This window comes from Shewanella sp. AC34-MNA-CIBAN-0136 (genome assembly GCF_040309945.1).
Taxonomy (GTDB): Bacteria; Pseudomonadota; Gammaproteobacteria; order Enterobacterales; family Shewanellaceae; genus Shewanella.
The window spans coordinates 1-115,343 of record NZ_JBEOPJ010000014.1 but is presented as its reverse complement, the minus strand read 5'-3'; the positions used below and the strand labels follow the sequence as shown (position 1 = coordinate 115,343).

Sequence of the window (115,343 nt, the reverse complement as noted above, 5' to 3'; positions counted from 1 at the left end):
CTAAGAAACGTAATACAGGGTCTGTACGAAGCTTATGCCACGCACCAGACAAGGTCATAATACCGTTAATCATACCGCCCCAAGAAGGTGCGAATAGAATTAATGACATTACCATGCCTAATGACTGAGTCCAGTCAGGAAGGGCAGTGTAATGTAAGTGGTGAGGACCGGCCCAAATGTATAACGCAATCAACGCCCAAAAATGGACAATGGATAAACGGTACGAATACACTGGGCGACCAGCTTGCTTAGGCACGAAGTAATACATCATCCCCAAGAAACCAGCAGTAAGTAAGAAGCCTACCGCATTATGACCGTACCACCACTGAACCATCGCATCGACTGCACCGGAGTACAGAGAGTAAGACTTAAATAAGCTTACTGGTACCGCCATTGAGTTAACAATGTGAAGTACTGCAACAGTAATAATAAAGGCACCAAAGAACCAGTTGGCCACATAAATGTGGGACGTCGTTCGTTTAGCGATTGTGCCAAAGAATACAATTGCATAGCTAATCCAAATAATCGCAATCGCGATATCGATAGGCCATTCTAATTCTGCATATTCTTTGCCTTGGGTAAAACCCATTGGTAAAGTGATAGCAGCTGCAATAATAACGGCTTGCCAACCCCAGAACGTAAATGCGGCCAATTTGGGCGCAAAAAGACGGATTTGACAAGTGCGTTGCACAACATAGTAGGATGTAGCGAAAAGAGCTGATGTTCCGAACGCGAAAATCACCGCATTGGTGTGTAATGGTCGTAAACGACTATACGTTAACCAAGGAGTGTCGAAGTTCAGTTGTGGCCAGATTAACTGAGCCGCAATCAATACACCCACTGACATGCCAAAGATTCCCCACAAAACTGTGGTTAGTGCAAATTGGCGGACAATAGTGTAGTTGTAATCAGCGCCTGTAGACTGGGAATGGTTCATCATAATGCTTCCACGGCTTATTACTTATACTTTTAATATTTAGTAAAGCGAACTTTACCAGTTAGATTAACATGTGGTCATAAAATCAGCTGTTTAATGCTGTTTTTAATGCCATATGTCAAGGTGTTACCTCATGTTAATTCTCTCTAGCATGAGACGGTGTAATGATACTTGAGCTAAGTCAAAAAAGATACTTACCAAAAGGCATCAAAGTTGATCTAGATCAATCTGTGAAAGATAATGTTACTAACTCAACTATAAAGGTTAAAAATTGTGCACAAACTTGTCCGAATTATCATTTTAAATATTTTGTTAATGTTTTTAGTAGCCTGTGACAAACCACAAACACAAGAACACGCTAATTTAGTCATCGATAAAACGTTATGTCAGTTTTCTGTTGGGGAATGTTACAAAAAGGTAGCCGACTTGCAAGTCGGTTTACTGATTGACCCCATCAATACCCCAAGCGAAAAACCGTTAATAGTTACGCTTTCCAGTAATCAAAAGATCACTAATATTTCAATGAGAATAGAAGGTCGTGACATGTTCATGGGTATTATCCCAGTTTCATTGTCCGAAATAAAAGATAATGTCTATCAAGGTCCAGTTATTTTTGGCTCATGCAGCAGTAATTATATGGTGTGGCGAGTATTTGTTTCATTTGATTACCAACAACAGCCACGTACACTAATGTACGATTTCTTAGCCGATAACAACTAACGTTATCGCTAACTTATATATGCAGATGACTATACCTTTGTGGGCTAGGGCAGAGGTAATTTAATGGCTTTAGGCATTTCATTTCACTATAGCAAAGGTCTTAAATAGGTCTATTTAATAGTCATTATGGTTAGTTTCAGTGTCATCCCGTCAAAAACTTCACTCCTACTGTCTATATTTCATTTCACTTCAAATCTTATGACTAGTACTGGCATCATATTGCATTAATGCTCAACAGCACTTGTCGATTAAACATTTCAAGTGAGCCTTTATATGCGCTTATATATGATCAACAGCACAGAAGTGGTTAGAACAGCTATAATGCAATTGATAACTATTCTCATTAATGTATTATTAAGCTACAGCATTCATCTTTCCAGGGTGAGTAGGGAATAGAGCAATAACGTTATGAAAAAGAGTAGCGTGAAATAAGGAGCACACATGAACAGAATAAATGTGTCTATCGATGCAGATAAAGTGGCCCAATTAATCAAAGCAGGTCATTTATGTGCTGCAGACTTACAGTGCCTAGACAGGGCAAGTAAACAAACGGTTTGGCAATTGTGTTTATGGAGCTGCCAAAAAAGATCTACATGTCACAACAAGCAATGCCAGCAGGCTTGCAAGCCAATTACAGCAGTAGATTATTGTATGCAGCAGTTAATAACAGACCAAGATATTGCAGTATCAACATATCCAAGACTCATCATTAAAAATCGCTACGATTGATGCCGATAAATAACATTATCGGCATCAAGCAAAAAATAGTATAATAAGGCAATATAATCAATAACCTAGACTTAATCATATGACCGACAATATCATTGATGAACTGCCACCAGTATTACCACTATTTGATGCTGCAGAGCATGTTTTACAAGGTAATGCATCCGTTAATCAGTACATTACCCGAATTTCAATAGATAAAGTGGCCGATGCAGGGCTCATCATAGAGCACTGTGCCGATTGGTTATTTGAGCAAAAGCAGTCTGAAAACAACTATAAAGCCTACCGCAGCGAGTTAACCACATTTCTTCATTGGTGTTTTGACGTCGTCGCATTATCGCCAATCGCGGTAACGCGTAAAGACATCGCCAAATACATCGATTACTGCCAATCGCCGCCACGAACATTGATAGGCTATTTCAATGTAGCGCAATTCAAACTCGATAAAGCCACCGCAGAGCGATCGCCAAACCCACAATGGCGGCCATTTATCGGTAAAAAACACCTCGGAAAATGCCTACCATATCAACTGAGTGATAATGCATTGAAGACTAAAATAGCAATATTATCCTCATTTTATGGCTATCTAATTAGCGAAGAATACACCGAGCGAAACCCAGCTCAGTTATGGCTTAAACACAGCCGATTCTCCATTAAACGTAAATTTACCATCGACGAAGACAACAACCATCATGCGTTTACAGAGCTACAATGGTCGTATGTTATTAGCACCGTAAGCCAATTAGCAGACACTCAACCAGAGCAGCATCAACGCAGTTTATTCCTCATCACACTATTATATAGCTGCTACTTACGCATATCGGAAATAAGTGCACGCGCAGGTTATGCGCCCATCATGAGCCAGTTCAGACAAGATCCACATTCTGGTATCTGGTATTTTCACGTACCATTTTCTAAAAGCGGCAAAGCTCGTAATATTGCTATATCAAAAGCGTTGCTGGCTGGACTAGTTGATTATCGACGTTATCTGCGCCTCAGTGATTTACCCAACATCAACGATCAACATCCTATATTTGTCCGACATAAAGCAGCAGCCCATGGACGTGAATCTGGTGTCATCAATGCCAATCTTGGTATTCGCCACATACGTGACGAAATAGACAAACTGATTAACTTAGCTGCAGACAATGCCGCTAAAGATGGTTTTGATCACGACAGCCAACTTATGCGAAAACTCAGTGCGCATAATATTCGTCATACTGGGATCACGCATGACATCAATATCAACCGACGCCCATTATCACATGTCCAGGCCGATGCCGGTCATGAGAGCATCGACACCACATCACAGTATTTACACACCACACAAACTGAACGACATCAAAGTGCATTCAACAAACCGTTAAATCATCTTGCTGAGATTAAATAATTGGCAGGCACAAGCCGTAAAAAGTTAAAGCATGCAATCTCAGCACGATGCTAAACAACACATTAAGCAACATTAGGCTGTTAATGAACAATCAATGCCTACAAAGACTTAGTATTGAACATAAGTTCTAATGTGCGCATAAGTATGCGCACAATGTATATTATGTTAAATAGGGTATTTGTGTCATCATAACTAACGGTTTTTTTGTGTGGTTTCTCATACCAAATGAGTTTTGTCTCACTTCGTGGATCTGGCCTTTTAGTATTTAGAATCAGATGGTTAAATTGATACGAACGATTTTCTTGCACTGTTACGGTGCAAGAATCTAATCAGAGCGCTTTTAGGTGCTGTTTTTACCACCTGACTTTTTCAAATCCTGTGGTATGTTTTAAATGAGTTTTTCTCAGTTGGTGATATTGATAACTGACGTGTGGTATTCCTTTAATAAAGCCTACAAATGCAAACAGACTTTGTAATACCCAAAGCCAGAGCCATTTCGTAATTTTTTAAACCCTTAGTTCAGACTCAGGGTCAAATCTTTGCTTATAGGTTTTCTTTACTCTCTCAAACCACGTATAGACTATCTCACGAGTTTCATTTGTTGCGATTGCATTACGTATCCCGGAGATTTGATCCAATTCAAGCATGCCTATTCGCTTATTTACTTTCACCCCAATGGTCACTCTTTGGCGATGGTCCATTGTGAATGCGCAATCATTAATAAGGTCATCATAATTTCCTATGGCTAATCAACAGGTCTTGGTCTAGATACTACTCGCCTAGTATCATTACGGAGATCTATCCATTGTTGATGTAACCTTTCAAGTTCATCCCGTGACGAAAGCTGGCCAATTCGTTTTGCAGGCTCATTTATACCTAGAGCTAATCCAAGTGCTATCGTATCGGCTAGACATGCAAGTAAAGACCCTCTTTTGAGATTTTTATCATTTGCTATCGAATGGCCTAATTTTATACAGGTTAAAAATGGGTATCGGTTATCCAGGCTTATGGTCACATAGTTTATTGTCTGGTGATGTTTAAAAATTTTGTAGCGACACATTGTTTTATCTAGCAGCTTTTTCAAAAACTTTAACTCTACATTTCGCTCAAATTTAAGTGTTAACTTGTCGATAAATTTAAGTATCGCTTTTGCGTTTTCGTAGCGGAGTTCATTGAGAATGTCGCGTTGCCCGAGATGACTTAACGCTAACGCGTTATTATTATCAATTGGGTAATATTCACAAATAAGTACCAACAACGCACTGTACTTCAGCAATTTAGACACGAACTCAGCTGGATCAACTTTAAGCTGCTTCTCTAGCTGCTCGCGCCTATTATTCATTATTTCAAAAATAGTGGTTTAGGTCCGTATCTTTAGGTACTGCAACGCTAAGAATCACAAGTTATATAACAAATACTGGCTAAAGCGCTTAATGTCTCGAGCTTTGCCAGTTTAGACAATAGAAATGAATAAGTACCCATTATTAACGTTATGGAATAGCGTCAATAACGGGCTAGAAACATCATATAATTTAAAAAATAATTATATAGATTAGAATTATTAAAATACAACCTACTCCAAATTTTACTTTTTGTTGATTTGGTTTTAACGTCGGTATTTTGTCACAAATCAGATTGGAACATTTATCTAATAATGTATTAATAACCGGTGCTACAATGCTATAAATGTGTTTAACGAAACTAATAAGCTTTGCCATTAGTCTATTTGTGAGCATCTTTTCTGTCGTTAAAGAATCAATATTGCCAGTTTCAGTTTCTTTCCAAGTATGAGATACAGATGAATTTATATTTTCTTCAACAATCTTTTCTTGTAATTCTTTGTTTTCTTTATATCGAGGAGAAAATATGCAGCCTGTAATTCCAACAAATGAAAGGGTTAAAATTACAGCACCTATCGATAATGTGTATTGAAATTTACTGCCTAAATCTTGTTTTGTAACAAATGAATAAGGGGCTAATGCTTCACTGATTGAACGCACCAAATAGCTAACCCTAAACTCATTCGCTCTCAGTATTTTAGCTGCCTCATAGATGTCGTAAGCATTTGACAATATAGTTAATATTACAACGGCAATAAAAACAGATGAAATGACTCTAGCAAATAAACGGCTTATACCGGACAGGTAAACTATGATGCCGATTAATGCTATGAACATTAATAAAAGAGGTTGGTCATACTCATATAAACTTATTTTTTCTTGTGACCAGCCTCCTGCCGCGACCAAAGGTAAAAAAGCACCTATTAAAAATAGAATAAAAAAGCTACCCCCAAGCTTATTCACTATTCTAAAGCCGCTAAATTTCTTTGTGTTGCCTTGTTGATCGTTAATCATTTCTCTACCTCGAATTAGGTTTTTATTGACACTAGTACAACGTATTATCTTTGCGTAATACATTGATGTTTGATATTTATTTTAATAGTTGTGTATGTAGACCAGAACAGTATTTTTAAAATAAAAGAATAAATAACATATCACTCAAGAGTCTAAAACTCGCTAATGCGACACTTAATCCAAGTTCTGTTTACTGCCACATATTTATTAGACTCTTACAAAATAATGTTTCTCATTATTCATTAGGATTGTGACACAGGGCATCGTAGGCGAATGAGTATGCGTTTTTTGGTCGCTACGAAAATTTCAATACTGAATCACTTACAACCATTGATGAAGTGATAGCGTAATGAACAAACTTAGCTCTAAAAATAGACTAAATCTGTATGGTAAATGCTCTCGCCCTTGTCTAGAGCTGATTATGGCTTGAGTACAACGCCCCTACTCAAGCCATATAGCGATAAGAAATATGATCAATCAATTCTATTTAGAGCGGTTAAAACCTGCTAAACATTCAGATTCTAATCGTTTACCTCTATAATCGATTTTTTCATTTTGCTCACTGCCCGATTTAGATTGAAACTTTTCCCCAGTTACCTTGGCAACTAAATTGTCGACTTTTCTGATGCTACTTTGCTTTATCTTGTAAAAATACTGGGCTGGCGAATGCTTAAACTCTTCAGGATCTTTTATATCATTATTCATTAACTCAAGAATATCTTCAGCAGAAGCGCCTTCAACGGCAGCACGATACATACTTCGTTCGTATTCTCCAATAAAGTGACATTGCTCTTTAACAGAGGCTTCCTGAGGAAATGTTTCACCAATATTCCCTGTATTTACCGAGCCAGAAAATGACAGTAAAATCCCAAATACTAATACGACACCACCGATGACCATAGTTTTGTTTTTTGTATCTAGCCCTTTAAATGTCTCAAGTAAGCTCTGTTTAAGTCCGATTTTTTTTTCAACATTATGATCTGAATTCATTGATTTCTCTCTATAATTTTATTATTCAACATCGTTATAAACACAAACGTGCTTACAGCGTTTGTGATTAACTTGTGGCTATAATATGAAATAGCAGTAGATTACTGCAGTGACAGAAGTTAAAAAAAAATACGCAATTTATTGAATAATTTTATTAAGTAATTTTAGTGAGTAAAAATCCAGACCGTGGTTGCAAATGAGTACACAAACAACATGCATGCAAGAGATGTGAAGGGTTTGCGTTTCAGCAATTTTTGGAATAAATAATAAGTGCTTTGTGAGTATTCAACTACAGGTAATCCAGCTTTAAACCTGTGAATGCTCTGTTCAAATGCTAAAGCATCAGGAAACCTAAATTCAGGATTATTAGATAATGCTTTGTTAATGATGGCATTTAATTCTGAGTATTTACCCCCTAACTGATGCCCTGGTAAAACAGTGGTACCGGTTAATACATAATGCAATAACACACCAAGTGAATATACATCAGATTGTGCGGAAGAAACTTCTCCTGCGATTTGCTCTGGTGCACTCCAAAAGCGAGTGAATGCTTTAATTGTATAAGCAGAAACGAATGGGTCATTCATATTTCGTTTGTACTTTCTAGCGAGACCAAGATCGATTAATACTAAATGACCTTGATCATTGATGATGATATTTTGCGGTTTTAAATCACCATGGTAAAGATGTTTTCGATGTAAATAGCTTACTGCGCCTAATAGTTGCTCAAATATATTCAGTTTCTGCTTTAAATTCTTTTTACTACTCGCCAACCAAATATCTAATCCTTGTCCATCAATAAAGTCCATCACAATACAAGCGGAACCAAGTACCTCAGATACTCCATATATGCTGCATACATTGGGATGGTCTAGTGACATTAAGGTTGTGGCTTCATTAAAAAAAATGGCTCGTTGTTGCGTTGAACTAAACTTATTGGCTCGCAGAATTTTAATAGCCGCTTTATGTGCCTCTCCTTTATGACTATCAGTACAGATTAAGCGCTGTTCACCTTCAAATACCAACCCCATACCGCCAGCTTCAGATACAAGCTTAGTGACAGTAAAACCCATGACAATTTGTCCAATTAAGGATTCATAGGATAAATCAACAACATTGGACATTTGTGATTCTATTAGTTCACTACTTGATACGGGAGTATGATTAATGGCGAGCATTTTCTCAAGTTCATTAACTTGCTCAGGAAATTGTATCTTAAATGGCTGTAAACGTTGCTGTTGTTCTAGGGTATTTAAACTCGATAACTCAGCGAACAGAGAAACAATATCTATCATTCTGTAAGCTTTGTTCTAAGCCAAGCCGTGGCAAATTGTAAATCGTTATCAACTGTTCTGGTCGATAAATCTAACATATCAGCGATTTGCTGATGTGTTACCATGGCAAAATTTTTCAACTCAAATACTTCAGCTTGTCTCGGATATGACTTCTGTAAAAGCTCCAACACAGAAGATAACGTAAGATTCTCTGTCCAATTAGGTAAAGACACCTCTGCATCCGTCAACTGTAATTGAAGGTATTCATGCTTAGCTTTTTGTTGATTTAGTAAGGATTGATGTGGTTTACCAAAGAGTAAATGCCAAACTGAGACGCGTACGTAATCAAAAAAATCTTGCCTCCCTTCAAAGGGCTGCTCATCGTTACGCCAACGATGTAACTTTACAACAGACTCATTGGCCAGCTCTGTAATAGATGCATCATGTAAAATTGTTTCATTTGGACGATGATGTGAAAGATACTTTTCGACTATAGATCGAATATCTTGATACGCATAAATGAGGAATTCTTCGCTTTTATGCTTATCTCTATTTTGCCAACCTAACAGTAATTCAGTGGCATTATTTAACTCTCTAATGGACACTATATTCCCTATATTGTTCAATATAATAATGATGTAAATTATCAACTAGTTCAGCCTATATTACTAGCAATTACAACCTATTGACTAATGCAATGGGTAAATCAGTTAAATTAACGATCGTCAATTCTTGTGTTGAGGTAAAAGTGTCTATCCAAAAACGATTCTCGTATTGAACTATTTCCCTTACTGGACTGTGCCCGTGGACGACATAATCAATGTCTGCAATTGCAGTGCACATATTTAGGTCATGTAATGGCCTACTCCAAAGCACATTCCATATATCCTCATCGGACAATTCATCGTGTTGAAGTTTGCCCCAAGAAGTTAAAGCTGAAGCATGGCTAATTCCAATAAATGTACAGCCTACTTGAATTGTCCTTGTTAGTGGCATGGTGATATCAATGATAGTTTTCCATCGAAGTAATACATCATAATGACTAATATTTTCTGCTAACCAACCTCCTCCGTTTTTGATTAAAAACCCCCAATAACTTGAACACTGAAATCCTAATAAAAAAAGTTGTTCGTGGTTTCCCAAAACAGAAAAAAACCATTTTTTAGTGAGCAAGTTAAGGCAATCAATACTGCCTATCCCCTTACTAATAATATCACCAGTACAAAAAAGCCTATCTCTTTTAAAATCAAAGCCTAATATTGCTAATTTTTTATATAAATGCTTAATTTGACCATGAATATCACCGACTATGTAGTCTCTACCGACTGAATTAACAGGAGTATAAATATGTTGCTTTCTAGGCATAAAATGCATAAACACATCCATAAAAAAAGGCCAGTTTACAACTGACCTTGAGAGTAATAACCTATTTGCTAACCAGTTTATCCCACAGTGCATGATTAGTTTTATAGCCTGGCTTTATCGTTGCAATCACAGTCAGTACGAAGCTTGATATAAACATATAGAAGCCAACATCCGCATACCTTAACCCTTCAACAATTCCTCTTATAACTTCTTTGCGATTAACGCTACCAAACATTTGTGTTGCTTGAAATACGTCGGATATCTCTTGATAAACGGTAAAGGAAGTAGACAGTAATAGAATAAATAAAGTACCGCGTGAAATTAACTGCTTAAATCCAAAAAGATGACTACACAGTGCAAAAATGGTCACTATGTATAACCATATTGGTGCTATGTCATTTAATGGCATTCTACTGCCAAATACGTTCATCACAGGACAAAATGTACTTAACAGCATTAAAGCTAGACTGAATACCGCAAAAAAGTTCATTAATTTAATATTCGGTATATCTGCAGTTAACGCACTATTTGTTGTATTGGTGATAGCAGACTTAGCTTGTTGAAAAGAAGGTGACTGATTCAACTCGTGCGTGACTTGCCCTACTGTTTTTTTTGCATCACAAATCAGTTCTAAGCTTTTATTTGTTAATGACATTTTCAATCCTTGTATTAGATTTGCAACGTTAAAGCTGAATAATATTATTAGCTAACAACTCTCTATCCAGGCTAATGCCATCTTTTTCCGCTAAATCCGTTATATAATCTAACTCACATTCATTGACGGCTTCATTTTGCGAATCACTCATTTCTTGAGTCATACTTCTAATACCCACTTTTTTAAAGCACACACCTAACATTTTAAGATTAGCTTGATAATTCCCCGAACTATTCCACTCATTTAGCCAAGTCATTTGTTCTTCGTCAGAAGACCCGCCGCATCCTACGAGTACTAATGCACTCAAACCCAAAACGACGCCAAATTTAATGTTACTTTTAATCATTGCTTTCATGTTTTAATCCTTTCTTTTTGTTATGCATACTAAAGTCATATGCGATTGGGATTAGCTTAAAGAAATGATGAAAAACATGGAGTGACGTAAAATATATTTTTTTACGCAAAAAAATTGAATATATAAGAGGAAATATCAGAACATATCAATGTTAGAGTAGAGTGTAAAAGCACGTCATGAACAATCAAACATTAAAATCCTAAAGCTTTGATATTATTTATAAAAAAAGACTGCCCAGTGTTAAAGTTCAATCAAGGTTTAAGACGTACATGAATACTATTGCAAACGTACCAGACCAATTAGAGTATTTATCTAACGTAACAAGGTTGATTGGTATCTTTTATATATGCAATAATATCAGTAAGTTAATTAAATAAAATAACCTTCTTACATTTATGTATTTTGGCTATACACTAGGCCGAAACAAGGACGAAATGAAGTATTTTTCAACAAGATTCATCGATGTACCTAAAATGCAGCGGTATGACAATATCGTCTACGTTATACTACTGACTTTAGTGCTGATCTATTTTCCTAAGGGAATACTGCCAAAACAAGTATTAACAGAGTACCCAGACTTACAAAATTATAGAACATCAGAAAAGTTTAATACTTATGGAATAACAAGTAGCCAGTTTACCATCCCATTTGTCGGCTGCTTTACCCGATACACTGGTACTATTATTGGTCACACGGATCCTTATACTCGGCATTTGTGGGATTATGAATGTGGTTCTCTGAACTTTGACTACAAAATAATTCGTGAAGGTAAGCGGTTCAAACTTTATTACTTTAGACCGCTTGGTGAAAAAATAAATATGAATGAAAACATGAAGGCTGAAATTGAATCAAATTTCAATTTTGTCATCAGAAATGCGTTCCAAAACTAAGGTGACTCAGTGGTAAACATAATCTTTTTTATCGGTCTATATTTGATTCGTTTTATCATGGCGCTTGTCGCGGGGTATATCGGATACATATGGGGTTTAGGTATCGATAATGCTATTTATATTACATTAGGCTATTTTTTATTGTTAATGTTCATCAATGTAGAAGGATATGGCATTTATATTTCTACTTTATCCGCCTTGGTTTTTTCCTATGTATTCTTATCGTTCTTTTTCGGTTTGTATGACGCAGCAGGAGCGATACCAAGTAATCGTTAATGCAGAGTATTTGTAATGATTACTCGTCGAATCGTTCGACTAATCCATTATGTATAAACAAAAATATTAACGCTATATAGATAAGAAATAGCGAAGTACATCCAGTACCTGCCACCCATAAAAAAACAGCATAAAGCCAATGCATTTCTTTGCCTGCAGCAAATCCAAACAAGTAGATAAACCAGCCTACACCGACAAAATAAGGAATGAGTGGCCTTGTTATGCAAACAAACCTTGAACATTTGAAGATACACCACAAAACAAGCTGGATTGGCAGCATCATCAAATAGTAATATAGCTTTACTGGTGCGAGTATCACTTTAGAAATAATATTCAATTCCCTTCCTTATCGGTGCTTTTTGAAGACTTATTTTTGAGAAAGCAGACATTTAACGGGTGAAATGGCTATATTCCACTCTATTATCTAGCTAAATAAAGCTCTAGCATGACTTTGGTTTACGGTCTTAGTAAGCCAAAGTCATATTGAATGGGCTACTACAGAAACCTGAGCCACCCATTAGCCATAAGTGTAAACAATGCTAAGTGAAAAATAATTGTTCAATCTCATCACCGAGCAAAGACTCTTTTTCCAGTAGTATTGTAGTAATGTTAGTCAGTAACTGATAATTGTCACTGAGCAATTTTTCTACCTGTACTTCAGCCAATTCTAACCAGTTTTTCACCGCTAATTGAGCAACAGATAACAATTCACTTTCTTCGAATCTAGTTAATAAGGCAATATTGATCGGGCCAACGGTTGCTTCAATCCCTCCTTCGTAAATGGCATGCATGGCTAATTGAGTTGCTTTTTCGATGTCACTCGAAGCGCCTGTACTCACTTCATCACTATCACCGGAGCACAATTTTTCTGCTACTCTTCCCGCTAGTAATACTTGCAATTTGCTCATAACTCTTCGCTTTGACAGGCTTTCATATTCTTCTGCTTCCCGAGTAGCAACAAATCCTAACGTAAAATTTCTCGGTTCAATAGTAATAAAATCAACTGGTTGTTTAGGGAACAATAATTTATAAGCCAACAAATGTGCCGCTTCATGGTAAGCCGTGCTTAGCTTTGCTTCGTCACTCAATAATATATGTTCTGAGGGAGAACCATAGGCCACTCTAATCATGGTTTTTATTATGTGTTCAGTAGATAGTTGCTCATTGTCACCAACAGCTTGGTAAACAGACTCTCGTAAAACTTGTTCTATTTGTGCTGAAGACATGCCTTGGGCTGAAGACACTAATTGCTGTAATTCAGTTTGTTGCCAATTCAAATTATGCTTATCTGCAAAACGTTTAAAAAATGCTAAACGGGCAGATTTATTTGGTAAGTCACAATAAATTGTCTCATCAAATCGACCTGGTCGTGTAATGGCTTTATCAAGTAATTGTGGGAAATTAGTCGCCGCCATGACAAATATTGGCGCATCACCACTTGAAAAGCCGTCCATTTCTGTTAAAAGCGCATTAACCGTTAAATTTCGGTCTCTTGAGCTGCCATCGGTACTATTGGTTCGTTGGCCGGCAATAGCATCAATTTCATCAATAAAGACAATAGACGGTGAATACTTTCTCGCGGTAGCAAACAACTTTTTAATGTTTTCAGTTGTGCCACCATTATTAGGAGATGACAGTTCGGATGCGGTCACACTAAAAAAGGGTAACTCACACTCCCCCGCAACCGCTTTGGCTAATAGTGTTTTCCCCGTCCCAGGAGGACCTGCAAACAAAAAGCCAGTGGGCACTTTTACGCCGAAATTTAATAATTTATCAGGTGTCTTTAGCCAGCTAATCACCTCTTTTAAACGTTTTTTAGCCCTATCGAGTCCAATAACATCATCAAGTGAGTCGCTCGGCAGGCTGTGATTAAAGAAACTGGTTTCTTGTAAATCTTTTGAATGAATGACCTGACAATAAGATAGATTATTAAATGATACGTCCAATGCATTATTTTTTAACTCAACACGACATTGATACTCAACTCTTTCATTTCGAGACATCATGCGTCGTATGGTTTTTTCGGTTGTTAGAAAATAGTTGATACGCATTAGCATGTCTGAAAATGTTGTTTTTATCGTTTCAATTTCTAATTCAAAATGCTGCCTAATATGGTGGTTCAAGGATTGATTTTTATGTTCAACCACGTCTTTGTTGACCAATCGAAAGCTAAAAATCGGAATTTTTGGGTTGATACCATGCACTTTTTCGGTGATTTCATCGATAGATAATTGAGCATTAGAAACAGAGTCCATATCAATTAAAAATGCATCAGGTCGATATTGCTGCATCATCTGTTTAATATTTTCGGCGTCATCAACCAATTTAGTAGATAAACTAGGATCTAAAAACTCAATTTTAGATTGGAATTGCTTATCATTATCAAATATTAATACCTGTTTTACATCAATGCCGACAGTGTTTTCATTAACGGATACGTTGCAAGAAATGGATGATAAGTCATCAGTAATAAGATCACTCGACTTAACCAAAATTTCTGCTTTTAATTTCGATAACGAGGCGGTTAACTGCCTTGCAGTTATGTCAGGTGCTAATGACTGTAATAAAAATGATGCGAAATTAGCAGGCCAAGTAAAATCAAGCATGTCTTGATGTTCACTGACTTTATTAAGCTCTTTTTCTGCTAAGTAAGTAAAATGATTTATCTGCAAAGGTGTAAATAATGCAGAATACCCTTTAGATAAGCGGTTAACAAACTCAATAGACAACTTGGACCCGTTCGCAGGACTTTGTGAATACCTTAAAACATCAAAAATATTTAACTGATTCTGTTGATTGTTATTGGCTAATACATCCTGGCCTAAGTTAGTGGTAAAAATGATGATGCACTGGTCAAAATTAACAAATTCTTGACTCGTTTGGTCTTGTGCTTGACCACTATCTAAAATACTCAAAAGAGATTGAGTCACATTGCTGTGTGCTTTTTCTATTTCATCAAATAGAATAACCTGCCTTGGCTGCGCCCTAACTGCACTTGTAATTAAACCAAGGTTAGCATCGTTGTATTGCACCCCACTACCAAACAACTTCATCGCATCATTTTTATGTGAATACTGTTCCATATTAAAAAGAGTAAACGTGTATGCAGAACATTCATATTGATTCAATAAATCACAAAAAATTGAGGACAGGTAAGTTTTACCGACACCGGAAGGTCCGGCAAACGTGAAAATCAATCTTGGTCCTACACTCTGGCTAATATTTGACGTTAAATACCCTTTTGTAAGGCTTTGAATGGCTTTTTGTTGCCCTATAACTTGATTGTTTAATGCTATCGACAGTTGTTTTTCAATTTTTAGTGCTTTGCCAATATGGTTAGTTGATTTATTTAACCGCTTTAACTGTTTGATGCTTGTGTGTGACATGTTTAAAAGTGCTGCAATAAACAACGATTCATTAAACTCGCCTTCGTTAAAGTTGCCTTCACTAAACCCTTCATCACAGCAATATTTTACATCAGCATCATATTCAAGCTGAGAAGCATAACTTTTTGCAATTGCATACCAGCTTTTACTGGTGTCGTTCTCAACATTAATACTGCGAGTAACCGCTTTATTTTTAAGCTTTTGTCTTAACATATAAATATGTTCAGGCATAATGACTTGGCTTGGCTGACACTTAAAATACTTCGCTAATACTTGTAAGCTTTTTGGAGAGCCCAATAATGTCGCCAGCACTATATCGATACTCACTTCAGGTAACGCTTCTGCATTTATTTTTTGTACTTCAATCAACGGCTTTTCAGACAGATAACTGGCAACAGTGACAACGGCCATTTCTTCGAATAATTGTGGTGGCGCAGTACGTAAAATTGAATATTGCTCAAACTCTAAAGGGTCACGTACTTTAGGTTTTCCTGACTTGTTGTCATTAAGTGTTGTTAGGGCTTTATCAATAAAGTCTTGGCTTAATGTTAATGTAAAGTGTTCAGAAAATATTTCATCTAAAAGTTCTGACTCATCTACATTTTCATTTTCTGCTGCTGACTTGAATGTGTCTCTGAATAGCATTACCAATGGTTTTAAATCGAGTTTGCGAGTTAAGTTATATTCACACATTTTAATTGCTTTAAAGCCACCTAATTCATCACTAATCATGACAGCGACTTCATCATCAAAGCTATATAACGTGTCTACAGCAATAAAACACAATGATTCCTCTTGCTTAAAAGCCTTAAAATTGAATACTTTCCCCTCAAGAGCCGTATTTTTAATGGCATATCGAATACACAATAATACAACAGGTAACAGTATATCTGAATTGACTAAGGCATCATCCGCAATGGCTACGTCATCACAGTACACAGTACGAAATGTAAAAAAGGATTCGTTCAATTTCTCAAAAAGCATTGTTATCACCTTAAATAAATTTAAAGGGTTAATTATTTAGTTCGATGAGTAATGGGGTGTTTTGAGAGTTAACAATATCGTTTTTGTAGTTATTTGCTAAAGATAACGGGTTCATCCATGAGCCTAATAGAAGTCTGATTATGTTAATAATTTTAACATGAAGTTAACGATACCCAAAGCGATACGGTTAACATAACGCCAAATTTCAGATGAAAAAGTTAATTCATTCATGTGTTAACAGACTGCTTTTCAAGCTTGTTACACTGAAGAAAAAATTGAAAGGTATGAAAAGAAAGGCTCATAATAAATCCCATCTTTGGTGAGCCTCAACATGCGCCGAATCTCTATTATAGTAGTTGAATTTACAATAAACCTTTCCAAAAGTTTAAGTTACTAGGCGTTCATGGCTAGGCTAGAAGTCCCAATCCAGAGAGAAACGATTACCAGCAGGTAAAATCGGCTCTACTGTCTTTTTATACTTCGCTTTCACGCGTCCTTTACTATGACTAATTGATCTTAATTGATTAAATCCTGGCGTCGCATCAGCAATGTAGTTTTCCTGATAATAATGCCGGGAAATGGCCCCTAGACTATAAGCTGCAGCCGATGCCATGTCGGTATACAACAAGTGAGTAAAACTAGCGACAAAAGCATCCGCTTGGCTTTTAGACAAACGCTTGAAAGTCTTCAGTTGTAGCTTAGCCATCAGGAGTAAATACTGGGCTTCATTTTTAACATCTGTTTGAAAATGATGATGCTGCAGAATAGTTAACGCTGCTTCCGGATTAGCCGTTTTTAAGGCATCTGTCGCTTGCTTTAAATATTGCGCATCAAGTGACTCTTTGGGCTTTGAGTGATTCGATGACAGTATTTCCTTAATCGCTGCAGTGTAATCATTCATTGCAACTGCTGCGCAAATATCAACCCATTGCATTACTATCTGATGATATTGGTAAGCGTTATCATATGCTGTTTTCGGCGTATCATCCGCTTTTAACGGCACAACCTGACAACCAAACTGCAGTGCCAATTCAATTTCTTTAATCACTTGCTTAGAACCAGCATAGTTAACTCGTGCATCACCCATAGAGTTTTTAGTACACAGCACCAAAAACAATTCTGCATCACTCACAGCTTTAGGTATCACTGCGGCATAATGTTCACCGCCGGTGATACCTTCCTGATCAAACCAAACCTGATGACCTAAATGCTCTAAACTTGCCTTGAGCGATAAGGCAAGTGCACGATCTTTTGAGCTATAACTAAGAAACAGTTTCTTCATTACGTTCCTGCTTATGCAACTTAAGTTGATGGCGGATATTCTTAATGGCTTCTTCAGCTTTATTGTTAGATATCTCGTTATCTAAAGGCGCATTTTCTTCATTCATGGATTTTATTTGTGTTTCAACATCATCAAGCTCTTCTTCACGTTCGTCTTCATCCATCTCAGTGTCTTCAAGAATACTTTTCTTTCTTGCTTCCAGCGACTTTAAGATAGAATGATTACTCACTCGCTCTTTTTCTTCATTATCTTTTGCTGCTTCCACAATACTCTTTAAACTTTCTTGAGTAAGAATAGTTAACCGGATTTTATCGCCACTACTTACTACTAAATTAACGTCAATAGCTGAAATTGTTTCTTTTCCAATACCAGTTTGGCGGTCCACATCGTCCTTAGTCACAGTGGTCACATCTTTGTAGAAAAAGCTTTTGGACGATTTACCACTCATTTCTTGATTAATAAAATCATAAAAACCAGTAAACAAATCAATCTTGTCAGCAGTTAAAAATATAAATTGAATATATTGCACCGCAAAAACTAACGAACCTTTATTATCCCCCCAAAAACTCAGTTCATTTTCTCCGTGCAGTTTAGTTAATGCAGGAGCACGTCTTTCGTCAGACTGAATCAAGGCCCAATCACTCAGTACAATAGCTTCGTGATTCGAATAAATAACATCTGCTTTTTCTAAACCACAACTATGCAGCGCTTGTTTTTCGATTTGATTTTCAATGATGTCTTTCATCGTCGCGTTAACAGACTCGCCACTATAAAGGTTACGGTTCTTTCTGAGTGGAACACTCTTCCATAATTGAGCGCGATGAGCCTTTACCTTGTCGATGAGTTTGCAATACTCAGGTAATAGAGCATTAAGTAGGGTTAAGTTGCCCGTTTCCAATAGCTGCAACGTTTTTTGGCTTCTATTTTTCATGAAAAATATTAAGCAAAATAGCAATGGTACGCTAATAACCCCAGCACAAATCCTCATCACAGCATCAAGCTTAATCGGCCTAAACCCTGAAATATACTCGCCAGCTAGCTGATTGAATAAATCAGGTGCATTAGCCCCAGTACAAAGTACAGAGCCCACTCCAGCAGTTACCAAGGTTAAAAACAACATAACTAAGCTAACAATCTTATTAACGCCGCGTTTTTTCTGGTGAGTTTCCAATGCTGTTTGTGCAGTTTTAATTTTTTGATTGAGTACTTTTTCAGCCGAGCGTGCCGCTTTTACCTCTCTTTTCATCGCGGTTGTCAGCTCTCTCGGAATAGGACGATTGAAATAGTCCCACAACTCTTTTTGTTTAGCATCCTCGTCAAAATTCAACTTTTGCAATTCCAACACCCTCGCTGGCACCAGAACACTTTTGCTTTCTTTATTACCTATAAAGTTTCTTAAATGGGGGTAATGGTTAATTGTTGGCTTTTCTTCAATATGCAGATTAACCTGCTCTAATGCTTTTGATAACGCAGTGAATAAGTCAGAGACTTCTGTTGTGTTAACGTGTGAATCACTCAAGGTGCCACCGTTTTGCCATAACGAGGCCTCTTTTGTATTAACGTGTGAATCAATCAAGGTGCCATTGTTTTGCCATAACGATACTTGCTCATTGACATTTTTAATCAGCAATTGCTGTTCTGCAGTTTTCTCAATGAAGCCATTTTCAAATAAAAAGTTAAAATTAAAGCGCTTTAAACTCTCTCCAGAGTCAGACCAAAGGGTAGGATTTTCACCTTCACTCCAAGTTAACCAATTACCACTGCTTAACTGATAAAGTGACTTTAACGGCTTTATCTGACCCTTTAGCTTAATAATTTGCTCACCAGAGAAACGACAAATACTGATCCCATCAGGCTCATTGACGGCTAGCTGCTTTTGATGCGCAAAGAACTGTACAGAGTCAATACTGTCAATTTTAGCCTCAATTGTTGAATAGCAAACGCCTGTTCTAGGATTCCAAAAACGCAAAGTTTCATCTTTACTTGCCGTGACGATTTGACCATCTGCTAGCTCAAACACACCAATAATGACATCGCCATGTTCATCAAGGCTGGCAACATGCTCACCATAGAATTTAAAAACCTGAGCCGTATGATCCAAACCGACCGTAACAAAGTAATCCTTATTGGCCTTATGCTGCAGTGGGACTACTGCGGTCACCTTGTCTTCATGTATATTTATGGTTTGATGAATATCTTCATCTTCACATATCAAATCAAATTCATGGCTATTATGCCACTCTACATGGTAGCCGTTACTAAGCTTTATCTCGTTGCTTCGACTTAGCTTTTCTACTTCAGCTAATGTTTTTGTTTGGTAACGCTCTAATACTGGTGAACTCATTATCTCTTCCCTGTTACGTCAGATATTCTATTGTTTTTGTTTTAAGTCATTTTTCGTTTCTGAACTTGTCCAAGAGACATGCTCGAACATGGCTTCACGCGCTAAATCCAATAACATTTGTTTTTTTGAAGGGGTTAATTGCCCCTCGAGTAACACTAAAGCACGACGATATAAATCTTCGAGGCTTTCGTAGCCTTTTGCCGTCATTTCATACCCAGCAAGTTCGCTCCACAGTAAGATTAAACCAGCTATCATTAAGCTGTATTGCAATAAAAGCATCAGCCACTCGTTAAGCTGAGTAAATATGGTAATTTGAAGTGTTAACTGCAACGACATCAGCACTAGTAATACAACACCAATACCAATTGAGCAGTAAAAAAAGCCCTTCGAGTATCGGTTCGCCATGCTTGCTGCATGTCTTGGGCGTTTATAAATAAGTTCTTTAAACGAACACTCACTTTGTTGCAGTCTTAAGCTTAAAAAGCTCAGCTGGTCCCGTAACCAGGTTTGTTCAATATCTTCGCGTTGAAAGGATATTTTATAACGCCACCAATCCAGCTCTGCAATACCAATGGCATGATTAAGCAACGGCAGGTGTAACCTAAAACGACGTGGAATAAGTGTTGTAGATGAAGGTTCAATATCAGCCATGTTCAAAAAGCCACGAATACGCATTGCCTCTGCCACACCACGTGCAAGTTGATAGTTCCATTTCATATCTTTCTTGGCGGTCTGATTAATCACCCACCAACAACTTAGAATGACCACAAAAATGAGGGTGAATATGCTTAGGCCTATATCTGAATTAACCCAGTTTCCGGCTATTTCATATAAGGCATAACCTGGAATGGCTAATAAAAAAAACATGAGTAAAAATTTGCGATATTCCGTTTGAGCAGCTAATGCTAGGGCGTCAGCGGTTTTAAAGATAGACTTGGTGCCTTGTAATCCCATATTTCCATCAGCTTCTTCCACCACACTATGTTGACTCGCTTTGCTATTATGTACCGCCAACTCAGCCACCAACTTAACGAACTCTTTTGATAGAAAGTCCTGCAAGTAACTGTCATTTTGCTCGCTTTTACGCAAACTCGAATACAATTTCCCAACCGGCGCAGGTTTACCTTCGGTATATTCAATAAACTCATACGCTACATCTACATCTACATTTGGGTTTTCATTTTGAGTCATTCGATCAACGCTAATGTGATGAACTAAACCTGAGGTTTGGCCATCAAAGTCAGAGGTGGGTTGTAAAGCAGGGTTTTCAGTTCCTATAGGCCATATGACTTCAGCCCCAAGCTTATAGATCACAATATCAGCAGTGCCTCCCACACCTAGAGAAGGTTTACCGTCCCAAAGTGACAGTAAGACATTGCTGTATTTAGAAATAAAGAGACCTTGATTAAGATATAAGCTGTTGCGTAATGCACCATATGCCGGGTCATTAATTGCGATTTGGTAATTTTCTTCACTCAAGTTATGGCGTACTTCAATGAGTTCATTATTATTTGAATCAAGCGCCGCAACGATTGTATTAAGCTGCTCTGCGGCATCAGGGGCATAATTCAACCCATAAAAGTCTGACAGATAGTGTTCTAATGGCATGGGTAAACAGCCAATTATCTTAAATGCACCTAGCTCACCAGCTTGCTGTATCTCAAGTGCCACTTCTGTTGCTAGTAAATCAGCGCCAGTAGCTAACCCCGTCATTAACCAAATTGGCGTATTTGAACCAACCACTTCACGCCAATATAACAGTGCTTGACGTATGTCATTTTTGTAGGGGGGATCTAAAATTGTCGAATTATATATGTCACGATGCCCAGTAACCCCAATAATAAATGGTAGGCAGTTTTCTAATACAGCATTTGGAGAGAGCATAAATTTAATCCATTAAAAGCGCGACGTTATTATACTAACTAGATAATAAAAAAGTAAAACATCAATTTAACATTTGTGGCAGTTTAAGTAAAAAATGTGATTTAGAAGTAATAGTTTTCAACGGTTAGTGAAGTTGTAAACTAACATCAAATATAATAAACTTTAAAAGTCGGTGTAACATAAATTATGTCAAGTGAAGTTCGGGGAATACGTGGTAGCTGATCAGGCATCTCATCGATAATTCGAATTAACCCGCTTGTAGTATGTTTAAAATTAAGAAGACGATTGCGGTTAGTTAGATCTAATAAGCGGTTTCGAATCGATTGAAGTGAATCGAATGCAAAATTATCATTTAAAGCAGATGCTGGAAAGTCATCCATAGATACCTCACTCTCCATGTGTTCACCCTTGGCTAACATTTCATAAAAGTCAGAGAAATAGGGCAACTAAGATCATAATTCGTATGTTAAAGGCTATGAAATGTATTCGTAGCAACTGAAACGTTTCTTTGTTACTTCGATTATGGATAGATGCTCAGAAATGATCAACACTAGGATGATGGTATTTCCATTTTCATATTAAATATGAGTGATCTAGATTCAAAAATACAACATATTCAATAAATAGTGTGCATGAAAACTGGTAACACTGAATTTAGCTGCATAATATAACCTGTATCCTCTTATAAAGGGCTTATGGTTGAAATATTAATCAGCCTTTGCCCAAACAAGCGAATCCTCGATTACCCTTAGAAACTCTTTGCCATTAAATCCTAATGGATACAAAGAAAAAGGCTCTGAAGAAAAATCAACCTGCTTTCCTGATGCCATTGACGATGTAATTTCTTTCTCTTGATTACACAAAAAATGAGCATTATCTGCCAGTGCAATCAAAAGCTCTTCAATGCTCACTTTCATAAAACCAGCGAAATAGTCATGGTCAAACTCGAGTGACGTATCAGCAATTAACCCTTTAATTTTAGGTGTTTCAATCGTTAATCCTAATATGTGTCTAAGTTCTTTATTTAAATCATGATCATCCTTAACTGCTTCGACTTTTTTTCTTACCTGTATACCCGCTTTACGTAATGTACGATCCCGGTGATGAAATATCTCAGATTGAGTTGTACGGTAGTATGTTGATTTCACTTCAATGATAAAGACAATATTGTCTATAACACAAACTAAATCAATCTCACCTGCTTCAATCCCGTTTGGAGTATTTGCTGTATAATTCCTTATAACATTGAAGCCACGGCATTCGAATGCATCACTTAACTGATTTTCTATTCTCGTTGTTTCGTCTTTTAATGAACTGCGCAGATTGGCAAAACGACGAAGATTATTCACTGCACTCACCGAACTATACTGCGTAGACATTAACCAAGGAAGTTGGACACAATGTGACCTGGTCAACATTAACGTTGAGCAAGTCAGTGAACTTTGAATTTTTTAGGCGACACTAAGTGAAATCGGAACGACTTAACAAGGCCAATGGACTCAGAATGTAAACTGAAGCACTTACATTCAATTTATCTCATTTAACATTAATTATCCGCATTAACTCATGAGATGTTTTCGAGATTTGGTGCATTTGATTTTGTATAGGCAAAGCGTATTTTGATAATTGTTGAATGAGATGAAATTTTCGAACACATCAATAAAATCTCTTACTTTTTTTCAAGCTTCAGTTTTCAATACAGATAATGCGGATGACTCTGACTTTTAACGATCCCTAGCTTAGTTTTATAGACGTAGCTAAACCATATTTTCCTGCTGTTGAGAATTAATTTCAGTCAGAAAAGATGGAAACTCTAAACAGGTACACTGCACTTGATCTGTCTATCGAACCTGCTCGGGGCACAAATAAATGTCTTATACGCCCTAACCCACTTCTAGACCAAATCGTGTCAGTGCCTGAGCTCTAACACTCACAATTAGAACAATCATAAGTATGCTTCAGATTGACTTGTTAGCTGTTTATTTTAAATTTTATAAGTAACTGCATTCAATGCATTTTGTTCTTGTTTTCTTAGGTAATTTACTACTTTCTCTTCAAACGATATATCGGAATAGAATTGCTTGATTAGGTATTTTGAAGGGATATCAGTCCGTTCCATTAATGGGACCGCTCGACCAGTCGCAATGACGTAAACATGAAAATCTTTATAACGTGCCAACATAGGTTCAATAATATTTTTAAGCAACGCATTAGCCAACAACGTAGCATAACCTTTATTACGATGCTCTATGACTGTTACGAAATGAATAATACCCAACTCTTTATAGTTCACGCCTTGATGACAAGTGACTTTGTCTGCACGGGCTTCAAAGTTTTCAAAAAGACTGTACCCTACCAATTCATCATTTACATAAAGTTTAATTATTTCTGCTTGAGTCCCGTTTTGTAATTCCTCGTGCTTATCTAACCACTCAAAAATGTACCACATTTTCATGTCGGCCTGACCCAAGGCGAGTAATTCATTAGTACACGTTTTGGCATTACAGTGTTCGAATCTAAGCATTAATAACCCATTTGAATCTTCGTAAATTAGTTAACATTGACCTGTGAACTTACTTTTATATAAATAGAGAACAAAATCAGCATAATAAAGACTAAGCTTGCCACTCCTTGTTAAATAGCCGCCCCCAGTGTGAGGATAGTTGTAGTGATCAAACGAATGACGCAGCAAGCTAATATCGCACTAAGCGTATTAACACAGTTGGTTGTACTTTTGATGCACGAACAAAACCAACTGCTTTAAACCGTTTAAGTCTCTTGTAAGTTGCGATTAGGAGATCTAAACAGGCTCCAACACTGCTCATCGAAGGTGCAAATCCAACATCTTTCTTTAGACTTTTCAATTAGCCCCCGATAATGTCACTTATCGGGATTAACAAAACACGAATTTATGAGCTGCTATTAATCTTCCATCCAATCCATATTCGGTAGTGCATTCAAATGCTGGCCATATCGTATTTCGTTAAAAGAGGAACCATTTTTCATGACATCGGAAACTTCGATAGCCAACGCGCAAGCCATCATTTGAATAGCTTCGTCACGCGGTGTACCTGTCATGACTAAACGCATCAAGGTTTCTTTTACCTTTTTGGGTTCACCGTCGGCGATTTGATTTTCGACTACTTCGATTAGTGTTTCTTCGGTCATGTAACTGTCTTGCTGCTTATCCATTATAACGACTCTGTTAAATATTTAACGCCATTATGCCGCAAGCATGGTGCAAGCCATAGAGTAAACTCCGAATTATTCGAGTGTTGCAGGCAATAACGTAACGTTAAGGTAGAGTAAGATTTATCTCTGTTGATAATCTGATTGGATGTTGTACGCTGAAACGAATTTTTTTGAGCTGACAATATCATCGACTAACACTTAAATGAGCACAAATGGGTTAAGCCCTTAACCCATTTGTGGACATAAACGTTTTAGTGTTATCAACTAAATGTAGCCTCAAAATATGAGAAAATGTATCCCTAACGACTAACGGTCTAGCCAACATTTCTTAACCATTTCAAGACTGACCTATTTCGGCATATTCACCTTGAGGATGATATATTTCTACTAGCCTGCACAACTCATAAACTGAGGTAATAGCATTTCGGAATCGTTCCCACATATTTTTAAATCAGTCATTTGAATTTAAAAACTCCTTAGCTTTAGCAATCGAATAATTTACTGCTTGAGCCAATTCGAGCTTTGGCGGCATGACGAGTTCATTAGGATCGATATGGACATCGATCAGACAGGCATTTTTGCTAGCAAATGCTTCTCCCAACGCTTTTACTAGCAGCTCAGGGCGATCTACACTCCAACCTTCACCACCGCATAAGCGAGCAAACTCTGAAAAGTCTGGATTTTTTAATGCTGTTTTATAATTAGGGTAACCGCTGCTTTCTTGCTCTAGTTGAATTAACCCTAGTTTGGCGTTGTTAAAAATAATAACCTTTATGGGTAATGTTAGATTGACTGCAGTAATAAACTCTTGCATTAACATGCTAAAACCACCGTCACCAATAAGGACTACCACCTGCCGCTCAGGAAATTTCAATTGCGCGCCTATCGCACCAGCCATGCTAAATGCCATTGTGGCCAAGTTGCCTGAGAGGGTAAATAATTGTTGTTCAGTAACGGGTAGATGTCGTGCGACCCATGCGGTCACTGTACCCGTATCACAAAGAAAAATGGCATCTTTATTCGCAAGCTCGCCGACGGTTCGAGCCAGGCACTGGGGTTTTATTGGCATATCTTGCGAGTTTTCTGCTTCGCTTTGCTCTTCTGACCAACTCCTTTTCTGACGCCGACATTCAGTAATAAAGTTGTCGTTTTCTTTTTGAAGTAAATCAACGATTAATTGGTCTAGTACTTCACTTACATCTCCGACTATCGATACATCCACAGGGCAACGTCGACCAATATGTCGAATTTCTTTATCCACCTGAATAACTTTGGCTTTTCCTGGATAATATTCTTTGTAGGGAAAATCAGTCCCCAGCATCACAAGTAAATCACAATTATTCATCGCATCAACAGATGGCCGCGTACCAAGTAGGCCAAGCCCTCCTAAGGAATATTCATGCTCATCCGGAAGTAGTACTTTGGCTTTTAGTGTTCTGATAAGTGGGGAGTTGCATTTTTTCAACAAAGTAAGTAACTGTTGACGTGCTGGTATAGCCCCAACACCCGCTAGAACAACAATTTTTTCAGCTTGCTCAATTAAGCTAATTGCACTGTTTAATGCTGATGCTAAAGGTTTAGTTGGTCCCGTTTCAGCGCCCGCTATTGGATGACCCGTAATGTCAGCTTCAACTTGCTCAGTGGCAACATCAGCAGGCAAAGCAATATGAGCAACCCCTTTTTCAATCAGCGCACTATTACACGCTTGCTGAATAATCTCGGGAACACGATCAGAGGCAAATAAGGTTTGATTAAACACAGCCACATCAGAAAACAGAGCTGATGAATTAATTTCTTGATGCGAGTGATTACCGATTTCACTGCGTGGTAACTGTCCAGTTATTGCAAGAACGGGGGCATGGTCGAGCTTAGCGTCATACAGACCATTGAGCAAATGTATGGCCCCACCTCCAGCAGTACCAACACAAACGGCAAGTTTACCGGTTAATTTTGCTTGGGCTGATGCGGCGAATGCCCCGCTTTCTTCATGGCGAACTTGTATAAATTCGATTTCTCCATGGCGGCGTATGGCGTCCATCAAATCATTAATAGCATCTCCTGGAATGCCAAAGACATGACGGACACCATATTGATAAATCGTCTCTACGATATGATCGACAACTTTGCGTTTTTTTATTGCAGCCATAAATATCTCTCTCCGTTTAAAATAAGCTTCACGAAATACACTTAATCAAGCAAAATTAATAGGTTACTGAATTTAATAGCATTTTATTAATGGTTAACTATTTATTTAAGATCCAATAACACATCATACTGTGCTACGAACTTTGACTCTGTGCGTCACCGTACCCTCTGGCTTTTGCTTTCTCACGAATGTTGACAAGTTAAATACAATTGACCGTTTTTTAAAGTAACGTTATCTCAAATGATAAACCCTAGCAGAAAATAATTTAGCCTATTCGCCATGTCGCTCGATTTAACCATTCCTGAAAATTATCTCGCGTGCGCTGGCGAACAGACGCCGGGAACAGTTACGATTTATGCTTAGAGACATCTAATCGATTCGCGTAAGGCTGGAACGATATTCGATCTTATCTGTAACTTAGCAGAGTGGCCCAGTGACTCGACAAAGGAGAAATACGATGAAGACGATGAAGACGAATGAAGGTATGCTCGATCGCTCGCTCCGTGTTACCGCCGGGCTAGTTCTTATTGGACTTGCTGCCACCGACACAATTGGCATATGGGGCTATATTGGCGTTGTGCCGCTGCTTACTGGAGCGGTAGGCTTGTGTCCTCTATATTCGCTCCTAGGCATAAACTCCTGTTCGGTGAGTAAGCGCTGAATCTAATCCACAGCGAATGCCCTGCTATCGTGAAACACCATGTCAAAATCCTAACAGGACTCGCGTTCATGGTACGACTCTTCTGTTCGCGAGGTTAAGTTAGTGAACTTCTGTTCGCGCGGTTAAGTTAGCGAACTCGGAATTGTACTGCTTAAACACCCGAGCTCATTGTTACTGCCAACAGATATCTAATCGCAAGTTCTACGACGTTATTTTATTCAGCATTTTTTATAAAAAGGCCTGCTATGAAAGTCATTGCATCACCCCCCCCAATTAATCCTTGTGAAGAGTCATGTGTTAAAATGGCACTTATTGCAGAAGGTGGTGGGCAACGAGGAATATTCACAGCCGGTGTATTAGATGCGTGGTTAGAGAATGATTTTGATCCTTTCGATTTATTTATAGGGGCGTCTGCAGGCTCACAAAATATTACAAGCTTTTTATCTCGTCAGAAAGGTTATGCCAAGAGATTAATTGGTGAATTAACACGTCGTAATAATTTTTACAAACTAGGCCGTGGATTAGCAGGTGGCAATGCTATTGATTTGGATTGGTACTTTGATAAAACCGTTCAAGGTAATTTTGCATTAGACTTTACGACAGCAACTAAATCATTGGGTCAACGAGAATTATTGTTCAGCGCAACGAATTCACGCGATAGACAAGGCTATTTCTTAAGCCCAAACGGTCATACAAGTCACTGGCGCCAATTACTTAAAGCCTCGAGTGCATTTCCTTTTTTGTATAAACAAGGGGTCAAACTCACACCTAGGCAGGCCTTTAGCTCAACAAATAAGGCCAAAGCAAACGTTGATGACCATAAAACAGACATCTACCTTGACGGTGGACTTGCTGAGCCTTTACCTGTACGAGAATCCTATCGCCGTGGTGCTAAAAAAATTGTGGTTATTCGAACGGTGAATGCCGACTGTCATACTCAGGCTGCTTGGGTACGTAAACTTAAGTCATGGATTTACGTGTCTGGGTATTGCCCAAAAATGATTGATTATTTGGTACAGCATGAGCAAGCTTATCAAAAAGAACTCGCCTTTATCACTAACCCTCCTGAAGATGTCGAAATTATTCAAATTTTTGCGGAAGACAATCTTCAAAGTAAATTGTTAGGGAGTACTGATATGGATTTACAACATGATTATCTTGCCGGTATCACTGCGGGTAATGCTTTTTTGGAGACTCAAAAACGTTTTGTGCTGTAAACACTTTACATGATCTAAGCATAATCTAAGCATAATCTAAGCATAATCTAAGCATAATCTAAGCATAATCAAAGCATAATCAAATTAATTTATACCTGTTTTTGTAAACCAGTAGAATGAATATTACTAGGCAATAAAAAACATTTTTTAATGCCATAACCCCGATGCATTAAACTAAAAGTATTAACCCGCTCAAGTACCACATAATACTCTTCTATTAACGTAAACGATGCTGCAATATCGGTGACATTTATGTTAACCGACTTGTGATGTCTCATTGAGTCATTTTTTTCGTTTGTTTGAACCAATGAATCTAAGATATAACGCACCCAAAAATGCAGACATAACCGATGCGACCAAGATGGATGTTTTTGCGTTATGGAGATGTTCAGGTTGCCCGTCAAACCCCAGTGTCGCAATAAATGTGGACATGGTGAAGCCTATCCCGGCTATCAGTGAAGCACCAATAATGTGTTGAATATTAACTCCCTTGGGTAATTTACCTATTTTGTAGTGCAGGCCCAACCAGCACGCGCCGGAAATGCCAATAAATTTACCGACTACAAGGCCAAAAATAATCCCTAATCCAACTGGGTATTGGAGGCTGTCGATAAACGAACTAAAACTAAACACTACGCCAGCATTAGTCAACGCAAACAGCGGTAAGATGAAGAGTGCTACAGGTAGATGCAGTACATCTTCCCAACGACGCAGGGGAGTGCCAGCATGTTCTGCTAAATCGCGCACTTCCAGTACCTGTTTATGGTCCTCCTGACTACCAAGAACGTCCACTTCTTCTATTTCTTGCTGAAGAGAGCTGATTGTTGTTTTAGCCTTATCAAGCGACTTTGCCGACGCCAACTTCGGCCGTGCTGGCACCGTCAATGCGATTGCAACGCCAGCAACAGTGGCATGAACACCAGACATGAGCATCATCCACCAGGTTGCAATACCGATGATAATATAGAAAATTGGCTGTCTTACGCCCGCGTAGTTAGCTACTGCCAAGAAAGTAATAAGTGAACATGCGCTAAACAGATATATTACGGATATTTCCTGGGTATAAAATAGTGCAATAACGAGTATCGCCCCAACATCATCAACGATGGCGAGCCCAACTATGAAAGCCAAAAGACTGGCAGGTATGTATTTTCGCACTATGGTGAGTACACCTAGCGCAAACGCGGTATCGGTTGCCATTGGGATACCCCAACCGATCTGTGAATCAAGTCCCCAATTGAACAAGGTATAGATCGTAGCCGGTAAAATCATTCCGCCTATGGCACAAATAATCAACATGCGCCGATTTTCAGGTTTAGCGAGGTCTCCGGCTAGCACCTCGCGTTTGATTTCAAGTCCAATCAATAAGAAAAATATCACCATTAAACCATCATTAATAATGTGTTTAAGTGAAGATCGTAACTCAACATCACCCAAAAATATTCCAATCGGGGTGTGCACAAGATCTAAGTAGGTAGAAGAATAGGCTGAATTTGCCCACCATAGGGCCAAGATTGTCGATAACAGAAGAAACAGACTGGAGGTAGTCTGCGCTCGAATAAAACCCGAAAATGGTTCGTGCATATATTCCAAACCACGCTGCAATATATTTTTAGATTCGTTTGCCATATTAATCACCTGTCATCATCTCGCCTAAGAAGTATGTTTATCTTCTGAGTAGAAAATATTTTTAGGCTTAAGGAGTTCGAAAATACTATAAATTGCGTTTTTTCGATTGTTTTATAACTACTTTATTGAACAAAAACGCTTTACGAAAAAAAACTGCATGACCCTGAACTCATAGAGCCTGCATACATGAAAATGCGTTATGGAGCCTTAGCTACATTGCTGTAAACGTAGGGGGCTGCGCCTATCAATGTTGTTAAGCAGTATATTGAGCAGCAAAATAGACCACATTAAACTGTGTTGCTGTTTTCGCCATGCTTATTGGCCATGACGGGGCATGTTGTCGCGGAGATCAGCCATTATCATGTTAGTTGCTGAATGCGAAACTCATTACGCAAGTCTCCTGCCATTTTGAACGGCGCGAAAGCTAAAACTTGAACACTGTTTTTGATGTCTATCATTTTCACGTGAATTGTTGGGGGAAAAGTAAAGGCGGGATATAAAACCGTGGTTCCCGCTCAAGTATTAAGATGGCATGAGTACAATGCCACCTTTGTTTAGCACTACAACAAGACTTTAGTGTCCTGTACCTGTTGGCGGAGTTTGAGACCATTCCTGCATAGCTTGGTCTCCTGGACGATCAACTTTCACTTTATCGCCCTCAGTTGAGGTTACCCAGCTTAATGGAATGTAATGGTGTTGACCGCCCTTGTCTTTTTTAAGCTTAAGGGTATCAGTGCCCTCCATATGATCTACAGTAGCAAATTGACCATCTTCGGAGCAGACAACAGGCATGTCAGGTTTAATTTGGTTGGTTTGAATCATAGTTTCCCCTCAGAGCTCAGTACAAGCCCTTCTATTTATAAATGAGCAATCAGTCATCTGACAAGCTTCAGAAAGCGAAATTGTCTTGGACTTTAACTGAAATTATTGGTTACTTAATGTTCCCAATCGCACAGTAAAATCATACCCATAAAACTAAATGCAGTCTGTTCGGCAACGAACAGACTGCATTTCCAAGCCCTCTTTTACAATGTTTTCAATCAATAAGATTAGCCAAATCTTGGGTGACTGCGCCAATCAAAACTGGACGCTACGAAAATATGAGTACGACAATCACATGTTCGTTGTTTTAGTCGGAGTTTGATCAGCGGTATTACCCTGCCCCTCAAGATCTGAAGTATCAATCTTCTTCGCCAGGACGATATAGAAAGCAGGCAACACATACATAGTTAACAAAGTACCGATACCGAGTCCTGTAGCAATGGTTATACCAATCGCAAAGCGCGACTCTGCTCCGGGGCCCGCTGCAATTAACAGCGGGATCATGGCGACGATAAGCGCCAGCGAAGTCATGATAATAGGGCGAAGTCGAATCGCTGCGGCTTCGATTACCGCGTCGCGCTTGTTGCATCCCCTTTCCTGAAGTGTGTTGGCAAATTCCACGATAAGAATACCGTTCTTCGCGACCACGCCAATCAATGTTATCAGACCAACCTGTGTGTAGATGTTCATCGACGCAAAACCAAGCATAATGAAGGCCATTGCCCCTGCAATTGACATCGGCACCGATATTAAAATGATAAGAGGATCACGCCAGCTCTCAAATTGCGCAGCAAGCACCAGATAGATAACGAGTAGCGATAAAAAGATAGTCACGATTAACGCACTGCCAGAATTTTCGAACTGTCTAGACTCGCCCTTAAAATCATAGCTGAAACCCCGAGGTAGGATATCGATCGCCTTGGTTTTCATGAAACTGATAGCATCTCCCATCGACACTGATGGCGCAGGAATGCCTTCGATCGTGATCGAATTCAGCTGATTGAATTGTGTTCTAGATGAGGGTTCTACATCATGCTCGAAGCTAACGACCGAGCCGAGCGGAACTAAATCGCCAGAGTCGGCGCGGATGAAATAATCGTTGAGCGCCGTTGCTGTTTGGCGCGCGTAGCGCTCAACCTGGGGAATAACCTCATACGAGCGCCCCTCCATGTTGAAACGACTAATAAACCCGCCGCCAAGCATACCGCCAAGCGCCTGACCAATTTCCTGCATCGACAAACCGAGATCGGCTACGCGTTCGCGGTCGACCTTTACTCGGGTGACGGGCTTATCGATATCGATCGATTTCTGCACGAATGTGAAGTTGCCACTCTGCATGGCAGCCCCTACGAATTCATCTGCTATTTGATCGAGTTGAGTAAAATCACTGCCCGAAGTTAGCACAAACTGAAAGGGTAGACCGCCACTCGAACCAGGCAAGGATGGAATTGGGAATAAAGCGGTTTTCAAACCAGTAATCCCTGCCACAGAAGCCTGCAGTTGAGGCATGATATCAAACTGCGATATATCTCGTTCGCTCCAAGGCTTCATTTTGAAACCGCCAAACACCGCATTGGGACTCGTCATACCAACCAGCATGAACGTCTCGTCGTAGCCTGGTACCTGCTCGAAGGCTGTCTGCATTTCTGTGCCATACTTCTGCAGGTATTCGAGTGTGGCTGTCTGCGGTCCTTTACCCTGAAACAAAATGATGCCACGGTCCTCAGTCGGTGCAAGCTCTTTCTGGCTTAGCATCATCATAAAAAAGATCGACACTAGTACGACTACCGCAAACATAATTACAGGTGAGACGGCCTTGACCATGATAGCCAGCGAGCGCTGATAAGTATTGGCGAGTCGGTCGAACAAACTTTCAATTGCACTCTCGAAGCGGGTCGACTGTCCATGTGGTTTGAGAACCTTACTGGCCAGCATAGGCGATAACGTCAAGGCAATGATACCTGAAATGACGACGGCACCAGCAAGCGTGAAAGCAAACTCGGTAAAAAGCGAACCAACCAGCCCACCCATGAAACCAATAGGCGCGTAGACTGCAACCAAGGTTATCGTCATGGCGATAACTGGATTAGCCATTTCTCGAGCACCGATCAACGCCGCTTCCTTCTTTGATTTACCATCAACGATATGCCGGTGTATGTTCTCGACTATGATAATAGCATCGTCGACGACCAAGCCTATAGCCAGCACAAGTGAGAGCAGCGTCAGTAAATTGAGCGAGAAACCCAGCACCAGCATGATGAAGGCTCCACCGATGAGCGAGAGCGGTACTGCTATTGAGGGAATGATTGCCGCTCGCAGAGATCCTAGGCATAGAAACACGATGACAAGAACGATACCCACTGCCTCGATAAGCGTCTTGATCACCTCATTAATTGAATCATCAATAAATGCTGATGCATCGTAGGGGAGTTCGACCTGCAGACCCGAGGGCAGCTGAGACTTTATATCCGGCAGGAGTTCTTTAACACGTTCTGCCACAGACAGTGGATTAGAACCCGGAGATAGATTAATGGCTACGTAGGTTGAAGGTTTACCCTTATACAGTGCTATGTTCTCGTAGGTTTGTGATCCGAGCTCTACCCTGGCGATATCCTTGAGACGAACGATACTATCTTCGGTCGATTTAATTATCAGATTCTCGAACTGTTTGGTGTTTGCAACGTCAGTATTCGTAGTGAGATTGATCTTGATGAATTCATCTTTGGTTTGCCCAACTGCAGAAATATAGTTGTTCTGACGCAGGGTTTGAGCAATATCTGTCGAGGTGAGATTAACCGCTGCAAGTCTTTGAGGATCGAGCCAGACTCTCAGCGCAAAGCGACGCCCCAGCAGTTCGGCCTTGGCTACACCGGATAGGGCTTGTAGTTTTGGCTGTACTTCTCGGGCAAGATAATCTGAGATCTGTGGGACTTTCATGGTATCGCTAAAGAAAGCGATGTACATGAGCGCACGACCTTCTCCCGTCGTCGAGTTGATAACAGGGTCCTGAGCCTCGTCAGGTAACTCGTTACGTTGACTGGCAACTTTAGATTGAATCTCCGCAAGTGCGTCATTAGCATCGTAGTTGAGTTCCATCTGTGCTTCGATGGTTGAAAAACCTTGTATGCTCGATGAGCTCAGAAAGTCTATGCCCTTTGCTTCGGCAATAGCCTGCTGCAAAGGTTGGGTAATGAATCCCTGGATCAATTCACTGCTGGCGCCTGGATATGCAGTAGTAACGGTGACTTTAGTGTTTTCCAATACAGGGTATTCGCGGATCTCCATCTCCATAATAGAGCGAATCCCAACCAGTAATATTAGTAGACTAACAACAATGGACAGCACTGGCCGTTGTATAAAAATGTCTGTAAAACGCATGTTTATTTAACTCCTGTACTGTCTGCAATCTTGTCATCTTGCTTTATTTTCACTCGCTGACCAGCCCTCAAGCGCAGCAAACCAGAGGCAATGATACGTTCACCGGGTTCTAACCCTTTGTTAATTTCAGTCATGCCATCCCGTGTAACGCCGGTTTCCAATGTCCGCTGCTCAGTGACCAGCTGGCCTTTTTCATTTTTAGTTAATGCATAGGCGAAATCGCCGTAGGTGTTGAAAGACAGTGCTATGTTTGGAATTGCAATGACCTGCCTTTCACCCTTTGCCATGGTTCTAATGGTAGCGAACATACCCGGTTTGAGGCTTTGTTGGGGGTTTAGAAGTTGGGCGCGCAGCTTAACTGTGCGTGTCTCTGGCGTGATAGAGCTATTAATTGCGGTAATTGTTCCCTTGAATACCTCTGAGCCAGTTGCCGCCACAGTGACTTCAACGAGATCACCAATATCAACGCTGGCCAGTTCCTGTTCAGACAGAGTATATTCGACCAGAATTGGATTAAGCATATTGATTTCAACGACAGGTGTACCCACAGATAAATATTCACCTATATCCGCTAGACGTAGCCCTACTATGCCGTCGAAGGGAGCCGTGAGTATTTTTTTACCAAACTGGGCCTCGGCTTCTTTTACTCGTGCTCTGGCTACATCCAGCGCAGCCTTTGTTTCATCTAAGGCGAACTGTGACACAGCCCGTTTGGAAATCAAGTCTGAGTTATGTTGAAATGCTTTCGAAGCAAGCTGTGCCTCAGCTAGACGTGTTGTAAGAGCGGCTTGCTCTATATCGCTGTTTAGGCGGATCAGGATATCGCCTTTTTTGACGGATTGACCCGATTTGAACAAAACTTTTGTCACTACACCGGGCAATTCATTGGCTATCATGACGCCGTTGATAGCTCTGATGCCACCGATTGATTGGATACTCGGTTGCCAAGATACTCTAGCGACCTCTGTAGTTTCAACGACAGTTGCGGGGCGTGGCTGAGAGAATTTGGCCTGCATTTGGTTAATTTGATAGAACTTGTAGCCGAAGATGCTGCCGATGACGACAAGGAGCAGAACGATAGCAATTGCGAAGCGTGAGAAAGTGCCCATCCAATCTGTATCCTTTTTAGTTAATATATAATAAGTAAATAACGTTAATAATCTGACCATTTAATTTCAAAAACTTGGTAGTTTGAAACGCTCAATCTACTTATTTGAAGCTCTCAACATCCACGATGTTTTTTCATGTATTCGCATTCGATCAGATACAAGAGATACTGTTGATTCGTCGTCTGATTGATGGGCCACTTTTAAAACATCGCGAGCAGTCTGTATAATTTTTTCGTGACCAACGAGTAATACTTCCATCATTTCCGTTGCATTGGGAACACCATCTACCTCATGGATTGAACTTAACTTGGAAAATTCTTTATAAGTGCCTGGCGCAGCAACATCGAGAGTTCGAACACGTTCGGCTATATCGTCTACAGCAATGGCCAATTCCATATACTGCTCTTCAAACATCAAGTGCAGCTCCCTAAACCTCACCCCAGTCACATTCCAGTGAAAGTTATGCGTCTGTAAATAAAGCGTATAAGTATCGGCTAATAACTTCTTTAACCCTTCAGCGATTTCGCTTCTATCTTTTTTATCAATGCCAATATTAATGTTGCTCATATTAAATTTCCTTTTAGTTTATTAATGGATATATTCATACTGATTTTTCTGAACGCTGAACGCTGAACGCTGAATGCTGAATTTAAAAATCCAGCTAGCACTTATTCCTTACATGTATTAATTTTTATATTGTATAGCGTAGGTGATTGATCGTTGTCCCAGTAATAAAGCTCAACGTCGTTCCTTAAACCAAGACGAAATGACATGGTCGAGTATTAATATTCTTTACTGAAATAAAAGCAGAGTAAGAAAAGTATTTTCCCGTAACACCAAGCAACACTTTACTCCATTACGGACTTAAGCTCTGTGCGATATCGAACCAACAATAATGCCTAGTGGATTAACATGAGGAATGGGGATATTGAATAAAGATTTATTAATCGCAATAAGAATAGATTCATCACCGTAACCTACTGCGAATAGACCTTAGCTGGGTGGTCGCTTAATCCTGTTGGCTTGGTCGTTCACTCATTTAATCAGGCTTAATTTTTTGCCAAAATGAAATGTAAAAAACAATATAAACCCCATCAAGTTAGGTTCGCACCGAAAGTATTATCTGTTGTCACTCATTAGCACTTTTATCAGTTATGACAAATAAATCGAAACATTAGGAGAATAAATCATCAACTTTTCAGTTGATGATTTATAAATATTTTGAATTTTTGTTTAAACATAACATTCAAAAATAGTTAGTTCTCTTCATCTAAAGTCATCAGCGACGTGTTACCACCAGATGCGGTAGTATCAATGCTAACGGCTTTTTCTGTTAATAAACGTTGAATGAGATTATCAAAATATTCTGAACTGATCATTGGTAAAATTGCCCCTTGACGTTCGGCTAATCTGTCACTGATATAATTTTTTCGGCCACAATGACTATCAACAACGACTCCTGATAACGCAGGATGCGCCAACAAAGTGGTTAAATGACATAAGCGGGTAATTTGAAAAACATTCTCATCTGCGCCTGTTGTAACGAACTTATCTCTAATGGCTAACGCTTGATCATAAAATAAATCAGAAACGACCGAGATAACGGTATTTCCGGTTGTCAAAGCCGTTACAATTGAGAGTATCCAAAAGTGAAAAGTCACATTTTCATCAGCAAAGCAGATGATATTACCGCGATTTTCCAAATAGAGTATATTAGACTCACCGGTTGGACCTGGAAGCGTTGTTGGCTTTTGCAGATGTTTTTCAACACACACTAATTGTGAATTAGCCGCTGTCAAAGTACTATTTAAGTCATCGGCTAAATCATCAACAATATCGATATCAGCCATTTCGGCTAACATTTGACTCACAAAAGAAATACGCTGATCTAACTGGGTCATGCGCCAGGTTTTTTCTGCTATATCCGCCCTATCCATCATTAATTCTGCTTCTGCTTTCGATCTCGAATCGCTCACTAAAGCATCAACTTGCGATGGTAATAAGTTAAATTTATCGGCATCGGGAGTGGCTTTCTCTTTCACTAGACGTGTTAAATAATATGGCCCACCCGCTTTTGGCCCTGTACCTGAAAGACCACGCCCCCCAAAAGGTTGCACCCCCACAATAGCGCCAATCATATTGCGATTTACATATACATTACCTGCACGCGATAGTGTCGCCAAATGAAAAGCTCGCTGTTCAATCCGCGTATGAATACCCATCGTTAAACCGAAACCGGTGCCATTAATATCATCAATGACTTTTTCTATTTCATCGCCTTTAAAACGAATAATATGGACACAGGGACCAAATACTTCATGCTTGAGCACACTAATATTGTCTATTTCATAAAGTCGCGGCGCAAAAAAGAAATGTTCGTTTTCTGCTATTTCATTTATCTCATTAGATATCGCGCATTGGTACAATAATTGACCATGAGTTTTCATATAGTCACTGTGAGCATTGAGTGAATCTAGCGCTTTTTGATCAATGACGGGACCTACATCAGTGCTGAGTTTTTCTGGATTACCCACATGTAATTCTGCTAATGCGCCTTTAAGCATTGTAATAACAGTATCAGCAATATCTTCTTGCAAAAATAAGACCCTGAGCGCAGAACAACGCTGACCTGCAGACTGAAATCCTGAAGAAATAACATCATCAATCACTTGCTCAGGCAAAGCTGTGGAGTCAACTATCATACAGTTTTGACCGCCTGTTTCAGCAATAAAAGGGACTTTTGCGCCGTCTCTATCAGCCAACGTTTGCGAAATAATAGTCGCTGTTTTAATCGAACCCGTAAAAATAACCGTTTGAATGTGTGCATTAGGAATAATAATACTTCCCACTTCACTGCCCTTGGCAATAACTGCTTGTACAACGCCATGAGGTAATCCAGCAGACGTCATTAGTTCAATAGCGCGCAATGCAATTAAACTTGTTTGCTCGGCTGGTTTGGCCAACACCGTATTACCAGTAGAAATGGCAGCTGTCACTTGCCCTGTAAATATCGCTAACGGGAAGTTCCAAGGGCTGATACATAACACCACACCACGAGCTTCTAAACGATCATCTTCTGCAAGTACTATCGCTTGTTGTGCATAATATCGACAAAAATCAACAGCCTCTCTGACTTCATCAATACCATCTTGAGTCGTTTTTCCCGCTTCTTTGATGCATAAGGCAATGAGCTCGTCCCTATGATGTTCGAGAATATCGGCGATACTGCATAATAAGGCTGCGCGTTCAGATACAGGCTTTTGTGACCATGAGGCAAATGCAGTTTGAGCCGTATCGATCATCGCGAGCATGTCATCTTTGCTATGATGTCGCTGGAAACCAATGATTTCACTTTGCTTTGCTGGGTTTCTAATGGCTACAGCCCCCTCTGGCGTGTCACTTTCAGAAAACTGGTTATTTTCAACCCAATTATCTAGTGATGTTTTTAGCGGGGTTACCATATTTATGTCGGTTAAATCTAAGCCCTTGGAATTATCTCGACCAACACCATTTTCATCATGGTACAAGGCAATAGGTTTGATAATCTGGCCGTTATATTTGTCTGTTAAGCGATGCATTTTTTTAACCGGGTCTTCAAGTAAAGATTCGACCGGTTGAGACTCATCAATAATGGCATTAACAAAAGAAGAATTAGCGCCATTTTCTAACAAACGACGGACTAAATAGGCTAGTAGCTCTTTATGAGGACCAACCGGTGCATAGACCCGACATTGAACATTTTCACTGGCAACAACTTGATCATATAAAGAACCACCCATGCCATATAGACATTGAAATTCAAATCTTGCTTTGTCATTGCCCGCCAGTTCAAGAATAGTCGTCACTGTGTAAGCATTATGTGTCGCAAACTGTGGATAGAGAGTATCTCTATATTCTAATAATTTTTTTGCACAGGCGAGGTAAGAAACATCAGTGGAAGCCTTGCGAGTGAATACGGGGAAATGTTCATAGCCACCTTTTTGAGTGTTTTTAATCTGAGTATCCCAATAAGCACCTTTAACTAAACGCACCATCATTTTTCGGCCAACACGAATGGTTAGCTCATGTAACCAATCAATGATAAAAATAGCCCGTTTTTGATAAGCTTGCAGAGCCATCGAAAAGCCATTCCAACCCGCTAATTCGTCATCACTAAATACCGCCTCAATAACATCAAGGGACAAATCTAATCGCTCAGATTCTTCCGCATCAACCGTTAAACCAATATTGTATTTTTTAGCTTGCAAACAAAGCGTTTTAAGTTTGGGAACAGCTTCAGTCATTACCCGTTGTCTTTGCGCAAATTCGTAACGAGGATGAATAGCAGAAAGCTTAACTGAGATACCAGGAACTCTACGAGGATCGTTCTTACCTGACGCGAGTGAAACCGCGCCAATAGCATCTATGGCAACTTGATAAGCTTTAAAATATTTATCAGCATCACCCATGGTGCGCGCACCCTCACCCAGCATATCGTAAGAATATACGAAGCCTTGCCGATCTTGTTTGGTAGCATGCTCTGTTGCAGCTTGAATCGTTTCGCCCATAACAAACTGCTCACCCATAATTTGCATGGCATAGTTCATTGCTTTACGAATGACAGGCTCACCTAAACGACCAATAATCTTTTTCAATAAATCAAAACTATCTTTTTCGCGTTCGTCAGCATAATCAACCATAGTGCCGGTAACTAATAACCCCCACGATGAGGCATTAACAAACAGTGAATCACTGCTGCCCAAATGACTTCGCCACTCACCTTGAGAAATTTTATCGCTAATGAGGGCATCTTGAGTGTGCTTATCTGGTACACGTAATAAGGCCTCAGCCAAACACATCAACACCACACCTTCTTCACTGGATAATGTGTATTCTGCGAGTAAGGCATCTACAGCACCGTTACCTGATTCGTCTCTACGTATTTTTAATGATATTTTACGTGCCTTTTCCCACGCTCTGCTGGCAGCTTCATCGTTAACGTCTGCTAACGGTAAAATATGCTCTACCGCAACACTTTCATCAATACGATAGAACTCGCGAATTTTCTGACGAATAGGAGAGTCCGTAATGTTCGAATTATTAAAAAGCATGTGCTTCACCTCAGCATGAATAAATTGTATTTTGCAATGACTGGAGACATTTGATATCTAAGAGATACCTAAGATTTGATAACTAACGAGTAAATTATACTGCTCTTTAGTTTTAGACTCTGTGCGTTAGCGTACTTTCTATAAAACACGGTTAACAGTGGTTCCAACTCTTAACATTAACTCATACTTTCAAAAACTTATCAGGCTATATGCCGTTGATAAACTATCGTTTGGTTTTGCCAATATCGCTGAGTTTAAGTGGAGTGATACCTACGTTGAGGTAATACAACCCATAAATTCGGCCTAGATTTGTTGAAAGGTTGCATTATCTGTATATGGCTTGATATGAATTGGCCGTTGTTACCAACTTTAACGTTATTTTGGTAGCTAAAATAACGCCTAAAGTTAGTCATTAAAAAGGCTCTGCTTGCCACAGGAGTGCATTCTGAAAAGTTGCTAGTACTAAATCACTCAGTATGACGCTATGTGATTTTTTGTTTGTGAGTCATTTATGCTACAAATCGTCAATTTGTTTCATGTTACGTGCCAGTAATCGCCCCTCGGCCTCTTGAACCGACAATATATTATCAAGAAATTCCGTCACCGAAGGTGCACAGCTGCATTTTTGCAGATACTCAAATAGTCCGACGATATTTTTGTGATATTCAAGAGTGACAATTGCTATTTCATCCGTATCCATCTTCTCAAACGGATGCTCACCTTCAGTGTGAATAGAAATAGTGAATTTTTCGTAGTAATGCCGGCTATACGTGTTGAGTGCACTGCTATTACCATTGTCTTCAAACTTTTTCATTACCTGCGCCATTTTTTTTTCGTGCTCTGAAATGTACTTAAGCAGCAAACCAACTCTTACACTATCGCTTTTTTGTGCACAATTGGCGGCAAAATAATGCAGTTCTTGGTGCATGTTTTTAGTCCATTGCATAACATCGTGAAGTGTTTCTATTTGCATATTATCCTCAAAATTAAAGCTTTTAGGTCACTCTGGGTGGAAAGTGAATCGCCTGCCTAGCATAAAAATAAAAAAATGGTAAAAAAATATCACCATCTGCGGCTTGAATTTCAATCGCCTTTAACTCATCTAGTCTATGCAACACTATGTATTTACTACATAATTAAAAATTAGCAACCACGATTTAACTCATGATGTTGATGGTCATAATACGTGTATTTTACTTTTTACTCTGTTCGTTGCCGCACTGAACTTGACATAAATATCTGTCTAATCAAGATATTTACAAACCTTACTGAGAAGAAGTATGACCAATATAGGGCAATTAGAATTATCGGCTCATCGTGGCGATATCATCAAAGAGGTCAACAGGCTCATTGAAAAATATCGTGCTATTTTTTAGATGGAACGTATCTGAAATAGATAAACGCTGGGCAGAAAAATGCTTATAGAAAGACGTTGTGTTGCACTCTGATAATGGTGATCCCATGAAAAACCTGACGATGCGAGCGAGGATGTAAAATTTAGTGGGTGTGACCAAATGAAGTCGTCCAAGGATGAATAATGATAATCCGTACTCAGAATCTACTGTTTAGAACGGTAAAGTATCATCCGCGTTGGCCTAGTGAAGTTTTTATATCGTTAGATGAAGCGCGTACATGAGTAAATGAATTTGTTTATGGGTAAGACAACGGAACATCGCCATAGCAGGATTAAGTTTGTGACACCAAATCAGAGACATGATGGTCTTGATGTTAGGATACTGGCGAAGCGAAAAGTGTGGTATCAGACAACAGAAATGAACATCTAGAGCAATGAACAAAAAGAACAGAAAGAACAGAAAGAACAGAAACTGTCAGCCATAGGCTGTGGAGTTAAATTAAAAGCAACAAAAAGAAGCTGTTTAACCATTTAAGCGACAACTGACATGAAAAAACTGATGGTATTAATGTAATTCATATGTGTTTTACCCTCCAATCAACCTATGTCTACTGGAGGGCAAAAGATGACTTATCTACTTATTTCTTGGTTAACTTATATAACTTTGTCCAGCATAGATGATGAAGTGTCGTAATGCTAAAACACCCGTCAAACTGCAGCAGGCAACTGATATCATGATGGCTTTAGTGTGACGAGCATTGGCAGGTAAAAACATCGACAGAATGGGAACGATAAACCCGATACCGACTACGCCTATCCAAAACACGCTAGCCCAAATGTCGGTACTTAATGATGCTAATGCTTCAGCAGCTGCGCCTCCTGTGAAATAAAGAGTACTAAACAGCATCACTAAAAACATCATTTCTGACACGATTACCGGTAAATCCAGGCTGTGCATTTTTGCCACATCGTTATCATGGGGGCTGCTATTAAAACAGGTTAACGCAACGATTACGTTACCCGCTGCTCCCGCTGATAAACCAGATGCTAAAAACAATGCCGGTAATACTGCAGTATTGAGCATTGGGTAGGCATTCATGGCCGAGATTAAAAAGCCAGTATACGCACCAACACCGATAGCAAGTACAAACAGTAGGATTTCGATGACTTTACGCATTGGTAATAGCATGTGCCCTATTGGGGCTAAAAATCCTAACTTCCACTTTGGTAAATCATCTCGCAATACAATCAATGCATAAGCAATACCTAAAGGTGAATAAGCCAATAAGGCCAACACACCAATCGCCATTACAGATGTAAAATTATAATTGACTAAGATGAGCCAGAAATGAAATGGCTTGGTTAAATCAAACACTAAACAGGCCAAGCCTAAGCTTATGGCTACTGGCCCGATAATGGCAGAGGCTTTTAATATCGAAGTTTCAATATTGCCCACTTTACTATACCAACGCATACCAATACCAATGAGTACGCTACCTGCCGATAAACCGGCCATAAATAAATAAACGGCGATAACCCAGTTCCATGTCACTGGATCATATTGCGCCATGTCGCCCCATATATTGTTCATGACTCTATCCCTCCTCGTTTAGTCGGAACACGGTACACTCGTGGTTTGGTACCTAAATGCGTTTTGTCTTGATAGGTTATTTTTGTATTCAGTAATTGAGCAACCTCACTTTTACTGTCGTTAACATCGCCAAAATACAATGCATCTGTTGGGCATGCTGTAACACAAGCGGGTTGTTCACCTCTGGCTAGGCGCGTGTCTTTACAGAAATTACATTTGTCTGCTGCCTTGGTTATGGGATTCATAAAGCGCACTTTGTATGGACATGCCGCGACACAATACATACAGCCAACGCACTTATCGTTATGAATAGACACTAAGCCATTTTCGTCTATGTAAGCGGCACCTGTAGGGCAAACACTGACACAAGGTGCGTCTTCACATTGCTGACAGGACACACGGTGATATTTAAAATGTAAGTTTGGTGCTTCACCAAAAGGACCTTCCACCCTAACTTGCAGGCGTGTTACCCCTTCAGGGACTTCGTTTTCACTACGACAAGCTATATTGCAAGCTTGGCAGCCGATGCATTTGTTTTCATCATGCACCATGACATATCGTTTGCTCATAGGAGACTCCAAATCAATTAGTTACCGGCTAAATTTTTACCAACTTTACACCTGTGGTGTGTAAATTCATGCCACAGATGGGGGCGATGACATTAGGAAGTAGGTTGCCGCAATGGATACCTTTTCCTGTGGCTCGCACCAGTTCTTTATTTTTGGAGCCAAAGCCCATGTATGCAAACACAGTATCTTGACGAATCCCCGGGGTGACTAAGGCGGTTCCTTCCTCACTGCCCACACTGCTGGTTAATCTAATCGCATCACCGCTATGGATATCGAGTCGCCCAGCCGTTATTGGATGGATCCAAATCGCATTTTTCGACATAAGATTGGCTAGCATTGGAATATTATGGGTGGCGCCATTGGTGTGTACCGCGACCTTCCCTTGTATAAAGTACAACTCATCGGCTTGCTTTAGTTGTACATCGCGATGCTTAATCACACCTCGTCCTGGTGCCATGCCTTCTATTTTGGGTGAGGTTAACTCAATCTTGCCGCTGGGTGTTTTAAAGCTCATTGAGCTGGCATAAGTACCGTCTGCATCAACACTTTTGGCATTGGGATAAGCCTTAACGAATTCGGTAACCATTTCTGGTTCACGCAACATCAATGGCTTACCGTAGCTGACGTAACCCATTTTTTTGATGTGTTCCAACAAGCTGTGATCGCGATTCAACTGCATTAATTGCAACGTTTCTATATTGTCCCAAGGGTAAAATTGTTCAAGCCCCAAAGCTTGGCCTAATTCTTTAAATATTTGCCAGCTTGGGCGAGTATTACCAATGGTTTCAACCACACGTTGACGAACATAATAGGCCGGATTTTTACCTGATTTATCTTGTATCTCTTCATCGCGTTCAAGATAAGTCGATTCTGGCAAAATATAATCTGCGTATGCTGCGGTTTCACTGATATACAGGTCACATGACACCACTAAATCTAGCTTTTTAAGCGATTGTTCTACTTTGGCTCGGTCTGTAAGGGTTTGCATTGGGTTAGTACGACTCATTACCCATGCTTTTAATTGATAAGGTTTGGCGTCTAATGTTGCATCTAAAATGGTTTGATAAATGCCACCATTTGACCACATCATTGCATACTGCTTTTCAACCTGGTCAATGCGGATTGCCGTTGGCTTAGGCATGCCTTTAACACCCGGTTTGGCTAGCGCTGGGGCCACATTTTCACCGGCAAGTTTATTATAGCCAGGTGCTTTCTGGCCCATGTAAATGCCCCCTTTTCGTTCGATGTTGCCAATCAATATGTTGGCTGCATATAACGCACGGCGCATATCGAACTCTTCAGGGGTAAATGTAGCGCGATGGCCAAAATCAACAACGGCGTGTGGAGCGTGGCTTGCGTATTCATGTGCAATACGTCGAATGGCACTGGCAGACACGTCTGAAATAGTTTCGGCCCATTCTGGGGTATATTTTTGTACTTCAGCGGCGAACTCATCAAAACCAACAACATATTTTTCAATGAAGTCATGGTCATATAAATTGTCATTAATCAACACATGACATAACGCTAACGCGACCGCGACGTCGGTACCCGGACGTATTGCATGCCACTCATCAGCCTTATCTGCCACAATCGAGAATCTAGGTTCAAATACAACTAACTTGGCTCCTCTATCCATTTGAGCTTGCATCAAGCCTCTTGTTTCAGACATGTTGATGCCCTCATACAAGTTATGACCAAAGTTGATGATGTATTTGGCATTGCTCAAATCACGCTTCATTTTGGTGCCAAATATTGCCTTAGCAGCAACAACATAACTGCCCGGGCACGTTGAGGCATGAGTAAATGTATTGGGCGATCCAAAAGCCTCAGCAAGATGAAATATATGATCTGAAAGTGAACCAGACTTTGATGAGAACGCTATGGTTTCGGCACCATATTGTTGTTTTATTTGGTTCATTTTAGCGGCAATTTCTTTATAAGCATCAGCCCATGAAATCTCTGCCCATTCACCTGCGCCGCGTTCACCCACGCGCTTTAGTGGATTAACGATACGCTGTGGATCGTAAAGTAAGCTATGGCCAGCTCCACCTCGAGCGCAGACTTTGCCACCAAACGATTTAGCTTCTTTATTACCCGTAATAAATACGTTTTTGCCATCTACAATGCGCGCCTTAATAGGACACCGCGTTGAACACATTTCACAAATACTGGCCACTTCAGAAGCAACACCTTTTAATGGTGATTTTTCTAATGCAGCTAGCGAACCAGGAAGCATGCTTGCTAAAGCACATGTGGCGCCACTGGCACCCGCTCCCTTTAAAAAATGACGTCGATTTAACTCAATCATGATTGCCCCCCTTCATCTTCAACGAAGCACGAAGTTTTTCTCTGTTTACTTATTATTAATGGTACTAACCAAACCCAAACTGTAGTCAGCATCATCGCTAACACCATTGTTAATCCATAAGTAAATTAAGGGTATTGTGGTAAACCACATTGAGGGGCGTGATTTGATTGATGTCACGGTTTAACATCTCAATAAAATGAGATAAGCCAAAAAAGACAGGTTGGAATAAAAGTTACCAGGGGTATTTGATTGATTAATCGGGCATAGCATTTAATGGGATAACAATGAGAACCCGACATCCATATCGCCAAGGTGAGCTCGGGTCATCTTTACATTTTGATAAGTTAATCTGGCCACCAAAAAGAGCAATAACATCACTGCAAATGGCCAACCCTAGCCCTAATCCATTGGCTTTGGTAGAAAAGAAACTTGTTTTAAAATCATCGTTGGCACAGGTTAACCCAATACCATTATCATAAATTTTCAGCTGTAAACTTTGATCAACAATGTGTAAATCTATCAGTATTCGTTTGCGGCTATGAAGCGGGAATTCTTTTTCAGACACCGCATCAATGGCGTTTTTCAACACATTAATCAACACCTGACAAAAACCAACTTTATCGCCTTGCAGCTTAATTTCAGTGGTAGTCAATTGAGTTTTGATGTTGATTTTTTCTTTTTCGAATTCATGTTCGAGTAAGTCTAGGCAAACCATTAATTGTTCTTGTGCATCAAACTCAGTACTTGCAGTACCTTTTCGTTGCAACAATTCTCTGATCCTATGAACAATTTCTCCGGCACGCATTGACTGCTGGTGTATTTTTTCAAGTAATTGGTATTGTACTGAGTTTGTACCAATATTTTTTGCCTGCTCAATCATCCCGCCTTCACTATATTGCGTGATGGCCGCAATGGGTTGGTTGAGCTCGTGAGCTAAACCTGCTCCTATTTCACCTAATATTGCTGCGCTTTGCATGCGCTCAAGCTGCAATGCTTTATTTTTCAATTGGCGCTCTGTATTGATTAAGAACTCGCTCTTTTGTCTAAATTTATATTCCAGCCAAAGATGGTAAATGGTCGCGATAACAAATAGACCCAATAAACTAAAGCCCCATTTTTGATTGAGCTTTATCCATTGCCACACTTGAAGATGCACAGGGCTATCATCCGCATTTAAGTTTAGGTCATTAAACAATTTAACCACTTGAAACTGGCTAATGGGGGCAGCCCATCCCCGGTTCTGTCCTATAATTGACGCCGGGTCATCCATACTTATCGACAGTAATGCTCGGGTTATCCCCGTTCTCACCATTAACGGCACCGCATCCGACGATGCAAACGACCAATTAGGGTATAAAGGGGTGCTGACGGCACATTCATAATCGGCAGGAGTGACATCATTTATTACCCGATAATCGCTAGCCTTGATATAACCCTCAGCTACCATTTGTTCTAAAGTACAAAATGGCGTAATGGCTATATCTGCTGTGCCATCGCGGACTTGATAAATAAGCGGTTCAAGCGGAAAACCGAGAAACGTCACTTTGGAAAAGAAGTTACTGGTCGAATAATCCATCGAATGGATAAGCCCTATCGCGGCTTGGTACCCTCCTAATGCATTAGGATCACTGGCCACCACGGAATGGCCAGCAAGATCGTCTACGCTGAGCAAATGACTGTCTTTACGGACGATAATAGTCGCACCTATCGCAAAAGTGCTGCCATTATGTTGATTGCTCTTCATGGTGGCTAACCAGGAAATGGGATAGTCGCCACTCATATTAAAGTAGTGGCCAGGATTGGTGACAACAAACTGTATGTCGCCGCTGATTAGCTTTTTATTCATGTTGTTGAAGTCTAACGGCACAACCTCAAAGCTGGCATTGGCAACATTTTGGCTTAAATAGTCCATTAATGGCTGCCAGCGTTCAATACTTTTAGCCACACCATAATTGGCAAGCACTGCAACTCGGTAATGTACTTCAGCATGAGCTTGAGTCGTAATGGGTTTTTCAATGACCGCATCTGGTGTGACAGGCTGCGCACTTGCTTGAGTTAAATATCCAGCAAGAATTAATGAAAGTGCTCCAATCAGCAAAGTGTCAAATCGCATCCGTAACCTTTTAGCCATCTGACAACATTTAGTTAATCGGTACTTAGTTAATAAACAAAGTAATCCGTTTTTATGCAACAAACTCAGTGTAGTGCAACTTAATTAACAAAACAGATACGCACAGCACAAAAGCAACCGAACAACTTGATCCACAACCAACAATGATTACACTGTATTAACATTTAATAAATCGATACTACATATGATTAGAGATATTTATATGGTGGATGATGACCTAGCAATTCTTGATTCTATGCAATTTATGCTATTGCAATATGAATACAACTTACAGGTTTTCAATAGTGCCATTTCGTTTATTAACACCATTGATACTACCCAACCAGGTTGTCTTATCGTGGACAGCAAAATGCCAGAAATTACTGGCCAAGAACTACAACAAAAATTAATTGCCGCTAACAGTCCACTAGGTATCATCTTTTTAACGGGTCACGGTGATCTGCCGATGGCGGTAAATGCATTTAGACAAGGTGCTTGTGATTTTTTTCAAAAACCCGTTAACGGGAAAGAACTGGTTGTTGCTATAGAAAAAGCTTTTACGTGTAGCCATAAAATGTTTGAATCTATTCTGCTAAAACAACGATATAACACCTTAACAGAACGTGAAATCCAAGTATTGAATCTATTAATTGAAGGTAAAACCAACAAACAAATGGCAGATGATTTATACCTTTCTCTGCGCACGATTGAGGTACATCGTTCTAAAATCATTAAGAAACTAGCCGTACATAATGCTGCTGAATTGGCTAAATTTAGCCCTTTATTAGCCTAGTTTTCAATCACAAAAAATAGTTAGCGACTTTTATTCGTGGTTAAATAACTTACATTTGTTTTATTCACTAAGGCTTGAGCTTGGCTCCAATCTAATGGTTTTGACAAATAAAAACCTTGGACAGTATTGCAGCCTAAATTTTTGACATGATTTAATTCTTGTTCGCTTTGCACCCCTTCTATGACAACATCTAACCCATGGATATTGGCAAGGTCGTAAATAATATCAATCAGCGGTTTATTGCCCATTTGAACATCTCTCATTTGCAGTAGGAATGAGCGATCTATTTTTAATGAGTCCAATCTAAAATGATTTAAATGGCTAAAGGCTGAATAATTTATCCCAAAGTTATCAATGGCAATTTTTATCCCCAATGCTTTTAGCCTAGTGAGATTAACTAATACTTTTTTATCTTTCGTAAGCAGCGGAGCTTCTGCTATTTCGAATATAATTTTATAAGGCGGTGTTTCATATTGATCCATTAAAGACGAAACTTCGGCTACGAAACCATCATTAAACAGCTCTCGAGATGAAATGTTGATAGCAAGTGTACCGTCAAACCCTTGCATACTTCGCAGATTTGCTAACTTACTCAATGCTTCATTGATGACCCATAAATCAATTTTTGTAATCAGATCACTTTGCTCTGCTATCGAAATAAACTTATCAGGGCCAATGCCTTTCTTCTCTAACTCTGGGGCCCTTAGCAACACCTCAAAACCTTTCACTTCAAGTGTTTCAGTATCGTAGTATGGTAAATAAACCAGATACAAGGAATTTTCACGTAACGCTTTTGATACCTCAGAATCAATATATTTCTGCTCTTTTAATTGATTATCTAACGAGTCGTCATAAGTACAATAACTATTTTTCCCTGCTTTTTTTGCAGCATACATGGCACTATCAGCTTGCTGTAAAAATGTATCCGCTTTAAGTTTGTTACCAAACTGGAATGCTATGCCAATACTGGCATGGACATCATAAGTTTTACCGTCAACCTCAAATCCCAAATCAAAAAGCCCTACAATGCGTTGAGCTATCGCTTCTAGCTCTTCCACATTAGGCAGTCCTTCAAGCAATACCACAAACTCGTCACCACCTAAACGCGCGATACATTGATATTGTTGTTGTTTTAATGCACGGCTAGTTTTTCTTAATGAGTTTGTCAACCTGTTAGCAAAGTTGACCAAAACACGATCGCCGGCCTCGTGGCCAAAATTATCATTAACGTATTTAAAATTATCTAAATCGATAAACAACAAACCTAACGTGCTAGTCTCAGCCTCAGACGAGTCGAGTTTATGATCTAGTTCTCGGTTGAAGTATGCTCTATTAGCAAGGCTGGTTAACTCATCATTGTTGGCTAACTGCTGAATACGTTCAATTAATGCAAGATAACTATTATTGAGTTCTGCAACTTCATCGTTAGTATTTAACAGAATAAGTGAATCACTATTACCTTTCTTAACGCCATTAACACCTTCTGCCAATTCAGTGATTGGGCGAATGATTTGTTTATAGATCAACAAATGTAGAATAAAGTAACAAAATAAAGATAATGCCAGGGCGCCTAATCCAATTTTGATTTTTAGATTCATTAATGATGAGTTAAAAAATGCTTTTTTTAGACTGATGTTCACAATGCCATCAAATACTTTTACCGTAAAATGATATGAATCTACGTCTTCAATCTGTTGCACAACAATATCATTATTAAGCGCTTTCTCTGTTAAAGGAAGTGTAAACATTTTAACCGAAAGGTATTCCTGATACTGACTAATCTCTTGATTAAAAATACTTTTAAGATAATTCGGTTTTAACCTAGTTTGAATGACGACTAAATCGTTGGTGTAATTATATAAAGGTTGTGACACTAAAAGATAAGGAGAAAAAATACGAAATAACTGGATCTCATCATGCTCAGTGTCTGTGGCGGTAATTTGGTAGTAGTGAGCATATATCCGTTGACGATTTTTTTTTGCTATAGCGTCATTGATTTTGTTTATCAAAAAATGAGTTGAATCTGTCACTGAAGCATCCACAAAAGGATCTTCAAAATTGATGTAACTGATAGGCTTTTCACGTAAATCAAAAATAGCGATGTCTTGAATAATCTTACTGTCACTCGATTTAATCAACCGGTCTAAAAACTGCGCACTTACTCTAATATCAATTTCATCTGATTTAGCATTGTGAAATAAATCAGCCGCTTCTTTACTTTGCAGTTGAGAATTAATCATGCTCTCAACCGCAATAACCTCTGCAGCACCACGGCTTGCTATGCGCTCAAATTGATATGAGAAAGCACTCAGAGCAGCATCAATAATATTATTTTTAGCTGATTGATAAAAGAAAAAAGAAAACGTAAAAAATACTACCGCGATAGCGGGCAGTAAAATCAAGTTAATCCGTTTTCTTAGCTTCATGAGTTATTTATCTTTTAGCAAGTTATTCATTCTCTGACGCAATAACATTGATTCGTTACTAATAGGCTGATAAAAACTACTCCGCGCTTGGATCTCTGGAGAAATAAACAAATCAGGATCCGATAAGTAGCTTTCACTTCCTAACGCAACAGCAGCATCATTGGTCGTAGAGAATAAAATTTCTTCTACCACCCTAATTGCCACTTGTGGTTCATTAATATAATTCAAAAACGATAAGGTTGCTTGTGTCGCATTTTTTTCAAACGGGATAGCTAAGCAATCAACCCAAAACAGTGTACCTTCATCTGGAACAACATACTTCCAATCATCTTGACCACTATTTTTAGTTATTGTTGCAATATCGCCACCATAAACCATAGCCAAACTGGCTTGGCTTTTTTCTTGATGAATGGCTGTGTGAGTTAATAGATATTGATAACCTAATAAATAAGGCTCTTGTTGCTTTAATGTGTCGAACGCAACTTTTAAATCATCTTTATTTTCAGAAAAAGGAGGTAAATTATTGGCTATCAATGCAATGGCGGCAGTATCAAGATTATCTTTTATCATTAATACCCTATTTTGGTGCTCTATGGGTGGTTTAAAAAATTGGGTCCAAGAAGTAATAGGTGTTTTGCTGACACTTTCCCGATAGGCAATACCAATAGTTCCTTTCGCGTAAGGCACACCAACATCGCCACATGCCTGACGCCATTTAGGATTATGATTCACTATGGTTGGCACAGATTCTTCAGAGAAACGATACATAGGTTGTTTTTTTGAATTAATGCCCAGCATTAAACTATCAATCAACACAATATTAAAATTTTTCGCTTTCTCACTGAGTAGCAATGCATCTCGATCTTGTTCGCTGTCATAATAGGTCAAGGTTACTTTGTGACCCGTTTTTTGTTCAAATTCAGCGAGAACATCATCAGAAAAATAATCTTCCCAAGTATAAATATTAATATTCTCAGCGCATACTGCACTAGAGAAAATCATAAATATTGATGTTATGAGTAGTTTACTAATACTTGATAGACTCATTTATTTCTCTTTAGTCCGTTTATCTAAGTGTTTAAGTTCAGCTGTTTATTGCATAGAGAGGGTATTAAATGCTAACAGCATCATCTTACTTAATACCGATTAAATTAATACTGCACATTTAACAATATAAGACCATGATCATATATTGATGATTACAAAAACATTAACTTTCATATTGTAGCGAAAATGTATCAGAATTGCTCTGTTAATCCCTGAAAAATGTTGATGATACATAGTATTCATAAACATAAAGCTGAGTAAATAATAATCGATTTATGAATCAACGCTACTGAAACAACGATATGTGCCCCTCGATTGATAACCCTCTTAAGTTGATTTTATAAAGCCGTTCACTGTTAATCCTCACAGCAAGCTACCCCTCAATCAGTCTGTTCATAATCTTTCATATATTGTCTACGTTCATTCATCCACGGTCTGAGTGCCATTAACAATTGTTATCTAATATAGCTGTCATCAGCAAAGGTAATTTTTTAAGTGAGCAAGCTATGACAACAAAAAACGTAGTAGACCCCAAAAGTAATGTTAAGTCTAAGGAGCTGAAAGCTCTTGGATTTATCATTTTTTTATTTTTTCCCATTATCACCGTAACCAGCATTAGTGCGTACGGTTTTGTCATTTGGATGATCCAAGCATTTGGTGGCGTTGTTGCGCACTAATCCTCAAACAAATTATGAGTCAATCTTATAAAGGATGCTGTTATGAAATGGTTTATTAATACCTGGCGGACGCTAAATCAGCCTGCCAAATATCTTACTTTAGGCACAATTAGCCTATCAGCTTTTTTAATGGGGATTATATTCTGGGGTGGTTTCAATACCGCACTGGAAATGACCAACACTGAAGAGTTCTGTATTAGCTGTCACAGTATGGAAAGCAAGCCCTACCAAGAGCTACAGCAAACTGTGCATTGGTCTAATCACTCTGGCGTTCGGGCCACTTGCCCTGATTGTCACGTGCCGCATAACTGGAGTCGTAAAATTGGTCGCAAGATTGAAGCATCACATGATATGTGGGGCTGGTTGATGCAAACCGTTAATACTGAGGAAAAATTTGAATCAAAACGTCTAGAGATGGCTAGCCGTGAGTGGAAACGCTTCGACCGTGATAACTCTTTAGCGTGTAAAAACTGCCATAACTATGACTCGATGAAATGGGATGACATGTCAAAGTTGGCGCAAAAACAAATGAAGCGTGCAGCAGAGATAGACCAGAGCTGTGTTGATTGCCATAAAGGTATTGCTCACAAACTTCCTGACATGGGCACTTCCCGTGCACCAGAACTCATTGCACAAGTCGGATCTGGCGAAATCGGTCTTGTGGTTGGTGCTCAGTATTTTACCGCCTTGACTAAACCCCTTTATTTTAATCAAAAAACAGATGTTGAAGCTGGTACGTTAAACATTGCCACTAAAGTGACGGTACTTGAAACCAATGGCAGTCGTGTACAAGTTGGTATTAAAGGTTGGCGTAAAAAAATTGGTGCTGGTCGTGTTATCTATTTCGATTTTGGTCTTAACATTCTGTCGGCTCAGTTATCAAAAGATGCTGCGCTAGAAGAAGGTGTAATGAATGTCTTTGAACAAAAAGAAGACCCAATGACCGGATTAACATGGCAACGTGTTGAAGCCAAAATTTGGACCGATGCAGACTACCTAGTAAGTGATTTACAGCCACTTTGGGATTATGCCCGCACCACTTATACCAGCAGTTGTAGCGTGTGTCATACCCAACCAGCAGAAGCACACTTTGACGCTAACAGTTGGCCTGGAATGTTTAAAGGCATGATTGCATTCGTCAACATGGACCAAGACACTCAAGCGCTTGTACAAAAGTACTTACAAGAGCATTCATCTACTTTCAATAAGTCGGCGCATTAATAGGACATCATCATGAACAGAAGACATTTTCTTAAAGGCTTAGTGGCGACTTCTTATGTTGGACTAAGCAGTACATCAGTGTTGGCGCCATTCAATGCCCTTGCAGCTGCAAGCACTAAAGCAAGTGACGACTGGTTAACTACCGGTTCGCACTTTGGTGCATTCAAAATGAAACGTAAGAATGGCGTGATTGACCAGGTGATTCCATTTGAGTTGGACAAATACCCTACCGATATGATCAATGGCGTTAAAGGCTTAGTCTACAACCCATCACGGGTTCGCTACCCTATGGTACGCCTAGATTTTTTATTGAAAGGTCATAAAAGCGACACCAGTCAACGCGGTGATTTTCGCTTTGTCCGTGTCACTTGGGACAAAGCATTGACCCTGTTTAAAGATTCACTTGATGAGGTTCAAACTCAATATGGCCCATCAGGACTGCACGCGGGTCAAACTGGCTGGCGCGCCACTGGACAACTGCATTCAAGTACCAGTCACATGCAACGTGCTGTTGGTATGCACGGTAATTTTGTCAAAAAAATTGGTGACTACTCAACGGGTGCTGGCCAGACTATTTTGCCTTATATTTTAGGTTCAACTGAAGTTTATGCCCAAGGTACTTCATGGCCGTTAATCCTTGAGCAATCTAAAACCATCATTTTGTGGTCAAATGATCCCTATAAAAACCTGCAAGTGGGTTGGAATGCCGAAACCCATGAATCGTTCGCTTATCTAGCGGAGCTTAAAGAAAAAGTAAAACAAGGTAAGATCCGAGTGATCAGTATCGACCCTGTAGTCACTAAAACCCAAAAATACTTAGGCTGTGAGCAACTTTACGTCAACCCACAAACTGACGTTGCGTTAATGCTGGGTATTGCCCATGAAATGATCACCAGTAAGTTACACGATGAAAAATTTATTGAGGGCTACAGCCTAGGTTTCGACAGATTCGTGCCTTATATTTTAGGCGAGTCAGATAGCGTAGCTAAAACACCAGAGTGGGCCAGTAAAATTACTGGTGTTAGCCCTGAAATTATACGTGATTTAGCTAAAGTGATGACCAAAGGTCGTACTCAAATCATGATGGGTTGGTGTATTCAACGTCAACAACACGGTGAACAACCTTATTGGATGGCAGCTGTACTTGCCACTATGATTGGCCAAATTGGTTTACCTGGTGGTGGTATCAGCTATGGCCATCATTACTCAAGTATTGGCGTTCCTTCATCGGGCGCAGCTGCACCGGGCGCGTTTCCTCGTAATCTTGATGAAGGCCAAAAGCCATTATTCGACAGTAATGATTTTAAAGGCGCGAGTAGCACCATTCCGATTGCACGTTGGATTGATGCCATTTTAGAACCGGGTAAAACCATCGATGCCAACGGGGCTAAGGTCACTTATCCTGATATTAAGATGATGGTATTTTCAGGTAATAATCCATGGAGTCATCACCAAGATAGAAATAAGATGAAGCAAGCATTTCAAAAGCTTGAATGTGTGGTCACTGTCGACATTAACTGGACAGCAACGTGCCGTTTCTCTGACATCGTTTTACCCGCTTGTACTACATTTGAACGTAATGACATTGACGTTTATGGCAGCTACGCTAACCGTGGTGTTTTAGCGATGCAAAAAATGGTTGAACCATTATTTGATAGCTTGTCTGATTTTGATATCTTTACCCGCTTTGCCAAAATAATGGGTAAAGAGACAGAATATACCCGTGGCATGTCTGAATTTGACTGGATTAAGAAACTTTATAACGACTGTAAAGCCGATAATGCCGGTAAGTTCGATATGCCAAATTTCGACACGTTCTGGAAACAAGGTTATGTACATTTTGGTGAAGGCCAACCATGGACTCGCCATGCCGACTTTAGGGATGATCCTGAAATGAATCCATTGGGTACACCATCGGGCTTGATTGAAATTTTCAGCCGTAAAATCGCCCAATTCAATTACGATGACTGTCCTGGCCATCCTACTTGGATAGAAAAGTCAGAGCGCAGCCATGGTGGTCCTGGTTCAGATAAATACCCAATGTGGATGCAATCTTGCCACCCAGATAAACGCTTACATTCACAAATGTGTGAGTCGCAGCAATATCGGGAAACCTATACGGTACAAGATCGTGAACCCGTGTACTTGAATCCTACCGATGCAAAACAGCGCGGCATTAAAGATGGCGATGTTGTTCGTGTGTTTAACGAACGAGGTCAACTGTTAGCGGGTGCAGTGGTATCCGACAGCTTCCCTAGTGGGGTTATCCGAATTCATGAAGGGGCTTGGTATGGCCCAGTCGGTAAAGATGGGTCTAAACAAGGCGGTAGTGAAATTGGGGCGTTGTGCAGCTATGGTGACCCTAATACGTTAACGCAAGATATTGGTACATCAAAGCTTGCCCAGGCTTGCTCCGCATACACTTGCTTGGTCGATTTCGAGAAGTATCAAGGTAAGTTACCTGACGTCAGTTCTTTTAGTGGCCCAATAGAAACGCAGCTATAACGTGTAAGTATTATCACTGTGCGCCAAGCGATTTAATTCTTGGCGCTTAAGTTAACGGCCATAATAGGCTCAGGAGATAACATAGATGAATGACAAGATATTGTATAACACGCCAATGAACCAGGGTCGTTCGATGGTGTATAAGCTGCTCTCATCACTGTTTGCAAAAGAGCTAGATCAACAGCTATTACAAGAGCTCACTGCAAGTCAGGCTCAGGCATTCTTTGCTCAATTGGCCAGTGACCCGTTATTGAGTCAAGACATTGAAACCATAAACTCAGTGCTTAATTCAACCCTTAACAGCGTCAATACTGATCATGCTTTATTAGAGCTTGCTGCCGATTATTGTGGCCTATTTTTAGTAGGTACAAAGCATAGCGCCAGCCCTTATGCCAGTGTATATCTTAACGATAATGCAGTTGCCAAGGACGATGTACTCTTATTTGGTGAACAGCATCAGCAAATGCAAACATATCTAAAACAAAGCCAATTAACGGTTCAAAGTGAATTTCCTGAACCGTCTGACCATATTGCCGTTATTTTGGCTTATGTCGCTCACCAAGCGTGTGCTTGTGACGATAACACTCAGCTCAGCTTTATTAGGCAATATCTCCACGCTTGGTTATCCCGTTTTGTAGATAGACTTACCTCTGTGGATACTGGTCAGTTTTATTCAGCCATTGCTCACCTCACTCTGGCTTGGGTTGAAAGCGATTGTGAAGGACTAAAAGGTGCTCAGTAACAGGATATCTATATCATTAACCCCCCATATAAAAACACCGAGTAAGCTCGGTGTTTTTATATGTAATGTTTGAGCTTAGGATAAATAGAGTGAGGATTATACACACTCAACTATATTTTATATCCCTAATTTACAAAAGCTTAGACAGAAAGCTTCAACTCAAGTGCGTTAATGGATGCTTGCAATACTTGCTTAAGCAACAAATATGAATCATCACTAATGCCATCTTTTTCTAATTGTTTGCACAACTGACTCAACTGAATAAAGCCAATGCTGGCACTACTGCCTTTAAGTGCGTGTAACACTTTTGGCCTATCTGTAGGTAAAGCTGCCAGAGCATTGATGTGTTGTGTACTACTGACTTTAAATAACGCTAACATCTCTTTAACAGCTTCTGTACCAAGATATTGTAAGTCTTCATTAATTTGCTTTTCATCGACTAAAGGCTGATTGTCTTCATTACAAACTGAAAATTTTTGATCTATGGTCGTTTGTGTAAAGCCTTTGTGTTTATCCATCTTGATTAACTTATTCGTGTTGTCGCTGTTGATTGCTGACTTGTCACTCGCATCACCAATCCAATTGGCTAAAAACTTCATATTAAGCGGTTTGGCTAATACGTCATCGAAGCCTGCTGTTTGATACTCGTTTATGTCATCATGTTGAATTTGTGCCGTAAATGCGGCTATGCTGATGTCTTTTTGGGCTGCGTTAGCAATACGCTTCAACTCAAGTAATAACTCAATACCAGAGCCATCGCCTAATTGAATATCAAGCATAATGCCGTCAAACTTCAACGCACTATCGACGTTAAACAACGCTCTTGCTTGCGCACAACTATCAGCCAGTACGGAATGATGTCCAAGATGTGCTAAAAACCCTTGGGCCACCATGGAATTCACTTTGTTGTCTTCGATAACGAGTACACATTTAGAATCAACTTTAGGTAACTCTGCACTGATAACCTCATACGTTTGTTCACAAATGTGTAATGGTAAACTAAAACCAAAGCTGGAACCCTCACCCACTTTACTACTCACCCGAATAGAATCATTGGCAGTGTTAGCCTCATTCATTAACGAGACTAATTCTTTACAAATAGCGAGCCCAAGTCCTGTGCCTCTGGTTCTGCCTTGATTAGGCTGTACACCATAGGCGATAAACAATTGATCCATGGCCTTTTCACTGATACCAACGCCAGTATCTGCCACTTCAAAGGTTAATTGTTTCTCGACCACATTTACCCGTAATGTAACCTCTCCTGCTGGAGTGAATTTAATGGCATTGCCGAGCAAATTAAACAACACTTGGCGCAATTTTGGGCCATCTACCGTTATCCATTTAGGTAAATTACCGCGAACTAAATATAACGAGATACCTGACAATCCCGCACCAGCTAACATGATTGCCATCACTTCATCGAGCAGCTCATTAAGCGCAACAGCCCGTGGTTCGTTAGTTAATTTACCTTGCTCCAAACGGGAAAAGTCCAAAATATCATTAAGTACATTTTGCAGTAAGGTGCCGCTGTATTGCGATAATGCCAACATTTGTTTTTGTGCTGGAGGTAATGGCGAGTGACTCAGTAAAGTCAGGGTGCCTAAAAGACCATTTAGCGGAGTACGGATTTCATGGCTCATGGTCGCTAAAAATAGCGATTTTGCCTTGTTAGCTTGTTCTGCCATCACTCTAGCCGTCGAATGCCCTTTTGCTTCAGCGTCTAGTTGACGGTTGGTTTCAGCCAGTTCGAGTGTACGTGCCTGCACGGTACTTTCAAGTGAGGCTTTATGGGCAAATAATTCTGATGCCGTTTGTTGTAATTCAGATTGCAGAGCTTGATTGTGCGCGGTTTTTTGTTTAAAAGCTTCAATGGCAGAAGCCATCGCGGTGAGTTCATCGTCTCCGTGAGGATCCAGTACCACTTCGGTATTGCCCTGACTTAATTGAGATAATGCAGCAGTTGCTTCACTTAGGCGTAAAGCGATGCCTTTATAAATAACCCGATAAACCACCAACAGCATAATGATTAACATCAAAATACCTGTCGCCCACAGCCCTGACTTAGCCCACAGTAATTGCTGTAAAAAATTACTTCGGGCATGTTCTGCCTGTAGCTGTTGTGCTTTCATTGCACTATCGACTGACTTATTCAGTTGGCCTAATTTATCCGTCAGCGTTAACAGCTGCGCATTTTGTTTTGTTAGCAATTGCGCATATTGCTGCTGCAAACTTAAGCCAACATTCACCTCCCTTAACATTATCAATTGGTGCTCAAGCTCTGTCGCCCTAACCGGATCTCGAATTAAGCCTTTAAGTAATTCTAGAGGCATTAAATCAATTTGCCCACTCGTTCCTGAACCTGTGTAAGGGCTCGGTATTTCGTTGCCGCTTTGTGAGTTATCGCGAGTAGAATTAATGGTATAAGTCGTTGGAGACAGTACTCGAGCCATACTGTTGAGTACGTTATTTAATCCGAGTTGTTGGTCTGGAGACTGTAATAACTGCCCTACTAACTCAATGTGATGGATCAATCCCAAAGCTCGATTTAAACGTTCACGGACATCCAAGTCTTGCTCTATGATGGAGTCCAAAAGTTTGGCACTTTGTTCAGCGCCAACCACTTGAGGGTAAGCTAAACTCAACTTGGCCAAAATGGTTGAATCGACCACGGCTTGTTCTGCTTCAAGTAAAACACCACTGTTACTGGCCGCTTCCGCCAGTGCGGCTCCTTTATTAATCAATTGCGCCGCCAACACTAAACGTTTACCCACTTGGCGGCCGAATACCGATAAGTCATGGATAATTTCGCCAGCTAATAAAGCTAAATGCTGATCTTTATTAACACCATGATTTTGTAGATTTAACGAATTGAGTCGTTCAATAGCAGAAAGCAAATTAGTGCTTTCCAGTGATAACTTACGCCCAAGGAAAGCGCGTTGAGCCTCTTCTTCCACTCGTTCAAGCGCTTGGGCATTGTCGAGCAAGCCATTAGAAGACTGCATCAATTGCCTTGCAGCCTCAGATGCAGGTAACGCCTCTTCATATAGATACTGGTCAGCCAGCTTTACCCAATAAAGCGAAATGCTGCCAAGGCTAACTAACATTAACAATAACAATCCGAGCAGACAGAATGCCAACATAAGGCGACCCACTAAGCTCTTGCCTGATAGTGATAAAGTGCTCACAGTCATTCCTTAAAATGTTATAATTACGAAAATTTTTTAGTGTTCTGTTTAGAAACCTTAATCGAGACAATATAATGCGCCGACTTATTTATTTGCTCATAGCTTGCTTAGGGACAATACCATTACTTGCTGAAGCAACATCCGATTCTAGCTGGACATTACAGCAGCGCACGCCCTTTAATGCCAAAATTCAAACAGTAAAATCAATACAATATAATCAACTGACCTCGGCCAAAAAGGCTTGGCGAATCTGTGCCTTAGTACCTCACCTTAAAGACGCTTATTGGATCGGCATTGATTATGGTTTGGTGTCAAAAGCCAGCCAATTAGGCATTAATTTAGAATTATTTGAAGCTGGTAGCTATTACAGAAAAGAGCAACAACTAAAACAACTTGAATACTGCCTTAATCAACCGTTCGATGCCATCTTACTCGGTGCTGTGGCCCCCAATTTACTTGATCAATATCCGGGGCTAATTAATAAACCCATCATAGCGTTAGTGAATAGACTCGATAACCCCATTATAACAACTCGTGTAGGCGTCAATTGGTATCAAATGGGCTGGAAAGCTGGCCGCTTTATCGCCAAAGCTGTAAAAAATTTACCGCCATCGTCTCCAGTAACACTCGCTCTACTCACCGGCCCAGAAAGTGTTGGCGGCAGCGATTGGGTTGAGCTCGGTATTCAAGATGCTATTGCCGATAGTCCTATTGTGGTTTCGTCAATTCGTCATACCGATAATAATCGTGACCTTTATCGTGACCAACTTCATAATCTACTTAATGATCATGTTCCTAGTTATATTCTAGGCAGTGCCGTTGCTATTGAAGCAGCAATAGGAACATTGCAACATAAACGATTAACTGGCCAAGTAAAACTTGTGAGCAGCTATTTATCGCCAGCGACCTTGCGCGGACTTTATCGCAATAAAGTGGCTTTCAGTAGTGATGATCAAGTGGTGTTACAAGGTAAATTGGCAATAGATATTGCGGTAAAACTACTGGAGGGGACACACTCATTTGGGGATATTGGCCCACAAATACAGGCGTTAGAACAAGGAGCTGTGCAACTCAATATGTTTAACAACAGCTTAGCCCCTGCAGACTTTTACCCCATTTATCGCGTGACGACAAAAACTAATCTTTAACCTTTGTCGCAAACAAATAGCCTTCTCCATGAACCGTTACAAACAGGTCTGCCTGTAGTTTATTTCGCAAACGGCGAATAATGACATCAATGGTTCTATCATTTACATCTTCATTACGGTGGCTTGTTTGCTGCATTAGCCGCTCACGTGATAGTACTTGCTGTGGATGCAATGCAAAGGCGGTAAGTAATTCGAACTCTGCTTTAGTCAGCTTTATCACCTCGTCACCACGACTCAGTTTTCGGCTGTTTAACTCAAGAATATATTTATCGAAGGTAATGATATCGTCACACTGTTCAAATTGTTCTACAACTTCTTGTTGTGCTTTTTTAACTAATGAAATTCGCCACAACAAATTTTTAACTCTTACCAATAGTTCTCTTAATTCAAATGGCTTAGTCACATAATCATCAGCACCCATCTCAAGGCCAACGATTTTATCAATGGTTTCATCACGACCAGTGACTAATATAATGCCAACGTCCGAACGACTTCTTAGTTCACGCGCCAAGCTCAAACCGTCGGTACCGGGTAAGTTAATATCTAACATCACCAAATCGATATGTTGATTTGTAAACTGTTGCCACATCTGTTCGCCGTCTCCAGCTTCAAGTACACGATAACCTTCACGCTCAAAATAACCTTTTAATCGAGCGCGGATCACGGCTTCATCGTCAACGACGAGTACCGTATTTGTTAAACCAGTATGTGCCATCATCCTATCCAGATAGTGTTGCTAATAATGGCCGTTATTATTCATAACTTTTCATATTTTCCTATAAAGATTTGTCAGGAATGAGTGACAGCTAGCAAAATAGTTTATAAAAAAGGACCTGAGTCACACAATGGGAATGCGTAGAATCAGGTCCAATAATAAAAAAGATTATATTATCAATTTAGAAACTTTTGCTGACGCCAACAACCACTCGGTCATCAAAGATTTTTGTTTGAGTGCCATAGACCTTATGATCGCTATCCATGGTACTGCCATGATAACGAACATCAAAATTGATTCCGGCATAGGCTTTACTCACACCCAAATTCCAGTGCCCCCAACCTTCTGCACCATGACCATCTAAATCTTGGTAGCCGATACTTGCTGATACGTATAAACCATTGTCAAACTGATAGCTCGGATGAACGGCATAGTTAACACCTTGCCAGCCCTCTACACCAAACCAATCATCGATTGTTGGAGTCACTTCTAACTGCACATTTGCATGACCAAATTGCTTACCGACTTTAATCCACAGTTCGGTATAATTTGAATATGAGGCACCTGGATACAGGTAAGAAAAAACCATGACGTCGTAACTGATACCACTATTGCCAAACTCGCCTGCTTTACCAATATAGGGTGCGGTGACAATTTCTAAATTGGGGTCTGCAAATTTGATATTGGATGCAAATACACCAGCATACCAACCCAGATCATTGCCCCAACCTAGGGTACCTTGTACCACTGGTACTTCTGCATCCATTGTTTCTGATTCGCCACGGAAAACATAATCTGAAGCAAAGGTTAATTTACCACTTATGGCTCCACCGAAGACATCATCGTCTGCAGCGTTGGCAAAAGAGGTCGCCGATAAAAGTAGACTGCCTAATAAAATTGACTGAGCTAATTGAGTTTTTCTAATGTTCATATTCATCACCCTAAAATATATGTTCTTATTGATAGAGTGACTATATTCAAAACTTGTGAATAGCTATTGAGCTGGATATGAACTGATCGGAAACAAATATGAAAAAATATGAACACTAAGATTTAACATGACCTCAAGCATTGTGTATCGCTCTATTAAACATGAATGATCGATTTTTATAATCAAAAGTGTCTATATGCACAGCTGGATTTCGATGTGCTTCACTAGGTTAAATCGGTAAATACTCAGATTTATGTAACGCTCAACTTTTACAATATTTGAGCTATTGTGCTTATGAGTTTTTAAACAACAGGCTTACAACTGGCTCTGCTGTTGTTTGAAGGGTTGATGATAAAACTGCAGGGTTTTACCTACCGTTAATTTGTCTTTGTCTGTCATTTTGTTCCAAGCGATAATTTGGTCCACACTGACCTTATACACTTTGGCAATACTCCACAGTGTGTCGCCATATTTTACCGTGTGATCGCTTTGAACTGTTGACTGATTAGATGTTGTAATAATCCTTGGCTGTTTGCTTGGTGCAGCTTGCTTTGGTGTAGAGACTTGGGCGTTTTGTGTTGTAGCCAGTTCGACTAAGGGTGTCATGCCCGATGCAGCTTGTGGCATATACAAAAATTGACCCGCAACGATCTTATCGCCATTAATGTCATTCATCGCTTTTATTTCTGACACCGTTGTAAGGTGACGTTTTGCAATGACACTAATATTATCGCCAGCTCTAATCTGATATTTAAACCATTTTACTCTAGCGCTAATATCAGTATCCGCAAGAGCTTGTTTAAACTCACTGACTTTACTCACTGGCACTATCAACTGATGCGGTCCATCGGGTGATGTTGCCCAGCGATTAAACCCTGGATTCAATTTTTGTAACCGAGCAATTGATATATTGGCTAGATCGGCAGCAACTGCGATGTCAATTTGGCTTCCGACATCAATTACTTCAACTAGTGGTTTATTAGGAATGGATTTAAGACTGATGCCGTAGCTTTCAGAATGTTTAATCACATCTGCTATTGCCAGCAATTGTGGTACGTATTGCCGAGTTTCCTTAGGTAATGGTAAAGACCAAAAGTCGGTGCTCAGCCCTCTTGCTTCATTATATCTAATAGCCTCACGTAAGCGACCTTCACCAGCATTGTATGCGGCTAGTGCATATAACCAGTTGTCGGTTTTTTTATACAAGTATTCGAGCATATCTAATGCAGCGGTGGTTGCAGCAGGCACATCTTTTCTGCCGTCATACCACCAATTCATCTCTAATCCAAAATGGCTGGCCATTGGTGAGGTAAATTGCCACAGGCCTGATGCGTCGGCACTGGAATAAGCAAAAGGATTAAACGAACTTTCTACTATAGGGAGTAAGGCCAGTTCGATAGGTAAATCTCGATGTTCAAACTCTTGGACGATTAAATATAAAAACGGCTTGGCGCGCTGTGAAATCTGCTCGAGATGCTGTGGATTATTAATATACCAATCACGATATTGGTTAACTAATTGTTGATCTGGAATGGGCATATCCATTGAATATCGAATGCGTTCCCATACATCACCGCTGTCTTGATAATTGCGCCGAGCTAACAACTTAGGAACTTTTAATGATGTTGGTTTATTCACACCACCAAGACTTTTTTCTGCTTTGGCATCTTCTACAACAACAGTTTGGCAACCACTCAACAGGATAAAACCTGCCGCAATAAGGAAGATTGATGCTCTCAATTAAAGGTGTTCCTCAGATAGTACGCCGTTATTTTCTTGTTATAGCGTGAGTTTTTAAAGCAAAAGTCGTACATTGTAATTTAGTTTTATTGTTCTATCCATCTGTTTAAAAACGTCTGTTTAATCAACTCACGGTGCTAACTGCTTTTATTAAACCGTTATCAGACGACACTAGCTAACGTTACGCCCTTTTAGGGATATATAGTTATAGCAGTGTTCATTGTGTATACTTCAATCGTGACGTTAACATTATTGTAACTAATAGGATTCAATCAGGTTTGCCTACATAAGATATTATGTTCTCTTGGTTGTGATTCATAACGAGCTGGTTAATAATTTATGTTTACCTAAAAAACTATGATCAGGCGATTAAAAAGTTCATTTTGATTTTCATAGTGTTGGTATTTTACTTTTACCCGTTAAACTTTTACTGTTTAGCCAATAAATCCAGCAGGTAGTCATCATTGGTCACCTGGTAAAAATGGAAAAATCATGTCTCATTCAAATGCTGTTCTTGTTAGAAATAATGTTAAATTAATCGGTAATGGTAGCAAAACCTTAGTTCTCGCACACGGGTTTGGTTGCGATCAAAATATGTGGCGTTTTGTAACCCCTGAACTGATGAAGCATTTTACTATTGTGCTATTTGATTATGTTGGTTCAGGTGCTTCTGATATCTCTCAATACAGTAGAAAACGTTATGGTCAACTTGAAGGATATGCAGAAGACATCATCGAAGTATGTGACGCTTTGCACTTAACTGACGCTATTTTCATAGGGCATTCAGTGAGCGGTATTATTGGTGCGATTGCTGCAATTCAAAAACCTGAGCTATTTTCTAAGCTGGTAATGGTATGTCCTTCACCCTGTTTTTTAAATTTTCCTCCTGAATATTTTGGCGGTTTCGATAAAGAAGACTTACTCGAATTGTTAAATCTAATGGACAAAAATTATATTGGCTGGGCTAATTATTTAGCTCCGTTAGTAATGGGAACAACCAATTCTGATGAACTTATTGGTGAATTATCAGGCAGCTTTTGTTCTACCGACCCGGTTATTGCGAAGAACTTTGCTGAAGCGACTTTTTTATCTGATTATCGTTATCTACTAAAAGAGATTACACAACCGTGTTTAATTTTACAAAGTGAAAATGATGCCCTGGCAGCAACATCTGTTGGTGAGTTTATTGTGAGCGAAATACCCCATAGCGAACTTAACATTATCGCTGCCCATGGTCATTGCTTGCATATGACTCATCCTGAAGAAATTTTAAAATCGATAATGAAATTCGCAAAATGATCACGACAAAAAATAGTAAAATCGAAAGTAATAAAACATTTGAGCACTCCCCAGATAGTTTCCAGTGTGGTGCGTTAGTCACCAATGCAGCCAACATTATTATTTATGTAAACTCATACTTTACCGACGAACTATTGTGGAATCCAGAGCAACTTATAGGCAAAAATGCGGATATTATCTTTACCCAATCTTCCCGCATATTTTTTCAAAGTTATTTAATTCCAACACTTTTACACGAACAAATTTGTGAAGAAATGCAGTTGATTATTTTTAATGCTGACGGGCTACGAATTCCGATAACAGTGAATGCTCATTTAAGCGATGACGGCTGTATTTATTGGAGTTTTTTCAATGCCTCCAAGAGAGACCAACTTTATGATGAGTTAATAAAAACAAGAAAAAAACTTGAGGAGCAAGCTGAAAAATTAAAATTGCTTGCTTCAACTGACGAGTTAACGCAGCTATTAAATAGAAGAGAAATGAAATATCGTTGTACGTTAGCGCTTGAACAGGCTGCTAGATCTCATCAATCTGTTAGTTTATTAGTGTTAGATGTCGATCATTTTAAAATCATTAATGACACCTTTGGTCATTTAGAGGGTGATCGAGTACTGAAAGAACTCGGGCATATTTTGAAGGACTTTTGTCGACAAACCGATCTTGTCTCTCGCTTTGGCGGCGAAGAATTTTTGATCTTGCTACCAGACTCCAACAAAAGTGATACTTTATTATTTTGTAACCGGCTCCAAGATAGCATCACGCAAATTAAAGTGGGTGACGGCGTGCTAACCGTCAGTATTGGGGTCAGTATTTGTGATGATAAAACACTGTTTACAGATTTATTTACTCAAGCGGATAAGGCTATGTATAAAGCCAAAGCACTTGGAAGAAATAGAACTGAAGTTTATTGTTTGGATTAAGAGCCTGTTAGTTTCGCTACAAAGCCAGTAACACCCTACTTAAAAAGCGTTAGCCATATTTCACACCATTTCCGGTTTAACCGCCCAACGCCCAGCAACGTAATAACTTAGTAATGTAATAATCTAATAACGTTCCTCTTTATCGATTATGATTTTTCTGCCACTCTTTGTTTATAGGGTTCATGACTCACTAGTCAATATGTTCTGTCATTTGGGATGTGACCTTCATCATCGGATTTCGATTTTATCAATGCCAACGTCGGCTATTTTCACTGTTTAAACATCCTGCCTTTGAGTAGATTAGTTGTTATCAAGCATTAGTCTATAAAAAGTGAGTTTCATCATGACATTACAAGATAACATTGAGAAAATTGTCACCCACCCTCACCTTTCTCCTAAGCAAAAATCCAACTATTTAGCACTAGAAGCTGAAAACAGTCTGCCTTATGTGGCGGTGTCTGAGCCGGTAAATAATGCCATGAAGCAAGGTATTATTTGCGATATGTTTGAAGGTCATGCGCCATTTAAACCGCGTTATGTGTTGCCAGATTATGCCAAATACCTGCAGCAAGGATCTCAGTATTTGGAGCTGTCGCCCGCCGAAGACTTTGATGACGCCTTAAATGCATTAACCATTCTTTATTTTCATGTGCCATCGGTGACCAATATCCCGGTTTACTTAGGCCAATTAGATACGTTATTAATGCCTTTTACACAAGGGCTTGATGCTGAAGCCATCTATCGCAAGCTCAAGCGGTTTTGGATATTACTCGACCGCACGTTACCCGATGCGTTTATGCATGTGAATATTGGCCCAACTGATAACATTATTTGCCGAACCATTTTGCGTATAGATGCAGAATTACAACAAATTGCCCCCAACCTAACCTTCATGTATGACCCTGCCGTAACGCCAGATGATTTATTATTTCAGGCCACCAGCAATATTTGTCAATGCGGTAAACCTCACATTGCCAACTATCCGCTACATGCCGACGCCTTCGATACTCGTGGTTTTGGGATTGTCAGTTGTTATAACGCATTACCGTTAGCTGGCGGCGCCAATACCTTGGTGCGGGTTAACCTCAAAGAAGTCGCTCTAAACGCTAACAGTATTGATGATTTTTTTGCCCAAACTCTGCCATATTACAGCCAACTCGCATTCGAGCTTATTGAAGCGCGTTCGGCATTTCTACACCAACAATCTCATTTCTTTGACAGTTTTTTAGTTAAGGAACAGTTGATCGATGAATCTCGTTTTGCACCTATGTTCGGTATTTATGGTATGGCTGAAGCGGTCAATATTTTACAAGCCTTATTACCTAGTGCTGCTGAGGTTTCAACTACCAACGTCGCAAGTAAACCCAATACAGGCTACGGCCATAACCTTGATGCTAATGAACTTGGACTCAGAATATCTGCAGCTTTAGACAACATAGTAAAGTCGACCCCGGTCACTTACGGTTATAACGGTCGCGCGTTATTGCATTCTCAAAGTGGCATTAGTTTGGATAAAAATGTCACCCCTGGCGTGCGTATTCCCTATGGCTCAGAACCAGACCCTATTAGTCATATTCAAGCACTAGCTAAACATCATCAATATTATACTGCCGGAATCAGCGATATTCTAACCATAGATGAAACCGTTAAAGCGAATCCTCAAGCGATGTTCCAACTCTGTAAAGGCGCCCTTAGTTCAGGTTTTAGAGAGTTTAGTGCCAATGTTGCTAATAACGATTTAGTCCGTGTTACTGGTTATATGGTTAAACGCTCGGACATTGAAACTTTTAAGCAATGCGGTTCACGCACCAACACCACAGGGTTAGCTGCTGAAGCCGCAATCAATACGGGGATACTTCAACGCCAAGCTCGGGTAATTGCTCACGAACAAGCTCCTTTTATTCATGAGTAAACATGCCGTTGTCAGTCAAATATTGCCATTTTCCTGTGTCGACGGGCCTGGCAGTCGTTTGGTGATATTTTTGCAAGGCTGCAACTATCAATGCAAAAATTGTCATAATCCTCACACCATCAGTTTGTGTGATGCTTGTGGTGACTGCATTGATAGTTGCCCTGAACAGGCACTTAGTCTTATTCATTCACAAGCTATGCCGTTACCCCAAATGCGGTCACAAGAAATGTGGTTACACGGAACTCTAATACCAGTTAATCATTCGCCAAGTAGTTCTCCATGTAGTTCTCCAAGTAAGCCCCATATTGTCTGGGACAGCACCAAATGCAGCCAATGCGATACTTGCCTTGCGGTATGCCCTAGACAATCGACGCCTAAAACGTCTCATTACACCGTTGAACAAATGCTAGAGGTTATCTACGGACAACGTCATTTTATCAATGGCATTACACTCAGTGGCGGCGAAGCGAGCTTACAATTGCCTTTTATTATTGAGCTTTTTAGTGCGATAAAGTCCTCAGAACATTTATCGCATCTAAGTTGTATGCTCGACACCAATGGCAGCTTGAGCTCAACAGGTTGGCATAAGCTACTGCCATTTTTAGATGGCGCAATGGTTGATTTAAAAGCATGGCAACAAGATACCCATCATTACATCACAGGGCGTGATAACCAGCCGGTATTTACGTCAATCGAGTTACTGACTCAGCACAATAAATTGTATGAAGTAAGACTGTTACACATTCCCGGCATCACGGATTATGAGCATGATGTTGACGCCCTGGGCGGGTATTTATCCAACCTCCCCACAGAGACTCGGGTGAAGTTAAATGCGTTTCATCATCATGGTGTTAAAGGCATAGGCTCTACATGGCCACAATGTACTCAAGCGGATATAGCACGTTTAGCAAATCAACTTACTCAGCGAGGAGTAACCAATATCGTCTTACCGTCGCTGTATATCTAATCGCTATATATCTAATCGCTATATTTAGCACCTATATTTAGCGTCTATAGGTAAGTTCTACATGTCACATCTATAGGTAACTGAGGTTGAATAAATGGCTAACACGGCTTTGCTGCAACTTAATACCAAATCAATTCATTGATAAAGTACCATTTAATCAATACTTAAAATCGTATTGATGCGCTTAACGACTGCACAGCAATATTTGTTCATACAGCCAACGATGAGCAGGATCGTTCATACTTTGCCGATGCCACACAAGGCTATAAGCAACTTTGCCATAATCGATCGGTAACGGTTTAATCAGTAATCCTTGGGCTTGCTTGGCTATTGAGGCCCAGTGGCGCGAACAGGTAAATAGCAGTTCACTGTGATGGCACATTAACGCTGCGCTGCCAAAGTCAGGTACCGAAATCGGTATCGCCCGTTTTTTAGATTGTTGTGCCAGTAAAATATCAAAAAATGGTGTGCTCAAATCAGTATCTGTTATGCCGATGTGGCTGAAATTTAAGTAGTCATCAAGGCTAATAGTCTGCTGTGACGCCAGTGGATGGCTAGCACTCATTAGGCAGACCATTTCATCGTTGATTAAGGTTTCCCAGACTAAGTCTTCATCGACATTGGTTGGTTGGCTTAAGTCATGTGGCAAAAGAATAAAATCCAACGAGCCTTTTACTAAGCCGTCAAAGCCGATGTTGTCTTTATTGTAAATATCGATATGGATATTGGGCGCCAGGTTGAGAATATGAGCCGTTAATGTGGCGGCTAACAACTCAAATGTGCTTTCGCGCATCGCCAGTGAAAAGCTACCTTGATAATGTTGTGGCTTGAACACATCCTGGTTCATGATCTGATTCATATCATTAATCATCTGCTTCACACTTGGGCCTAGTCGTCGTGCTAATGCAGTGGCGATGAGTGAATTGCCATGACGATAGAATAATTCATCATGCAAACTTTCTCTTAGCTGACTTAAGGTTTTACTCACCGACGATGGGCTTAGACATAACCGTTCAGCACAGGCTGTGACACTGAGGGTATCAAGCATCACATGCAAAGTGATCAAGTGTTTCATACTGATACGTGAAAGCTTGGCCAATTCCATTTACGAATTACTCTTTATAAGTCATGTATTTGTTTACGAAAATATAAACCTAAATGATATTACGGTATAGGCTTCACAAGCATAATCAAGACCCGCTTCACATTGCTATCGGTTAAATAAATGTTTATTCCGCTATCAGCTCTATTTCTAATCCATATAATGCGGCTTTATGCACAGACTTGTTAATTACTCACTTCAGAAACCTTACTGCTAACACCAGTATCGCTTGATCGGTTGTGCTATTGCGACAATTAACGTGGTCATTTTTGTCTTTTGTGCCATTTATGACACGAGTTAAACACAACTTATTGTGTGGCTAATGTAAAAATCATCTAACAACTAATCACATCTAAATTTTTAATTAATAAAATCAGATACTTATTTTTATTTATGTTATTTATTATCATCTAACCGATATTGGCCTAGCAATTGCTATTACTAAGTATGTTTGCAATCTACTTTACAGATTAGAGTTGCATTAACTTAACCATTTTTTTGGAGTAATAACATGACTGATTCTATTGTTTCTTTTCCGCAATTAAACCGACCCGCTCCGGCCTTTAATACCAAGACAACACATGGCATGCGCTCACTTACTGACTATAAAGGTAAGTGGCTAGTGTTGTTCTCCCATCCTGCGGATTTTACCCCTGTGTGTACGACTGAGTTTATTGGGTTTGCTCAACGTGCAGAAGAATTTGCCAAGCTTAATACTGAGTTACTCGGTTTATCCATCGACAGTGTTCATTCCCATATCGCTTGGGTACGTAACATTGAAGAAAACTTTGGCGTTGAAATAACCTTCCCGATTATTTCCGACTTATCAATGGAAGTGGCTAAAGCCTACGGCATGATCCAACCCGGTGCGAGTGACACAGCTGCCGTTCGCGCAACCTTTATTATCGATCCCGAAGGTGTATTGCGTGCCATGGTGTATTACCCAATGAGTAATGGTCGTTCTATAGATGAATTTGTTCGATTAGTAAAAGCACTGCAAACCAGTGATGCCAATGGCGTTGCTACCCCAGAAAACTGGCAACCTGGCGATGACGTTATTGTGCCACCACCAGCAACAACTGCTGACGCTAAAGCACGATTATCCCAGGGTTATGATTATGTAGATTGGTATTTTAGTAAGAAGTCGCTTTAACCCGTGGCAAGCACTGGGACGCTTAGTCCCTGTGCACTATTTAACAGGAGCTTGTGATGATTTCAACCTTTAGTGTCCATGAATTTTTAGATGAAGACAGTGAAACATTCACTTATGTTGTTGCTGATAATACCACATCGTTTGCTGTCATTATTGACCCGGTTTTAGACTTTGATTATAAATCAGGTCGAACAGGCACACGAAATGCTAATCGGGTTTTACATTGGATTGAACGCCAAGCGTTAACCGTCAAATGGATACTTGAAACCCATGCTCATGCCGATCATTTATCTGCTGCCAGTTATTTACGTGACCAAATTGGTGGCCAAATGGGTATTGGCGAGCACATCACCGAAGTCCAGCAGACTTTTAAAAAGGTATTTAACCTAGACGCTAGCTTTTTGCCTAACGGCAGTCAATTTGACCATCTATTTAAACATAATGAGCTGTTACAAGTCGGTAATATGACCATTCGTGTTATGCACACACCGGGTCACACTCCGGCTGATCTTGCTTACATTGTGAATGATCAAGCCGCCTTTGTTGGAGACACCATTTTTATGCCTGATGTGGGTACCGCCAGATGTGATTTCCCCGGTGGGGATGCCAATACTTTGTACGATTCCATTCAGGCATTATTTACTCTCCCAGATACAACAGATATCTACGTGTGTCATGACTACCCTACTGAGGGGCGCGGGCATCAATTTAAAACTCAAGTCATCCAACAGAAACAACACAATATTCATGTGAATGACACTATGACCAAATCTGCTTTTGTGACGCTTCGTCAACAACGAGACGCCACATTGCCGATGCCTAGGCTGATATTGCCATCGATTCAAATCAATATTCGCGCAGGCCAAATGCCTGCACCTGAAGACAACGGCACTGTGTATTTAAAAATCCCGATTAACCAGCTTTAAACTTAAGAGTAACCATGATGATACAAGCAATCATTGGCGCATTATTAATTGGTTTAGTGCTGAGTGTATTAGGGTCTGGTGGCTCCATCCTTACTGTTCCGGTGTTGCTTTACCTTATTGGAATGCAACCCCAATTAGCTATCGCTTCGTCATTGTGCATTGTGGGTGCTATCAGTTTAATCAGCAGCATAGGCTTTATTAAGCATAAAAAAGTCTCTTGGCCTCATGTGTTTTTATTTGGTTTACCTGGCATGGTAGGCACCTATTTAGGCGCATGGCTCAGCAGCTTCTTTAACAGTGACATACAACTTACTGTGTTTGTCATTTTGATGCTCATTGGCGCGGTGATGATGTGGCGAAATCAATCTAGCCGCTACCAAGCTGGCAAACTAAATATCGCTAAAATCTTGTCGCAAGGATTAGCGGTTGGGGTTGTCACCGGTTTTGTGGGTGTGGGTGGTGGCTTCTTAATTGTACCTGCACTGGTGTTACTTGGCGGCATTGAAATGTCGTTGGCCATTGGTACCAGCTTACTGATTATTTCAATGAACTCACTGGTCGGTTTTGCTAAATATTACTCATTACTTTCAAGTAAAGGGTTTGAGTTCGATGGGTCGATTATTGCCATCATGATTGCAGGCGGACTTGTCGGCAGTATTGCCGGCCAATGGATAAATCAATATTTACCCAAAGCGATTTTACAAAAAATATTTGCCGTGTTTTTAGTGCTAATGGCGCTATTCATTTTAACTAAATCCATTATTTAACATCACGAGGTACACATGAAAACTGCCCAGGAATACATAAGTGAGATTAAAACCCACATTATTGAAGTGAGTACCCAAGAATTACTGACGGCAATGCTTAACCCTGATGTGATCATCATCGATGTTCGTGAGCATGATGAGTTTACGACGGGCCATATAGAAGGTGCGGTGAATTTTCCACGTGGAGTATTAGAGATGAAAATACACGAGCATCCTTTAGTGAGTCATCACTGCGAGTGGGTATTGGCGTTAAATGAACTAGCTGACAAAGACATATACCTTATTTGTCGAACCGGTGGCCGTTCTGCACTGGCGGCAGCATCATTACAGGATATGGGGTTTAGCAAACCTCTGTCTGTTGCCGGTGGCATGATGCAATGGCAACAAGATGGCTTTCCATTGGTGCCTCATAAAATATAAATTACGCAAACATGAGCCAACATTATGTGGTTCATGGCTTATTTTTTAGTGATGGGAGATGCTGTTAATGGCTAACCGTGCTAATGGTTGATTGTGCTAATGGTTGATTGTGTATTCATTTTTAGAGCCGATTTAGCGGTATTTTAAGGTAGTAGTTACCCTTACAGTCAGCTAATGGCATGTTACCCGCACGAATATTCATTTGTATGGCGGCTAATAATAGTTGCTGTATGTCAGGGCCAATATGGCGTTGTTGATGCCGTTTAATAAACTCTGCTAGGGTGACATTCCCCCCTACCACACTGTTATAGCGTTTTTGGGCAATCACCGATGTTTCTAACCCATTATCTGTACGTTTCTGTGCATGTGGATCATGGCCAACAAACACCCTAGTGCAATTAGATAATGCCAATATTCGCTGAATTGAATGGTACAAGGTTATTGCGCTGCTATTGGGGAAGTCAGTATTAACGGTACCTAACTCCGGCGTTGACAAGGTGTCGCCTACAAACACAACATCTTCAATGAGATAACTGACGCAGGTTGGTGTATGACCCGGTGTATGCATAATGTGAATATCTAAATGACCCAGTTTAATGAGTTCTTCATCCACAAATAATTGTTCAAATTGTTCGCCATTACATTTAAAACTATCATCAAGATTCAGTAATCGCTTAAAGGTATGTTGAACTTTGGTGATGTGCTCGCCAATTCCGGTCATCCCTCCGCGTTTTTTCTTGATATAACAGGCCGCAGAAATATGGTCGCTGTGGGCATGGGTTTCTAAAATCCATTCAACTTCCAATCCATGTTCATCGATATGCTCAATGATGCTATCAGCAAAACTCGTGCTTATGGTGCCAGACGCCATGTCAAAATCTAAAACAGGATCAATAATCGCACATTGACGGGTAGCAATATCGGTCACCACATACGTAAGAGTATGGCTAGCTTGATGATAAAAAGGATCGATTCGAATTCTACTCATGACACATTAACTCCCAACACAATACACTGGTATTTGTCAGATAAAGCCTCAGATTAATATTGGTAATATTCTCAACATCATTGAGTCAATGACTGAGGAGGGTTAATCACTACAGCATGATGTTAAATTAAACTATCAATGTAAACTGCGGATTAAGTCGCAACAAACAGCGAATTAATAAGCATTATTTGATTTAAGATCCGAAGAATAAGGCTTAATGATAAAGCCCTATTCCCGTGGTAGTTTGTTAATTACTTTTTCGACTTTGGCTTTCGACTATTGCTTAGCAGTAACCGATGGAGTAGATTTTTTGATATCCTTTTTCAGTGAAAATGCGCCACGAATATCACCAAGGGCAAAGTTAACCGCTTTATCATCTGGATAGGTTTTGCTCAGCAATGCACTCATTTCCGGTTCAATATTACTGCCATGGCAACCTAAACATAATTGTTGCGCTGGTATGGCCTTCATATAACGAAACTGAGTGTTGCCATCATTGACGATAAACTCACTCGCCACGATTGGCTTATCTGCAGGTTGTTGTCCTGAGGCATTCACCAGCTCAAATTGTTGTAATTGCGATAACTCCCATTCATCTGGCGTATTGTCTGAATTACGTACACGTAAACTGGTTCGAGTCAGTGTCCAGCCATCTTTCGAGTTTTCAGCGGCAATGGCAGGTGCAACCGATTTACACACCGACACCGCATTGATTAAGCCACCTTGTTTAATTGCGGCCTGTAACTGACCTTTTAACGCTTGGCTAAAATCGGCAATGCGTTGGTTGGCCTGTTGTTCAAGTACCTGCTGTTGCGTTAGTGATTCAGCATGGCAAAGGCTGCTCATGCTAGCAATCACTAATAACGCACTGATGTTACGTGCATTTAAAACCGTTTTTTTGTGCTTTGATGTTAATTTCATTATTTGTCATCCTCGTCTTCAAGTCGGGTCATTCCCATTAACTTCAGGGCATAATTTTCGTACATGGGTTCACTACTGCTAGGGCACCGTTCGGTCGTAAGCGATATAACACAATCAATACAAAGCTTGTGCCATATCACACTAGTTAGGTTTAATCGCTTAAAATCATTAGCTTAAACATTATTGAAATTGACAGGATGCCCATGCTAGGTTGTTGAGTGACAAATATGACATCGTAATGACATTTATCGTGCTATTAATGTCATTATAAAGGTTGGCCGATTAATATGAATCGCAAGCGAGAGTAATCAATGAATAACACCACCGTTGTACAATCTATGATAAACGCTATTGATAAACCGGCGATTTTTATTACTCCCGATTATGTGATCCATGCGGTTAATCAAGCCTATATCGAAACCTATGATGACGACGTTATTTTAGGCCAAAGTAAATGCCATCAAATCTCTCATAATAGTGACCAACCTTGCGATAAACACGGTGAGGAATGCCCGTTATTACAATGCCAGAGTACTAACCGAGCTGCCAGTGCCGTGCATATTCACAGCACGGTGCAAGGTAAGTCTTACTGCGACATTTTAATGAAACCTATAAAAGATAATAGTGGCATGGTATTGGGGTATCTAGAGATTTTAGATGCCATAGATTACGCATCGACAGAATCAAAAAAAGGCACCATGATCGGTCAGTCTGCGCCATTTAAGCAGATGCTCAACAGGATTAATCGAGCCTCTCAATCCAATATCGCGGTTCTGTTACAAGGTGAAACTGGTTCAGGCAAAGAGTTAGTTGCTAAAGCGGTACATCAGGCCAGCAACCGAAATGATAAACCGTTTGTGGTGATTGAATGCACTGGGCTAAGTGAAAATCTGTTCGAAAGTGAATTATTTGGCTATGAAAAAGGTGCATTTACAGGGGCGACAAGCAGCAAAAAAGGCTTGATTGAAATAGCGCACGGTGGAACGGTGTTTTTTGATGAAATTGGTGATGTACCGATGAACATGCAAGTAAAGTTACTTAGGTTACTTGAAACCCAGTGTTATCGTGCCGTCGGCGGATTAAAACAGAAACGTTCTGACTTTAGGCTAGTCAGTGCCAGCCATAAGAATTTACTCGATTTGGTTGAAAAAGGTGAATTTAGGCGCGACCTGTATTACCGCATTGCAGGATTTCCGATTTACTTACCGTCGTTACGTGAGCGTTATGATGACATTCCGACGCTGGTGAATCACTTTATAAAATATTCTGATTACAAACATAAAAAGTTTTCGATCAATGCATTAACTCTTTTGGGTCGTTATGCATTTCCGGGAAATATTCGCGAATTGAAAAATATTATTGAGCAATCGGCACTTATCGCCAATGAGGATGTTATACACAGCAGTGATTTACCTGAAAGCGTTCAACCTAGCCACACATCTAAGGATGAAACAATTGCCGTAAAACTTAACACCGAACTGATGACGTTAGATGACATGGAATGTGCGTACCTTTCGCAGGTATGTGAGCAATATGCAGGATCGCCAGCCGAATTAGCGATAACGCTTAATATTAGTGTGCGTACCTTATATCGAAAATTACAACGCTATGGTTTAAAGCTTAACTAGCCACCACAGCGCTGTGATAAAACACCCCAAGCGATCATTAATGAGCAATTAGTGAATGTTTTTTATTGCAGCAACGTTTCATTGTTGTGGTTTCATTCGCCAATTCAGATTTAGACTCGCAGCAACGTTTATGTGTCCCCGAGTCAGATTGGTTATGGCAGTCTTCTTCACCATGAGCGTGTTGATGATCATGGTCATGGTTATGGTTATGCTCATGGTTACAGCAACCACCAGTGGCTTTCTTAGCAATATTATTGATGGATGGTCGCCCCTGACTTGCCTCGGTAAATGGCTCACAGTCCGCTAAATGACTACTGGCAAAATACTCTATTGCAGTACGACCATTTTTTGCGTGAAATACACTCAATTGTTGACTTAATAACTTAGATAAAAGCTGTTGGCCAATGTTACGCACGATGACGCGATCCGCTCCATTTGCCAGTATCATACTGACTAATTGTTGCTTACCCTCACATCCTTCTGTTAATGCTGGGTTGGCAAAGCGCCCTTTTACTTGGCCTTGCTCATCAATGAATAGCATCTCATCGGCACGGCTAAAGTGGTTGGCAATATGTTGGTCTTTCATAGGTATGGCAGTAATCATCATGTCTCCTCATGTGCATTTTTAACAAATCGATTAAACGCAGTTGTTCCAACTTGGTTTATCGACATGCCACTGGGCTTAAAACAGCTTTTGCCGAGAGCGTCCTAGAATCTTCGTTTATTTTTGGAGGCTTGGCATTATCTGCTTAAATTAATCGAATAATAGTAATTGGCATATGCAATATATACGCTTATTAATGGCATATGCCAATAATAATTTCGATTCTGGTTTGAGTTTTGTGACGCGTGACATTATTTATGATGACAAGTATTTTACCTGTCATAAGGCGTGCGAGGATGTAGATAACGATAGAGCGCTATGTAAGCGCCCTATCAATTTTACTATTGTTGCATCATTTGACTGTGTTGTTTCATGATAATAGCCATTAACTCTTCGTGATTAACTAATTTGACGTCTTCACCTTTTACGCTGGCGCGGTCTAAGGTTATCACCGGTGATGCAATAAATTTCTTTGCATTGGTTGAAGAGAAAATCTCTTTGCTACGCACTTGAATATCTTCATCTTTGGTTAGATGTAGACTCCAGTATAACGCATCGGACTTAATAAAATTCGTATCATCTGCTCCTGATGAAAACACATCATAAAACTGTAATTCTATTAAATGTTGACCAGGAGACACCTCCATTTGAGTTTTATTTGATGCCGATTTGCCATCGACCGCAGTAAAGATTAAATAGTCAGGTAATGAGATAGTGGCAGCCATTGCTGCTGAGCTGGCTAAAGATAATAGTGTGATCGCAATGAATTTTTTCATAATAAACTCCGTTAACTTTTTGATGCTTATAGTTTTTTGATGCTTATAGTTGAAGCAACAAAAATCTTTATAAATTAATGTGGGTAACTAATAAACATAAAGAATTAAGCTATCGGAGGCGGATTTTGGCTTACTAGAATAGTGGGTGTTGATGTCCATAAATGCGAACTCACTTTGGCACTCGTTAGTAGAGCATCGGTGAGGTTTGTTGCTGATAACAAAAATGCATTCGCGACCGCATGACAATGGCTAATGCATTGACTCATATCGTTTAAGCAACAGTCATCGTTAGTGTCGCAGTCACTTTGCATCATCGTTGATTGATGCATACTACTCGACTGCATGTCTGACATGGCCATTTCATTAGACATAGCAAAACTTGGAACAAGTAATTGTCCAAGTAGTGAAATTATCATTGCTATGTTTAACAGCGTATTTCGCATTATGTAGGCCATATGATGAGTACGATTCAACATTAACAATTTAATTAGAGTGATAATCAGAGCTGAATCACATTTTAAGGTTTAGCCATAGTTGAATGCCCCAACCTTGCATGTGTTATGGCAGAGCAATACCACTGTTATAATAAACCTTAGTAATATAAAACCTTAGCATTTAATGCTGGGTAAGCATTTCCATTGGGTTGAATATTGAGGTGTGAGTAAATCACGGCGCATGGCCCATTTTTGTTCTATTCCTTGTGCTGCCAGAAACACTGTATCGCGGCCATATCGTTGGTTGATGCCGTCAAGCGTATCCATCAAGGCATAATTGACCTTAGCGGTATTAAATAAATCAAATTGAAAATGTTTCTCGCTGGCTAAATCAACCAGGCCTACACCAATTTTGTAATAACGAACACCATTGCTAAATAATCTCGGGGCGGCGTCTGTCATGGCTTTGGTGAGTTCAATGGTGCAATTGGTTGGACACGGAAAATGTACGATAACTCTATAACTCACAGGCCGCTCGTCGTGGGGCGAATTACTGGCAAATAACAACATGGTTTTGCAATGTGAGCCTTGTTGACGAGCTTTACTTGCTGCGATGCCAACATGTTTACTCAATGCCTGTAATAGCGATTCAAAATCGCAAATACGTTCACCCACACTACGAGTGGAAAAAATTTGTTTTTTATCTGCCCTAGCCTCATCCCATTGTTTACACACTTCGCCGTTAAGTTCTCGCACGGTGCGTTCAATTTGAATACTAAATTGTTTTCTGGCTAGACTCGGTGGCATAGAGGCGAGATCGTATGCGCTGCGAATATTCATCAATTCAAGCTTTTTACTGATGCGCCTGCCAATCCCCCACACCTCTTTAACGGCAAGCTGGCGTAAAATGTCATTACATTGCTGCGCAGTGTCGATAACGCACACTCCTTTGTATCCCGGGATTTTTTTAGCGGCGTGATTGGCTATTTTAGCTAAGGTTAACGTTTGCCCCATGCCCACACAAACCGCCAGGCGGGCTTCTTTCCAAACGGCGCGACGAATTAACTGACCCTGGGTATGTAGGCATTTGATTGCGGGATAACAATGTTTAAAAGACAGAAAGCTTTCATCGATGGAGTACACATGTTGCTCTGGCGCAAAACGGCCTATTATTGCCATCATCTTTGCCGATAAATCGGCATACAATTCATAATTAGATGAACACACAATGACATTGCGCTGAATGCATAATGCTTTAGCTTGAAAGTAAGGCAAAAACTTCTCAATACCCGCCTCTTTTGCTTGCCGATTAGCCGCGACAATACAGCCATCGTTATTGCTCAATACAATAATCGGTCTGCCGCGCCAGTCAGGACGAAAAACCTGTTCTGCACTACAATAAAAAGCATTGGCATCGACTAAGGCAAACATTGTTACCTAACCTTTTTTGCTGATAAGCAGTGGGCTTTGACGATGACAACGAATTGAGCGAATAACCACACCTTCAATACTAAAGTCATCATAGTCGCAGATGGTCACAGGTAAATGTTGCTCATTAGACGACATCAGCATTCGCCGATGCATGTCGAGAATTTTACACACAAACTCACCATTAAAATTAGCCACTATCACGTCGCCATTTCTAGCCGTTTCATGACGATCGACAATCAATAAGTCACCATCATATATTCCCACACCTTGCATCGACTCACCTTGGGCTAAGCCGATAAAAGTGGAACTTGGATGCTGGATTAATATCTCATCAAGGCTGAGGCCTAATTGAAGGTACTCAGCGGCAGGAGATTCAAAACCGGTAATGCCGGCACTGGCTGCAATGGGAATAACGCGCATATGACAATCTCTAATATATATACTGTATAAAAACACAGTATATATTAGCGTTAAATTTTGTCAGCGCAAGTTTATTTGCTTTAAACCGCGACAAGCGGCAGTTATGTTCAATCGTTAACGCCGTTTTTATTGCCTCTGCACAACAACATCGGTCCATAACTAATGCTTCTTCAATGTAGCAAAGCGTCAATACATCAAAGTGATAGCTTCATTATTGATGAAATAATATGTCCAAGGTCAAAATATAATCAACGAGCTTGGTCTACACTGATAACAGGATCAAAAATCAAGCTAACCTATTTATTAAACAAACGAATAGACTTATTTCATATTGGCTCGGGGGTCTAGCATGACACTCGCAACATTCCATATCGACATGCACGATGATAACTGCTTACTGAACCTTGCTGGTGATTGGCAATTAGGCCAAGCACCGCTAGGCGCAGATATTTGTGCTGAGCTGCCATCTAATTGCCAATCTGTCACTTTAATCACCACAGAGTTGTCTCATTGGGATTCAAGCCTCGCCATTGCCTTATTACAATTATCTCGCTGGTGTGAGCAACATAAACTATCACTAGACACTCAACAAACACCTCAAGGGTTGCAGCAACTACTGCTGCTCGCTACCGATGTTGCGGTTTATCAACCCACTAATGAGGGTGCCCTAGGCGGGCTATGGCCGACCTTACGTCGAGGATTGATTAACCAAGGCTTACAAGTACACGATGGATTAGTATTTGTCGGTAACTGCACTTTGGCACTCGGGCGTTGGTTGGTTGGCAGAGCAAGAACTCGCCGGAGTGATATCGTTTTTTTTATCGAACAAGCTGGGCCTAAAGGGCTTGCGATTGTCACCTTAATTAGTCTGCTAGTGGGAATGATTTTGGCTTATTTAGGCTCGGTACAGCTGCGTCAATTAGGCGCCCAGGTATATGTGGCTAATTTAGTGGCTATCGGAATGGTGCGTGAAATGGGTGCCTTAATGACAGGCGTTATTATGGCTGGCCGAACTGGAGCCGCTTATGCTGCGCAATTAGGCACCATGCAAGTTAATGAAGAAATTGATGCGCTGCGAGTGATGGGCATTCCCACTATGGAGTTTCTGGTTTTACCGCGGTTATTAGCATTAATTTTTATTATGCCGCTAATGTGTATTTATTCGGATGTAATAGGCATGATTGGCGGTGCGTTAGTTGCTAACGGCATGGGCGTGAGTTATACCCAATATATTTTGCAAACCCAGGTTGCGATTGATTGGGTAGATATTTCCACTGGTTTAATAAAGAGTTTAATTTTTGGGTTTTTAATTGCGATTGCGGGTTGTCAGGCAGGACTGCTTTGCGGACGTGACTCGAATGCCGTTGGTTTAGCGACGACCCACGCAGTGGTTAAGGCCATTGTTTTTTTGGTTGTCTCCGATGCAGCGCTTAATATCTTATACGATAAATTAGGGATCTAACCATGGTTGATGATGCCTTTATCAGTGTACGTAATCTATCAGTCGGCTACGGCAGTACCGAGGTGCAAAAAAAACTCAACTTCGACATTAACAAGAATGATATCTTTTTTGTCATTGGCGGCAGTGGTTGTGGCAAAACAACCTTGCTCAAATCGATGGTGGGATTACTCACGCCACTACAAGGCGAAGTACTCTATCAAGGCAAAAACTTTTATCAAGCAGATGAACCCGAGCAGGTAGCAATGCTCAAAAATTGGGGGATTACCTTCCAAACAGGCGCATTGTTTTCGAGCATGTCGCTTGGCGAAAATGTGGCTTTACCCCTGCAGCTCTATACCGACCTTTCGGAGCGACAAATTGCAGAAGCCGTTGCCTATAAGCTAGCATTAGTTGGCTTAGCGGGCTTCGAGAAGTTTTACCCTGCCGAGTTAAGTGGCGGTATGCACAAACGCGCAGGATTAGCGCGGGCGCTGGCATTAGACCCTCAATTGTTATTTTTTGATGAACCCTCTGCGGGTTTAGACCCTATTAGCTCGATGCGTTTAGATCAATTGATCGTGCAAATATGCCAGGCGCTAGACTCTACCGTGATCATCGTGTCCCACGAGCTGCCCAGCATATTGTCAATCGGCACTCGCTGTGTGTTTTTGGATAATGAAACCAATACTATGCTCGATTGTGGTGACCCACGAGAATTAAAAATACACAGTAGCCAGCCTAGGGTTCGTCAATTTCTCAATCGCACCGAAAAATCGGAGATATCATGAGTAAAAGCCAACGACTTCCGCTTGCGATTGGTGCCTTTATTTTTGGCGCTATTATCTTAGTGTTTATTGCATTACTGTTCTTTTCTGGGGGGCGTATATTTGCAGAGAAAGCCCCTGTAGTGATGTTTTTCAACAGTTCAGTGCAAGGGTTACAGGTCGGCGCACCGGTAAAATTAAAAGGGGTCATAATAGGTGAAATAAGCGATATCAGTATCGATTTCCCTAACGACAGTAGCCAGGGTGTCACGGCTGCAGTTCATGCCGACTTATTGTTGAAACGTATCAATATTAAGGGGATCCAAGTAGGTGAAGAGTTTTTTTCACATGCCATCGATAACGGCTTACGCGCCCAGCTGAATTATCTGAGTTTACTCACCGGACTGCTATATGTTGAACTGGATTTCTTTCCCAACACCTCGCCGTTATTCCATGGCGAAAAAGACCAATTATTAGAATTGCCGACCATCGCGACTGATTTCGAATCGTTGTCCAAAGATCTGCAATCGTTAAACTTAAAAAGTTTAGTCAACAATGTCGACAATTTAGCCCAGCAGCTCAGTGACATTGCTGCCAGCGGAAAAATACAGCAAGCATTGGATAATTTTGATCATGCTGCCATCGCAGTTAAAAATACCGCGGTTAATTTGGACAGCACTCAGGCAGCGTTAGGTAAAAATGGGCTTGAAGTACTGTTAAAACTCGATAATTTACTGGTGCAATTAAATAATGATGAACCCAAGCTCGTTGAGTCGCTGAACCATAGTTTAACTGAATTACGCAATACACTATTAAGCATGAATCAGCTTGCAAACCAAGCAGGTAACACACTCGACCAAAACTCGCCCTTGTTGATAGAACTCACCAGTACCTTGGAAGAAATCCGCCGCACAGCTCGATCATTACGTAGCTTGACTGAAACCTTAGATGAACAACCTGAGGCCATCATACGCGGTAAAAAAGCCCTACCTTTAGGAGAATAATGTCATGGGGAAATATGGAGTTTGGACCATTAACTGGGGGATCGGTTTACTGCTATTGAGTTTAGTGAGTGGCTGCCAAAGCTCTCCCGAAAAACAGTACTTTGTGTTAACTGCAATACCCAACCAAATAGTGTCGGGCAGTACTGCGTTAGAGTATGACATTGGTATAGGGCCAATTGACGTCGCCGAATACTTACATTTTACACAGCTGATGTATCAACTTGACGATGGTAACCTGCAACGATTTGCCAATAGTTATTGGGCTGAACCGCTTGAACAAGGAATCAGCCGGGTCATGAGTATCAATCTCAGCCAAAGCGATAACCGTCGTAACCTAGTGTTATTTCCTTGGCAAGCAGACAACAGCCCCCTGTACAGCATTAAAATCAAGGTTATTTCCCTCAACCGAGATGGCAATAATGCCAGACTCAATGCCAACTGGGAGCTAACAAACAATCCATTAAACCAAACATTGGCAAAACAAAATTTTATCGCGGTCACTAATGCAGGTTCGACGGCAGCGGAGTTGGTCAGCGCGTACAGCAACTTATTGGCTCAGTTGGCAAAGGAAATTGATAAATCATTACCACAACATTCAGATTAAACACTCCAGCCTACTGTCAGCATTCTCGCGTCAGAGTTGTCGCGTCAGAGTTGTCGCGTCAGAGTTGTCGCGTCAGCGATGTTGTGTAAGCTTTGTTGTGTAAGCTTTGTTGTATGAGCGGTGGTGTGAGCGGTGGAGTAAATCATAAATCTAACTATTAAGCTGTTTTACAGCGTATTGAGTAAACAAACTCAAACAATAACGCTATCTATAGCACTACTTATAGCACTATCAATACTGATGCCAACCCCAAGAAAATACCAACCCAACACAGTTAGGTGGCTTAAGCACTGGCAGCGTTAATATTACAAAGCCTAACTCACTTTTATCCCAAGTTTAGGTTAATTATGCTGATGATAATCAACTGCTCTTATCTGTGCCTCTCAAATAAACAATACAGCCAATAAACATCAAACCAGCACATATTCAGCCACGCATTTCATTGCTTAACTTAGCGTTAGTTAAATTTGCTAACAATTCGAACATTGACATTTTTTGTCAGTCTTTCAATATGGCTAGGCAAATAATTCTGTAAAAATAGACCAAGGAACACGATAACAATGAATAAATCCTTAATTGCGATTGGATTAACCACAGCACTATTAAGTGGTTGCGGCGTATCTGATACAAATAACACTAAGCTTGCAGCCGTGACCTCACCGGCCCCCGCTAAAGCAGAGTTAGGTACTTTTGGTGTGGATTTAGCTGCACGAAATGAAGCCGTTAAACCTGGCGATGACTTTTTTATGTATTCAAGTGGCACTTGGTACGACAACTTTGTCATGCCTGCCGACAAAACTCGTTATGGCGCATTTAATGCCTTAGCTGAGCGCAGTGAAAATCAAGTGAAAGCAATTATCGACGATATTGCCAGCCGCAGCGACTTAACTGCCGAAGAACAATTAATTGCTGATTTTTATCATGCCTATATGGATACCGACACCATTAATAAACTAGGTATCACACCAATTAAAGCCACCTTAGATCAAATTACTGCGATTAGCTCAACTCAAGATTTAACCAAAGTATTCGGTGAAGCATGGCTTACTGGTGCATCGTCCCCTATTTGGGGTGGAATGTGGTTTAACCGTATAGATCCCAATCAATATGAAATGACCATCGGTGCTGGTGGTTTAGGCCTGCCCGATCGCTCGTATTACCTCGAAGACAGTGAGCGTTTCGTTAAAATTCGTAAAGCTTATGTTGAGCATATCGCTGCAATGCTGGCTTTTGCTGGTATAAACGACGGTGCAAAACGTGCCGAGGCAATTCTTGCCCTTGAAACAAAAATAGCACAGGCACAATGGCCTAGAGAAAAACGCCGTGACCGTGATTTAACCTTAAACCAACTCAAACGTGAAGAATTGGTTAAGCAATATCCTGGATTTGATTGGGATATCTATTTCGCACAGAGTGGTTACCAAGTACCACAACTCAACATATCTGAACCTGAACCGGTTAAGGCTATGATTGGCTTAATTAACCAACAACCGCTCACTGTGTGGCAAGACTATTTAACATTCCACACCATTAGTAATAATGCAGGGTTATTGTCTGAAGACATTTTTAATACCAATTTTGCTTTTTTTGGCAAAGAACTCACTGGTCAAGAGCAACCTCGTCCACGCTGGAAACGTGCAGTTGAAGAAATGTCTGGCACTCAGTCTCTAGGTTTCGCTATTGGTAAAGTCTATGTGTCGCGTTATTTCCCTGAGTCGTCTAAACAAAAAATGGCCGAGTTAGTTAAGAACCTGCGCACAGCATTAGGCCAACGCATTGATGGTTTAGATTGGATGGGCGACGAAACTAAAGTGAATGCCCATGCTAAGTTAGCGGCATTTAACCCTAAAATTGGTTACCCTGATGTGTGGCAACAGTTTGATGGCTTAACCCTCACTAAAAATGATTTAATGGGTGATATTAAGAATCTGCGCAAATATTTCCAAGCCGATAGCGTAGCGAAAGAACTGCAAAAAACGGATCGTAATCGTTGGGGTATGACACCGCAAACGGTCAATGCCTATTACAACAGCTCGTTTAATGAAATTGTGTTCCCTGCGGCAATTTTACAACCGCCATTTTTCGATCCAAACGCAGATGCAGCAGTTAACTATGGCAGTATCGGTGCCGTAATTGGTCACGAAATGGGCCATGGTTTTGATGATCAAGGTTCTAAATCAGACGCCAATGGCGTTCAGCGTAACTGGTGGACAGATGAAGATCGTGCCGCTTTTGATGCTAAAGCCGATAAGCTCGCTGCGCAATACAACCAATATGAACCAATCCCTGAAAACTTTGTTAACGGACGTAACAGTCTCGGAGAAAACATTGGCGATGTGGGCGGTTTATCAATGGCATACCATGCTTACAAATTAAGCTTGAATGGTAAAGAAGCCCCGGTGATAGATGGCGTTACTGGCGATCAACGTTTCTTTTTAGCTTGGGCTCAAGTGTGGAAAGAAAAACGTACCGAGCAAAGTATGTTAACTCAGTTACGTGCCGGCACTCATGCACCAGGTCGTTACCGTGCCCTCGCCCCGCGTAACCACGATGCTTGGTATAAAGCCTTTGATGTTAAACCAGGTGATAAGTTGTACTTGCCTGAAGATCAGCGCGTACGTATTTGGTAATTTAGTGCATAAATAGCTGCAATAACGTGCCGCGATAGCAACAAGCAGCCGACATAAAAATGCCCGTCAGTTAACTGACGGGCATTTTTGTATCACTATCTATGCCAATTCCTAAAATAATATCAGCAAGCTTATGGTTAATAGCAGAGGCGAGTGAAGACCTAGACAAACATTCGGATTGATTAATCAGCTACTGGTAATATCGTTTGAACACTTTTCAAGTCGGTTAACAATTTTCTCTTGATAAGCTTTTACCGTAGAGAAACTGTGTATTTTCATAAATAAGTCCGAAGCAGTTTCTTTAGATACACAGGCCGTCCATGGTCTGCTAACGTATTCTTTTATAAAGAGTCTTCAACGGCCTCAAGTTCAGAGTTGAATTTATCAATTTTCAAGTAAGGCATCTAACTCATTTAAGGACATTTACAAGCTAAGGCATCTACTCATATATGAACAGATGATTGCTAACAGCCTTCTTGTCGCCCCAACCTTCACGTCATCCCGGTAATGCTTTTGAGCCGGGATCCAGGTGTTTTTTTGTTTTGTATTTATGGCCTTTATGTATTTATGGCCTGCGGCCACTAACGTCGTGGCGCGTCGCCCACACCAGACTAACATCGCAAGGTTCCACCCTGCACGGGCCAAAAGGGGATCAACAGCAATCCCCTCTTGGATCACCCCTGCCGTTCCGGCAACATTCTCGCTTTTTAACCAAACAACAGCAGCGAAAAAATTGCCACGGAAATTGATCGAGCTTCTGACAGCGTATGTAACCATCTTCGGCCTTATTCGAAAATGCTAACGCTTTCGATGGTACATCCTGTACCGCGAAAGCTAGCCTGACGTCCTGTCAGGCTAACGCTATTTTCTTCAACGGCCTCAGGTTCAAAGCTGAATTTAGACATTTTCAAGCAGTGACTAGCTCGTTTTTGGACAAAAGTTACTTAGAGTAGATCGCACGAAATGTCTCTTTCAGATAATTCTTAGTATCCCAAAACGCCATATAACACACTCTCAATGGTAGATGCTTTTCACCAAGCTCTATTGATCATTTTAGAGTTGATATTTTACCTGTTAGGTTTTGTGGTTATTATCATGCCCAATTTTTCTTAACACGACATGTATTGTCGACAAATAGAAATAAAACATCCAACTAAGCCAGATGGCTGAATCATAAGCTGTTTGCTGCTTATCATTGTGATGCCTTACACCAAAGTTATTGGCAATATTGAATAAATCTTGCTCATCCTTTCTTGATAGCAACTTTTTAACCTTAGGCTTTAAATACTCTAGAACATCAGCAAGATCTCTTACAGCTTGCCGCCTATCATCAAGAGTGGAACCATGGCGTCTAAACTTTGTTGTTGCAGCATTTATTCTATTAACAATGTTGTCGTCTTTAGATGGAACATCTGCTTTGAATATTTGTTCAAAGCCTTCCTCTGGTTTACTTAATACTTGGCCACAAGTGTCCAACTCGTATTTGTTTTTATAGTGTCCCAATACCGTATTAAGTTTATCTAAAAACACAACTTGTCCATCTTTTTTATTAAATGTTTCCCAGTGCATTCCACAATCACCATAGGAGTGCACAGTTCCATCTATAGGTTTAGAAACGTGCTGATAAAGAAACTCAATAACATCTAAAAAGTCATCTTCTTGTATATGACGATGAATATTCGGGAATCGGCCAGAGGTTTTTTTTACGAATAGTCAATAACATTTCAAGCTCAACATCCTTGATCAAACCTTCTATATGGTCGTTATCAATGCACCAAAAACCAAAAGCTTGAGTAAAATAGCCGTCCGATTTAAGTTGATTGTAGACACGTACAAACAAATCAATTGTGTCCGACAATGGCAACCCATCAAGATTTGGATTACTATCATTTCTCTGTGAGTAATACTGGTGATTCATTATTATCCCCGTAAATACTAACGCCAAAATTTGGGAATCATTCTCAAGAGCCTACTACATTATTGTTTTAATCAGCAATAACATAAAGCTTGCTAGCCGATGAAAGAGATACTCGATATGGTCACTGTCAGTAAGCTTAACCTGACTTATCTCTGAGTGACGAATGAAGAAGGCGTTTCCTATGTTTGTTAGAGTTTGAGCTTCTTTTTCAAGTTCTGCTCGAAACATAGGATCAGATGAACAGTTGTCCAGTAAGAGGGTCATTGATTGTTTTTTATTTTTCTCTGGGTCAGACACTGTCTTCATACGTTCATACGCATCCCATAGCTCTTTTATAGCTTCATACCTAACCCGTACATCAGTATTACAAATTTTTCTATTGGCATGTTCAATTAAGTCATTCAGTTCCTGTTCTAATGTTTTCGGCGTTTGTCGAATGACCGAACTTAAAGAACCGCTCACAACTCTTTTAATTTGCCCATCAACTAGCAACTCGTAAGCCAAACCATTTCGAGAAAAAATGGTATCAACTTTTGCCAAGAACTCATTTTGTGCTGATTGGCGGTCAAAAGATGCTAATTGACCTAATGTAGGCTTACTCACATTGGCATAGCAAAACTGAATAAGATCAAGCACCTCTAAATAGCTCGGTGTAAACGGCACCATTTTAGAAGCCCAACTATCTTGATCATCTTCTTTCTCTATTACAAAAGGATATTCAATCCCTAAGATTTCGGCTTGAAGAGCTAATGAAAAAGTTCTCTCATTGGTGCCATAGCAACCTTGTCCATCAGGGCAGAGTTCAGGAAATTTCTCACCAAACCATCCACTATCAATCAATCCCTGAATGTATGCAGTCAATCAGAGCCATACATTGTGTGGAATTTCGTTTTTTGTACGAGGCAAAGCACCTCTTTCTGAATCACTAAAATATTTCATAGTCACCTAAGTTCATTAAACGCTAACTATATGGAACACTAAGTTGCCACCAATAAGGTAGACACAGTGAAACATTACTAAAATTTGGTCAACTAGAAACTATCGGCCCTCACAATCTGGAATGCTGCTAGCTTGGAAAGGGGCATAAATGATTTGCATACCTTGCTCGCAATTGGTGTGATTCAACTCTGAACTTGAGGACGTTGAAGAAAATAGCGTGAAGCTCACATGGATGTGAGCTTAGCTTTCGCGGTACAGGATGTACCATCGAAAGCGTTAGCATTTTCGAATAAGGCCGAAGCAGTCTGCAAATGCAGGTCAAAGTTAAATTTAACCCCATGGCGACTTTTCGCAGCTCTTGTTTTGTAAATAGCGAAAATGTTGCGGGGCGGCTGGGTGATCCAAGAGGGAATAGCCGTTGATTTCCTCTTGGTCTGGTGTGGGTGAAGCGCCACGACGTTAGTGGCCACAGGCCATATTCCAAACACATTTTGGGGCAAAACGAGTTAGTTTTCTTGACTTGGAAATGGTGTGATTCAACTCTGAACTTTAGGACGTTGAAGAAAATTGCGTGAAGCTCACATGGCCTTTCTCGCACATCCATGTGCTACAAGGCATTCAGGCATCCTGCCTATCAGATGTGAGCTTAGCTTTCGAGGTACAGGTCGTTTCTTGGCGTCCAGCCATCACGACATTCGTGAATCCATTCACATCAGATGTACCATCGGAAGCGTTAGTATTTTCACTCCTTAATACAAGATGGGCCGAAGTGAGGCTACAAACGAAGTTCAACGCTGGATAAATCCCCATGGCGACTTTTCGCATCTAATATTTAAGTCAATTGGAAAATGTTGCCGGGTGGCTGGGCTAATTCTTTTATAAAGAATAAAGAGGGAACAGCCGTTGGTTTCCTCTTGGTCTGGTGTGGGTGAAGCGCCACGACGTTAGTGGTCGCAGGCCATATTCCGAACTAACTTAGGCCATACATGAATCAGAGTGGTAAACGGATAAACAATAATGCCTACAGCAACTAAAGCCGGATAAAGTACGGTATCGCAACTAAGATTATTCCCATAATCAGCAAAGTAGTCACGCTGGCAACAAAATAAGGAAACACGATTAATGCCATTCCTACACACAAGGGAACAATCGCCCTTTGGCGCTTACCATAAACAAAATACCCCATGCCTATAGCGCCAAATAGCACACTCCACATGATCATTGATGCACTGCCCATCTGTGTTCCTCTTATCTAATCATCTTGCTATTTAAACCTTTAAATAAGGTTATAGCATGATTATTGTTTTTCTATCACGTCTCTATGATAAATCCAGATCATCGTTGGTGACATTATTCAGGCAGTAGAGTTAATCAAACTGCCCTCCCCAGTCCTTAATAACCAACCCTTAATCCTTGAACACTGAAACACTGAACACTTAGCAGAATACATCACCCATATGGATAACATTAATACCTAACATTAGTCGGAGAAGATAAGGCTGTGGTTGTAGAGTGACACACTCAAAAAATCACTGGTGAAAATTGGCTAAAACAAACAGATTTAATCAATATAACTCACGCTATGTGCTCAATGACTCTGCCGTTTTCAATCAATATCGAGCTCATGCTCTACAATCTATATCTGCACGAATGAGGCTATTTAGGGACATAAGGCCCATTTTAAAATGATATTTTATCAATCAAAAACCTAAAAATAACTGCAGCTGTAATGATTTTATGTAAAATCTCTTCGTTTTTTACAACAAACCATCAACCAAAGCCAGATAACATTTAACCTATACAGAACAGTGCCTTATTTTTTATTATTAGTTTCCTATCTTATTTTGTCACTGGAATGTTGTGATCTATATCAAGTTATAACTTGATAATTACAGCACTAATCATTAGTATCGTTACTAATTGAGCGTTCAATTAACAACTCTTAATACAGATAACGGACCCCTTTTATGTCAAGACCTACAATGAAAAACGTCAGACAACAACAGCTGATAGATGCCACGTTAATGTCAATCGAACGTCATGGGTTACAAAACACTACTATTAATACCATTAGTGGATTGGCGGGAATGTCATCAGGGATCATCAGCCACTATTTTGGTGGTAAACAAGGGTTAATTGAAGCCACGCAGAAATTTCTGTTAGAGGAATTGAAGCAAGCATTACTGACAAGAACGTCAGGCAAAACATTAACCCCAATAGATCGGCTTTCAATGATCGTGGAAGCAAACTTTACCGAATTACAACGTTCAACAGCCGCGACAAAAACATGGTTAAGCTTCTGGTCCCAAGCGATGCACGATCCTGGGTTAGCAAGATTGCAAAACATTAATAGTCAGCGGTTATACAGCAACCTGCTTTTTTCGTTTAAACAATTATTACCCAATGCAGCAGCAGTTAATGCAGCCAAGCAAACAGCGGCAGTAATTGATGGTTTTTGGTTACGCAGTGCGTTGAGTACCACCCCAATAGAAGATTTTAAACAAGCCCAAATTTTATCTAAAGCCTTTATCAAGGCTGTGATCGTGCACAACGGAGTAGAATAATGTCATCGTTAGTTATTTATCAAAATTATATCCATGGAAAATACCAATCAAACGGTACAGGCGAAACATTTGAAGTGATCAATCCTGCTACTGGAGAAGTCAGCTATTTAGTTGAAGTAGCAACCGAGTCTGTGCAAAAAGCCGCCATAGAGAGTGCCAAAGCAGGTTTTGCAGTTTGGTCAGCTATGATGCCGATAGAACGTAGCCGCATTTTATTAAAAGCCGTTGCCCTACTCCGTGAGCAAAATGATGAGCTTGCGGCAGGTGAAGTATTGGATACCGGTAAACCATGGCAAGAAGCCTCGGTTGTCGATATCGTTACTGGCGCCGACTCTATAGAGTTCTTTGCAGGACTCGCCCCAAGTATTGAAGGCAATCAACAGCCTGTTGGCGCTGACTTTTATTATACTCGCCGTGAGCCGTTAGGTATTTGTGCTGGTATTGGCGCATGGAATTACCCGTTACAAATTGCTTGTTGGAAAGCAGCCCCTGCACTTGCTTGCGGCAACGTAATGATTTTTAAACCTTCTGAAGAAACACCTCGTGGCGCAATGCGTTTAGCAGAAATATTCACTCAAGCGGGTGTACCAGATGGCGTGTTTAACGTTGTTCAAGGTGACGGTAGAGTTGGCGCATGGCTAACCACCAATGAAGATATCGCTAAAGTGTCATTTACGGGCGAAGTCGGTACAGGTAAAAAAGTGATGGCCGCTGCTGCGGGTTCACTAAAAGACGTGACCATGGAGCTAGGCGGAAAGTCGCCATTGATTATCTTTAATGATGCCGATGTTGAAAATGCGGTATCAGCTGCGATGTTAGCTAATTTCTATACTCAAGGTGAAGTGTGTACCAACGGTACTCGCGTATTTGTACAGCAAGATATTTATCCGCGCTTTATCCAACGTTTAAAAGAACGTACTGAGCAAAACATCGTTTGTGGCGACCCAATGCACCCTGACACCAATTTTGGTGCATTGATTTCACGCGACCATCAGCAAAAAGTACTCGACTACATTGAAATCGGTAAAAAAGAAGGTGCCACCTTATTAACAGGCGGAACAGCATTAACGCCTGACAATGCACCGAATGGTTTCTTTGTTGCACCGACGGTATTTACAGATTGCACTGATGAGATGACGATTTCGAAAGAAGAAATATTCGGCCCTGTGATGTCAGTATTTACCTTTACTGATGAAGATGAAGTTGTTAAGCGTGCCAATAGTACTCACCTAGGCTTAGCGGCAGGTGTATTTACGCAAGACATTACCCGTGCACATCGTGTTATTCATCAAATGCAAGCCGGTATTTGTTGGATAAATGCTTATGGTGCCTCTCCTGCAGAAATGCCGGTTGGTGGTTACAAGATGTCTGGTATTGGTCGTGAGAATGGCTCTGAAACATTAAAAGCATACACCCAAATAAAAGCTGTTTACGTTGGTATGCAGTCACTTGAAAGCCCATTTTAGGAGTGACCCATTAATGTCTACGCAAATATCTCATGAATACGATTATATTATTGTTGGTGCCGGTAGCGCAGGTTGTGTATTAGCCAACCGCTTAACGGAAAATCCAGACAATAAAGTCCTGATACTTGAAACCGGTGGTAGCGACAAGAGCATTTTTATTCAAATGCCTACAGCGCTATCTATCCCTATGAATACTAAAAAGTATGCATGGCAGTTTGAAACCGAAGCCGAACCACATTTGGATAATCGCCGTATGCATTGCCCGCGTGGCAAAGTGTTAGGCGGTTCATCATCAATTAATGGCATGGTCTACGTACGTGGTCATGCGCGTGATTTTGACGAGTGGCAGCAACAAGGTGCAAAAGACTGGGATTACGCTCACTGTCTGCCTTACTTTAAAAAAGCTGAAACATGGTCTTTTGGCGGTAATGTTTATCGCGGTGATAAAGGTCCATTAGCGGTTAATAACGGTAATGAAATGAAAAACCCGTTATATCAAGCGTTTGTGGATGCAGGTGTCGATGCCGGCTATCTAGCCACTGATGATTACAATGCTAGTCAGCAAGAAGGCTTTGGCCCAATGCACATGACCGTTAAAAACGGTGTGCGTTGGTCTACGGCAAATGCGTACCTTCGCCCGGCGATGAAACGCCCGAATTTAACCGTGGTCACTCATGCGCTTGTACATAAAGTGATTATGCAAGGCAAAACGGCTGTCGGCGTTCGTTACGAACGTAAAGGCGAGCTAATAGATGTTAACTGCAATAAAGAAGTGATTTTATCTGCAGGTTCTATTGGTTCACCGCATATTTTACAACTGTCGGGTATTGGTGATTCAAGCACGTTAGCTAGCGCAGGCATTGAACAAGTACATCAATTACCCGGTGTTGGTCAGAATCTGCAAGACCACTTAGAGTTTTACTTCCAATTTAAGTGCTTAAAGCCTATTTCGCTGAATGGCAAAATTGACCCGTTAAACAAATTGTTTATTGGTGCTCGCTGGATTTTTAATAAATCAGGTTTAGGCGCAACTAACCATTTCGAATCATGTGGATTTATCCGCTCAAAAGCGGGTTTAGAGTGGCCGGATCTACAGTACCATTTTTTACCTGCTGCTATGCGTTACGACGGTAAAGAAGCATTTGCTGGCCATGGTTTCCAAGTTCATATTGGCCACAATAAACCTAAAAGCCGTGGCGCCGTAACGGTTGTATCAAATGATGCCAAGGTTGCGCCACAAATTCAGTTCAATTATTTATCACATCAAGATGATATTGAAGGCTTTAGAGCGTGTGTGCGCTTAACCCGTGAAATTATTAATCAACCGGGTTTAGATGAGTATCGTGGTGAAGAAATTCAACCAGGCTTAGCGATACAGACAGATGAAGAAATTGATCGCTTTGTTAGAAGCTCAGTAGAAAGCGCTTATCACCCTTCTTGCTCATGCAAAATGGGTGAAGATGAGATGGCTGTTGTCGACTCTGAAACAAAAGTTCATGGTATTCATGGTTTACGAGTGGTTGACTCGTCAATTTTCCCGACCATTCCAAATGGTAACTTAAACTCCCCGACTATTATGGTCGCCGAGCGCGCTGCCGACATCATTTTAGGCAACAAACCTCTTGCGCCAAGTTTGGCAAAAGTGACTATTGCTGAGCAATGGCAAACATCACAACGATTACAAGCGCCTAAACGACAAATTGATTAACACCCATTCGTCGATGTGTATTCATTTATAGACATCGACAACAGGTTGATGGCCAACCTACATTTTTATAAATGGCCTATTTAGCCAAGTTCAATCTATCAGGGTTTAACTATCGTCATCACGATACTTAAGGCTTGAGGGCGTTTTGCCTTTAAAAATTGTTCTATGGCATAAAAAACATACAACAAGGAGCCAACATTATGTTCGCACACACTATTCACCCGGGAGTTAAATAATGACGACCTGGTTATCAATAGGCATTTTATTCACTTTTGCCGCTATCGCATTTGTTATTTATCGTTGGGGTAACATGCAGTGCATTGGTGTGACACCGGTGCGTAAATTTACCTTTATTGCCATTTTGTTCACTTCAGGGCTTGATGTTGGCTTAATCATGTTTCCGTTAACTGAATTTGCTGGTTATGCAGATTTGGCAACCAGTCCAGAATATGGATTTAGTAATCCGTTAGCCATAGAGTTTGGTTTTTGGGCCTGCTTAATTTGGGCGTTTTACTTTTTAACCTGCTTCTACTTTTGTGTTATTGAACCAAGAGTTAAGTATTTTGAAATTCCATTGATAAAGTTTATTAATAACGTAGTGATCATTGGTACATGTGCCTTTACCGCTTATTTATTATTAACTAACTTACCGTGGTATTTACCGCAATTAGGTGATGGTGAAACCGTTGTTAGCAGCTTCTATTTAATCGTGTTTATGGTTATTGCCGCCGCAGTGTACTCAAGCACCAGTATTCGCTATGTTCGTTATCTTAGTTTAGGCAGTACCTGGTTGTTCTTTGGTTTAATCGCCATCATGTGGGCGGGCGCATTTTTATCAGACGATTCTAGTGTGGGTGAGTTCTTTACTACATTTGCATTAATTGGTGACTATTTTGGCAACATCCATAACTTTGTACTTCCAATAAACGATTACCACGAATTTTACCTATTCTGGTGGTTTGCATGGAGCATTATGATTGGTCAATTTACCGCTCGTTTTGTGGGTGGAATGAAAACCTATCAAGTATTAATAGCCATGATGGTATTCCCTTCAATTCCAATCGCGATTTGGTTCACGGTTCTGTACTACTACAGCGCGAATGGTATTGATACGTCAGGTTTTTATAATCTAGCAATGGTGATTGTAGGGGTAATGTTTGTTATTAACTCACTCGATTCACTGGTCCGTTTATATACAGATAACTTAAACCTTACCGTTGAACGTTTTGGTAAAGTACCTTATATCATCGGTAATGTTGTGGTACTGAGTGGCTTAACCTTGTTATTCAAACTAGACTTTTTACAAATTCAATGGGTTGGCGCTCTCGCTATTGCCTTGATATTAAGTTGTTTCGGTTACATTTTAAAATCGCACTACCGTAAAGTGACTGATATAGAACGTTCTCCAAAAGAAAATAAAATCGATTTTACTAAAATCGAATTAGCAGACTAAACAATAATAATGATCCAAGGAATAATGATGAACACCACAATGAAAAAATTAGCCTTATTAAGCTTATTTGCTTTACCGACTTCAGTAATGGCTGGTGAGTTAAGCACAACCGTCAATGCAACCTCTGACTATACCTTTAATGGTGTTAGCCAAACAGACAATGATCCTGCCTTACAAGCTAGCCTAGACTATGCTGCCGATGACGGTTGGTACGTTGGAGCTTGGGCATCGAATGTTGACTTTGGCAGTGCTGATGACACTTGGCTAGAACTTGATTTTTACGCAGGTAAATATTTTGAACTAACAGACAGAGTGTCTGTAGATGCGGGTATTGCATATTACACTTACCATGGTGATGATGCCTCTGATGAGTATTACTACCCAGAGCTTTACACTAAGTTTGGCTATGCTTCATCGCTTGGTCAAAGTGAATTAAACTTTTGGTATTCATGGGATTACTTTGGTGTTGATGCTGACCATTACATCATGATGGTTGCTCATACCTTTACCATTGCAGAAGGTCATGACATCCGTGTTAGTTTTGACCGCTCTACTTCGCAAGACGAAGACAAATGGGCATGGGACGGTGACAAGTCTTACAACCATTACCGCGCAGAGTACTTAACCAGCTGGGAAGGTTTTGACTTCAACGTTGCCGTTGAAGACACGAGCATGGACACAGACTTAAGCGATACCCGCGCAGTATTATCGGTATCACGTACTTTCAGTCTATAAGTTGTAATTGCTGATAAAATAGCTAAGCAGAATAATGTCTATGACATTATTCTGCTTTTTTTGATATTGGACATGAGTAATAAGCCGAATTCTGCTAAGGTGCATGGTGAATTATGAGGGGATTATGGAAAAATACGAACAACTATTAATTTCATTGCGCCGGGTGATCAGAGCTATTGATATACACTCACGTCAATTAAATAAACTATCGGGTCTAACTGGACCACAATTAATGGTCATACAGAAAATTGATCAACTTGACGCTCCACTGGCCAAACAAATAGCTCAAGAAATTAATTTGAGTGCAGCGACAGTGACGACCATTATTGATCGATTAGAAAATCGTGGCATGGTGATTAGAACGCGCAGCGAAACCGACAAACGGAAAGTTCATTTATCGTTAAGTGACGCAGGTAAAACGTTATTAAATAGCGCACCTAAACCACTGCAAGAACATTTTATTATGCGTTACCAAAACCTTGAAGAATGGGAACAAAGTCAATTATTGTCTGCCGTTGAGCGGATAGCTACCATGATGGATGCCAATGAAATTGATGCTGCCCCTGTTTTATATGTAGGCCAAATTCAACTAGACGATCAGTCTTAGTCACCACCCTTTTCTATTCATAACGTGATGGTTCATAGAGTTACAGGCCTCTCACGTTATGTTTCATTCCTAGACAAGCCTAGCTTCAAGCTAACATTTGATTCCAAAGTGTGACTAACCCAAAGATCTTATCATCAGCATCCTCCTCTATTGTAAAGTCTCCCCACCAATTCAATAACACTTAATATTCAGCTCAATTTTCTGACGATTGTTATTAATAAAGAGCGGTACGCCTGATGTTCAACCAGAGCGCGAGGGATTTTATTCTTTCGATCTAATTCACAAATTTCAGACGTAAAAAAGCCCCAACTAATGTTGAGGCTTTTTTACACCACTCTCTATTACTAGAGATTATAATGGTACCCGAGGCCGGACTTGAACCGGCACGCTTATTCAGCGAGGGATTTTAAATCCCTTGTGTCTACCGATTCCACCACTCGGGCAAAGTGTTGTTTTAACCGTTACTAAAAGTAACCATCAAACGCAATTTCGTGGAGGCGCGACCCGGAGTCGAACCGAGATCGACGGATTTGCAATCCGTAGCATAGCCATTCTGCCATCGCGCCATGCTTTAACCAAATTCAAATCCATCGGATAAGATAAGAAATTGGAGCGACATATCGGGTTCGAACCGATGACCTATACCTTGGCAAGGTATCGCTCTACCAACTGAGCTAATGTCGCATTTGTACGCCTGTAACCTTTACTAAATTTGTAAGAACAATAATGCCTTTCAAACTTAACAGCTGAAGAATTTCCCCCTGACTGCGGAATGGCATTCTACCGTTTTAGCCCCGATAGTCAATCAATAAAAACACATTTATTGCAACATAATGACTGTTTGATGCATAAATCATCATTATGATTAAATAAATTACAACGCGCATAAAAAAGCACCTCCAAAGAGATGCTTTATCATAAATATGACGGTAAGTACTCAATAAACAGCGATATTAAGCTTGTACGCCTTTCGAGTATTCACCACCATGAATGGGTAGTTTTTATAACACATTAGCTTTTTGGTAATGATAATGTGGTTAAACCAAGCATTTTTTGCATAACGCCAACAACCTGGCAGCTATAGCCAAATTCGTTGTCATACCATACGTATAAAATGGCACGTTTACCCTCTGCTATCGTCGCTTGCGAATCAACAACTCCGGCATAACGTGAACCGACTAAATCGCTAGATACTATTTCAGTTGATTCAGTAAAATCAATTTGATTTTGTAATCCAGACTGTAATGCGACATCTTTTAAATATTCATTCAGTTCATCACGATTAGTTTCATGTTGTAAATTAACACTAATAATCGCCATTGATACGTTAGGTGTTGGAACTCGGATTGCGTTACCGGTTAGCTTACCCGCTAATACAGGCAATGCTTTAGCAACAGCTTTAGCGGCACCCGTTTCAGTAATCACCATGTTTAACGGTGCACTGCGACCACGACGGTCGGCACTATGGTAATTATCGATTAGATTTTGATCATTCGTATACGAGTGAATCGTTTCTACGTGGCCATTCTCAATAACGTATTTGTCATTAACCGCTTTCAACACTGGCGTAATAGCGTTTGTAGTGCAGCTTGCCGCTGAAACAATTGTGTCTTCATCAAGAATATCGTTTTCATTCACACCATAGACGATATTTTTAATAGCGCCTTTAGCAGGTGCCGTTAACAATACTTTTGAAGCTCCTGGGCTTTTAAGGTGTAAACCTAAACCTTCTTCATCTTTCCAAATACCAGTATTATCGACAATTAATGCATCTTTAATATCATACTGAGTGTAATCAACTTGATCAGGAGAATTTGCGTAAATAATCTGAATATAAGTGCCGTTAGCGATGATTGCGTTGTTTTCTTCATCAACTTCGACAGAGCCATTAAATGGTCCGTGTACCGAGTCACGACGCAATAAGCTAGCACGTTTCTCTAAATCACCCTTTTTACCACCGCGCAACACAATGGCACGCAGACGCAATTTGTTGCTTTTACCGGTACGTTCAATTAATAAACGTGCCAGCAAACGGCCGATACGACCAAAACCATAAAGTACAACATCACGAGCCGGGGTATCATCACCGTGATTAACCGCTTCTGACAATTCTTGTGTCATATAAGCTTCAATACCGCTCGCATCCTTGTTATTACGCCAGTAATTAATCGCTAATTTACCAATATCCACTCTGCAATGTTTAATCGCTAATTTGCTAAGTGCTACAACAAATGGGAAACTTTCACGAAGACGTAATTTTTCACCGACATGACGACGTACTAAACGGTGTGACTTAATGATTTCGATGGTTGATGCATTAAGCAATGGTTTACCATATACCATTACTTCAATGCCTTGGTTACGATACAACTTGCCAAGCAACGGTTGCATTGCTTCTGCCATTTCGAAACGTTCTTGCCAGCTCTGTAAATGTTTATCTGCGCTCATGTAGGGATCCTTTATCTCACTTTTCTCGTTTTTTCAGAAAGGTTTGAGTAACAAAAAGAAAAGACCAATAATTTAGTATATTGTATGGGGGTGGCCCCTGTTGGTCGCCGACATTGTAATGAAATACAGGTTATTTCGCTAGTAACAAATTTTCGGTAAATGTGTAATTTTATTAGACAATTTACCTCTCGGAGACGATTTTGAGCAAAAATTTTGTATTAATTACATCATTTACAGTTATTGGGGCATTATTTGGCCTTTTTGGCTGCGATAATGACCGTAATAGCGATCTCATTTGTAAAAATAATCCCGAACTTTGTAGCGATTTACACAAAGATAGTTGGTGCCGATTTGAAAAAGGCGACTTGATCCGTCATCGATACGCGTTAAAACAGAGTTCGACACCCACTGGGAAACAACTTTATCAGCAGCTGGTTTATCTAGAAAATTACAGTAACTGCATCGAATTAGCCGCAGGGGTTCAACATAAGTTGAATACCGACCGTACACGAGATCGCGAGCGAGCATTTGCGGTAAGTACTCAAACATTATCTGAACTTCAAGAATTTACCCGCACTAATAATGAGGTGCATTTGGCATTTTATCGTTGGACGCGTTTCAACGATCAAGACGCATTCGCCATTGTTGAACGCACCTATAAGCAAGGTCAACTCACCGACAATGACATTATTACCCAACTAGCAGCTTATTATGTGCGAGTCTCACCTAACGACGCTAAAACGCTTTATTTGCATTTGTTAGCCACAACAGAACCAGCCAAAATCGATGCTGATTGGTTTTTAGCGTTAGCATCAATATATCGGCAACAACAAAATGCTGAAAAAGAATACCTGTTAACTCGAGCAAATTTGTTAATGAGTGACAACCATGCCGATGAAGAAAAGTTATTGGCCATTATTAAAGGCAATAAAACATTAGCGACAGAACTCGATAAACAAGCACTTGAATTAATCTCTGCGGTAATGAGTAAACAATTTGCACAGAGTCGTAGCGAGATGTTACTAAAGTAAGCATAAATCACCTCACTAATCGGCCAATATTATCTCGCTTACGTTAGTGTACAACTTACAAAACTGTGCTTAATTTATATTCAAAACGAGCTTAATGTAAAAAAAATACAAAATTATTGGCTTAATTCGGCATATTTAGGTGATTTAGCTTGATTATTACAGCCAATTTGGTAATTTTACAACCAGGCGATTTACATGCCACCAAATTATTTTAACTTGAGGGATATGAGATGACTATCCGTGTAGCAATTAACGGCTATGGCCGTATCGGTAGAAATGTTTTACGTGCTCTATACGAAAGCGAAAAAAATTACCCAATCGAAATCGTTGCATTAAACGATTTAGGTGATGCATCAATTAATGCTCACTTAACTAAGTACGATACTGTACATGGTCGTTTCAACGCAAAAGTTGATCACGACGATGAAGCTATCTATGTTAATGGCGACAAGATCTTAACTTTCCAAGAACGTGACCCATCAAAGTTACCTTGGGCTGAGTTGAAAATTGACATCGTTTTCGAATGTACTGGTATTTTTACTTCTAAAGAATCTGTGCAACCGCACCTTATTGCTGGCGCTAAGAAAGTACTTATTTCTGCACCAGGTAAGAATGTTGATGCCACTGTTGTTTACGGCGTAAACAACGAAGTATTAACTGCTGATATGACAGTAGTTTCAAATGCTTCTTGTACTACTAACTGTTTAGCGCCTATTGCTAAGCCGTTAAATGATGAGCTTGGGATTGAGTCTGGTTTAATGACCACTATCCACTCTTACACTAACGATCAGCGTTTATCTGATGTGTATCACACAGATTTACGTCGTGCTCGTGCTGCGGCAATGTCTATGATCCCTACCCAAACCGGTGCAGCTGCTGCAGTAGGTTTAGTGGTTCCTGAGCTTCAAGGCAAATTTGACGGTTTAGCGGTACGTGTACCAACAATTAACGTATCTTTAGTTGACTTAACCTTCTTAGCGTCTCGCGACACTACTGTTGAAGAAGTTAATGCCATCATTACTCGTGCTTCACTACAGTCTCCAATGTCTGAAGTTTTAGCGATTAATTTAGAACCATTGGTGTCTATCGACTTTAACCATAATCCTTTCTCTTCGAATTTCGACGCAACACAAACTCGTGTTAATGGTCGTTTAGTGAAAGTGATGTCTTGGTATGATAACGAATGGGGTTTCAGTAACCGCATGTTAGACAACGCTGTTGCACTAATGAACGCTAAGTAATCTACAAATATTATTTAATACTTGATAGAAATCTAGTTAGCTTAAGAGCCTCGCATATATGCGGGGCTTTTTGTTTTGGCTGCTGGGTAAGCAACATCCCCTTCTCTTATTGTTTCGATGCAGTGTTGATTTCTGTTTATTAACTTTCTTTTGATCTATGCGGCCTTCGGTCGAGAAGCTAGTGGCGTTTCGCTCACACCTAAGTCAAAGGGTAAAGCGATTGATCTCCTCATCGCTCCAACTAAATATTAATAAAAAAACAAAAAACGACATTAAGTCTGCTGTTAATCATATGTACAAGCTTAAGCGTAGCACTTCACTTTCATATTCAATTCTTTGGCATAATCTAGAATTGAGGTGAGAATGATGAGGGCTTTTATAATTAGCTTTTCGCCGGCGAAGGTCTCATCTGCTTTCGATATGTCTGCTTGGCGCACTGAAATACAATTACTGTGAAGGAATTCATAAATCATTAGCAAAGACCGCTTATTTTTATAACCACAAATGGCATGTGAGCCATTGAACACGGTTTTTTTAATAATTTATAGATAGTATTGCGTTCTATAAAAATATTAATTAATGCTAGCTTAAATTTTAAAATCGCTAAAAGGAACAGTACATGGTCAATACATTTAATCTCAATATCGGCAACCGTATAATCTTAGGTATTACGGTCATATTGATCTTGGTCATGGGTACTGTTATCCCCTTCGTACTATCAGAATTCACAACCAATATTGATAGTGCAGAGCAACGCGAGTTACATAAACTCTATGAAACCGCTACCGCTGAAATTGAGTCAACTGGGAAATTAGCCCAAGCGTTGGCAACCGTCGTTGCTCGCAATTCAGACTTACAAAAGTTGTTTGCCGAAGGCGACCGAGAGACGTTAGCATTAAAAACATTACCATTATTTGAAACCTTGAAAGAAGATTATGCCGTTCGTCAATTCCAGTTTCACTTGCCACCTGCTACCTCATTCTTAAGAGTACATAAGCCTGAGAAGTTTGGAGACGATTTATCATCATTTAGACAAACCGTTATCGTTACCAATAGAGACCAAAAACCAGTAAGAGGGCTAGAGAAAGGTGTTGCAGGCATCGGAATTCGTGGGATTATGCCTGTCAATTATCAGAATGCACATATTGGTTCTGTAGAGTTTGGTATGTCTTTCGGCCAGGCATTTTTTGACCAATTTAAGAATGATTATAAGGTCGATATTGCGCTTTACACTCAAAAAAATGGACAATTTGAAGCATTTGGAGCGACGACTGAACCTCATAGTTTTTCTGATACTACTCGTCTAGCACAAGCATTCAATGGGGTAATACTTAACAACCAATCTACATTACATGACACTTCCTATGCTGTTTATTTACATCAAGTAAAAGATTTCTCTGGACAGCCAATAGGTGTCCTAGAAATAGCGTTGGATCGCACACACAATGTAAATGCTATCAATGATGTGACCTTTACTATGATTAGTGTTGGTGTCATTGCCTTGTTATTAGGTATCGCTATTGCTTGGGTTATTAGCAGAAGTATCACCACCCCAATAAATATGACAACCCATACAATGAACAACATTGCCGATGGCGATGGTGATTTAACGCTCCGTTTATCAGTAAGCGGAAATGATGAAATTACCGCATTATCCAAAGCATTCAATCAATTTGCAACAAAGGTACATAATACAATTAATCAAGTTATGTCCGCCACACAGCAACTGAATCACTCTGCCGAGCGTTTATCAGGCATCACACTCGAAACTCAAGCTGATGCAGTAAAACAGCAGCAAGAAACTGAGCAGGTTGCTACAGCAATGAATGAAATGAGCGCGACAGTTCAAGATGTTGCACAAAATGCAACAGAAGCTGCTGATGCTGCTCAAAAAGCAAATGAGGCTACTCAAGCAGGTAAGCAGGTAGTTAGCAAGGTTTCATCGGAAATCAATCAATTGGCTTCTGAAATCAATATTGCAACACATGCAGTGTCCGATTTACAAAACCAAACGACAGCCATTGATAGTGTTCTAGAAGTTATTCGAAATATTTCAGACCAAACAAATTTATTAGCGCTGAATGCAGCTATCGAAGCAGCCCGAGCAGGAGAGCAAGGTCGAGGATTTGCAGTTGTTGCCGACGAGGTTCGTACCTTAGCCAGTCGCACACAAGCTTCCACGCAAGATATACAAGCAATGATAGAACAATTGCAAAGTGGTGCGGCTAAAGCTGTTCAAGTAATGAAAGATAGCGGTAAAGTTACAGACTCATGCGTTACTCAGGCAATAAATGCAGACCATGCCCTCGATGACATTTTTGCAGCGGTAAACACCATTACAGAAATGAATATTCAAATCGCCAGCGCAGCAAACGAACAATGTGCAGTCTCAAATGAAATAAATAAAAACATTACCAATATCAACGATATTGTTACCAAAACAACCGAAGGGTCAATGCAAACAGCAAGTGCAAGTGAAGATCTGGCTGATTTATCTAAACAACTGAATTCCTTAGTAGGCCAATTTAAGATTTAAACAAAACGAAATACAACAAACCAATTTGATAATTAACAAAAAACCAAGTCTACACCACTTGGTTTTTTTGCTTATCCTATAATGGCTCGCTTGGGCATTATATTAATATTTAAGGCTAGCGTACATTAGCGTAAAAGACCCAATAAAAAGCCGACGAGATGTCGGCTTTATGTTTTTATGATCACTAAACCCAAGCTTTTAGGCGTTGCCCTTCACTTTCATGTTCAATTCTTTGGCAAAATCGAGCATGCGGGTGAGTGGGATGAGTGCTTTAATGCGAAGTTCTTCACCCACAAATATTTCATGATTGGTTTTATCGGCATCGACTAATGAAGCTTCGATAGCGGGTAAACCGTTCATGGCCATCCATGGACAGTGGGCGCAGCTTTTACAGGTTGCTCCATTGCCGCCGGTTGGGGCTTCAAGTAATATTTTACCAGGAGCCGCTTGCTGCATTTTATAAAAAATGCCGCGATCGGTAGCGACGATAAACTTGTCGTTTGGCATGGTTTGCGCAGCTTTAATCAGCTGGCTAGTAGAGCCTACAGCATCAGCAAGTTCTACTACACTGGCAGGTGATTCTGGGTGTACTAGAATCGCCGCCGTAGGATGCTGTTTTTTAAGCTCACGAAGTGCTTTGGCTTGAAACTCATCATGCACAATACAATCGCCTTGCCATAACAGCATGTCGGCGCCAGTTTGTTTGTTGATGTAAGCGCCTAGGTGACGATCGGGTGCCCAGATAATTTTTTTATCTTGGCTGTCTAAATGCTCGACAATTTCAAGTGCGATGCTTGAGGTTACGACCCAATCCGCACGTGCTTTTACTGCGGCAGAGGTATTAGCATATACCACAACCGTATGGTCGGGATGGGCATCGCAAAACTCACTGAATTGCTCAATCGGGCAACCTAAATCTAATGAACAGGTTGCTTCAAGAGTTGGCATTAAAATGGTTTTTTCTGGGCTTAAGATTTTAGCGGTTTCGCCCATAAACTTAACGCCAGCAACAATTAATGTTTTGGCTGGGTGATCACGACCAAAGCGGGCCATTTCTAATGAATCAGACACACAACCGCCCGTCTCTTCAGCTAATGCTTGAATTTCAGGATCGGTATAATAATGGGCAACAAGTACTGCATTTTGATCAATCAATAACTGTTTAATACGTGCTTTATACTGTGCTTTTTCAGTGTCAGACAACACGGCAGGTTTTGGCGGAAACGGATATTCAATCATTTCAATTTTAGGTGCCGACAGACTCATACAGGTTCCAATCGATTTACATTGTTCGAGTATTATACGAAAAAGCCACTTAAAACAAAAGGACGTGTTAGCGTCCTTTTGGATAAGATAGTGCAATTAACACTAATCATCATTAGCGCATGGCTAATAACATTTCTTGTGGTTGCTCTAGGTAGTGTTTCCACAAATTACAGAAGCGAGCAATGGTGCCACCATCAATAACGCGGTGATCGCCAGACCAACTTACTTGCATAATTTTACGCGCTTCAACTTCACCTTTAGCATTAAAGCGTGGCAGTATTTGTAATTTACCTAACGCCACAATGGCCACTTCCGGCTTGTTAATAATCGGCGTTGCTATGGTACCGCCTAATGCGCCGATATTAGAAATCGAAATGGTACCGTCTTTCAAATCTGCTGGCGACACACGGCCACTGCGTGCGGCGGTGGTTAAGCGTGAAATTTCAGCAGCAATATCCAAAATAGACTTACTTTGTACGTCTTTAACATTCGGTACCAATAAACCCATTTTTGAATCAACGGCCATACCAATGTTATGACGAGACTTGTAAGTGAGTTCGGTACAATCTGCATTAACTTGGCTATTTAATATCGGAAATTCTGTGATCGCTAATGACATGGCCTTCATAAAGAATGGCATCATGGTCAGCTTCACTTCGTCAGTTGAATAGCGTTGCTTCATGCTTTCACGTAAGGCAACGAGTTCGGTAAGGTCAAACTCTTCACAGTAAGTAAAATGAGGGATAGTCGATACTGACTCAACCATCATTTTCGCCATAATAGCTTTGACGCCTTTGATAGGTTCAACCCGATCGTTCGCCGTTACATTACTCACTATGCCGCTATTCACAGAACTGCCAGCTTGAGCATTATCTTGACTCGTTGACGACACTGGCGTTGTGCTTGCTGCAGCTTGAGTGGCATGACCACCTTGCTGATGACGTTCAATATCTTCTTTGTAAACTCGGCCATTTTTGCCTGTGCCAACAACCATAGCAATATTAATGTCCAGTACGCGTGCCATGCGGCGAACGGCTGGGCTAGCTAAGGCTTTACCTTGTGCAACAGGTTCAAGGTTAACTTGTGGCGCAGCTGCTTGTGCTTGTTCAACCACTTCAACAGGAGCTGACGGAGCATTAACTTCAGCTTCGACTTCAATGGCAAATAAAGGTGAGTGCACTTTAGCAAGCTGACCTTTACGATAATGCAGTTTGACAATTTTACCGGCTTTCATCGCCGGGATTTGCACTAACGCTTTATCGGTCATCACATCAGCGATGGGTTGATCTTCAACGACGATATCGCCTTCTTCGACTAACCAATCAACCAATTCACATTCAACAATCCCTTCACCGATATCAGGTAATAAGAACTCTTCAATGTTTGACTGACTGCTGGTTGTGGCCGTAACAGCATTACTGTTGTTAACAGCTGAATCGTTAACCGGTGTCATGGCAGCAACAGGCGCTTCAATGACGCTATCGTTGTCATCTCCATCCATTTCAACTGCGTACAATGGTTGATGCACAATGGCGATTTCACCTTTGGCGTAGTAAAGCTTGGTAATTTTTCCAGCATGCGGCGCCGGAATTTGCACTAAGGCTTTATCTGTCATTACATCAGCAATCGGTTGATCTTCAGTGACAATGTCACCTTCGCTAACTAACCAATCAACTAATTCACATTCCACCACACCTTCGCCGATGTCGGGTAAAATAAAATCTTTAATCATACCTTACTCCTAAAACGACACTGTGGCCTTGATGGCTTCGAAGGTCTTTAATTCATCTGGCATGTATTCTTTTTCATGCACCAATGGATAAGGCGTATCTAATCCGCACACACGATTGATCGGTGATTCAAGCGATAAGAAACATTCTTGCTGAATGGTTGCCGCAATTTCACCAGCAAAACCACCGGTTAATGGCGCTTCATGGTTAATCAGTAAACGACCTGTTTTGGTCACTGATTTTGCGATAGTTTCAACATCCCATGGCGCGATAGTGCGTAAGTCGATAATTTCACATGAAATACCTTCTTTCTCGGCACGTTCGCAGGCTTTTTCGACGATTTCCATCTGTGCGCCCCAAGCCAGAACAGTAATATCACTGCCCTGCTTAACCACTTGTGCTTTGCCTAATTCGATAACGTAGTCACCGGCTGGAACCTCGCCAACAGATGCGCGGTACAAACGTTTAGGTTCAAAGAAAATCACCGGGTTTGGATCGCGAATAGACGCCAGCAACAACCCTTTAGCTTGTTCTGGATTACGCGGAATGACCACTTTTAAACCAGGCGTTTGGGTAAAATAGGCTTCAGGTGATTGAGAGTGGTAATGTCCACCGGCAATACCACCACCGTATGGTGTGCGGAAGGTTAACCCACCCACATCAAATTGATTACCACTGCGGTATCTAAATTTTGCCGATTCATTAACGATTTGATCGAATGCCGGAAAAATATAATCAGCAAACTGAATTTCTGCAACAGCAGTCATGCCATAAGATGCTAGACCATTAGCAAAACCAGCAATACCTTGTTCAGTGAGCGGCGTGTTAAAACAACGGTCGCGACCAAACTGCTCTTGTAAACCAGAAGTCGCGCGAAAAACACCACCGAAGTGGCCAACGTCTTCACCAAAAATCACCATGCGCTCGTCGGCAGTCATGGCTATTGATAACGCCTCGTTGATGGCGTGTAACATATTCATTTGAGCCACGGTTTAGAGTCTCCCTGCGCTTTTTGGATAGGCTTTTGGATACTTAGCAATGTGTTCTTTCAGCTCTTTAAGCTGTTTTCTCAATGCTGGAGTCGGTTTATCAAGCACATCTTCAATAATTTCATCTAGTTTCGGAATAGGTAGCTTTTCAGCTACTTTAACCGCTGCTAATACTTCTTCGCGATAACGTTCAAATAACTTGGCTTCATCGGCTTCAGTTATCCAGCCTTTGTTAACCATCCATAATTTAAAACGTTTTACTGGATCGTGTTGCTGCCATTTGGCTTCTTCTTCTTTTGAACGGTAACCAGATGGATCGTCTGATGAAGAATGCGCGCCCAAACGATACGTCATCGCTTCAATCAATACTGGAGCATTATGTTCTAGTGCATGGGCACGAGCTTGTTGCGTGGCGGCTAACACCGCTAGCATGTCGTTACCGTCTACACGAATGGTATGCATACCGTAACCAACTCCCCGACTGGCTATACCGTTACCAGCAAACTGCTCTTCAGTTGGGGTTGAAATAGCATAACCATTGTTACGACAGAAAAAGATGGTCGGAGACTTAAGCACTGCGGCCATGTTCAAACCAGCATGGAAGTCACCTTCTGATGCTGCGCCTTCACCAAAATAACAAATGGCAACGTTACGCTTGCCTTGTAATTTCATGCCATAAGCAACACCTGTGGCTTGTGGAATTTGAGTTGCCAAAGGTGATGAAATAGTTTGGTAGTTGAGTTCACGGCTGCCGTAATGAATCGGCATTTGGCGACCTTTACCTAAATCTTTCTCGTTACTGAACATTTGATTCATAAATTGTTCAGTCGTAAAGCCGCGATAACGCAATGAGGCGTGCTCACGATATTGAGCCAAAATGACGTCGTCTTTATCAAGCGCGGCTGTGCTGCCAATAATTGAGGCTTCTTCACCGGTACAGGTCATGTAAAAACTAATCCGTCCTTGACGCTGCGCACCCAACATACGCTCGTCTAATACGCGTGTAAAAACACAGGTATCAAAGATTTTTTCGGCCAGAGCCTTGTCGATTACTGGTAGAACCGCACTTTCATAAGTGGTGCCATCAGCTTGCAAAATACGCAAGATGGGGATGTGCAATGACGCTTTGTCTAAGAAGCTGACACGGTGCACTGTTTCATTGGTCAGTGGTGCGTTGCTCATATTATGCTCTTGTTATTGTTGAGCCATGTTCAACATAAACATGGCTCTATTTATACTATGCGAGTAGACATTACGTTAACGTAAACTACCTATCAATACTTACTCTCACTGTAAACGCATTTTACTCGCGATTGACATGTATATATTGCTTTACGACTAGATAATAGTTTCGTTCAACGCGGGTACTAAACACAACACCGTACGTTGGCCAACCGGCACGTTCTCATTAGGAAATACGATCGCTTCTAATGGTTGCTCGACTGTGATTTGCTTCCCGCCTTCTGTCGCTAATACCTCGCCCTGACTAAAGGCACTGAAGTTTTCTGCATCGCCTGCAAAGCTAAATTCAAAATTATCAAAGTGCTTGTTAATAGAGCGCGATACCTTATACAAATTGACCTTGCTAGGGTCGAACTCAACAGGTGCTAACTCAGTTTCAGTAATCAACTTTTCAAGCATAGTATGAGTTTGTGCAAAACGACTCATATCATTTTGGCCAAATGGCATTACTTTGCCTAATTCCACAGTAAAAGCATCTGCTTGAAATTGCTCTGACGAATAATAACTAAACGTCGTTGTTGGTTCGTGGTGAAACAACATAGTATCAACGCCACATGCCGCCAAAAACATAATTTGTTCACCGCTAAAAGCACGGCCAGGACGGTATGGGTATATGGCAAACTTTTCATGCTTAGAAGCACGAATAGCAGTATGTAAGTCGTAATGAATACGCTGATTGTCATTATTGGCATTGAAAAAGTCTGCCACGTATTGCTCTAACGCTTTTGCTCGGTGACGCTCCGGATGGCTTAAGCCCTCGCCTTTAGAATGCGCGCCACTAAATAGACGATTCATGTTTTCATCAATAAAACGGGTTTTATTGATGATCGCGGCCGGATTACCAATTAAAAACATCACTCGCTGCTTGGCAACAATTCGTTGGCTGAGCAAATCTTTAATGAGTTGATTACAGATTTCAATCGGTGCAGTTTCATTACCGTGCACAGCACAAGACAGCACGATATCTTTGGTTGCATTAGCCGGAGTAAATACAATCACTCCCGTATCCCATACATCTACACGGGTATGATCTGCCAACATAAAATCAGATGCTTCAGGTAATTGATTTGGATTGGCTAAGGTATAGGCTAAAAAATCATGGTTTATCATCAGGTCAGATAACACTATCAACTCCTTGTCTCATTATTATATGGCGTAGTTAACTTTGACGTAAAACGATGTTAACTATTACTGCCTATTGTCGCGGATTCTATCATAGCCAAACGCTATTTTATTGGTGGCATATGTTAGATTTATTTATTAATAAAAGTTTGCTTGCAAAACTACACAATATTCAACACAATTGTAGCCATCTAGACTTCTATAATTTGTTTTAAGGGTATGTCATGGCGTTAGCAACATTTGGTGCAGGCTGTTTTTGGGGTGTTGAATATTTTTTCCGTGAAATTAACGGCGTCAGTAACGCAACGTGTGGCTACATGGGTGGCAAAGACAGTGCGACCACATATAAAGAAGTGAAGACGGGTTCAACTGGTCACGCAGAAGTGGTTCAAGTTGAGTTTGATCCAGAAATCGTCAGTTACGACGACTTGTTGGACACTTTTTGGAAAAATCACAACCCAACCATGCTGAATATGCAGGGCGGTGACATTGGTACTCAATATCGCAGCACGATTTTTTTTCACGATAAAGAGCAAAAAGCCCAAGCTGAAAGCTCAAAGCTGGCATTAGCACGAAGCGGTAAATGGGGACAGCGTCATATTGTGACTGAAATTGTACCGATACAAACATTCCACATTGCCGAGGAATACCACCAGAATTATTTAGAAAAAAATAATTTACCAACCTGTCACTTGGTTTACTAATTGGATTGAGATAAATAGTACTTTTCTTATTCGTGATCAACCAAAATCACTGAGATTTTTGAGTTTACGACACATTGTTGAAATAAGAGAGATGTCCTTATTTCAACAATGAAACAAAAACACCCTATTTGAGCAACGGCAGAGGGTAATCTCCCCATTTTTAGCTGAGGTCAAAAGTAGAGACTTAGGCCACTAGTGCCAGTTTTTGCTTTGGTGGGACACCACCAATTGCTGTATTGGGTCTTTCATTGTTATAAAACCATAGCCATTGTGTCGCATGTTCCTGTACCTCGGCAATACTATTCCAAAGATATTGGCTCAGCCATTCGTATCGTACAGTCCGATTATAGCGTTCTACATAGGCATTCTGCTGTGGATTGCCAGGCTGAATAAATTTCAGTTCTACATTGTG

91 protein-coding genes, 3 tRNA genes and 1 pseudogene (1 of these 95 running past the window's edge) are annotated in these 115,343 nt (G+C 40.4%); 38 read left to right on the top strand and 57 right to left on the bottom strand.

Annotation, left to right across the window (positions count from 1 at the left end; translation table 11 throughout):
* Positions 1 to 940: the 5' portion of a cytochrome-c oxidase, cbb3-type subunit I gene (gene ccoN, locus AAEY94_RS14645; RefSeq protein ID WP_350979122.1), read on the bottom strand. 488 nt of this gene lie to the left of the window's left edge; the window shows 940 of its 1,428 coding nt (coding positions 1-940); the start codon lies at positions 938 to 940; its stop codon lies off the left edge, out of view.
* Between the two features lie 270 nt (positions 941 to 1,210).
* On the opposite strand from ccoN, the gene AAEY94_RS14640 reads away from it, so the two are divergent.
* From AAEY94_RS14640 to AAEY94_RS14630, 3 genes are all read left to right on the top strand, one after another.
* Positions 1,211 to 1,657 carry a hypothetical protein gene (locus AAEY94_RS14640; RefSeq protein ID WP_350979121.1) on the top strand — a complete coding sequence of 149 codons (447 nt, stop codon included), beginning with the start codon at positions 1,211 to 1,213 and terminating at the stop codon, positions 1,655 to 1,657.
* A gap of 441 nt (positions 1,658 to 2,098) precedes the next feature.
* Entirely contained in the window at positions 2,099 to 2,386 is a 288-nt protein-coding gene (locus tag AAEY94_RS14635; RefSeq protein WP_101088285.1) for a hypothetical protein, read from the top strand.
* Between the two features lie 79 nt (positions 2,387 to 2,465).
* Complete coding sequence (locus AAEY94_RS14630; RefSeq protein ID WP_350979120.1) at positions 2,466 to 3,773, top strand: tyrosine-type recombinase/integrase; 1,308 nt, start codon at positions 2,466 to 2,468, stop codon at positions 3,771 to 3,773.
* Positions 3,774 to 4,518: 745 nt separating this feature from the next.
* On the opposite strand, the gene AAEY94_RS14625 is transcribed toward AAEY94_RS14630, so the two are convergent.
* From AAEY94_RS14625 to AAEY94_RS14590, 8 genes are all read right to left on the bottom strand, one after another.
* Entirely contained in the window at positions 4,519 to 5,058 is a 540-nt protein-coding gene (locus AAEY94_RS14625) for a hypothetical protein (RefSeq protein ID WP_350979119.1), read from the bottom strand.
* A gap of 247 nt (positions 5,059 to 5,305) precedes the next feature.
* Complete coding sequence (locus AAEY94_RS14620; RefSeq protein ID WP_350979118.1) at positions 5,306 to 6,127, bottom strand: hypothetical protein; 822 nt, start codon at positions 6,125 to 6,127, stop codon at positions 5,306 to 5,308.
* A 483-nt stretch (positions 6,128 to 6,610) separates the two neighbouring features.
* On the bottom strand, positions 6,611 to 7,117 hold the full coding sequence (locus AAEY94_RS14615) for a hypothetical protein (protein WP_350979117.1): 507 nt from the start codon (positions 7,115 to 7,117) through the stop codon (positions 6,611 to 6,613).
* A gap of 164 nt (positions 7,118 to 7,281) precedes the next feature.
* Positions 7,282 to 8,412 (bottom strand): serine/threonine protein kinase, encoded by a 1,131-nt coding sequence (locus tag AAEY94_RS14610; protein ID WP_350979116.1) that lies wholly within the window; start codon positions 8,410 to 8,412, stop codon positions 7,282 to 7,284.
* Complete coding sequence (locus tag AAEY94_RS14605; protein WP_350979115.1) at positions 8,409 to 8,996, bottom strand: ECF-type sigma factor; 588 nt, start codon at positions 8,994 to 8,996, stop codon at positions 8,409 to 8,411. Before AAEY94_RS14605 ends, AAEY94_RS14610 begins: the two co-directional genes overlap by 4 nt.
* Before the next feature lie 70 nt (positions 8,997 to 9,066).
* The gene (locus AAEY94_RS14600) at positions 9,067 to 9,765 is read right to left on the bottom strand and encodes a metallophosphoesterase (RefSeq protein ID WP_350979114.1); all 699 of its coding nucleotides are present in this window, start codon (positions 9,763 to 9,765) and stop codon (positions 9,067 to 9,069) included.
* Positions 9,766 to 9,817: 52 nt separating this feature from the next.
* A complete protein-coding gene (locus AAEY94_RS14595; RefSeq protein WP_350979113.1) occupies positions 9,818 to 10,411 on the bottom strand; it encodes a hypothetical protein in 594 nt (197 codons plus the stop codon).
* 28 nt (positions 10,412 to 10,439) lie between these two features.
* Positions 10,440 to 10,766 carry a hypothetical protein gene (locus AAEY94_RS14590; protein WP_182745147.1) on the bottom strand — a complete coding sequence of 109 codons (327 nt, stop codon included), beginning with the start codon at positions 10,764 to 10,766 and terminating at the stop codon, positions 10,440 to 10,442.
* Between the two features lie 434 nt (positions 10,767 to 11,200).
* Between AAEY94_RS14590 and AAEY94_RS14585 the strand changes: the two genes are divergently transcribed.
* Together AAEY94_RS14585 and AAEY94_RS14580 are read left to right on the top strand one after the other, a co-directional pair.
* Positions 11,201 to 11,656: a hypothetical protein gene (locus AAEY94_RS14585; protein ID WP_182745149.1), complete on the top strand. Its 456-nt coding sequence runs from the start codon at positions 11,201 to 11,203 to the stop codon at positions 11,654 to 11,656.
* 9 nt (positions 11,657 to 11,665) lie between these two features.
* Positions 11,666 to 11,932, top strand: coding sequence for a hypothetical protein (locus AAEY94_RS14580; RefSeq protein ID WP_182745151.1), 267 nt, complete (start codon positions 11,666 to 11,668; stop codon positions 11,930 to 11,932).
* A gap of 539 nt (positions 11,933 to 12,471) precedes the next feature.
* Here the strand turns inward: AAEY94_RS14580 and AAEY94_RS14575 are convergent.
* The 9 genes from AAEY94_RS14575 to AAEY94_RS14535 all read right to left on the bottom strand — a co-directional run bounded on the left by AAEY94_RS14575 (position 12,472) and on the right by AAEY94_RS14535 (position 27,150).
* Entirely contained in the window at positions 12,472 to 16,302 is a 3,831-nt protein-coding gene (locus AAEY94_RS14575) for an AAA family ATPase (protein WP_182745153.1), read from the bottom strand.
* A gap of 412 nt (positions 16,303 to 16,714) precedes the next feature.
* Positions 16,715 to 17,584: a toll/interleukin-1 receptor domain-containing protein gene (locus AAEY94_RS14570; RefSeq protein WP_182745155.1), complete on the bottom strand. Its 870-nt coding sequence runs from the start codon at positions 17,582 to 17,584 to the stop codon at positions 16,715 to 16,717.
* A complete protein-coding gene (locus AAEY94_RS14565; RefSeq protein WP_182745157.1) occupies positions 17,565 to 19,928 on the bottom strand; it encodes a WD40 repeat domain-containing protein in 2,364 nt (787 codons plus the stop codon). Before AAEY94_RS14565 ends, AAEY94_RS14570 begins: the two co-directional genes overlap by 20 nt.
* Positions 19,929 to 19,955: 27 nt before the next feature.
* On the bottom strand, positions 19,956 to 21,812 hold the full coding sequence (locus AAEY94_RS14560; RefSeq protein ID WP_182745159.1) for a hypothetical protein: 1,857 nt from the start codon (positions 21,810 to 21,812) through the stop codon (positions 19,956 to 19,958).
* Positions 21,813 to 21,958: 146 nt separating this feature from the next.
* Positions 21,959 to 22,192, bottom strand: a complete 234-nt coding sequence (locus AAEY94_RS14555) for a DUF4011 domain-containing protein (RefSeq protein WP_350979128.1) — start codon at positions 22,190 to 22,192, stop codon at positions 21,959 to 21,961.
* 327 nt (positions 22,193 to 22,519) lie between these two features.
* The gene (locus AAEY94_RS14550; protein WP_220487383.1) at positions 22,520 to 23,161 is read right to left on the bottom strand and encodes a nuclease-related domain-containing protein; all 642 of its coding nucleotides are present in this window, start codon (positions 23,159 to 23,161) and stop codon (positions 22,520 to 22,522) included.
* Positions 23,162 to 23,796: 635 nt separating this feature from the next.
* Positions 23,797 to 24,336 carry a GNAT family N-acetyltransferase gene (locus AAEY94_RS14545; protein WP_350979112.1) on the bottom strand — a complete coding sequence of 180 codons (540 nt, stop codon included), beginning with the start codon at positions 24,334 to 24,336 and terminating at the stop codon, positions 23,797 to 23,799.
* A 398-nt stretch (positions 24,337 to 24,734) separates the two neighbouring features.
* Positions 24,735 to 25,004, bottom strand: a complete 270-nt coding sequence (locus AAEY94_RS14540) for a hypothetical protein (RefSeq protein WP_182745393.1) — start codon at positions 25,002 to 25,004, stop codon at positions 24,735 to 24,737.
* A gap of 451 nt (positions 25,005 to 25,455) precedes the next feature.
* Positions 25,456 to 27,150, bottom strand: a complete 1,695-nt coding sequence (locus tag AAEY94_RS14535; protein WP_350979111.1) for a thiamine pyrophosphate-dependent enzyme — start codon at positions 27,148 to 27,150, stop codon at positions 25,456 to 25,458.
* Positions 27,151 to 27,607: 457 nt separating this feature from the next.
* Between AAEY94_RS14535 and AAEY94_RS14530 the strand changes: the two genes are divergently transcribed.
* Both AAEY94_RS14530 and AAEY94_RS14525 read left to right on the top strand, forming a co-directional pair.
* On the top strand, positions 27,608 to 27,811 hold the full coding sequence (locus AAEY94_RS14530; RefSeq protein ID WP_350979110.1) for a YgaP family membrane protein: 204 nt from the start codon (positions 27,608 to 27,610) through the stop codon (positions 27,809 to 27,811).
* Between the two features lie 245 nt (positions 27,812 to 28,056).
* Complete coding sequence (locus AAEY94_RS14525) at positions 28,057 to 29,028, top strand: patatin-like phospholipase family protein (protein WP_350979109.1); 972 nt, start codon at positions 28,057 to 28,059, stop codon at positions 29,026 to 29,028.
* An 89-nt stretch (positions 29,029 to 29,117) separates the two neighbouring features.
* On the opposite strand, the gene AAEY94_RS14520 is transcribed toward AAEY94_RS14525, so the two are convergent.
* From AAEY94_RS14520 to AAEY94_RS14485, 8 genes are all read right to left on the bottom strand, one after another.
* The gene (locus tag AAEY94_RS14520; RefSeq protein ID WP_350979108.1) at positions 29,118 to 29,306 is read right to left on the bottom strand and encodes a hypothetical protein; all 189 of its coding nucleotides are present in this window, start codon (positions 29,304 to 29,306) and stop codon (positions 29,118 to 29,120) included.
* A gap of 4 nt (positions 29,307 to 29,310) precedes the next feature.
* Positions 29,311 to 30,657 (bottom strand): Na+/H+ antiporter NhaA, encoded by a 1,347-nt coding sequence (nhaA, locus tag AAEY94_RS14515; protein ID WP_350979107.1) that lies wholly within the window; start codon positions 30,655 to 30,657, stop codon positions 29,311 to 29,313.
* 573 nt (positions 30,658 to 31,230) lie between these two features.
* The gene (locus AAEY94_RS14510) at positions 31,231 to 31,479 is read right to left on the bottom strand and encodes a DUF2171 domain-containing protein (RefSeq protein WP_101088294.1); all 249 of its coding nucleotides are present in this window, start codon (positions 31,477 to 31,479) and stop codon (positions 31,231 to 31,233) included.
* A 291-nt stretch (positions 31,480 to 31,770) separates the two neighbouring features.
* Entirely contained in the window at positions 31,771 to 34,857 is a 3,087-nt protein-coding gene (locus tag AAEY94_RS14505; protein WP_350979106.1) for an efflux RND transporter permease subunit, read from the bottom strand.
* A gap of 2 nt (positions 34,858 to 34,859) precedes the next feature.
* Complete coding sequence (locus AAEY94_RS14500; RefSeq protein WP_243756183.1) at positions 34,860 to 36,026, bottom strand: efflux RND transporter periplasmic adaptor subunit; 1,167 nt, start codon at positions 36,024 to 36,026, stop codon at positions 34,860 to 34,862.
* Positions 36,027 to 36,062: 36 nt separating this feature from the next.
* The gene (locus tag AAEY94_RS14495; RefSeq protein WP_182744429.1) at positions 36,063 to 36,533 is read right to left on the bottom strand and encodes a Dps family protein; all 471 of its coding nucleotides are present in this window, start codon (positions 36,531 to 36,533) and stop codon (positions 36,063 to 36,065) included.
* Between the two features lie 689 nt (positions 36,534 to 37,222).
* Positions 37,223 to 41,056, bottom strand: a complete 3,834-nt coding sequence (putA, locus tag AAEY94_RS14490) for a bifunctional proline dehydrogenase/L-glutamate gamma-semialdehyde dehydrogenase PutA (protein ID WP_350979105.1) — start codon at positions 41,054 to 41,056, stop codon at positions 37,223 to 37,225.
* A gap of 514 nt (positions 41,057 to 41,570) precedes the next feature.
* Positions 41,571 to 41,984 carry a hypothetical protein gene (locus tag AAEY94_RS14485; RefSeq protein ID WP_242445204.1) on the bottom strand — a complete coding sequence of 138 codons (414 nt, stop codon included), beginning with the start codon at positions 41,982 to 41,984 and terminating at the stop codon, positions 41,571 to 41,573.
* A gap of 476 nt (positions 41,985 to 42,460) precedes the next feature.
* Between AAEY94_RS14485 and AAEY94_RS14480 the strand changes: the two are divergent.
* Positions 42,461 to 42,836: pseudogene (locus tag AAEY94_RS14480) on the top strand (integrase core domain-containing protein); the annotation flags it as partial.
* Positions 42,837 to 43,059: 223 nt separating this feature from the next.
* Here the strand turns inward: AAEY94_RS14480 and nrfD are convergent.
* The 4 genes from nrfD to AAEY94_RS14460 form a co-directional block, all read right to left on the bottom strand.
* A complete protein-coding gene (nrfD, locus tag AAEY94_RS14475; RefSeq protein WP_350979104.1) occupies positions 43,060 to 44,001 on the bottom strand; it encodes an NrfD/PsrC family molybdoenzyme membrane anchor subunit in 942 nt (313 codons plus the stop codon).
* Positions 43,998 to 44,570, bottom strand: a complete 573-nt coding sequence (locus AAEY94_RS14470) for a 4Fe-4S dicluster domain-containing protein (protein WP_101088303.1) — start codon at positions 44,568 to 44,570, stop codon at positions 43,998 to 44,000. The genes nrfD and AAEY94_RS14470 overlap by 4 nt, the downstream gene beginning before the upstream one ends.
* Before the next feature lie 28 nt (positions 44,571 to 44,598).
* The gene (gene phsA / locus AAEY94_RS14465; protein ID WP_101088304.1) at positions 44,599 to 46,881 is read right to left on the bottom strand and encodes a thiosulfate reductase PhsA; all 2,283 of its coding nucleotides are present in this window, start codon (positions 46,879 to 46,881) and stop codon (positions 44,599 to 44,601) included.
* Between the two features lie 253 nt (positions 46,882 to 47,134).
* Positions 47,135 to 48,994, bottom strand: coding sequence for a sensor histidine kinase (locus AAEY94_RS14460; RefSeq protein WP_350979103.1), 1,860 nt, complete (start codon positions 48,992 to 48,994; stop codon positions 47,135 to 47,137).
* A gap of 202 nt (positions 48,995 to 49,196) precedes the next feature.
* Between AAEY94_RS14460 and AAEY94_RS14455 the strand changes: the two genes are divergently transcribed.
* The gene (locus AAEY94_RS14455) at positions 49,197 to 49,784 is read left to right on the top strand and encodes a response regulator transcription factor (RefSeq protein ID WP_350979102.1); all 588 of its coding nucleotides are present in this window, start codon (positions 49,197 to 49,199) and stop codon (positions 49,782 to 49,784) included.
* 20 nt (positions 49,785 to 49,804) lie between these two features.
* Here AAEY94_RS14455 and AAEY94_RS14450 read toward each other — a convergent pair whose 3' ends face one another.
* The gene (locus AAEY94_RS14450; RefSeq protein WP_350979101.1) at positions 49,805 to 52,210 is read right to left on the bottom strand and encodes an EAL domain-containing protein; all 2,406 of its coding nucleotides are present in this window, start codon (positions 52,208 to 52,210) and stop codon (positions 49,805 to 49,807) included.
* Positions 52,211 to 52,213: 3 nt separating this feature from the next.
* Positions 52,214 to 53,257 (bottom strand): polyamine ABC transporter substrate-binding protein, encoded by a 1,044-nt coding sequence (locus AAEY94_RS14445; protein ID WP_350979100.1) that lies wholly within the window; start codon positions 53,255 to 53,257, stop codon positions 52,214 to 52,216.
* Positions 53,258 to 53,763: 506 nt separating this feature from the next.
* On the opposite strand from AAEY94_RS14445, the gene AAEY94_RS14440 reads away from it, so the two are divergent.
* From AAEY94_RS14440 to torD, 4 genes are all read left to right on the top strand, one after another.
* Entirely contained in the window at positions 53,764 to 53,934 is a 171-nt protein-coding gene (locus tag AAEY94_RS14440; RefSeq protein ID WP_101088486.1) for a nitrate reductase, read from the top strand.
* A gap of 42 nt (positions 53,935 to 53,976) precedes the next feature.
* Positions 53,977 to 55,155, top strand: coding sequence for a pentaheme c-type cytochrome TorC (torC, locus tag AAEY94_RS14435; protein WP_350979099.1), 1,179 nt, complete (start codon positions 53,977 to 53,979; stop codon positions 55,153 to 55,155).
* Between the two features lie 12 nt (positions 55,156 to 55,167).
* Entirely contained in the window at positions 55,168 to 57,660 is a 2,493-nt protein-coding gene (gene torA, locus AAEY94_RS14430) for a trimethylamine-N-oxide reductase TorA (RefSeq protein ID WP_350979098.1), read from the top strand.
* 100 nt (positions 57,661 to 57,760) lie between these two features.
* Entirely contained in the window at positions 57,761 to 58,402 is a 642-nt protein-coding gene (torD, locus tag AAEY94_RS14425) for a molecular chaperone TorD (RefSeq protein WP_502959402.1), read from the top strand.
* A gap of 140 nt (positions 58,403 to 58,542) precedes the next feature.
* On the opposite strand, the gene torS is transcribed toward torD, so the two are convergent.
* Positions 58,543 to 61,593, bottom strand: a complete 3,051-nt coding sequence (gene torS / locus AAEY94_RS14420) for a TMAO reductase system sensor histidine kinase/response regulator TorS (protein ID WP_502959401.1) — start codon at positions 61,591 to 61,593, stop codon at positions 58,543 to 58,545.
* 68 nt (positions 61,594 to 61,661) lie between these two features.
* Here torS and torT point away from each other — a divergent pair, with 68 nt between their 5' ends.
* Positions 61,662 to 62,735: a TMAO reductase system periplasmic protein TorT gene (gene torT / locus AAEY94_RS14415; protein ID WP_335692356.1), complete on the top strand. Its 1,074-nt coding sequence runs from the start codon at positions 61,662 to 61,664 to the stop codon at positions 62,733 to 62,735.
* Here the strand turns inward: torT and torR are convergent.
* The 3 genes from torR to AAEY94_RS14400 form a co-directional block, all read right to left on the bottom strand.
* The gene (gene torR, locus AAEY94_RS14410) at positions 62,725 to 63,450 is read right to left on the bottom strand and encodes a two-component system response regulator TorR (protein WP_182744459.1); all 726 of its coding nucleotides are present in this window, start codon (positions 63,448 to 63,450) and stop codon (positions 62,725 to 62,727) included. The two genes, torT and torR, sit on opposite strands and share 11 nt — an antisense overlap.
* A 181-nt stretch (positions 63,451 to 63,631) precedes the next feature.
* The gene (locus AAEY94_RS14405; protein ID WP_162023087.1) at positions 63,632 to 64,381 is read right to left on the bottom strand and encodes a TorF family putative porin; all 750 of its coding nucleotides are present in this window, start codon (positions 64,379 to 64,381) and stop codon (positions 63,632 to 63,634) included.
* Between the two features lie 315 nt (positions 64,382 to 64,696).
* Positions 64,697 to 66,121 (bottom strand): LysM peptidoglycan-binding domain-containing protein, encoded by a 1,425-nt coding sequence (locus tag AAEY94_RS14400; RefSeq protein ID WP_182744440.1) that lies wholly within the window; start codon positions 66,119 to 66,121, stop codon positions 64,697 to 64,699.
* Positions 66,122 to 66,613: 492 nt separating this feature from the next.
* On the opposite strand from AAEY94_RS14400, the gene AAEY94_RS14395 reads away from it, so the two are divergent.
* The 4 genes from AAEY94_RS14395 (at position 66,614) to AAEY94_RS14380 (ending at position 71,219) form a co-directional block, all read left to right on the top strand.
* Complete coding sequence (locus AAEY94_RS14395) at positions 66,614 to 67,420, top strand: alpha/beta fold hydrolase (RefSeq protein WP_350979095.1); 807 nt, start codon at positions 66,614 to 66,616, stop codon at positions 67,418 to 67,420.
* The gene (locus tag AAEY94_RS14390; RefSeq protein ID WP_350979094.1) at positions 67,417 to 68,340 is read left to right on the top strand and encodes a diguanylate cyclase; all 924 of its coding nucleotides are present in this window, start codon (positions 67,417 to 67,419) and stop codon (positions 68,338 to 68,340) included. Before AAEY94_RS14395 ends, AAEY94_RS14390 begins: the two co-directional genes overlap by 4 nt.
* Positions 68,341 to 68,683: 343 nt before the next feature.
* A complete protein-coding gene (locus AAEY94_RS14385; RefSeq protein WP_350979093.1) occupies positions 68,684 to 70,252 on the top strand; it encodes a YjjI family glycine radical enzyme in 1,569 nt (522 codons plus the stop codon).
* Positions 70,245 to 71,219: a YjjW family glycine radical enzyme activase gene (locus AAEY94_RS14380; protein ID WP_101088320.1), complete on the top strand. Its 975-nt coding sequence runs from the start codon at positions 70,245 to 70,247 to the stop codon at positions 71,217 to 71,219. The genes AAEY94_RS14385 and AAEY94_RS14380 overlap by 8 nt, the downstream gene beginning before the upstream one ends.
* A 184-nt stretch (positions 71,220 to 71,403) precedes the next feature.
* On the opposite strand, the gene AAEY94_RS14375 is transcribed toward AAEY94_RS14380, so the two are convergent.
* The gene (locus AAEY94_RS14375) at positions 71,404 to 72,324 is read right to left on the bottom strand and encodes a LysR family transcriptional regulator (RefSeq protein WP_162023082.1); all 921 of its coding nucleotides are present in this window, start codon (positions 72,322 to 72,324) and stop codon (positions 71,404 to 71,406) included.
* A 508-nt stretch (positions 72,325 to 72,832) separates the two neighbouring features.
* Here AAEY94_RS14375 and AAEY94_RS14370 point away from each other — a divergent pair.
* The 4 genes from AAEY94_RS14370 to AAEY94_RS14355 are packed head-to-tail and all read left to right on the top strand — an operon-like array spanning position 72,833 to position 75,587.
* Positions 72,833 to 73,474 (top strand): peroxiredoxin, encoded by a 642-nt coding sequence (locus tag AAEY94_RS14370; protein WP_101088322.1) that lies wholly within the window; start codon positions 72,833 to 72,835, stop codon positions 73,472 to 73,474.
* A 56-nt stretch (positions 73,475 to 73,530) separates the two neighbouring features.
* On the top strand, positions 73,531 to 74,400 hold the full coding sequence (locus AAEY94_RS14365; protein ID WP_101088323.1) for an MBL fold metallo-hydrolase: 870 nt from the start codon (positions 73,531 to 73,533) through the stop codon (positions 74,398 to 74,400).
* A 14-nt stretch (positions 74,401 to 74,414) separates the two neighbouring features.
* Entirely contained in the window at positions 74,415 to 75,167 is a 753-nt protein-coding gene (locus AAEY94_RS14360) for a sulfite exporter TauE/SafE family protein (protein ID WP_101088324.1), read from the top strand.
* Between the two features lie 15 nt (positions 75,168 to 75,182).
* Positions 75,183 to 75,587 carry a rhodanese-like domain-containing protein gene (locus AAEY94_RS14355; protein ID WP_101088325.1) on the top strand — a complete coding sequence of 135 codons (405 nt, stop codon included), beginning with the start codon at positions 75,183 to 75,185 and terminating at the stop codon, positions 75,585 to 75,587.
* A gap of 121 nt (positions 75,588 to 75,708) precedes the next feature.
* Here the strand turns inward: AAEY94_RS14355 and AAEY94_RS14350 are convergent, their stop codons facing one another.
* Both AAEY94_RS14350 and AAEY94_RS14345 read right to left on the bottom strand, forming a co-directional pair.
* On the bottom strand, positions 75,709 to 76,575 hold the full coding sequence (locus AAEY94_RS14350) for an MBL fold metallo-hydrolase (RefSeq protein ID WP_101088326.1): 867 nt from the start codon (positions 76,573 to 76,575) through the stop codon (positions 75,709 to 75,711).
* Between the two features lie 276 nt (positions 76,576 to 76,851).
* Entirely contained in the window at positions 76,852 to 77,496 is a 645-nt protein-coding gene (locus tag AAEY94_RS14345; protein ID WP_242445205.1) for a Tll0287-like domain-containing protein, read from the bottom strand.
* Between the two features lie 311 nt (positions 77,497 to 77,807).
* Between AAEY94_RS14345 and AAEY94_RS14340 the strand changes: the two genes are divergently transcribed.
* Positions 77,808 to 79,124 carry a sigma-54 interaction domain-containing protein gene (locus AAEY94_RS14340; RefSeq protein ID WP_101088327.1) on the top strand — a complete coding sequence of 439 codons (1,317 nt, stop codon included), beginning with the start codon at positions 77,808 to 77,810 and terminating at the stop codon, positions 79,122 to 79,124.
* 37 nt (positions 79,125 to 79,161) lie between these two features.
* Here the strand turns inward: AAEY94_RS14340 and AAEY94_RS14335 are convergent, their stop codons facing one another.
* The 5 genes from AAEY94_RS14335 to AAEY94_RS14315 all read right to left on the bottom strand — a co-directional run bounded on the left by AAEY94_RS14335 (position 79,162) and on the right by AAEY94_RS14315 (position 82,789).
* A complete protein-coding gene (locus AAEY94_RS14335; RefSeq protein ID WP_350979092.1) occupies positions 79,162 to 79,731 on the bottom strand; it encodes a NifB/NifX family molybdenum-iron cluster-binding protein in 570 nt (189 codons plus the stop codon).
* 338 nt (positions 79,732 to 80,069) lie between these two features.
* Positions 80,070 to 80,504, bottom strand: a complete 435-nt coding sequence (locus AAEY94_RS14330; RefSeq protein ID WP_101088329.1) for a DUF2057 family protein — start codon at positions 80,502 to 80,504, stop codon at positions 80,070 to 80,072.
* Positions 80,505 to 80,608: 104 nt separating this feature from the next.
* Positions 80,609 to 80,947 (bottom strand): hypothetical protein, encoded by a 339-nt coding sequence (locus AAEY94_RS14325; RefSeq protein WP_242445206.1) that lies wholly within the window; start codon positions 80,945 to 80,947, stop codon positions 80,609 to 80,611.
* Positions 80,948 to 81,112: 165 nt separating this feature from the next.
* Positions 81,113 to 82,369, bottom strand: coding sequence for a Y-family DNA polymerase (locus AAEY94_RS14320; protein ID WP_101088331.1), 1,257 nt, complete (start codon positions 82,367 to 82,369; stop codon positions 81,113 to 81,115).
* Positions 82,370 to 82,375: 6 nt separating this feature from the next.
* Positions 82,376 to 82,789 (bottom strand): LexA family protein, encoded by a 414-nt coding sequence (locus tag AAEY94_RS14315; RefSeq protein WP_011637424.1) that lies wholly within the window; start codon positions 82,787 to 82,789, stop codon positions 82,376 to 82,378.
* A gap of 349 nt (positions 82,790 to 83,138) precedes the next feature.
* Here AAEY94_RS14315 and AAEY94_RS14310 point away from each other — a divergent pair, with 349 nt between their 5' ends.
* The 5 genes from AAEY94_RS14310 to AAEY94_RS14290 all read left to right on the top strand — a co-directional run bounded on the left by AAEY94_RS14310 (position 83,139) and on the right by AAEY94_RS14290 (position 89,232).
* Positions 83,139 to 84,251 (top strand): MlaE family ABC transporter permease, encoded by a 1,113-nt coding sequence (locus tag AAEY94_RS14310; protein ID WP_101088332.1) that lies wholly within the window; start codon positions 83,139 to 83,141, stop codon positions 84,249 to 84,251.
* Between the two features lie 2 nt (positions 84,252 to 84,253).
* Positions 84,254 to 85,018 (top strand): ABC transporter ATP-binding protein, encoded by a 765-nt coding sequence (locus AAEY94_RS14305; protein ID WP_101088333.1) that lies wholly within the window; start codon positions 84,254 to 84,256, stop codon positions 85,016 to 85,018.
* Entirely contained in the window at positions 85,015 to 85,998 is a 984-nt protein-coding gene (locus AAEY94_RS14300; RefSeq protein ID WP_101088334.1) for an MlaD family protein, read from the top strand. The genes AAEY94_RS14305 and AAEY94_RS14300 overlap by 4 nt, the downstream gene beginning before the upstream one ends.
* A 4-nt stretch (positions 85,999 to 86,002) precedes the next feature.
* On the top strand, positions 86,003 to 86,602 hold the full coding sequence (locus tag AAEY94_RS14295; RefSeq protein WP_101088335.1) for a PqiC family protein: 600 nt from the start codon (positions 86,003 to 86,005) through the stop codon (positions 86,600 to 86,602).
* Positions 86,603 to 87,162: 560 nt separating this feature from the next.
* Entirely contained in the window at positions 87,163 to 89,232 is a 2,070-nt protein-coding gene (locus AAEY94_RS14290; RefSeq protein ID WP_101088336.1) for a M13 family metallopeptidase, read from the top strand.
* A gap of 1,074 nt (positions 89,233 to 90,306) precedes the next feature.
* Here AAEY94_RS14290 and AAEY94_RS14285 read toward each other — a convergent pair.
* The 3 genes from AAEY94_RS14285 to AAEY94_RS14275 form a co-directional block, all read right to left on the bottom strand.
* Positions 90,307 to 90,801, bottom strand: coding sequence for a hypothetical protein (locus AAEY94_RS14285; RefSeq protein WP_242445207.1), 495 nt, complete (start codon positions 90,799 to 90,801; stop codon positions 90,307 to 90,309).
* Positions 90,802 to 91,204: 403 nt separating this feature from the next.
* Positions 91,205 to 92,011 carry a hypothetical protein gene (locus tag AAEY94_RS14280; protein WP_350979091.1) on the bottom strand — a complete coding sequence of 269 codons (807 nt, stop codon included), beginning with the start codon at positions 92,009 to 92,011 and terminating at the stop codon, positions 91,205 to 91,207.
* Positions 92,012 to 93,119: 1,108 nt separating this feature from the next.
* The gene (locus tag AAEY94_RS14275; protein WP_101088339.1) at positions 93,120 to 93,326 is read right to left on the bottom strand and encodes a hypothetical protein; all 207 of its coding nucleotides are present in this window, start codon (positions 93,324 to 93,326) and stop codon (positions 93,120 to 93,122) included.
* Between the two features lie 730 nt (positions 93,327 to 94,056).
* Here AAEY94_RS14275 and betI point away from each other — a divergent pair.
* The 6 genes from betI (at position 94,057) to AAEY94_RS14245 (ending at position 100,622) form a co-directional block, all read left to right on the top strand.
* The gene (gene betI / locus AAEY94_RS14270) at positions 94,057 to 94,653 is read left to right on the top strand and encodes a transcriptional regulator BetI (protein ID WP_101088340.1); all 597 of its coding nucleotides are present in this window, start codon (positions 94,057 to 94,059) and stop codon (positions 94,651 to 94,653) included.
* Positions 94,653 to 96,119 (top strand): betaine-aldehyde dehydrogenase, encoded by a 1,467-nt coding sequence (gene betB, locus AAEY94_RS14265; protein WP_350979090.1) that lies wholly within the window; start codon positions 94,653 to 94,655, stop codon positions 96,117 to 96,119. Before betI ends, betB begins: the two co-directional genes overlap by 1 nt.
* 13 nt (positions 96,120 to 96,132) lie before the next feature.
* Complete coding sequence (gene betA, locus AAEY94_RS14260) at positions 96,133 to 97,827, top strand: choline dehydrogenase (protein WP_350979089.1); 1,695 nt, start codon at positions 96,133 to 96,135, stop codon at positions 97,825 to 97,827.
* A gap of 235 nt (positions 97,828 to 98,062) precedes the next feature.
* The gene (locus AAEY94_RS14255) at positions 98,063 to 99,280 is read left to right on the top strand and encodes a BCCT family transporter (protein ID WP_101088343.1); all 1,218 of its coding nucleotides are present in this window, start codon (positions 98,063 to 98,065) and stop codon (positions 99,278 to 99,280) included.
* Positions 99,281 to 99,307: 27 nt separating this feature from the next.
* Entirely contained in the window at positions 99,308 to 100,015 is a 708-nt protein-coding gene (locus AAEY94_RS14250; protein WP_350979127.1) for a TorF family putative porin, read from the top strand.
* Positions 100,016 to 100,139: 124 nt separating this feature from the next.
* Entirely contained in the window at positions 100,140 to 100,622 is a 483-nt protein-coding gene (locus AAEY94_RS14245; protein WP_101088345.1) for a MarR family winged helix-turn-helix transcriptional regulator, read from the top strand.
* A gap of 357 nt (positions 100,623 to 100,979) precedes the next feature.
* Here AAEY94_RS14245 and AAEY94_RS14240 read toward each other — a convergent pair.
* From AAEY94_RS14240 to AAEY94_RS14225, 4 genes are all read right to left on the bottom strand, one after another.
* Positions 100,980 to 101,065, bottom strand: a tRNA-Leu gene (locus AAEY94_RS14240).
* Positions 101,066 to 101,114: 49 nt separating this feature from the next.
* Positions 101,115 to 101,188, bottom strand: a tRNA-Cys gene (locus tag AAEY94_RS14235).
* Positions 101,189 to 101,230: 42 nt separating this feature from the next.
* Positions 101,231 to 101,306 (bottom strand) — tRNA-Gly (locus tag AAEY94_RS14230).
* Between the two features lie 327 nt (positions 101,307 to 101,633).
* Positions 101,634 to 103,070: a glyceraldehyde-3-phosphate dehydrogenase gene (locus AAEY94_RS14225; RefSeq protein ID WP_011637403.1), complete on the bottom strand. Its 1,437-nt coding sequence runs from the start codon at positions 103,068 to 103,070 to the stop codon at positions 101,634 to 101,636.
* 200 nt (positions 103,071 to 103,270) lie between these two features.
* Between AAEY94_RS14225 and AAEY94_RS14220 the strand changes: the two genes are divergently transcribed.
* The 3 genes from AAEY94_RS14220 to AAEY94_RS14210 all read left to right on the top strand — a co-directional run bounded on the left by AAEY94_RS14220 (position 103,271) and on the right by AAEY94_RS14210 (position 107,878).
* A complete protein-coding gene (locus AAEY94_RS14220) occupies positions 103,271 to 104,101 on the top strand; it encodes a DUF2989 domain-containing protein (RefSeq protein ID WP_350979088.1) in 831 nt (276 codons plus the stop codon).
* Positions 104,102 to 104,331: 230 nt separating this feature from the next.
* Positions 104,332 to 105,342 carry a type I glyceraldehyde-3-phosphate dehydrogenase gene (gene gap, locus AAEY94_RS14215; RefSeq protein WP_350979087.1) on the top strand — a complete coding sequence of 337 codons (1,011 nt, stop codon included), beginning with the start codon at positions 104,332 to 104,334 and terminating at the stop codon, positions 105,340 to 105,342.
* Between the two features lie 619 nt (positions 105,343 to 105,961).
* Positions 105,962 to 107,878, top strand: a complete 1,917-nt coding sequence (locus AAEY94_RS14210; RefSeq protein WP_350979086.1) for a methyl-accepting chemotaxis protein — start codon at positions 105,962 to 105,964, stop codon at positions 107,876 to 107,878.
* A gap of 198 nt (positions 107,879 to 108,076) precedes the next feature.
* Here the strand turns inward: AAEY94_RS14210 and nadA are convergent, their stop codons facing one another.
* From nadA to astE, 5 genes are all read right to left on the bottom strand, one after another.
* Positions 108,077 to 109,144, bottom strand: coding sequence for a quinolinate synthase NadA (gene nadA, locus AAEY94_RS14205; protein ID WP_162023056.1), 1,068 nt, complete (start codon positions 109,142 to 109,144; stop codon positions 108,077 to 108,079).
* A 112-nt stretch (positions 109,145 to 109,256) separates the two neighbouring features.
* Positions 109,257 to 110,876, bottom strand: coding sequence for a dihydrolipoyllysine-residue acetyltransferase (locus AAEY94_RS14200; RefSeq protein ID WP_101088349.1), 1,620 nt, complete (start codon positions 110,874 to 110,876; stop codon positions 109,257 to 109,259).
* Between the two features lie 9 nt (positions 110,877 to 110,885).
* Complete coding sequence (locus AAEY94_RS14195; RefSeq protein ID WP_101088350.1) at positions 110,886 to 111,863, bottom strand: alpha-ketoacid dehydrogenase subunit beta; 978 nt, start codon at positions 111,861 to 111,863, stop codon at positions 110,886 to 110,888.
* A 3-nt stretch (positions 111,864 to 111,866) separates the two neighbouring features.
* Positions 111,867 to 113,045, bottom strand: a complete 1,179-nt coding sequence (locus AAEY94_RS14190; protein ID WP_162023054.1) for a thiamine pyrophosphate-dependent dehydrogenase E1 component subunit alpha — start codon at positions 113,043 to 113,045, stop codon at positions 111,867 to 111,869.
* Between the two features lie 156 nt (positions 113,046 to 113,201).
* The gene (astE, locus tag AAEY94_RS14185; RefSeq protein ID WP_101088352.1) at positions 113,202 to 114,230 is read right to left on the bottom strand and encodes a succinylglutamate desuccinylase; all 1,029 of its coding nucleotides are present in this window, start codon (positions 114,228 to 114,230) and stop codon (positions 113,202 to 113,204) included.
* A 221-nt stretch (positions 114,231 to 114,451) separates the two neighbouring features.
* On the opposite strand from astE, the gene msrA reads away from it, so the two are divergent.
* Positions 114,452 to 114,931, top strand: coding sequence for a peptide-methionine (S)-S-oxide reductase MsrA (gene msrA / locus AAEY94_RS14180; RefSeq protein WP_101088353.1), 480 nt, complete (start codon positions 114,452 to 114,454; stop codon positions 114,929 to 114,931).
* Between the two features lie 184 nt (positions 114,932 to 115,115).
* Here the strand turns inward: msrA and AAEY94_RS14175 are convergent.
* The coding region (locus tag AAEY94_RS14175) for an integrase core domain-containing protein (RefSeq protein ID WP_350979085.1) at positions 115,116 to 115,343 on the bottom strand (228 nt) is incomplete at its 5' end.

Bases quoted from the DNA above. Each gene is read 5' to 3' on its own strand.
- AAEY94_RS14635 (WP_101088285.1), top strand. From the start codon at position 2,099: ATGAACAGAATAAATGTGTCTATCGATGCAGATAAAGTGGCCCAATTA.
- AAEY94_RS14630 (WP_350979120.1), top strand. From the start codon at position 2,466: ATGACCGACAATATCATTGATGAACTGCCACCAGTATTACCACTATTT.
- AAEY94_RS14620 (WP_350979118.1), bottom strand. From the start codon at position 6,127: ATGATTAACGATCAACAAGGCAACACAAAGAAATTTAGCGGCTTTAGA.
- AAEY94_RS14615 (WP_350979117.1), bottom strand. From the start codon at position 7,117: ATGAATTCAGATCATAATGTTGAAAAAAAAATCGGACTTAAACAGAGC.
- AAEY94_RS14610 (WP_350979116.1), bottom strand. From the start codon at position 8,412: ATGATAGATATTGTTTCTCTGTTCGCTGAGTTATCGAGTTTAAATACC.
- AAEY94_RS14600 (WP_350979114.1), bottom strand. From the start codon at position 9,765: ATGCATTTTATGCCTAGAAAGCAACATATTTATACTCCTGTTAATTCA.
- AAEY94_RS14595 (WP_350979113.1), bottom strand. From the start codon at position 10,411: ATGTCATTAACAAATAAAAGCTTAGAACTGATTTGTGATGCAAAAAAA.
- AAEY94_RS14590 (WP_182745147.1), bottom strand. From the start codon at position 10,766: ATGAAAGCAATGATTAAAAGTAACATTAAATTTGGCGTCGTTTTGGGT.
- AAEY94_RS14585 (WP_182745149.1), top strand. From the start codon at position 11,201: ATGAAGTATTTTTCAACAAGATTCATCGATGTACCTAAAATGCAGCGG.
- AAEY94_RS14575 (WP_182745153.1), bottom strand. From the start codon at position 16,302: ATGCTTTTTGAGAAATTGAACGAATCCTTTTTTACATTTCGTACTGTG.
- AAEY94_RS14570 (WP_182745155.1), bottom strand. From the start codon at position 17,584: ATGAAGAAACTGTTTCTTAGTTATAGCTCAAAAGATCGTGCACTTGCC.
- AAEY94_RS14565 (WP_182745157.1), bottom strand. From the start codon at position 19,928: ATGAGTTCACCAGTATTAGAGCGTTACCAAACAAAAACATTAGCTGAA.
- AAEY94_RS14560 (WP_182745159.1), bottom strand. From the start codon at position 21,812: ATGCTCTCTCCAAATGCTGTATTAGAAAACTGCCTACCATTTATTATT.
- AAEY94_RS14555 (WP_350979128.1), bottom strand. From the start codon at position 22,192: ATGGATGACTTTCCAGCATCTGCTTTAAATGATAATTTTGCATTCGAT.
- AAEY94_RS14545 (WP_350979112.1), bottom strand. From the start codon at position 24,336: ATGCTTAGATTCGAACACTGTAATGCCAAAACGTGTACTAATGAATTA.
- AAEY94_RS14540 (WP_182745393.1), bottom strand. From the start codon at position 25,004: ATGGATAAGCAGCAAGACAGTTACATGACCGAAGAAACACTAATCGAA.
- AAEY94_RS14535 (WP_350979111.1), bottom strand. From the start codon at position 27,150: ATGGCTGCAATAAAAAAACGCAAAGTTGTCGATCATATCGTAGAGACG.
- AAEY94_RS14530 (WP_350979110.1), top strand. From the start codon at position 27,608: ATGAAGACGATGAAGACGAATGAAGGTATGCTCGATCGCTCGCTCCGT.
- AAEY94_RS14525 (WP_350979109.1), top strand. From the start codon at position 28,057: ATGAAAGTCATTGCATCACCCCCCCCAATTAATCCTTGTGAAGAGTCA.
- AAEY94_RS14520 (WP_350979108.1), bottom strand. From the start codon at position 29,306: ATGAGACATCACAAGTCGGTTAACATAAATGTCACCGATATTGCAGCA.
- nhaA (WP_350979107.1), bottom strand. From the start codon at position 30,657: ATGGCAAACGAATCTAAAAATATATTGCAGCGTGGTTTGGAATATATG.
- AAEY94_RS14510 (WP_101088294.1), bottom strand. From the start codon at position 31,479: ATGATTCAAACCAACCAAATTAAACCTGACATGCCTGTTGTCTGCTCC.
- AAEY94_RS14505 (WP_350979106.1), bottom strand. From the start codon at position 34,857: ATGCGTTTTACAGACATTTTTATACAACGGCCAGTGCTGTCCATTGTT.
- AAEY94_RS14500 (WP_243756183.1), bottom strand. From the start codon at position 36,026: ATGGTCAGATTATTAACGTTATTTACTTATTATATATTAACTAAAAAG.
- AAEY94_RS14495 (WP_182744429.1), bottom strand. From the start codon at position 36,533: ATGAGCAACATTAATATTGGCATTGATAAAAAAGATAGAAGCGAAATC.
- putA (WP_350979105.1), bottom strand. From the start codon at position 41,056: ATGCTTTTTAATAATTCGAACATTACGGACTCTCCTATTCGTCAGAAA.
- AAEY94_RS14485 (WP_242445204.1), bottom strand. From the start codon at position 41,984: ATGCACCAAGAACTGCATTATTTTGCCGCCAATTGTGCACAAAAAAGC.
- nrfD (WP_350979104.1), bottom strand. From the start codon at position 44,001: ATGAACAATATATGGGGCGACATGGCGCAATATGATCCAGTGACATGG.
- AAEY94_RS14470 (WP_101088303.1), bottom strand. From the start codon at position 44,570: ATGAGCAAACGATATGTCATGGTGCATGATGAAAACAAATGCATCGGC.
- phsA (WP_101088304.1), bottom strand. From the start codon at position 46,881: ATGATTGAGTTAAATCGACGTCATTTTTTAAAGGGAGCGGGTGCCAGT.
- AAEY94_RS14460 (WP_350979103.1), bottom strand. From the start codon at position 48,994: ATGCGATTTGACACTTTGCTGATTGGAGCACTTTCATTAATTCTTGCT.
- AAEY94_RS14455 (WP_350979102.1), top strand. From the start codon at position 49,197: ATGATTAGAGATATTTATATGGTGGATGATGACCTAGCAATTCTTGAT.
- AAEY94_RS14450 (WP_350979101.1), bottom strand. From the start codon at position 52,210: ATGAAGCTAAGAAAACGGATTAACTTGATTTTACTGCCCGCTATCGCG.
- AAEY94_RS14445 (WP_350979100.1), bottom strand. From the start codon at position 53,257: ATGAGTCTATCAAGTATTAGTAAACTACTCATAACATCAATATTTATG.
- AAEY94_RS14440 (WP_101088486.1), top strand. From the start codon at position 53,764: ATGACAACAAAAAACGTAGTAGACCCCAAAAGTAATGTTAAGTCTAAG.
- torC (WP_350979099.1), top strand. From the start codon at position 53,977: ATGAAATGGTTTATTAATACCTGGCGGACGCTAAATCAGCCTGCCAAA.
- torA (WP_350979098.1), top strand. From the start codon at position 55,168: ATGAACAGAAGACATTTTCTTAAAGGCTTAGTGGCGACTTCTTATGTT.
- torS (WP_502959401.1), bottom strand. From the start codon at position 61,593: ATGACTGTGAGCACTTTATCACTATCAGGCAAGAGCTTAGTGGGTCGC.
- torT (WP_335692356.1), top strand. From the start codon at position 61,662: ATGCGCCGACTTATTTATTTGCTCATAGCTTGCTTAGGGACAATACCA.
- torR (WP_182744459.1), bottom strand. From the start codon at position 63,450: ATGGCACATACTGGTTTAACAAATACGGTACTCGTCGTTGACGATGAA.
- AAEY94_RS14405 (WP_162023087.1), bottom strand. From the start codon at position 64,381: ATGAACATTAGAAAAACTCAATTAGCTCAGTCAATTTTATTAGGCAGT.
- AAEY94_RS14395 (WP_350979095.1), top strand. From the start codon at position 66,614: ATGTCTCATTCAAATGCTGTTCTTGTTAGAAATAATGTTAAATTAATC.
- AAEY94_RS14390 (WP_350979094.1), top strand. From the start codon at position 67,417: ATGATCACGACAAAAAATAGTAAAATCGAAAGTAATAAAACATTTGAG.
- AAEY94_RS14385 (WP_350979093.1), top strand. From the start codon at position 68,684: ATGACATTACAAGATAACATTGAGAAAATTGTCACCCACCCTCACCTT.
- AAEY94_RS14380 (WP_101088320.1), top strand. From the start codon at position 70,245: ATGAGTAAACATGCCGTTGTCAGTCAAATATTGCCATTTTCCTGTGTC.
- AAEY94_RS14375 (WP_162023082.1), bottom strand. From the start codon at position 72,324: ATGGAATTGGCCAAGCTTTCACGTATCAGTATGAAACACTTGATCACT.
- AAEY94_RS14370 (WP_101088322.1), top strand. From the start codon at position 72,833: ATGACTGATTCTATTGTTTCTTTTCCGCAATTAAACCGACCCGCTCCG.
- AAEY94_RS14365 (WP_101088323.1), top strand. From the start codon at position 73,531: ATGATTTCAACCTTTAGTGTCCATGAATTTTTAGATGAAGACAGTGAA.
- AAEY94_RS14360 (WP_101088324.1), top strand. From the start codon at position 74,415: ATGATGATACAAGCAATCATTGGCGCATTATTAATTGGTTTAGTGCTG.
- AAEY94_RS14355 (WP_101088325.1), top strand. From the start codon at position 75,183: ATGAAAACTGCCCAGGAATACATAAGTGAGATTAAAACCCACATTATT.
- AAEY94_RS14350 (WP_101088326.1), bottom strand. From the start codon at position 76,575: ATGAGTAGAATTCGAATCGATCCTTTTTATCATCAAGCTAGCCATACT.
- AAEY94_RS14345 (WP_242445205.1), bottom strand. From the start codon at position 77,496: ATGAAATTAACATCAAAGCACAAAAAAACGGTTTTAAATGCACGTAAC.
- AAEY94_RS14340 (WP_101088327.1), top strand. From the start codon at position 77,808: ATGAATAACACCACCGTTGTACAATCTATGATAAACGCTATTGATAAA.
- AAEY94_RS14335 (WP_350979092.1), bottom strand. From the start codon at position 79,731: ATGATGATTACTGCCATACCTATGAAAGACCAACATATTGCCAACCAC.
- AAEY94_RS14330 (WP_101088329.1), bottom strand. From the start codon at position 80,504: ATGAAAAAATTCATTGCGATCACACTATTATCTTTAGCCAGCTCAGCA.
- AAEY94_RS14325 (WP_242445206.1), bottom strand. From the start codon at position 80,947: ATGCGAAATACGCTGTTAAACATAGCAATGATAATTTCACTACTTGGA.
- AAEY94_RS14320 (WP_101088331.1), bottom strand. From the start codon at position 82,369: ATGTTTGCCTTAGTCGATGCCAATGCTTTTTATTGTAGTGCAGAACAG.
- AAEY94_RS14315 (WP_011637424.1), bottom strand. From the start codon at position 82,789: ATGCGCGTTATTCCCATTGCAGCCAGTGCCGGCATTACCGGTTTTGAA.
- AAEY94_RS14310 (WP_101088332.1), top strand. From the start codon at position 83,139: ATGACACTCGCAACATTCCATATCGACATGCACGATGATAACTGCTTA.
- AAEY94_RS14305 (WP_101088333.1), top strand. From the start codon at position 84,254: ATGGTTGATGATGCCTTTATCAGTGTACGTAATCTATCAGTCGGCTAC.
- AAEY94_RS14300 (WP_101088334.1), top strand. From the start codon at position 85,015: ATGAGTAAAAGCCAACGACTTCCGCTTGCGATTGGTGCCTTTATTTTT.
- AAEY94_RS14295 (WP_101088335.1), top strand. From the start codon at position 86,003: ATGGGGAAATATGGAGTTTGGACCATTAACTGGGGGATCGGTTTACTG.
- AAEY94_RS14290 (WP_101088336.1), top strand. From the start codon at position 87,163: ATGAATAAATCCTTAATTGCGATTGGATTAACCACAGCACTATTAAGT.
- AAEY94_RS14285 (WP_242445207.1), bottom strand. From the start codon at position 90,801: ATGCACTGGGAAACATTTAATAAAAAAGATGGACAAGTTGTGTTTTTA.
- AAEY94_RS14275 (WP_101088339.1), bottom strand. From the start codon at position 93,326: ATGGGCAGTGCATCAATGATCATGTGGAGTGTGCTATTTGGCGCTATA.
- betI (WP_101088340.1), top strand. From the start codon at position 94,057: ATGTCAAGACCTACAATGAAAAACGTCAGACAACAACAGCTGATAGAT.
- betB (WP_350979090.1), top strand. From the start codon at position 94,653: ATGTCATCGTTAGTTATTTATCAAAATTATATCCATGGAAAATACCAA.
- betA (WP_350979089.1), top strand. From the start codon at position 96,133: ATGTCTACGCAAATATCTCATGAATACGATTATATTATTGTTGGTGCC.
- AAEY94_RS14255 (WP_101088343.1), top strand. From the start codon at position 98,063: ATGACGACCTGGTTATCAATAGGCATTTTATTCACTTTTGCCGCTATC.
- AAEY94_RS14250 (WP_350979127.1), top strand. From the start codon at position 99,308: ATGAACACCACAATGAAAAAATTAGCCTTATTAAGCTTATTTGCTTTA.
- AAEY94_RS14245 (WP_101088345.1), top strand. From the start codon at position 100,140: ATGGAAAAATACGAACAACTATTAATTTCATTGCGCCGGGTGATCAGA.
- AAEY94_RS14225 (WP_011637403.1), bottom strand. From the start codon at position 103,070: ATGAGCGCAGATAAACATTTACAGAGCTGGCAAGAACGTTTCGAAATG.
- gap (WP_350979087.1), top strand. From the start codon at position 104,332: ATGACTATCCGTGTAGCAATTAACGGCTATGGCCGTATCGGTAGAAAT.
- AAEY94_RS14210 (WP_350979086.1), top strand. From the start codon at position 105,962: ATGGTCAATACATTTAATCTCAATATCGGCAACCGTATAATCTTAGGT.
- nadA (WP_162023056.1), bottom strand. From the start codon at position 109,144: ATGAGTCTGTCGGCACCTAAAATTGAAATGATTGAATATCCGTTTCCG.
- AAEY94_RS14200 (WP_101088349.1), bottom strand. From the start codon at position 110,876: ATGATTAAAGATTTTATTTTACCCGACATCGGCGAAGGTGTGGTGGAA.
- AAEY94_RS14190 (WP_162023054.1), bottom strand. From the start codon at position 113,045: ATGAGCAACGCACCACTGACCAATGAAACAGTGCACCGTGTCAGCTTC.
- msrA (WP_101088353.1), top strand. From the start codon at position 114,452: ATGGCGTTAGCAACATTTGGTGCAGGCTGTTTTTGGGGTGTTGAATAT.